The 115,343-nt window shown below is 60.5% G+C and carries 99 protein-coding genes and 1 tRNA gene (2 of these 100 cut by a window edge); 55 read left to right on the plus strand and 45 right to left on the minus strand.

All coding sequences use genetic code 11. The annotated features are described in order from the left end of the window. From EI969_RS14540 to EI969_RS14560, 5 genes are all read left to right on the plus strand, one after another. Positions 1–2,537 carry the 3' portion of a bifunctional diguanylate cyclase/phosphodiesterase gene (locus tag EI969_RS14540; protein ID WP_160388411.1) on the plus strand. 1,210 nt of this gene lie to the left of the window's left edge, so the window shows 2,537 of its 3,747 coding nt (coding positions 1,211–3,747); its start codon lies beyond the left edge, outside the window; it ends in the stop codon at positions 2,535–2,537. A gap of 15 nt (positions 2,538–2,552) precedes the next feature. Further along, a tRNA-Ile gene (locus tag EI969_RS14545) sits at positions 2,553–2,629 on the plus strand. A 397-nt stretch (positions 2,630–3,026) separates the two neighbouring features. Beyond that, entirely contained in the window at positions 3,027–3,341 is a 315-nt protein-coding gene (locus EI969_RS14550) for a DUF3077 domain-containing protein (RefSeq protein ID WP_160388412.1), read from the plus strand. A gap of 68 nt (positions 3,342–3,409) precedes the next feature. After that, entirely contained in the window at positions 3,410–4,012 is a 603-nt protein-coding gene (locus EI969_RS14555; protein WP_160388413.1) for a nucleotidyltransferase domain-containing protein, read from the plus strand. After that, positions 4,002–4,430, plus strand: coding sequence for a hypothetical protein (locus EI969_RS14560; protein ID WP_160388414.1), 429 nt, complete (start codon positions 4,002–4,004; stop codon positions 4,428–4,430). Before EI969_RS14555 ends, EI969_RS14560 begins: the two co-directional genes overlap by 11 nt. Before the next feature lie 15 nt (positions 4,431–4,445). Here the strand turns inward: EI969_RS14560 and EI969_RS14565 are convergent, their stop codons facing one another. Beyond that, positions 4,446–5,126: a peptidase M41 gene (locus EI969_RS14565; protein ID WP_160388415.1), complete on the minus strand. Its 681-nt coding sequence runs from the start codon at positions 5,124–5,126 to the stop codon at positions 4,446–4,448. A 112-nt stretch (positions 5,127–5,238) separates the two neighbouring features. Next, complete coding sequence (locus tag EI969_RS14570; protein ID WP_160388416.1) at positions 5,239–7,593, minus strand: glucose/quinate/shikimate family membrane-bound PQQ-dependent dehydrogenase; 2,355 nt, start codon at positions 7,591–7,593, stop codon at positions 5,239–5,241. Between the two features lie 186 nt (positions 7,594–7,779). On the opposite strand from EI969_RS14570, the gene EI969_RS14575 reads away from it, so the two are divergent. The 10 genes from EI969_RS14575 to EI969_RS14620 all read left to right on the plus strand — a co-directional run bounded on the left by EI969_RS14575 (position 7,780) and on the right by EI969_RS14620 (position 18,746). Further along, positions 7,780–8,241, plus strand: coding sequence for an Lrp/AsnC family transcriptional regulator (locus EI969_RS14575; protein WP_160388417.1), 462 nt, complete (start codon positions 7,780–7,782; stop codon positions 8,239–8,241). Between the two features lie 222 nt (positions 8,242–8,463). Next, the gene (locus tag EI969_RS14580; RefSeq protein ID WP_160388418.1) at positions 8,464–10,146 is read left to right on the plus strand and encodes an NAD(P)/FAD-dependent oxidoreductase; all 1,683 of its coding nucleotides are present in this window, start codon (positions 8,464–8,466) and stop codon (positions 10,144–10,146) included. 12 nt (positions 10,147–10,158) lie between these two features. Then, a complete protein-coding gene (locus EI969_RS14585; protein WP_160388419.1) occupies positions 10,159–10,953 on the plus strand; it encodes a carbon-nitrogen hydrolase family protein in 795 nt (264 codons plus the stop codon). Between the two features lie 48 nt (positions 10,954–11,001). Further along, the gene (gene pqqF, locus EI969_RS14590; RefSeq protein ID WP_160388420.1) at positions 11,002–13,431 is read left to right on the plus strand and encodes a pyrroloquinoline quinone biosynthesis protein PqqF; all 2,430 of its coding nucleotides are present in this window, start codon (positions 11,002–11,004) and stop codon (positions 13,429–13,431) included. A gap of 159 nt (positions 13,432–13,590) precedes the next feature. Continuing rightward, positions 13,591–13,665 carry a pyrroloquinoline quinone precursor peptide PqqA gene (pqqA, locus tag EI969_RS14595; protein ID WP_003444522.1) on the plus strand — a complete coding sequence of 25 codons (75 nt, stop codon included), beginning with the start codon at positions 13,591–13,593 and terminating at the stop codon, positions 13,663–13,665. An 81-nt stretch (positions 13,666–13,746) separates the two neighbouring features. Beyond that, entirely contained in the window at positions 13,747–14,658 is a 912-nt protein-coding gene (gene pqqB / locus EI969_RS14600) for a pyrroloquinoline quinone biosynthesis protein PqqB (protein WP_160388421.1), read from the plus strand. 127 nt (positions 14,659–14,785) lie between these two features. Next, positions 14,786–15,538, plus strand: a complete 753-nt coding sequence (gene pqqC, locus EI969_RS14605) for a pyrroloquinoline-quinone synthase PqqC (protein ID WP_160388422.1) — start codon at positions 14,786–14,788, stop codon at positions 15,536–15,538. Continuing rightward, positions 15,535–15,810 (plus strand): pyrroloquinoline quinone biosynthesis peptide chaperone PqqD, encoded by a 276-nt coding sequence (gene pqqD / locus EI969_RS14610; protein ID WP_020796019.1) that lies wholly within the window; start codon positions 15,535–15,537, stop codon positions 15,808–15,810. The genes pqqC and pqqD overlap by 4 nt, the downstream gene beginning before the upstream one ends. Before the next feature lie 7 nt (positions 15,811–15,817). Then, positions 15,818–16,954 carry a pyrroloquinoline quinone biosynthesis protein PqqE gene (gene pqqE / locus EI969_RS14615; RefSeq protein ID WP_371925963.1) on the plus strand — a complete coding sequence of 379 codons (1,137 nt, stop codon included), beginning with the start codon at positions 15,818–15,820 and terminating at the stop codon, positions 16,952–16,954. After that, positions 16,920–18,746: a S9 family peptidase gene (locus EI969_RS14620; protein WP_160388424.1), complete on the plus strand. Its 1,827-nt coding sequence runs from the start codon at positions 16,920–16,922 to the stop codon at positions 18,744–18,746. Before pqqE ends, EI969_RS14620 begins: the two co-directional genes overlap by 35 nt. Before the next feature lie 130 nt (positions 18,747–18,876). Here EI969_RS14620 and EI969_RS14625 read toward each other — a convergent pair whose 3' ends face one another. Both EI969_RS14625 and EI969_RS14630 read right to left on the minus strand, forming a co-directional pair. After that, positions 18,877–19,035: a YqaE/Pmp3 family membrane protein gene (locus tag EI969_RS14625; protein WP_003228885.1), complete on the minus strand. Its 159-nt coding sequence runs from the start codon at positions 19,033–19,035 to the stop codon at positions 18,877–18,879. A 181-nt stretch (positions 19,036–19,216) separates the two neighbouring features. Further along, positions 19,217–20,488 (minus strand): aspartate aminotransferase family protein, encoded by a 1,272-nt coding sequence (locus EI969_RS14630; RefSeq protein WP_160388425.1) that lies wholly within the window; start codon positions 20,486–20,488, stop codon positions 19,217–19,219. A gap of 169 nt (positions 20,489–20,657) precedes the next feature. Here EI969_RS14630 and EI969_RS14635 point away from each other — a divergent pair, with 169 nt between their 5' ends. Then, complete coding sequence (locus EI969_RS14635; RefSeq protein WP_160388426.1) at positions 20,658–21,587, plus strand: LysR family transcriptional regulator; 930 nt, start codon at positions 20,658–20,660, stop codon at positions 21,585–21,587. Positions 21,588–21,814: 227 nt separating this feature from the next. On the opposite strand, the gene EI969_RS14640 is transcribed toward EI969_RS14635, so the two are convergent. The 4 genes from EI969_RS14640 to EI969_RS14655 all read right to left on the minus strand — a co-directional run bounded on the left by EI969_RS14640 (position 21,815) and on the right by EI969_RS14655 (position 29,303). Then, positions 21,815–23,593, minus strand: a complete 1,779-nt coding sequence (locus tag EI969_RS14640; RefSeq protein WP_160388427.1) for an acyl-CoA dehydrogenase C-terminal domain-containing protein — start codon at positions 23,591–23,593, stop codon at positions 21,815–21,817. Between the two features lie 242 nt (positions 23,594–23,835). Next, on the minus strand, positions 23,836–25,632 hold the full coding sequence (locus EI969_RS14645) for an acyl-CoA dehydrogenase C-terminal domain-containing protein (protein ID WP_160388428.1): 1,797 nt from the start codon (positions 25,630–25,632) through the stop codon (positions 23,836–23,838). An 85-nt stretch (positions 25,633–25,717) separates the two neighbouring features. After that, the gene (locus EI969_RS14650) at positions 25,718–27,010 is read right to left on the minus strand and encodes a GGDEF domain-containing protein (RefSeq protein WP_160388429.1); all 1,293 of its coding nucleotides are present in this window, start codon (positions 27,008–27,010) and stop codon (positions 25,718–25,720) included. A gap of 151 nt (positions 27,011–27,161) precedes the next feature. Then, on the minus strand, positions 27,162–29,303 hold the full coding sequence (locus EI969_RS14655) for a cytochrome-c peroxidase (RefSeq protein WP_178120684.1): 2,142 nt from the start codon (positions 29,301–29,303) through the stop codon (positions 27,162–27,164). A 1,146-nt stretch (positions 29,304–30,449) separates the two neighbouring features. Between EI969_RS14655 and EI969_RS14660 the strand changes: the two genes are divergently transcribed. Continuing rightward, positions 30,450–32,231: a hypothetical protein gene (locus EI969_RS14660; protein ID WP_160388430.1), complete on the plus strand. Its 1,782-nt coding sequence runs from the start codon at positions 30,450–30,452 to the stop codon at positions 32,229–32,231. Positions 32,232–32,311: 80 nt separating this feature from the next. Here the strand turns inward: EI969_RS14660 and EI969_RS14665 are convergent, their stop codons facing one another. The 7 genes from EI969_RS14665 to bioB all read right to left on the minus strand — a co-directional run bounded on the left by EI969_RS14665 (position 32,312) and on the right by bioB (position 39,357). Beyond that, a complete protein-coding gene (locus EI969_RS14665) occupies positions 32,312–34,117 on the minus strand; it encodes a phenylacyl-CoA dehydrogenase (RefSeq protein ID WP_160388431.1) in 1,806 nt (601 codons plus the stop codon). A gap of 275 nt (positions 34,118–34,392) precedes the next feature. Beyond that, positions 34,393–34,689, minus strand: coding sequence for a pyrroloquinoline quinone biosynthesis protein PqqE (locus EI969_RS14670; RefSeq protein ID WP_160388432.1), 297 nt, complete (start codon positions 34,687–34,689; stop codon positions 34,393–34,395). Positions 34,690–34,796: 107 nt separating this feature from the next. Next, a complete protein-coding gene (gene bioD / locus EI969_RS14675; protein ID WP_160388433.1) occupies positions 34,797–35,477 on the minus strand; it encodes a dethiobiotin synthase in 681 nt (226 codons plus the stop codon). After that, on the minus strand, positions 35,474–36,286 hold the full coding sequence (gene bioC, locus EI969_RS14680) for a malonyl-ACP O-methyltransferase BioC (protein ID WP_160388434.1): 813 nt from the start codon (positions 36,284–36,286) through the stop codon (positions 35,474–35,476). Before bioC ends, bioD begins: the two co-directional genes overlap by 4 nt. Beyond that, positions 36,279–37,010: an alpha/beta fold hydrolase gene (locus EI969_RS14685; RefSeq protein ID WP_160388435.1), complete on the minus strand. Its 732-nt coding sequence runs from the start codon at positions 37,008–37,010 to the stop codon at positions 36,279–36,281. The genes bioC and EI969_RS14685 overlap by 8 nt, the downstream gene beginning before the upstream one ends. Beyond that, a complete protein-coding gene (gene bioF, locus EI969_RS14690; RefSeq protein ID WP_160388436.1) occupies positions 37,003–38,181 on the minus strand; it encodes an 8-amino-7-oxononanoate synthase in 1,179 nt (392 codons plus the stop codon). The genes EI969_RS14685 and bioF overlap by 8 nt, the downstream gene beginning before the upstream one ends. Before the next feature lie 120 nt (positions 38,182–38,301). Further along, on the minus strand, positions 38,302–39,357 hold the full coding sequence (gene bioB / locus EI969_RS14695) for a biotin synthase BioB (RefSeq protein ID WP_160388437.1): 1,056 nt from the start codon (positions 39,355–39,357) through the stop codon (positions 38,302–38,304). Between the two features lie 93 nt (positions 39,358–39,450). Here bioB and EI969_RS14700 point away from each other — a divergent pair, with 93 nt between their 5' ends. The 5 genes from EI969_RS14700 (at position 39,451) to rarD (ending at position 45,259) form a co-directional block, all read left to right on the plus strand. Further along, positions 39,451–40,191: a ComF family protein gene (locus EI969_RS14700; protein WP_160388438.1), complete on the plus strand. Its 741-nt coding sequence runs from the start codon at positions 39,451–39,453 to the stop codon at positions 40,189–40,191. 63 nt (positions 40,192–40,254) lie between these two features. Further along, positions 40,255–41,019 (plus strand): TOBE domain-containing protein, encoded by a 765-nt coding sequence (locus EI969_RS14705; protein WP_160388439.1) that lies wholly within the window; start codon positions 40,255–40,257, stop codon positions 41,017–41,019. Positions 41,020–41,084: 65 nt separating this feature from the next. Continuing rightward, positions 41,085–42,986 (plus strand): PhoX family phosphatase, encoded by a 1,902-nt coding sequence (locus EI969_RS14710; protein WP_160388440.1) that lies wholly within the window; start codon positions 41,085–41,087, stop codon positions 42,984–42,986. 196 nt (positions 42,987–43,182) lie between these two features. Next, entirely contained in the window at positions 43,183–44,157 is a 975-nt protein-coding gene (locus EI969_RS14715) for a serine/threonine protein kinase (protein WP_160388441.1), read from the plus strand. A 214-nt stretch (positions 44,158–44,371) separates the two neighbouring features. Further along, positions 44,372–45,259, plus strand: a complete 888-nt coding sequence (gene rarD, locus EI969_RS14720) for an EamA family transporter RarD (protein WP_160388442.1) — start codon at positions 44,372–44,374, stop codon at positions 45,257–45,259. A 215-nt stretch (positions 45,260–45,474) separates the two neighbouring features. Here rarD and EI969_RS14725 read toward each other — a convergent pair whose 3' ends face one another. After that, the gene (locus EI969_RS14725; protein WP_110661080.1) at positions 45,475–45,993 is read right to left on the minus strand and encodes a glycine cleavage system protein R; all 519 of its coding nucleotides are present in this window, start codon (positions 45,991–45,993) and stop codon (positions 45,475–45,477) included. Positions 45,994–46,539: 546 nt separating this feature from the next. On the opposite strand from EI969_RS14725, the gene EI969_RS14730 reads away from it, so the two are divergent. Continuing rightward, positions 46,540–48,717 carry a malate synthase G gene (locus tag EI969_RS14730; RefSeq protein ID WP_160388443.1) on the plus strand — a complete coding sequence of 726 codons (2,178 nt, stop codon included), beginning with the start codon at positions 46,540–46,542 and terminating at the stop codon, positions 48,715–48,717. 74 nt (positions 48,718–48,791) lie between these two features. Here the strand turns inward: EI969_RS14730 and EI969_RS30560 are convergent, their stop codons facing one another. The 3 genes from EI969_RS30560 to EI969_RS14740 all read right to left on the minus strand — a co-directional run bounded on the left by EI969_RS30560 (position 48,792) and on the right by EI969_RS14740 (position 50,527). Then, on the minus strand, positions 48,792–49,133 hold the full coding sequence (locus tag EI969_RS30560) for an EamA family transporter (RefSeq protein WP_256678314.1): 342 nt from the start codon (positions 49,131–49,133) through the stop codon (positions 48,792–48,794). Next, positions 49,133–49,759, minus strand: a complete 627-nt coding sequence (locus EI969_RS30565) for an EamA family transporter (RefSeq protein WP_256678315.1) — start codon at positions 49,757–49,759, stop codon at positions 49,133–49,135. Before EI969_RS30565 ends, EI969_RS30560 begins: the two co-directional genes overlap by 1 nt. A 309-nt stretch (positions 49,760–50,068) precedes the next feature. Then, positions 50,069–50,527: a response regulator gene (locus EI969_RS14740; protein ID WP_160388444.1), complete on the minus strand. Its 459-nt coding sequence runs from the start codon at positions 50,525–50,527 to the stop codon at positions 50,069–50,071. 254 nt (positions 50,528–50,781) lie between these two features. Between EI969_RS14740 and EI969_RS14745 the strand changes: the two genes are divergently transcribed. The 9 genes from EI969_RS14745 to EI969_RS14785 all read left to right on the plus strand — a co-directional run bounded on the left by EI969_RS14745 (position 50,782) and on the right by EI969_RS14785 (position 61,502). Beyond that, a complete protein-coding gene (locus EI969_RS14745; protein ID WP_160388445.1) occupies positions 50,782–52,722 on the plus strand; it encodes a putative nucleotidyltransferase substrate binding domain-containing protein in 1,941 nt (646 codons plus the stop codon). Next, positions 52,719–53,426, plus strand: a complete 708-nt coding sequence (locus EI969_RS14750) for a PolC-type DNA polymerase III (RefSeq protein ID WP_160388446.1) — start codon at positions 52,719–52,721, stop codon at positions 53,424–53,426. The genes EI969_RS14745 and EI969_RS14750 overlap by 4 nt, the downstream gene beginning before the upstream one ends. 228 nt (positions 53,427–53,654) lie before the next feature. After that, positions 53,655–54,173: an RNA polymerase sigma factor gene (locus tag EI969_RS14755; protein WP_160388447.1), complete on the plus strand. Its 519-nt coding sequence runs from the start codon at positions 53,655–53,657 to the stop codon at positions 54,171–54,173. Next, positions 54,170–55,144, plus strand: a complete 975-nt coding sequence (locus tag EI969_RS14760; RefSeq protein ID WP_160388448.1) for a FecR domain-containing protein — start codon at positions 54,170–54,172, stop codon at positions 55,142–55,144. The genes EI969_RS14755 and EI969_RS14760 overlap by 4 nt, the downstream gene beginning before the upstream one ends. A 144-nt stretch (positions 55,145–55,288) precedes the next feature. Next, complete coding sequence (locus EI969_RS14765) at positions 55,289–57,724, plus strand: TonB-dependent siderophore receptor (protein ID WP_160388449.1); 2,436 nt, start codon at positions 55,289–55,291, stop codon at positions 57,722–57,724. A gap of 72 nt (positions 57,725–57,796) precedes the next feature. Next, positions 57,797–58,927 carry a PepSY domain-containing protein gene (locus tag EI969_RS14770; RefSeq protein WP_160388450.1) on the plus strand — a complete coding sequence of 377 codons (1,131 nt, stop codon included), beginning with the start codon at positions 57,797–57,799 and terminating at the stop codon, positions 58,925–58,927. Beyond that, positions 58,924–59,103, plus strand: a complete 180-nt coding sequence (locus tag EI969_RS14775) for a hypothetical protein (protein WP_160388451.1) — start codon at positions 58,924–58,926, stop codon at positions 59,101–59,103. Before EI969_RS14770 ends, EI969_RS14775 begins: the two co-directional genes overlap by 4 nt. Positions 59,104–59,390: 287 nt before the next feature. After that, positions 59,391–60,689 carry an MFS transporter gene (locus tag EI969_RS14780; protein ID WP_160388452.1) on the plus strand — a complete coding sequence of 433 codons (1,299 nt, stop codon included), beginning with the start codon at positions 59,391–59,393 and terminating at the stop codon, positions 60,687–60,689. Positions 60,690–60,872: 183 nt separating this feature from the next. Next, entirely contained in the window at positions 60,873–61,502 is a 630-nt protein-coding gene (locus EI969_RS14785; protein WP_160388453.1) for a glutathione S-transferase, read from the plus strand. Positions 61,503–61,700: 198 nt separating this feature from the next. On the opposite strand, the gene creD is transcribed toward EI969_RS14785, so the two are convergent. From creD to EI969_RS14805, 4 genes are all read right to left on the minus strand, one after another. Beyond that, positions 61,701–63,071, minus strand: coding sequence for a cell envelope integrity protein CreD (creD, locus tag EI969_RS14790; RefSeq protein ID WP_160388454.1), 1,371 nt, complete (start codon positions 63,069–63,071; stop codon positions 61,701–61,703). 204 nt (positions 63,072–63,275) lie between these two features. Next, on the minus strand, positions 63,276–64,694 hold the full coding sequence (gene creC / locus EI969_RS14795) for a two-component system sensor histidine kinase CreC (protein WP_160388455.1): 1,419 nt from the start codon (positions 64,692–64,694) through the stop codon (positions 63,276–63,278). Then, the gene (gene creB, locus EI969_RS14800) at positions 64,694–65,374 is read right to left on the minus strand and encodes a two-component system response regulator CreB (RefSeq protein WP_160388456.1); all 681 of its coding nucleotides are present in this window, start codon (positions 65,372–65,374) and stop codon (positions 64,694–64,696) included. Before creB ends, creC begins: the two co-directional genes overlap by 1 nt. Positions 65,375–65,433: 59 nt before the next feature. Continuing rightward, positions 65,434–65,937, minus strand: a complete 504-nt coding sequence (locus tag EI969_RS14805) for an ATP-dependent zinc protease (RefSeq protein WP_160388457.1) — start codon at positions 65,935–65,937, stop codon at positions 65,434–65,436. Positions 65,938–66,101: 164 nt separating this feature from the next. Here EI969_RS14805 and EI969_RS14810 point away from each other — a divergent pair, with 164 nt between their 5' ends. Further along, positions 66,102–66,989: an acyltransferase gene (locus tag EI969_RS14810; RefSeq protein ID WP_160388458.1), complete on the plus strand. Its 888-nt coding sequence runs from the start codon at positions 66,102–66,104 to the stop codon at positions 66,987–66,989. Between the two features lies 1 nt (position 66,990). Here the strand turns inward: EI969_RS14810 and EI969_RS14815 are convergent, their stop codons facing one another. Beyond that, the gene (locus EI969_RS14815) at positions 66,991–67,545 is read right to left on the minus strand and encodes a DUF2780 domain-containing protein (protein ID WP_160388459.1); all 555 of its coding nucleotides are present in this window, start codon (positions 67,543–67,545) and stop codon (positions 66,991–66,993) included. Between the two features lie 286 nt (positions 67,546–67,831). Here EI969_RS14815 and EI969_RS14820 point away from each other — a divergent pair, with 286 nt between their 5' ends. The 3 genes from EI969_RS14820 to EI969_RS14830 are packed head-to-tail and all read left to right on the plus strand — an operon-like array spanning position 67,832 to position 69,777. After that, the gene (locus EI969_RS14820; protein WP_160388460.1) at positions 67,832–68,425 is read left to right on the plus strand and encodes a fasciclin domain-containing protein; all 594 of its coding nucleotides are present in this window, start codon (positions 67,832–67,834) and stop codon (positions 68,423–68,425) included. 54 nt (positions 68,426–68,479) lie between these two features. Next, on the plus strand, positions 68,480–69,106 hold the full coding sequence (locus EI969_RS14825) for a sigma-70 family RNA polymerase sigma factor (protein ID WP_160388461.1): 627 nt from the start codon (positions 68,480–68,482) through the stop codon (positions 69,104–69,106). Further along, on the plus strand, positions 69,103–69,777 hold the full coding sequence (locus EI969_RS14830; protein WP_160388462.1) for an anti-sigma factor domain-containing protein: 675 nt from the start codon (positions 69,103–69,105) through the stop codon (positions 69,775–69,777). Before EI969_RS14825 ends, EI969_RS14830 begins: the two co-directional genes overlap by 4 nt. A gap of 120 nt (positions 69,778–69,897) precedes the next feature. Here EI969_RS14830 and fdhA read toward each other — a convergent pair whose 3' ends face one another. The 8 genes from fdhA to EI969_RS14870 all read right to left on the minus strand — a co-directional run bounded on the left by fdhA (position 69,898) and on the right by EI969_RS14870 (position 79,987). Then, complete coding sequence (fdhA, locus tag EI969_RS14835) at positions 69,898–71,097, minus strand: formaldehyde dehydrogenase, glutathione-independent (protein ID WP_103396677.1); 1,200 nt, start codon at positions 71,095–71,097, stop codon at positions 69,898–69,900. Between the two features lie 192 nt (positions 71,098–71,289). After that, on the minus strand, positions 71,290–72,147 hold the full coding sequence (gene purU, locus EI969_RS14840; RefSeq protein WP_160388463.1) for a formyltetrahydrofolate deformylase: 858 nt from the start codon (positions 72,145–72,147) through the stop codon (positions 71,290–71,292). Between the two features lie 159 nt (positions 72,148–72,306). Then, complete coding sequence (locus tag EI969_RS14845) at positions 72,307–72,939, minus strand: sarcosine oxidase subunit gamma (RefSeq protein WP_160388464.1); 633 nt, start codon at positions 72,937–72,939, stop codon at positions 72,307–72,309. A 150-nt stretch (positions 72,940–73,089) separates the two neighbouring features. Then, positions 73,090–76,107, minus strand: coding sequence for a sarcosine oxidase subunit alpha (locus EI969_RS14850; RefSeq protein ID WP_160388465.1), 3,018 nt, complete (start codon positions 76,105–76,107; stop codon positions 73,090–73,092). Beyond that, entirely contained in the window at positions 76,104–76,433 is a 330-nt protein-coding gene (locus EI969_RS14855) for a sarcosine oxidase subunit delta (RefSeq protein WP_046039383.1), read from the minus strand. The genes EI969_RS14850 and EI969_RS14855 overlap by 4 nt, the downstream gene beginning before the upstream one ends. A 14-nt stretch (positions 76,434–76,447) precedes the next feature. After that, the gene (locus tag EI969_RS14860) at positions 76,448–77,698 is read right to left on the minus strand and encodes a sarcosine oxidase subunit beta (RefSeq protein WP_038981138.1); all 1,251 of its coding nucleotides are present in this window, start codon (positions 77,696–77,698) and stop codon (positions 76,448–76,450) included. A gap of 23 nt (positions 77,699–77,721) precedes the next feature. Continuing rightward, entirely contained in the window at positions 77,722–78,975 is a 1,254-nt protein-coding gene (gene glyA, locus EI969_RS14865) for a serine hydroxymethyltransferase (RefSeq protein ID WP_150719124.1), read from the minus strand. A 283-nt stretch (positions 78,976–79,258) separates the two neighbouring features. Then, entirely contained in the window at positions 79,259–79,987 is a 729-nt protein-coding gene (locus tag EI969_RS14870) for a TraX family protein (RefSeq protein WP_253563265.1), read from the minus strand. A gap of 131 nt (positions 79,988–80,118) precedes the next feature. Here EI969_RS14870 and EI969_RS14875 point away from each other — a divergent pair, with 131 nt between their 5' ends. Continuing rightward, on the plus strand, positions 80,119–81,159 hold the full coding sequence (locus tag EI969_RS14875) for a low specificity L-threonine aldolase (protein ID WP_160388467.1): 1,041 nt from the start codon (positions 80,119–80,121) through the stop codon (positions 81,157–81,159). Between the two features lie 195 nt (positions 81,160–81,354). After that, positions 81,355–82,179, plus strand: a complete 825-nt coding sequence (locus tag EI969_RS14880) for an NAD(P)-dependent oxidoreductase (RefSeq protein ID WP_160388468.1) — start codon at positions 81,355–81,357, stop codon at positions 82,177–82,179. A 126-nt stretch (positions 82,180–82,305) separates the two neighbouring features. Here the strand turns inward: EI969_RS14880 and gbcB are convergent, their stop codons facing one another. Continuing rightward, positions 82,306–83,406: a glycine-betaine demethylase subunit GbcB gene (gene gbcB, locus EI969_RS14885; protein WP_160388469.1), complete on the minus strand. Its 1,101-nt coding sequence runs from the start codon at positions 83,404–83,406 to the stop codon at positions 82,306–82,308. A gap of 282 nt (positions 83,407–83,688) precedes the next feature. On the opposite strand from gbcB, the gene gbcA reads away from it, so the two are divergent. Both gbcA and EI969_RS14895 read left to right on the plus strand, forming a co-directional pair. Further along, positions 83,689–84,984, plus strand: a complete 1,296-nt coding sequence (gene gbcA / locus EI969_RS14890) for a glycine-betaine demethylase subunit GbcA (RefSeq protein ID WP_110662073.1) — start codon at positions 83,689–83,691, stop codon at positions 84,982–84,984. Between the two features lie 128 nt (positions 84,985–85,112). Continuing rightward, positions 85,113–85,442: a hypothetical protein gene (locus tag EI969_RS14895; protein ID WP_160388470.1), complete on the plus strand. Its 330-nt coding sequence runs from the start codon at positions 85,113–85,115 to the stop codon at positions 85,440–85,442. 300 nt (positions 85,443–85,742) lie between these two features. On the opposite strand, the gene EI969_RS14900 is transcribed toward EI969_RS14895, so the two are convergent. The 8 genes from EI969_RS14900 to EI969_RS14935 form a co-directional block, all read right to left on the minus strand. Then, positions 85,743–86,963 (minus strand): retropepsin-like aspartic protease, encoded by a 1,221-nt coding sequence (locus EI969_RS14900; protein WP_160388471.1) that lies wholly within the window; start codon positions 86,961–86,963, stop codon positions 85,743–85,745. A gap of 169 nt (positions 86,964–87,132) precedes the next feature. Then, positions 87,133–87,369 carry a hypothetical protein gene (locus tag EI969_RS14905; RefSeq protein WP_160388472.1) on the minus strand — a complete coding sequence of 79 codons (237 nt, stop codon included), beginning with the start codon at positions 87,367–87,369 and terminating at the stop codon, positions 87,133–87,135. A 159-nt stretch (positions 87,370–87,528) separates the two neighbouring features. Beyond that, entirely contained in the window at positions 87,529–88,299 is a 771-nt protein-coding gene (locus EI969_RS14910; RefSeq protein ID WP_150719116.1) for an electron transfer flavoprotein subunit beta, read from the minus strand. A gap of 15 nt (positions 88,300–88,314) precedes the next feature. Further along, positions 88,315–89,535 carry an electron transfer flavoprotein subunit alpha/FixB family protein gene (locus EI969_RS14915; RefSeq protein ID WP_160388473.1) on the minus strand — a complete coding sequence of 407 codons (1,221 nt, stop codon included), beginning with the start codon at positions 89,533–89,535 and terminating at the stop codon, positions 88,315–88,317. Then, the gene (gene dgcB / locus EI969_RS14920) at positions 89,535–91,484 is read right to left on the minus strand and encodes a dimethylglycine demethylation protein DgcB (RefSeq protein ID WP_160388474.1); all 1,950 of its coding nucleotides are present in this window, start codon (positions 91,482–91,484) and stop codon (positions 89,535–89,537) included. The genes EI969_RS14915 and dgcB overlap by 1 nt, the downstream gene beginning before the upstream one ends. Before the next feature lie 161 nt (positions 91,485–91,645). Then, positions 91,646–93,706: a dimethylglycine demethylation protein DgcA gene (dgcA, locus tag EI969_RS14925; protein WP_150705234.1), complete on the minus strand. Its 2,061-nt coding sequence runs from the start codon at positions 93,704–93,706 to the stop codon at positions 91,646–91,648. A 15-nt stretch (positions 93,707–93,721) separates the two neighbouring features. Further along, positions 93,722–94,252: a DUF5943 domain-containing protein gene (locus tag EI969_RS14930; RefSeq protein WP_007975505.1), complete on the minus strand. Its 531-nt coding sequence runs from the start codon at positions 94,250–94,252 to the stop codon at positions 93,722–93,724. Positions 94,253–94,465: 213 nt separating this feature from the next. Then, on the minus strand, positions 94,466–95,443 hold the full coding sequence (locus EI969_RS14935) for a dipeptidase (protein ID WP_160388475.1): 978 nt from the start codon (positions 95,441–95,443) through the stop codon (positions 94,466–94,468). Positions 95,444–95,667: 224 nt separating this feature from the next. Here EI969_RS14935 and EI969_RS14940 point away from each other — a divergent pair, with 224 nt between their 5' ends. From EI969_RS14940 to EI969_RS14960, 5 genes are all read left to right on the plus strand, one after another. After that, the gene (locus tag EI969_RS14940) at positions 95,668–96,069 is read left to right on the plus strand and encodes a lysozyme inhibitor LprI family protein (RefSeq protein WP_160388476.1); all 402 of its coding nucleotides are present in this window, start codon (positions 95,668–95,670) and stop codon (positions 96,067–96,069) included. A 212-nt stretch (positions 96,070–96,281) separates the two neighbouring features. Further along, entirely contained in the window at positions 96,282–96,536 is a 255-nt protein-coding gene (locus EI969_RS14945; RefSeq protein WP_150717626.1) for a type II toxin-antitoxin system RelE/ParE family toxin, read from the plus strand. Beyond that, the gene (locus EI969_RS14950) at positions 96,520–96,843 is read left to right on the plus strand and encodes a helix-turn-helix domain-containing protein (protein WP_007975501.1); all 324 of its coding nucleotides are present in this window, start codon (positions 96,520–96,522) and stop codon (positions 96,841–96,843) included. The genes EI969_RS14945 and EI969_RS14950 overlap by 17 nt, the downstream gene beginning before the upstream one ends. Before the next feature lie 32 nt (positions 96,844–96,875). Next, positions 96,876–97,292, plus strand: coding sequence for a DUF3010 family protein (locus EI969_RS14955; protein ID WP_160388477.1), 417 nt, complete (start codon positions 96,876–96,878; stop codon positions 97,290–97,292). A 160-nt stretch (positions 97,293–97,452) separates the two neighbouring features. Further along, positions 97,453–100,197 (plus strand): RHS repeat domain-containing protein, encoded by a 2,745-nt coding sequence (locus EI969_RS14960; protein ID WP_160388478.1) that lies wholly within the window; start codon positions 97,453–97,455, stop codon positions 100,195–100,197. Here the strand turns inward: EI969_RS14960 and EI969_RS14965 are convergent. Further along, positions 100,194–101,189 (minus strand): GlxA family transcriptional regulator, encoded by a 996-nt coding sequence (locus tag EI969_RS14965; RefSeq protein WP_160388479.1) that lies wholly within the window; start codon positions 101,187–101,189, stop codon positions 100,194–100,196. The genes EI969_RS14960 and EI969_RS14965 overlap by 4 nt on opposite strands. A 209-nt stretch (positions 101,190–101,398) precedes the next feature. Here EI969_RS14965 and EI969_RS14970 point away from each other — a divergent pair, with 209 nt between their 5' ends. The 7 genes from EI969_RS14970 (at position 101,399) to aac(6') (ending at position 107,321) form a co-directional block, all read left to right on the plus strand. After that, positions 101,399–102,343 (plus strand): choline ABC transporter substrate-binding protein, encoded by a 945-nt coding sequence (locus EI969_RS14970; RefSeq protein ID WP_160388480.1) that lies wholly within the window; start codon positions 101,399–101,401, stop codon positions 102,341–102,343. 96 nt (positions 102,344–102,439) lie between these two features. Then, the gene (locus EI969_RS14975) at positions 102,440–103,327 is read left to right on the plus strand and encodes a 3-keto-5-aminohexanoate cleavage protein (protein WP_160388481.1); all 888 of its coding nucleotides are present in this window, start codon (positions 102,440–102,442) and stop codon (positions 103,325–103,327) included. Positions 103,328–103,465: 138 nt separating this feature from the next. Then, positions 103,466–104,431, plus strand: a complete 966-nt coding sequence (locus EI969_RS14980) for an L-carnitine dehydrogenase (RefSeq protein ID WP_008019487.1) — start codon at positions 103,466–103,468, stop codon at positions 104,429–104,431. Positions 104,432–104,562: 131 nt separating this feature from the next. Then, entirely contained in the window at positions 104,563–105,039 is a 477-nt protein-coding gene (locus tag EI969_RS14985) for a thioesterase family protein (protein WP_160388482.1), read from the plus strand. A gap of 13 nt (positions 105,040–105,052) precedes the next feature. Next, positions 105,053–106,216 carry a gamma-butyrobetaine dioxygenase gene (locus EI969_RS14990; RefSeq protein ID WP_160388483.1) on the plus strand — a complete coding sequence of 388 codons (1,164 nt, stop codon included), beginning with the start codon at positions 105,053–105,055 and terminating at the stop codon, positions 106,214–106,216. A 339-nt stretch (positions 106,217–106,555) separates the two neighbouring features. Then, on the plus strand, positions 106,556–106,819 hold the full coding sequence (locus EI969_RS14995; protein ID WP_160388484.1) for a hypothetical protein: 264 nt from the start codon (positions 106,556–106,558) through the stop codon (positions 106,817–106,819). A 55-nt stretch (positions 106,820–106,874) separates the two neighbouring features. Continuing rightward, entirely contained in the window at positions 106,875–107,321 is a 447-nt protein-coding gene (aac(6'), locus tag EI969_RS15000) for an aminoglycoside 6'-N-acetyltransferase (protein WP_160388485.1), read from the plus strand. Here the strand turns inward: aac(6') and EI969_RS15005 are convergent, their stop codons facing one another. Continuing rightward, complete coding sequence (locus EI969_RS15005) at positions 107,322–108,425, minus strand: GlxA family transcriptional regulator (RefSeq protein WP_007975492.1); 1,104 nt, start codon at positions 108,423–108,425, stop codon at positions 107,322–107,324. 538 nt (positions 108,426–108,963) lie between these two features. Continuing rightward, positions 108,964–110,340 (minus strand): L-serine ammonia-lyase, encoded by a 1,377-nt coding sequence (locus EI969_RS15010; protein ID WP_160388486.1) that lies wholly within the window; start codon positions 110,338–110,340, stop codon positions 108,964–108,966. A gap of 435 nt (positions 110,341–110,775) precedes the next feature. Between EI969_RS15010 and EI969_RS15015 the strand changes: the two genes are divergently transcribed. The 3 genes from EI969_RS15015 to choV all read left to right on the plus strand — a co-directional run bounded on the left by EI969_RS15015 (position 110,776) and on the right by choV (position 113,807). Further along, positions 110,776–111,720 (plus strand): choline ABC transporter substrate-binding protein, encoded by a 945-nt coding sequence (locus EI969_RS15015; protein WP_160388487.1) that lies wholly within the window; start codon positions 110,776–110,778, stop codon positions 111,718–111,720. 66 nt (positions 111,721–111,786) lie between these two features. Next, complete coding sequence (choW, locus tag EI969_RS15020; RefSeq protein WP_160388488.1) at positions 111,787–112,632, plus strand: choline ABC transporter permease subunit; 846 nt, start codon at positions 111,787–111,789, stop codon at positions 112,630–112,632. Then, positions 112,629–113,807, plus strand: a complete 1,179-nt coding sequence (gene choV, locus EI969_RS15025; RefSeq protein WP_160388489.1) for a choline ABC transporter ATP-binding protein — start codon at positions 112,629–112,631, stop codon at positions 113,805–113,807. Before choW ends, choV begins: the two co-directional genes overlap by 4 nt. Positions 113,808–114,044: 237 nt before the next feature. Here the strand turns inward: choV and EI969_RS15030 are convergent, their stop codons facing one another. Next, positions 114,045–115,343, minus strand: the 3' portion of a protein-coding gene (locus EI969_RS15030; RefSeq protein WP_224791561.1) for a BCCT family transporter. 642 nt of this gene lie beyond the right edge of the window; the window shows 1,299 of its 1,941 coding nt (coding positions 643–1,941); its start codon lies off the right edge, out of view; it ends in the stop codon at positions 114,045–114,047.

Below are 115,343 nucleotides of genomic sequence, written 5' to 3' on the forward strand. Positions count from 1 at the left end.
TCGTCAGCCTGATCGAACACGGCCACGAGCCGGTGATGCGCGGGTTGATGATCGACATCACCGACGCCAAGCGCACCGAAGAAGCACTGCGCCTGTCGGAGCAGAAATTCGCCTCCGTGTTCCAGCAGTGCCCCGACATCCTGGTGATCGCGCGCCTCAGCGACGGTTGCTTGCTGGAGGTCAACGAAGCATTCGAAGAACAGATCGGCCTCAAGGCCGAGGACGTCATTGGCCTGACCGCCACCGACCTGAACATCTGGGGCATTCCCGGCGTCGGGCCGGGCCTGTTGCAACGTTTGCAGGCCGGCAGCATCCGCAACCTGGAGATGCCCTTTCGTCGCAGCAACGGCCAGGTGTTTACCGGCCTGATCTCCGCCGAACCGTTCGACCTCGACATGACACCGGCGCTGGTGGTCGTGGTGCGCGACATCACCCAGCTCAAGGAAACCCAGCAGCAACTGCAAACGTCCGAAGAAAAGTTCGCCAAGGCCTTCCATGCCTCCCCCGACGGCTTGCTACTGTCGCGGCAAAGCGATGGCTTGCTGATGGAAGTCAACGAGGGCTTTAGCCGCATCACCGGATTCAACAGCGCCATGTCGGTGGATCGCTCGGCGCTGGACCTTGGGATCTGGGTCAACCTCAATGAACGCAAGCAAATGCTCGACCTGCTGCACCGCGACGGCTTTGTCCGCGACTTCAGTTGCCATATACGCCGCAGCGACGGGCAGATCCGCCTCTGTGAAGTGTCCAGCCGTCCGCTGCCGATTGGCGATGAAGACTGCATGCTGACCATCGCCAGGGACATCACCGAGCGCCACCTGATGCAGGAAAAACTGCAGCAGGCCGCCACCGTGTTCGAGAGCACCGCCGAAGGCGTGTTGATCACCGATACCCAACAGCACATCAGCGCGGTCAACCGTGCGTTCACTGAAATTACCGGTTACAGCGAAAGCGAAGCACTGGGTCACACGCCGCGACTGCTCGCTTCGGGCCTGCATGACAGCGCGTTCTACGCGGCCATGTGGCATCAATTGACCGCCGAAGGTCATTGGCAGGGCGAGATTTCCAATCGGCGCAAGAACGGCGAGCTCTATCCGAGCTGGCTGACCATCAGCGCCGTGCGCAACCGCGACAAGTTCATCACCCACTTTGTCGCGGTGTTCGCCGACATTTCCAGCCTCAAGCACGCCCAGGCCAAACTCGATTACCAGGCGCACCACGACCCGCTGACCGGCCTGCCGAACCGCACACTGTTCGAAAGCCGCTTACTCACTGCGCTCAACAACCAGCAGGAAAACGGCGGCCAGGGCGCCGTGCTGTTCCTCGACCTGGACCGCTTCAAGCACATCAACGACAGCCTCGGCCATCCGGTCGGCGACCTGCTGCTCAAGGGCATTGCCGTACGCCTCAAGGAGCAGTTGCGTGACATCGACACCGTGGCGCGCCTGGGGGGTGACGAATTCATCATCCTGCTTCCTGGCCTGCAACAGTCCAGCGATGCCGACAACATCGCCACCAAGTTGCTCAATTGCTTCGGCGCGCCATTCCAGGCCGGTGAGCACGAGTTCTTCATCAGCGCCAGCATCGGCACCAGCCTCTATCCCAAGGATGGCTGCGACGTTGCCACACTGATCAAGAACGCCGACGCCGCGATGTACCGCTCCAAGGCCAAGGGCCGCAACCGTGTCGAAAGCTACACCCGCGACCTCACTGCCCAGGCCAGCGAACGCGTGGCCCTGGAACACGAACTGCGCCGCGCCATCGAGCGCAACGAATTGCACCTGTGCTACCAACCGAAAATCAGCCTCGAAGACTACCGCCTGGTCGGCGCCGAGGCCCTGATCCGCTGGCACCATCCGACCTTTGGCGATGTGCCGCGGGAACACTTCATCCCGCTGGCTGAAGAAAACGGCATGATCCTGCAGATCGGCGACTGGGTCCTGGAAACCGCCTGCCGGCAAATGGCCGAATGGCACCGGCTGTACGAAAGCCCCGGCCCGCTGTCGGTTAACCTGGCCGGCGCCCAATTGCGCCAACCCAACCTGCTGAGCCGTATCGAACAGTTGCTCAAGGACAACGGCCTCAACCCCGGTTTCCTGCAACTGGAAATCACCGAAAACTTCATCATGAGCCAGGCCGAAGAAGCGCTGGCGGTGCTGCACCAGCTCAAAAAACTGGGCGTACAACTGGCCATCGACGACTTCGGCACCGGCTACTCGTCACTGAGCTACCTCAAGCGCCTGCCGCTGGACATCCTCAAGATCGACCAGTCCTTCGTTCGCGGCCTGCCGGACGATCCCCACGATGCGGCGATCGTCCGCGCCATCATCGCCCTCGGCCGCAGCATGCAATTCACCGTGATTGCCGAAGGCGTCGAGACCCAGGCACAGCAGCAATTCCTGGCCTATGAGGGATGCGAGCAAATCCAGGGCTACATCGTCAGCCTGCCCCTGCCCGCCGAAGAATTTGCCGCGACGTTTCTTCGTACAACCGTAATGGCTTTTTCGGATAGCACAGCCGCGAAACCGTCGCTATAATCCGCGACCTACTGAGGGCCTATAGCTCAGTTGGTTAGAGCAGAGGACTCATAATCCTTTGGTCCACGGTTCAAGTCCGTGTGGGCCCACCAAACAAGAAAGCCGCGTTTTTACGCGGCTTTTTCGTGTCTGACGTTTAGTTTTGTTTACTTAAGGTCTCGCTTTATCGGATGACGCCTTAGGACCTTGTAGGCAAACTCCGAATCTTGCTTTTGGGCACTTTGCCGCCTTGTTGCACTTTTCTTTGACGGAGTAGTCTCCGGACGTCGCTGACCTTTCAGCGGTCGGGCTTGGAAACCCGTTGAACTCTAGCCGCAACAGCGCCCTCATCATGATTGCTTGTATTTTGTGATCCTGAGTTATGACGGCTGTGCGTGGGACGCCTTCGGGCGTGCCGGTTCCTAGGTTCCCGGTTTTCCAACCTGCGTACGGCCGTCACCCATTCGCTTGGAAACGAATTTGGCGGCTCCTAGAACCCAGGAGCAATGCATGACTAAAGCAAATTCACCCTCAGACCTAAAAACTATCGGCTTCACCCCTTTCCTCTATCTCTCAGATCAACCGCTATTCCACGTCTGCCGCGATATCCCCATCGCCGACGCCCTGGCGCAAGCCTCAGACCTGCTGTACCTCGCCAAGTCCCTGACCGCGGACGCCGCTTTCACCCAAGACTCCGACCGCCACGCCTGGGCGGCGCATTACCTGACGACGATGAGCAAAGCAGTGATCGATGATGTGGTAAAGGTATTGAAGCGGCGACCTGCTCAAACAAGAAAGGAAGCAAGCCCATCGAAAACTACATAATCACGGCAGAGTTGAAAATTCCCAAAAAGGGACCTATCGTTCCCTTTTTGGGACTTATAGAGTCAGCCATGCCTGCCATCCCGCTCAGCGATGCCCTATTTACCGCCACTCAGCAAAAAGTGCTGGGCATGCTGTATGGCAAACCGGATCAGAGCTTCTATGCCAATGAAATATCCCGCTGGGCGCAAGTCGGCAAGGGCAGCCTGATGCGTGAGCTGGAACGTCTGCATGGCGCAGGCATTCTCACCATGAGTCGGCGGGGTAATCAGACGCACTACCAAGCCAACCCTGAGTGCCCCATCTATGCAGAACTGCTTGGGATAGTGCGCAAGACCTTTGGTATTGCAGAGCAGTTGCGTACAGCCTTGTCTCCGCTGTCTGATCAGTTGGTATGGGCATTTATTTACGGCTCCATTGCCAAGGGAAACGAGCATGCAGGCAGTGACATTGACCTGATGTTGATTGGCGAAAATCTCAGTTACAGCAATTTGATGGAACGGGTACTGCCCGTTGAGGAACAGCTTGGCCGCACCATTAACCCAACGCTCTACACCCTGGCCGACTGGCAAGCCAAGAAGGCGGGCGGCAACAGCTTTGTAGTGCGGGTTGAGCAACAAGAAAAAATTGATTTGATTGGCCGCAATCCAGCAGAGGTAGCCGATGGGCAGTAACGAAAATCTGGAAAACCTGGTGCGTAGCGGCGGCCTCAAAGCTGAACCGCCTGATCGCAAGGAATGTGAGGGGCTGCTGAAATCAGCCACGGACCGTTTGAAGGATGCTCACAGTTCGGCCCTGTCCTTCGCCAGTCGCTTCGACCTCGCCTACAACGCCGCCCATGCTCTGGCTCTGACTGCCATGCGTTTACAGGGGTTTCGCTCCGACCGTCGCTATCTGGTATTTCAGTGCCTGGTACATACCCTCGGCCTGAACAAAGTCCATGTACGCCTATTCGCGCTCTGTCACGAGCGCCGCAATCTGGCTGAGTACGAAGGTTACATGGATGTAGACGAAACCCTATTGGCTGAACTGTTAGCGGCGACTGATGCACTGTTGACACTGGTGCAAGACGCTATGCTCGCGAGCAAATAACGCTTCGACCCTTCGTTACTTCCAGTGCTGAACGACATCACTGCAACGGTCAGTCCAAACACTTAACGAGGGGATCGCCTGCACCGCCCGCAACCGTTCCAGAATCTGCCCCGTCAACACAACCTCATACGTATCCGCAGCCCGCCCCCATTGCTCCACAAGAACCATGCCGTCCACCAGCGCCATAGCCAATTCGGCAATCGTCCCGGCCTGATCTTCGATGATTGTTTGAGTCCGACCCCACACCCGATCAGTCATCGCTTTAAGCTCCGCCGCTATGCGCTCAGCCGACGCTGGATCGGTATCCGGGCAGGCAATATTGCGCAGTAGGTGCTGAAGCTCCCTGATCTTTGCGTAATCCTGCTCCGCGCCCTCCCCACCTTTGAGAATGGCGGTGGCTTTGCGCTTGTCGACGCGTTTGGCGGCTGAGGGTTTTGACGGCAGGGTTTGTGCCATTGCGCCAGCCAGGAGCACCATCATTCGGGCTTCCAGGTGTTCCTTCATGGCTTCCATCGACGAAAGGGGTCGCACCAAGGTAATGGAGGCCCCTCCGTGGTGCCGCAAATCCTTGGTCACTGTCAGGGTCACGCCGCCCGTTTCAAACCCCAAGGCGCGGGCCACCACGTAGTGCCCCATTTCGTGATGGGCGATCTGCAATGCACGGTCCCGTACAACAGCAGGTAGCTTTGTTGTCATACCCTTCACCTCGCACCCTCGACTGCCTCAATCCTAGCCGATTTCCACCCCCTCTCTTTCGCCCAACAAAAAGCCGCGCAATGGCGCGGCTTTTTGACCCAGACTTCAGCCCTTATTTGGGCAAAGCGTAAGCAATCACATAATCCCCACGATCCGTCGACTGACGCGCACCGCCCACCGTCAGCAGGATGTACTGCTTGCCGGTTTTCGGCGACACGTAGGTCATCGGCCCGGACTGGCTGCCTACCGGTAAACGCGATTTCCAGATTTCGTTGCCGTTACCGGTGTCGAAGGCGCGCAGGTAGAAGTCCTGGGTGCCGGCGAAGAACAGCAGGCCGGACTGGGTGGCCAGCGATGCGCCGAGGGTCGGCATGCCGATCGGGATCGGCAGGTGCATGCGGATGCCCATCGGGCCGGTGTCTTGTACGGTGCCGACCGGGACTTGCCACATCAGTTTGTGGGTCTTGAGGTCGATGGCCGACATGGTGCCGAACGGTGGTTTCTGGCACGGGATGCCGACCGCCGAGAGGAAGCGTTCGCGCATGGCGCCGAACGGTGTGCCTTCCTGCGGCACCACGCCCATTTCGATACCGCTGGCCCCGGCTTTGATCTTGTCGCGCGGGATCATGTAGTTGGCGAGGCCCAGGCGCATGTCGTTGACGAACATGTAGTTAGTGTTCGGATCAACCGAGACGCTGCCCCAGTTCATGCCGCCCAACGAGCCCGGGAATTGCAGGGCGCGGTCCATGCCCGGCGGGGTGTAGACGCCTTCGTGGCGCATGCCTTTGAACTGGATGCGGCACATCAACTGGTCGAACGGTGTGGCGCCCCACATGTCGGACTCGGTCAGGGTCTTGTTGCCGATTGACGGCATGTCCACCGAGAACGGCTGGGTTGGCGAGTAGTGTTCGCCAGGCACATGACCCTGCGGCACCGGGCGCTCTTCGACGCGAGCAATCGGCACGCCGGTTTCGCGGTTGAGCAGGAAGATCTCGCCCTGTTTGGTCACTTGCGCGAGCGCGGGCTGGGTGCCGCCCTTGTCGTCCGGCACGTCGTACAGCAGCGGTTGCGCCGGCAGGTCGAAGTCCCAGAGGTCGTTGTGGGTGGTCTGGAAATGCCAGCGCACTTGGCCGCTTTTCACGTCGATGGCAACGACGGACGAGTTCCACTTGTTGTCCATCTCGGTGCGCTGACCGCCGAAGAAGTCCGGCGTGGCGTTACCGGTCGGCAGGTAGACCAGACCGAGCTTGGCGTCGTAGGACATGGCCGACCACACGTTCGGCGTACCACGCGTATAAGTCTCACCAGCCGGTGGGCGTTTGGTGGTGTTCGGATTGCCCGGATCCCACGCCCACACCAGCTCACCGCTGCGCACGTCGTAGGCACGCACCACGCCCGGCGGTTCGCCGGTGGAGTAGTTATCGGCCACGCGACCGCCGACGATCACCACGTCCCCTGCGACCAATGGAGTCGAGGTTTGCTGGTAGTAACCGGGCTTCACTTCGCCCATGTCGGTGGTCAGGTCGACGGTGCCCTTGTTGCCGAATTCTTCACACGGCTTACCGGTGTCGGCATTGATGGCGATCAGGCGCGCATCGCCGGTCGGCAGAAACAGACGTTTCGTACAGGCGCCTGGCTGATTGTCCGAAGACGCCGGGGTTTCGGAATAACCCAGGCCACGGCAGCGCTGCCAGTTGGGCGCGGTGCCCTGCGGGTCGAACTTCCAGCGCTGGGCGCCGGTGTCGGCATCCAGGGCGAAGACTTTGCCGTAGGCGGTGCAGGTGTAGACCGTGTCACCGATCTGCAGCGGGGTGTTCTGGTCCTCGGCACCGGCACCGGTGCTTTGCGGGATGTCGCCGGTGCGGAAGGTCCAGGCCACCTGCAACTTGTCGATGTTGCCCTTGTTGATCTGGTCCAGCGCGGCAAAGCGGTTGCCGGCGGTGGTGTTGCCCCAGTGCGCCCAGTCTTTCTGCTCGGTACCCGGCGTGACCGGCGTTACCGCAGGTTCAACGGTGGCCTTGACCACGTGGGTCGGCACGAACATGTAGGCCATCGTCGCTACGACGCCTACACCCAGAATGCCAGCTAGGCCGTAAGCGCCTCGTCCGCCGGTCGCGCCCGAAGCACGGACCAGGGTCGGATAGACCAGCGCGACCACCAGACCGATCACGGCGAAGGTCAGCACCCGCGAGACCAGCGGCCAGTATTCGAGGCCGGCGTCCCATACCGCCCAGATCGCCGTGAGGACCAACGCCACACCATACAGCCAGGCGCCGAGCGGCTTGCGCCGGGCAATCATCAAGCCGGACGCCAGCATCGCCAGGCCCATCAGCAGGAAATACCAACTGCCGCCCAGTGCGATCAAGTAACCACCGCCACCGGCCAGGCCGAGCCCGATCAGTGCAATCAGCACACCCAGCCCCGCCAGCACCCATTTGCTGCCGGCGGCAGCCCCAGAATTGTTCATATCGGAAAATTTCCCCATTTGTGACAAGGGCGGAATAATGTACTAACCAGTTACTTATGGCAATTTGTCGCAGGCAGAAATGTCACGAACGGTACTGAGGCTAGATCAAATATCCGCCACGAGCGCGGCGCCGGATGTGCCTGTAACATGCTTGGCCATTGATCAGTACCGTTGGAGACAGCCCCTTTGCCTGACATTCGCCCACCCGTTCTCGACGAAATCGACCGCCAGTTGATTGCCGCCCTGCAGATCAACGCCCGCGAGAGCGTGGCCATGCTGGCCCGGCAACTGGGCATCGCCCGCACCACCGTCACCTCGCGCCTGGCGCGACTGGAAAAGGCCAGGGTGATCACCGGTTACGGCGTGCGTCTCGGGCAGCGGGTGGTGGATGGCGGGTTGCAGGCGTATGTGGGGATCACCGTGCAACCGCGCTCTGGCAAAGAGGTCTTGCGACGGTTAAGCGCGATGGCGCAGGTGCAGCAGTTGTGTGCGGTGAGTGGTGAATTTGATTATGTAGCGTGGTTGCGCACCGACTCGCCGGAGCAGCTGGATCAGTTGCTGGATCAGATCGGCAGTGTGGATGGGGTGGAGAAGACCACTACCTCGATCATCTTGAGTAGCAAGATTGATCGGGGGCAGCCGGTTTGACATTCCAGTTCAGGTTTCATGGGTGTCTGAGCTGACGCCTTCGCGAGCAGGCTCGCTCCCACAGGGGACAGTGTGCATTACCAGATCGTCATATTGACCAATAAAATGGCAAAACGACGACACTTTGCGTCTTATTAACGTGTTCTGTGCTCTCTAGAATGGCTGGCATCTTTTCCTATACTCAGATGCGCATTCCGCGTCGGGTCGCCAGCAAGGTCAGCCATGAACAAGAACAATCGCCATCCTGCAGACGGTAAGAAACCAGTCACCATTTTCGGCCCGGACTTTCCTTTCGCCTTCGACGACTGGATCGAACACCCGGCCGGCCTGGGCAGCATTCCCGAGCACAATCACGGTGCCGAAGTGGCGATTGTCGGCGGCGGCATTGCTGGCCTGGTGGCAGCGTATGAGCTGATGAAACTGGGCCTGAAACCGGTCGTCTACGAAGCCTCGAAAATGGGTGGCCGCCTGCGTTCCCAGGCGTTCAATGGCGCCGAAGGCATCGTTGCCGAACTGGGCGGAATGCGTTTTCCGGTGTCGTCCACCGCGTTCTATCACTACGTCGACAAGCTCGGCCTGGAAACCAAACCCTTCCCCAACCCGCTGACGCCCGCGTCGGGCAGCACGGTGATCGACCTCGAAGGCCAGACCCATTACGCACAGAAGTTGTCGGATCTTCCTGCACTGTTCCAGGAAGTGGCTGACGCCTGGGCCGATGCCCTGGAAGCCGGTTCGCAGTTCTCCGACATCCAGCAAGCCATTCGCGACCGCGACGTGCCACGTCTGAAAGAGCTGTGGAACACCCTGGTTCCGTTGTGGGACGACCGCACCTTCTACGATTTCGTCGCCACCTCCAAGGCCTTCGCCAAGCTCTCGTTCCATCACCGCGAAGTGTTCGGCCAGGTCGGTTTCGGCACCGGCGGCTGGGACTCGGACTTCCCCAACTCGATGCTGGAAATCTTCCGCGTGGTCATGACCAACTGCGACGATCACCAGCACCTGGTGGTCGGCGGCGTGGAGCAGGTGCCACAAGGCATCTGGCGCCATGTGCCGGAGCGTTGCGCGCATTGGCCGGCGGGCACCAGCCTCAGCTCCTTGCACAACGGCGCACCGCGCACCGGTGTGAAGAAAATTTCCCACGCACCGGACGGCCGTTTCGCCGTTACCGACAACTGGGGCGACACCCGCGAATACGCTGCCGTATTGACCACCTGCCAGAGCTGGCTGCTGACCACCCAGATCGAATGCGACGAAACCCTGTTCTCGCAAAAGATGTGGATGGCCCTGGACCGCACCCGCTACATGCAGTCGTCGAAAACCTTCGTGATGGTCGATCGCCCGTTCTGGAAAGACAAAGACCCGGAAACCGGTCGCGACCTGATGAGCATGACCCTCACCGATCGCCTGACACGTGGCACTTACCTGTTCGACAACGGCGACGACAAACCAGGAGTGATTTGCCTGTCGTACTCGTGGATGAGCGACGCGCTGAAAATGCTCCCGCAACCGGTGGAAAAACGCGTGAAACTGGCATTGGATGCGTTGAAGAAGATCTACCCGAAAGTCGATATCGCCGCGCGCATCATCGGTGACCCGATCACCGTTTCGTGGGAGGCCGACCCGCATTTCCTCGGCGCGTTCAAAGGCGCCCTGCCCGGCCACTACCGCTACAACCAGCGCATGTACGCACACTTCATGCAGGACGACATGCCGGCCGAACAGCGCGGGATCTTCATCGCCGGTGACGACGTTTCGTGGACGCCGGCCTGGGTCGAAGGCGCGGTGCAGACCTCGCTCAACGCGGTGTGGGGCATCATGAAACACTTCGGCGGTGCAACTCACGCCGAGAATCCGGGTCCAGGAGATGTATTCAACGAGATCGGTCCGATCGCCCTGCCCGAGTAAGAGGAATCCGAAATGCGCGTAGCCCTTTACCAATGTCCACCGTTGCCCCTGGATGTCGCTGGCAACCTGCATCGCTTGCAGCAGCTTGCACTGGAGGCAAAAGGCGCCGATCTGCTGGTGCTGCCGGAGATGTTCCTGACCGGCTACAACATCGGCGTCGATGCCGTCAGCGTGTTGGCGGAGGTGTACAACGGTGAGTCGGCGCAGCAGATTGCGCGTATAGCCAAGGCGACCGGGATCGCCATTTTGTATGGCTATCCCGAGCGCACCGAGGACGGGCAGATCTACAACGCCGTGCAGTTGATCGACGCCAATGGCGAGCGCCTTTGCAACTACCGCAAGACTCACTTGTTCGGCGATCTGGATCACTCGATGTTCAGCGCAGGTCCCGACGATTTCCCTATCGTTGAGCTCAACGGCTGGAAGCTCGGTTTCCTGATCTGCTACGACCTGGAATTTCCGGAAAACGCCCGACGCCTGGCCCTGGCCGGCGCAGAGCTGATTCTGGTGCCGACCGCCAACATGATTCCCTACGACTTTATCGCCGACGTCACCGTCCGCGCCCGCGCCTTCGAAAACCAGTGCTATGTGGCCTACGCCAACTATTGCGGGCAAGAAGGCGACATCCACTACTGCGGCCAAAGCAGCATCGCCGCGCCGGATGGCAACCGTATCGCCCAGGCGGGTCTGGATGAAGCCCTGATCGTCGGTGAGCTGGATCGACAGTTGATGCTCGACTCCCGCGCCGCCAATCGCTACTTCCTCGATCGCCGCCCCGAGCTTTACGGCGACCTGAACAAGCGCTGATCCACCGTTATCCGCTAGCATTGGCACTTCACTGTTCTGGAAGTGCCCATGCCCGCGCTGAATCACCCTCGCCCCCACACTGAAACCCTGGCCAATGGCTTGCGGGTGACGTTGCGTCATGCCCCGAATCTGAAGCGCTGCGCAGCCGCGTTGCGGGTCGCTGCGGGCAGCCATGATGTGCCGCTGGCATGGCCTGGGCTGGCGCACTTCCTTGAGCACCTGCTGTTTCTGGGAACCGAGCGTTTTCCCACGGGGCAAGGGTTGATGGCCTACGTGCAGAGTCATGGCGGTCAGGTCAACGCCCGCACTAGCGAACGCACCACGGATTACTTTTTCGAGCTGCCGCCCCAGGCATTTGCCGGTGGGCTGCAGCGTCTGTCAGACATGCTCGCCCATCCGCGTATGAATCCCGACGATCAACAGCGGGAACGGGAAGTGTTGCACGCTGAATTTATCGCGTGGTCGCAGGATCCGGCAGCGCAACAACAGCAGGCATTGTTCGATGGGCTTTGCGAAGCTCATCCGCTGCGAGGTTTCCATGCCGGCAATCGGGACAGCCTGCCGGTGCCGCAAGCCGAATTTCAGCAGGCATTGCAGGATTTTCATCAGCGGTTCTACCAGACGGGGCAGATGACCTTGAGCCTGGCCGGTCCGCAAAGTGTCGATGATTTGAGAGTGATGGCCGAGGCATTTGGCCAAGCCCTTGCCCAGGGTGAAACAGCCCCACAACAATCCCCCGCGCCGCTGATGACGACCTCGGACTCAAGTTTTCAACAGGCTGGCGAACGACGACTGGATCTGCTGTTTGCCCTCGAGGCCCTGCCCGAATCCTGCGCCGAAGCACTGCTGTTCCTGTGTCATTGGCTGAACTCCGAGAAGCCGGGCGGTTTGCTGGCGGATTTGCGTGAGCGTGGATTGGCGGAAACACTCAAGGCCGAGTCGCTGTATCAATTCGTCGGGCAAGCCTTGCTGCACGTCGAGTTCACCTTGCCCGCCCACTCTGCGGCAACCGGGATTCGCGAACGCCTGATGGATTGGCTGGGTTTCTTCGCCCGGCAAGACTGGAGCCGATTGCGCGAAGAATACGCCGCCCTGCTCCAGCGCCAGCAGCAAGTCGGCAGTGCCTTGCAACTGGCCCGACAGGACAGTGAGCAACGCGAAGTCGGGTTATCCGGGCAAGGCGTTACAGCCCTCGAGCAAGTGCTCAAACAAATCGGCGCTGTGGATAACTTCAGCGGCCCATGGCAGTTGCCCACACCCAACCCGTTCCTGCGCGCCGAAGCAGCAGCGCCCAATGCGGGATTGATTCGCGGCCAGACCAGCGCCCACCGCGGCCTGCGCACCTTTGCCCAGGATCGCTCGCGCAGCCGCCGCGAACGCTCGCCGATGCAATTCAGCCAGGCATGGCCGGACAACAGCCCAGAAGGCGCGATTTATCTGCGCTGGCGCCTGGACTCGACTCCCGGGAGCAGCCTCCAGTCAAAACTGGAAAAAACCCTGCAACCGCTGCGCGAAGACGCGCGTCAGGCCGGTGTGGATTTTTCCTTCAGCGCTTCGGGCAACGAATGGCTGCTGAAACTGAACGGGCTACAGGAGCCGATGCCCGGCGTCCTCGAGCAGGCGCTGAAAGAACTGACAAATCCTGATGCCGCTGTCGCACAAGCCGAATCGACCAGCGTTGCGTTGATACCGATTCGACAACTGCTCAAGGCATTGCCCGATCACTGTCTCGGGCACACCACGAACTCCAATAACCTGCAGCAACTCTGGTCGAGTGCACGGTGGGACGGGCTGGCCATCGGGTTGTCGGCACAGACTCAAGCGGCCATGGGACTGGCCTTGAGCCGCATCCCCGGCACGCCGGACAGTCAGTTGTCCCCGCCTCGCGCGATCCCGTCACAACGGCTGTGGAACACTGTCGATAGCGGCTCCAGTGAGCACGCGCTGCTGCTGTTTTGCCCTGCAGCCAGCGCAGATATCGCCGACGAAGCCGCGTCGCGTTTGCTGGCACACCTCTGTCAGACGCCCTTCTACCAGCGCCTGCGGGTGGAGCTGCAACTGGGCTATGCCGTGTTCAGCGCCCTGCGCCAGATTCATGGGCAAACCGGGTTGCTGTTCGGCGTGCAATCGCCGAACGTGGCCCCGGTGGAACTGTTGCAACACATCGAGCAATTCCTCAGCGATCTGCCGGCACTGATCAATGCCATCGACGACAACTCTTTGATCGCCCAGCGCCTGACCTTGGCCGAGCAGTTTTCCCACGCTGCATTGCCCACCGCCCAAGCGGCGGAATTGCTCTGGCAGGGCAAGCTGGCCGGCCGTTCGTCGGATTACCTGACGCAATTACCCGAGGCAATCCTGCTGATCGAACGCGCCGAACTGCTGGCCGCCGCACAGCGATTGAAACAGGCCGAGGGCGGCTGGCGCTGCCTGGCCAACAGCCCTGCACCGGGCGCACCATGGCAAGCGGCAAAATGATCATTACCGGGTTTGTAAGGAGCTTTCTCAAAGTTTCACGGGCAATCTCTTTGAAATTTTGAGTAACATAGCAACCTAACTATCTGGAACATCTCTGACTTTAGGTGGACTATACCTATAGATAGCGCTGTCCCACCCTTACCTGAAGGAGTTCGATTTATGGCCTGGACCAAACCTGCTTACACCGACCTGCGTATCGGCTTTGAAGTCACCATGTACTTCGCCAGCCGCTAATCTCTGCCTTGGCAGATGTGCAGCACAACGCCTCGGTTATCCGAGGCGTTTTATTTTCAGCGTTGAAATGATGGAGCACCCATGTTTGTCCAGATTCTAGGTTCCGCTGCCGGCGGCGGTTTTCCCCAGTGGAACTGCAACTGCGTGAACTGCGCAGGCTTTCGCGACGGCAGCCTGCGGGCCACGGCGCGGACGCAATCGTCCATCGCAATTTCCGATGACGGCGTGAACTGGGTGCTGTGCAACACCTCCCCGGACATCCGCGCCCAACTCCAGAGCTTCGCCCCGATGCAACCGGGCCGTGCCCTGCGCGACACCGGGATCGGCGCAATCATCCTGATGGACAGCCAGATCGACCACACCACCGGCCTGCTCATGCTGCGTGAAGGGTGCCCGCATCAAGTCTGGTGCACCGACATGGTCCACGAAGACCTGAGCAGCGGCTTCCCTCTGTTCAACATGCTGACCCACTGGAACGGCGGGCTGAACTGGAACCGCATCGAGCTCGATCAAAGCTTCACCATCCCCGCCTGCCCGAACCTGCGCTTCACCCCGCTGCCTTTGCGCAGCGCCGCGCCGCCGTACTCGCCGCACCGTTTCGACCCGCACCCGGGCGACAACATCGGCCTGATCGTCGAAGACCTCAATACCGGCGGCAAGCTGTTCTATGCGCCGGGGCTGGGCAAGGTGGATGCAGCGCTCCTGGAAATCATGGCCGGCAGCGATTGCCTGCTGGTCGACGGCACGCTGTGGGACGACGATGAAATGCAACGCCGTGGCGTCGGCACCCGCACCGGTCGGGAGATGGGCCACCTGGCGCAGAACGGCCCCGGCGGCATGCTCGAAGTACTCGAACAGTTGCCCGAGCAGCGCAAGGTGCTTATCCACATCAACAACACCAACCCGATTCTCGATGAGGATTCGCCGCAGCGGGCGGAGCTGGATCGGCGCCAGGTTGAAGTGGCGTATGACGGCATGAGTATTGTGCTGTAGCTGAGGGCCCTATCGCTGGCAAGCCAGCTCCCACAGTTGAACGCATTCCCTTGTGGGAGCGAGCTTGCTCGCGATGGCGTCCGAACAAGCACCAAAGCATCCACCGGATGTACACCGGAGAACCGCAATGACCGACACCCCGATGTCCCCCGCCGAATTCGAAGCGGCCCTGCGCGCCAAGGGCGCCTATTACCACATCCATCACCCCTACCATGTGGCGATGTACGAAGGCCGGGCCAGCCGCGAACAGATCCAGGGCTGGGTCGCCAACCGCTTTTATTATCAAGTGAACATCCCGCTCAAAGACGCGGCGATCCTCGCTAACTGCCCTGACCGCGAGATCCGCCGCGAGTGGATTCAACGCCTGCTCGATCATGACGGCGCACCCGGTGAAGACGGCGGCATCGAAGCCTGGCTGCGTCTGGGCCAGGCCGTGGGCCTCGACCCGGACCAACTGCGTTCCCAGGAATTGGTCCTGCCCGGTGTGCGCTTCGCCGTGGACGCGTACGTCAACTTCGCCCGTCGCGCCAGCTGGCAGGAAGCCGCCAGCAGCTCGCTGACCGAACTGTTCGCCCCGCAAATCCATCAGTCGCGCCTGGACAGCTGGCCCCAGCATTACCCATGGATCGACCCTGCCGGCTACGAGTATTTCCGCACCCGCCTGGGCCAGGCACGGCGCGATGTCGAGCACGGTCTGGCAATCACGTTGCAGCACTACACCACCCGCGACGGCCAGGAGCGCATGCTGGAAATTCTCCAGTTCAAACTGGACATTCTTTGGAGCATGCTCGATGCCATGAGCATGGCCTACGAACTGAAACGCCCGCCGTATCACAGCGTGACCGGGGAACGGGTCTGGCACAAAGGAATCACCTTATGAGTTTCGATCGCAGCAAGACCCCGACCTGGCGTCCTGGCTACCGTTTCCAGTACGAGCCGGCGCAAAAAGGCCATGTGCTGCTGTACCCGGAGGGCATGATCAAGCTCAACGAAAGCGCCGCCCTGATCGGCGGCTTGATTGACGGTGAACGGAATGTCGCGGCGATCATCAATGAGCTCGACCAGCAGTTCCCCGGCGTGCCCGAGCTCGGTGACGACATCGAGCAATTCATGGAGGTTGCCCGTGCGCAGCACTGGATCGAACTTGCCTGATTCATCGGTGCAAGTACCGCCCAAACCCGAGATCGGCCTGCCGCTGTGGCTGCTCGCCGAGCTGACCTATCGCTGCCCGCTGCAATGCCCGTACTGCTCCAATCCGCTGGATTTCGCCGAACAAGGCAAAGAGCTGAGCACCGAACAATGGCTCAAGGTGTTCCGCGAGGCGCGGGAAATGGGCGCCGCGCAACTGGGCTTTTCCGGTGGCGAACCGCTGGTGCGCCAGGACCTCGCCGAGTTGATTGCCGAGGCCCGCAAGCTGGGTTTCTACACCAACCTGATCACCTCCGGCATCGGCCTGACCGAGCAGAAAATCGGCGACTTCAAGAAGGCCGGTCTCGACCACATCCAGATCAGTTTCCAGGCCAGCGACGAGCAGGTGAACAACCTGCTGGCCGGTTCGAAAAAGGCCTTTGCGCAGAAACTCGAAATGGCCAGGGCAGTAAAGGCCCACGGTTATCCGATGGTGCTGAATTTCGTCACCCACCGGCACAACATCGACCAGATCGACCGCATCATCGAGCTGTGTATCGCCCTGGAGGCGGACTTCGTCGAACTCGCCACGTGCCAGTTCTACGGCTGGGCGCAACTCAATCGCGTCGGGCTTTTGCCGACCAAAGAGCAACTGGTGCGCGCCGAACGCATCACCAACGAATACCGCGCCAAACTGGAAGCCGAAGGGCATCCGTGCAAGCTGATTTTCGTCACCCCGGATTATTACGAAGAACGTCCGAAAGCCTGCATGAATGGCTGGGGCAGTATTTTTCTGACGGTCACGCCAGACGGAACCGCCCTGCCCTGTCACGGTGCCCGACAGATGCCGGTGCAGTTTCCCAACGTGCGTGACCACAGCATGCAGCACATCTGGTACGACTCGTTTGGCTTCAACCGCTTTCGCGGTTATGACTGGATGCCCGAGCCGTGCCGCTCCTGTGACGAGAAAGAAAAAGACTTCGGCGGCTGCCGCTGCCAGGCGTTCATGCTCACGGGTGACGCCAGCAACACCGACCCGGTGTGCAGCAAATCGCCACAACACGACGTGATCCTCAAGGCTCGCGAAGAAGCCGAACACGCGACCCAGACCATCGACCAATTGGCCTTTCGCAATGAACGAAACTCACGCCTCATCGCCAAAAGCTGAACCTTTCAGCGCGGCCAAAGCCGTGGCCGCCGGGATCGACTTTGCCGAACTGCAGGTCGGTCGCCATGGCCTGTTCTGGAACGAGTACCGACCCGAAGACGCCGCGTGCCGGATCTGGCGCTGGCATGACGGCGCAGCGAAATGCCTGACGCCACCGGGCTTCAGCGTGCGCAGTCGGGTGTACGAATATGGCGGCGGAGCGTTTTGCCTGACGGACGACGGTATCGTTTTCGTCAGCGAGGCCGATCAGCAGTTGTATCGGCAATCACTGCAAGGCGAAGCGCCGGAAAAGCTGACATCCGGTGCGTGCCGTTATGGCGATTTGCAGTTCGCCAACGGGCAGGTACTGGCGGTCGAGGAACATCACAATCAACACCGGCTGGTGGCCATCGACCTGATCGATGGCGCACGTCACCTGCTGGCCGAAGGGGCTGATTTCTATGCCGCGCCGACGCTGAGCCCTGACGCCCGGCGCCTGGCCTGGATCGAATGGAGTCGTCCGGATCAACCGTGGACGGCGACCCGCTTGATGGTTGCCGAACGCCTGGCCAATGGCGGGTTGGCCGAGGCTCGCTGCGTGGCGGGCGACAGCGTTCAAGAGTCTGTGCAACAACCACGGTTTGATGCCGGCGGTCGCCTGTATTGCCTGACGGACCGCGCCGGTTACTGGCAGCCATGGAAGGAATCCGCAGATGGCCTGAGTCCATTGCCAAGTGCCGCCGCCGACCATGGCCCCGCGCCCTGGCAACTCGGCGGCAGCACCTGGTTACCGCTGGGCGATGACAGCTACCTGGCCAGCTGGACCGAAGGCGGGTTCGGCCGATTGGGCATAGGCGGCGACTCCAGCGCTGACTTCACCGGCGACTACAGCCGCTTCCGCCACCTCGCGGTGGATGAGCGGTTCATCTATTGCATCGCGGCGTCGCCTGTCAGCTCAACCGCCGTCATCGCCATCGAGCGCCAGAGCCGGCACGTGCAAGTGCTGGCCGGCGGCATTGCACCGCTTGCTGCCGAACAGATCAGCCGCCCGCAAACCTTGCGCTACCCCAGTGGCTCAGGCGAAGCACATGGTTTCTTCTACCCGGCGATGACCGGCGCGGCGAAACCGCCACTGGTGGTGTTCATCCATGGCGGACCGACGTCGGCGTGCTACCCGATGCTCGATCCGCGCATCCAGTACTGGGCACAGCGGGGCTTTGCCGTGGCTGACCTCAACTATCGCGGCAGCAGCGGTTATGGCCGGGCCTATCGTCAGGCGCTGCATTTGAGCTGGGGTGATGTGGATGTCGAAGACGCTTGCGCGGTGGTCAGCCATCTCGCCGGGCGTGGCTTGATCGATGGCAGTAAAGCGTTCATCCGCGGCGGCAGCGCCGGTGGCTATACCACTCTTTGCGCCCTGGCCTTCCACAACGTATTCCGCGCCGGCGCCAGCCTGTATGGGGTCAGCGACCCGGTGGCGCTGGGGCGCGCGACCCACAAATTCGAAAGCGACTATCTGGACTGGCTGATCGGCGATCCGCTGCTGGATGCCGAACGCTATGCGGCCCGCACGCCGCTGCTGCATGCCGGCAACATCCGCGTGCCGATGATCTTCTTTCAAGGAGAACTGGATGCCGTGGTTGTCCCGCAACAGACCCGCGACATGGTCAAGGCGCTGCAGGACAACGACATACTCGTCGAAGCGCACTACTACGCGGACGAACGCCATGGCTTTCGCAAGGCCGGCAATCAGGCCCATGCACTGGAGCAGGAGTGGTTGTTTTATCGGCGGGTGATGGATTCAGTGGACTGAAGACAGCGCTCATTGCCGAAATGATGGCGCCCCCATCGCGGGCAAGCCCGCTCCCACAGGGTTGTGCACGCCACAAAACCTGTGGGAGCGGGCTTGCCCGCGAAAGCAATTTATCTAGCGCCACAAAAACTCAGCGCTTGGCGATGATGTACACCGCATGCACGATCCCCGGAATGTAACCGCACAACGTCAGCAGAATATTCAGCCAGAACGCTCCGCCGAATCCGACTTGCAGGAACACGCCCAGTGGCGGCAGCAGGATGGCGATGATGATGCGAATAAAGTCCATGGGGGCAGCTCCTGATTGGGGTGGGCTCGTTCAAGCCCTACAGCTAATCGACCCGCACCGTTTGTCAGGGTTCAGTCCCTCTTCTCCCGAGCCAAAAAAAACGCCCCACGCCAAAAGAATCGGACGTGAGGCGTGCGTATGACCGCGAGACGGTTCTGGAAACTGTGTGAGGCGCGTCGGATCAGACGGCAATCCCTTTGCGGCACTGCAATTGCGCGGTGCGTACTCGGGAGAAGGCGCGTGCCAGGCGCAGGAGCATTTCATCGATGTTGGCGTTGCTGACATTCAACGCCGGGGTAAAGCGCAGGCAGTCGGGTTGCGGGGCATTGAGCAGCAAGCCTTCGTACAACGCCGCCTTGACTACCGCGTCAGCGCAATCGTCCGACAGCGTCAGCCCCCAGAGCAGCCCTTGACCGCGCAACTCGCCGTGACCGTAACGATGGGCCAGGCGCCCCAGGCCTTCGCGCAGGTGCTGACCGGTTTCGGCGACGTGCTTGAGCAACGCCTTGTCCTGCACCGCGCCGAGCACCGCAAGCCCAGCTGCGGTCATCAGCGCATTGCCGTGATGCGTACCTGTGACCTCGCCAATGTCGAAACAGCAAGCCTTGCCCCGCGCCAGCAGTGCGGCCAAGGGCACGCCGCCGCCCAAACCTTTGCCGAGCACGACGATATCCGCCGTTACGCCGAAAGACTGTTCTGCGAGCAAGCTGCCGCAACGGCCGATGCCGGTTTGCACTTCGTCGAAGATCAGCAGAATGCCGAGTTCACGGCACAGGCGTTCAACGCCCTTGAGGTAGTGCGCAGTGGCCGGGATCACGCCCGCTTCGCTCTGGATCGGTTCGAGCATGATCGCGACGGTCTGTTCATCCACGGCCGCATGCAATGCCGGCAGGTCGTTGAACGGGACATGGCTGAAGCCGGGCAGTTGCGGCTCGAACCGGTTGGTCAACGTCGAACTGTCCGACGCCGAAATCGTCGCCAGGCTACGGCCATGGCAACCCTTGTTGGCCACAATGATTCGCGAAGCACCACCGCGATGCTGCTGACCCCATTTGCGCGCCAGTTTGATCGCTGCCTCACAGGCTTCGCTGCCGGTATTGAGCAGGCTGGCCTGATCACTGCCGGTGCTGATGCACAGTTGTTCGGCGAGGCCGAGCATGCCGCGGTTTTGCAGGCCGAAACCCGGATTGATCAGCGATTGAGCCTGGGCCGTGATTGCATTGACCAAAACCGAAGGGCTGTGACCGAGGCTGTTGGCCCCGCCACCCTGGGAAAAATCCAGGTAGGCGCGGTCATCGCTGTCCCATAACCACGAACCCTGGCCACGCACAAACACCTGTTTCGGCCGCTCGACACTGGGCATCAAGTACTCGCTGGACGGGGATGGGAGGAAAGCCTCCAGCACCAGATCATCAAGACTGGGAGGACTGCGACGCAGACTGAACAGATTCATCTGGAAAAACCTCTTTTGAGGTTTTTTGCCTTACCTATGTAAATACCATCGAAGCAAAGGGTATTCATCGCGCTCTGTGGCCCTGTAAGCCCTGTGAATGCGGTTAGACTAAGCTCGGACGGGGCATTCAGCCATTTCGATTTCCCAGCATTTTCGATAAGCAATACTTATGGATTTCAAGCAACTGCGTTATTTCGTCGCGGTCTATGAAGAAGGCCACGTGGGCCGGGCCGCCGAGCGCCTGTCGATCTCCCAGCCGGCGCTGTCCCAGCAGATCCGCCAGCTCGAACAGAATCTCGACGTGAGCCTGTTCGAGCGCAGCAGCAAACGCCTGCTGCCGACCCTCGCGGCCCATACGCTGTACAACCACGCGCTGCCTTTGCTCGATGGCCTGCAACGGGCACGGGAAGCGCTCGGCAACTTCAAGGGGCAAGCGCTGCGGACCCTGGCCATCGGTGTCTTGCAGACCGTGCATACCAGCCTCGTTCCGCAGATGCTCGAGCGGGTGCGCAAGGCGCAGCCGCACCTTGTAGTACAGATCTATGAGCTGACCGGCCTGGAAATCGAGCGACGACTGCTCAACGGCTCTCTGGACATCGGCATCAGCTACCTGCCGCCCCGCCAACCTGGCTTGCATGGCGTGATGCTGTACGAAGATGAACTGACCCTGGTCATCCCGGCGGAGCACCCGCTGCGTGAATTCAAGAAAGTCTCCATGAGTCAGGCCGCCGAGCTGCCGATGTTGCTGCTGGGTGAGGAATTTCAGATACGGCAGATCTGGCAGGCCCAACTGGCAAGCCTCGGGCGCCGCCCACAGGTGCAGGCCGAACTGAACAACATGGCCGGCATCCTCGACAGCCTGCCGCACACGCGCCTGGCGACGGTATTGCCCGGACGTTCGCAAAAGACCCATGGCAACCACGAACTGTTGTGGAAACCCCTGAGCGAACCACGAGTGCCGCTGAAAGTCGGTTTGGTCTGTCGGGATGTGCAACGCCAGCAGGCCTCGCTGGCCTTGCTGCGGACATTGCTGGAAGAGGTGATAAATGGCCCGGGGGAACGCTTGAGCAGCGCGCAGGCTCTGGACGGGTTGAGCTAGAAACTTTTCTTCGGGCAAAAGAAAACCCCGCCGAAGCGGGGCTTTGCAGACTGTTTCCCTGACATCCATTTCACTCCGCCATCCTGGCAGAATCCTACGTGTCCCTGTTGTTGCTTTGCGCTTCCTGCGCTACGTCCATGTGAAGTAGATTAGCTGTGGATCCAATTTGCTTCTATGGGAGAACAGCAGCACGTTATGTAAGAGAATGCTTACAAAGCATTACTTCATCAAAATTGGCCTGCATCCAGCAGGAACAACGACTCGCTACCGGCCTTCACCGATGCGCTCAACGAGTGAATCCGCGGCAGCAGACGGGCGAAATAGAAGCGCGCCGTGCCCAGTTTGCTCGCGTAGAAATCGTCTTGCGCTTCCTTGCCGAAAGCCGCCTTGGCCATCAGGGCCCACATGTAGGCGTAAGCCACATAGCCGAAGACCTGCAGATACTCGACCGACGCCGCGCCGATTTCGTTCGGATTGGTCTTGACCCGATCCAGCAACCACGCGGTCAGCTCATCGAGAGTGGTCACTGCGTCGTTCAGCGGTTTGGTGAATTCGCCGAGGTCCGCGCTGGCGGTTGCCGTGAAGTGGCGAATCTCGTCGGCGAACAGGTTGTAGAACGCCCCGCCGCTGCCGACGATCTTGCGCCCGACCAGGTCCAGCGCCTGAATGCCGTTGGTGCCTTCGTAGATCTGGGTGATGCGCACGTCACGCACCAGTTGCTCCTGGCCCCATTCACGGATGTAACCGTGGCCGCCGAAGATCTGTTGGCCGTGCACAGTGGTTTCCAGGCCGAGGTCGGTCAGGAACGCCTTGGCCACCGGGGTCAGCAATGCCACCAGGTCTTCCGCACGCTTGCGGGTGACGGCGTCTTCGCTGAACTTGGCGGTGTCCAGTTGCATCGCCACGTAGGTGGAGAACGCACGGCCACCTTCGTTCGAGGCTTTCATGGTCAGCAGCATGCGACGCACGTCCGGGTGGACGATGATCGGGTCAGCCACTTTGTCCTTGTTCTGCGCGCCGGTGGGCGAACGGCTTTGCAGACGGTCACGGGCGTATTCCACGGCGTTCTGGTACGAGCGCTCGCCCGTGGCCAGGCCCTGGATACCGACGCCCAGTCGCTCGTAGTTCATCATGGTGAACATCGCCGCCAGGCCTTTGTTCGGCTCGCCGACCAGGTAACCCACGGCTTCGTCGAAGTTCATCACGCAGGTCGCGGACGCCTGGATGCCCATCTTGTGTTCGATCGAACCGCAGTTGGCCGGGTTGCGCGCGCCCAGGCTGCCATCGGCATTGACCATGAACTTCGGCACCAGGAACAGCGAAATGCCTTTCGGACCCGCCGGTGCATCCGGCAGCTTGGCCAGCACCAGGTGGATGATGTTTTCGGTGAGGTCGTGTTCGCCACCGGTGATGAAGATCTTGGTGCCGCTGACCTTGTAGGAACCGTCGGCCTGAGGTTCGGCCTTGGTGCGGATGATGCCCAGGTCCGTACCGGCGTGTGGCTCGGTCAGGCACATGGAACCGGCCCAGATGCCGGCATACATGTTCGGCAGGTACGCGGCTTTCAGCTCTTCGCTGGCGTGGGCATTGATCGACAGGCAGGCGCCGGCGGTCAGCATCGGATACAGACCGAACGACAGGCTGGCAGAGTTGACCATTTCTTCGACCTGGGCCGAAACGGCTTTGGGCATGCCCATGCCGCCGTAGGCCGGATCGCCACCGACACCGACCCAGCCGCCTTCAGCGTAGGTCTGATAGGCCTGTGGGAAACCTGCCGGCGTGGTGACGGCACCGTCCGCCCAATGGCAACCTTCTTCGTCGGCGGCACGGCTCAGCGGTGCGATGCTTTTGCTGGTGACTTTACCGGCTTCTTCCAGGATGGCTTCGACCGTTTCTGCGTCGACGGTTTCAGCCAGTGCAGGCAGTTCGGCCCAGAGTTTGGCGACCTCGAAAACTTCATTGAGGACGAAGCGCATATCGCGCAGGGGCGCTTTGTAGTCAGCCATGGCAAACCTCGCAAGATCTATACAGGTGATTCACAGGAAGAGTGTTTTCGTTGGGTCGGAGTGTACCTCAACAACTTTTGCGACACATAGGGTCAGCTCATGACCGTTTTGTTATTTTTAGTCATTTGAATGTGTAGGAGCGAGCTTGCTCGCGAAAAACCCAAAGACGCCACGGGCATCTGGATTTACGCGTTTTCGTTGACGACCATCGCGAGCAGAGTTCGCTCCTACAGAGGGCGATGTCAGAGCGCAAACATCTGCGCCGGCAACTGCATCAGGCAATCGCTGCCCGCTTCGATGGCTGCCCGATGAGCGGCAGTGCGAGGCAACAGACGCTTGAAGTAAAACTCGCTGGTCGCCAGTTTGGCCCTGCAGAAATCGCCATCGCCGCTGCCCGCATCGAGCTGCGCCTGTGCCACCAGCGCCATGCGCAACCACAGGTACCCGAGAACGATGTAACCGCTGTACATCAGGTAATCCACCGAGGCGGCACCCACCTCGTCCGGGTTTTTCATCGCCGCCATACCAATCTTGGTGGTCAACTCACCCCACTGTTGATTCAGTTGATTGAGCTGCGCCACATACCCGGCCAGTTGCGGATGTTCGGCGTTCGCCGCGCAGAACTTGTGGACGATTTTGGTAAACCCGCGCAGCAGCTTGCCCTGGCTGCCGAGTACCTTGCGCCCCAGCAAGTCCAGCGCCTGAATGCCGTTGGTGCCCTCATAGATCGGCGCGATCCGGCAGTCACGTACCAGCTGCTCCATCCCCCATTCGCGAATGAACCCGTGGCCGCCAAACACCTGCATGCCGTGGTTGGTCACCTCCAGCCCGGTGTCGGTCATGAAGGCTTTGCAAATCGGTGTGAGAAACGCCAGCAAGTCTTCGGCATCCTGACGCGCCGTTTCATCCGGGCTCGAGTGTGCAACGTCGAGTAACTGCGCGGTGAAGTAGGTCAGCGCGCGGTTGCCTTCGTTGAAGGCTTTCATGGTCAGCAACATCCGTCGCACATCAGGGTGCACGATGATCGGGTCGGCGGCTTTTTCCGGCGCTTTCGGGCCGGTCAGCGAACGCATCTGCAAACGGTCGTTGGCGTATTTGATCGCGCCCTGGAAGCTCGCCTCGCCCAGACACAAACCTTGCATGCCGGTGCCCAGCCGCGCGTGGTTCATCATGGTGAACATGCAGTTCAGGCCCTTGTTCGGCTCACCGATCAAAAAGCCCTTGGCCTCGTCGAAGTTCAGCACGCAGGTGGCCGAAGCCTTGATACCCATCTTGTGTTCGATCGAGCCGCAGGACACGCCATTGCGCTCGCCCGCCTCGCCCGCCGCATCGGGCAGGTACTTGGGCACGATGAACAGCGAAATGCCCTTGGTCCCGGTTGGTGCGTCCGGCAATTTGGCCAGCACCAGGTGAATGATGTTGGCGCTCATGTCGTGCTCGCCGGCAGAGATGAAGATCTTGCTGCCGGAAATCGCGTAGCTGCCATCGGCCGCAGGCATGGCGCGGGTCTTGATGATGCCCAGGTCGGTGCCGCAATGGGCTTCGGTCAGGCACATGGTGCCGGTCCATTGGCCAGCGGTGAGCTTCTTCAAATAGGTCTGCTTTTGCTCCTCGGTGCCATGGGCGTGGATCGCCGACATCGCACCGTGGGTCAGGCCGGGGTACATGCCCCATGAGGTGTTGCTGGAACCGACCATCTCGCTGATGACCAGACCAAGAGAGATCGGCAAGCCTTGACCGCCGTAAGCCGGATCCGCCGCCAGGCCATGCCAGCCGCCCTCGACATACTGGGCGAAGGCCTGCTTGAAGCCCACCGGCGTGGTAACCACGCCATTGTCGAAATGGCAGCCTTCTTCATCGCCACTGCGGTTGAGCGGCGACAGCACGTTTTCGCAGAACTTCGCCCCTTCCTCGAGGATCGCGTTGACCATGTCCGGGCTGGCATCGGTGGCCCCCAGCGCGGCGTAGTTGCTGTGAAAGTCGAAGACGTGGTCGATCAGAAAGCGCATGTCGCGCAAGGGAGCTTTGTACTCGGGCATGGTCATTCTCCGTCGGCAGATTTCTCCAACCTACTGCTGCCGACCACGCCTCACAATCACTTTGCGCTCGCTGAATGCGCCATCATCACTCAACCGTAGCGGCGTCCATGCGCACCGCGCCACGGCGGTTCTGCCCGAACGCCATCACGCAGTTGCGCCCCGCGCCCTTGGCGCTGTAGAGCGCCTGGTCAGCGGACTTGAGCACCTCTTCCGGGGTGCGTTGGTCGATCCGTTCGGCCACGCCGATACTGACCGTCACCGACACGCTCGACGCACCGGAGCCGGCACGCCGCTGGCGCCCCTGGCTGTCGTCCTGCGGGCGGTTTTCCTGATTGCGCAGCTGAATGTTGTACGTGGCGATGGACTCGCGGATGACCTCCAGGTGCGGCATGCATTCCTCGAGGGTCTTGCCTGCAAACACCAGGGCGAATTCCTCGCCGCCATAGCGATACGCCTTACCGCCACCGCCGATTTTCGACAGTTTGCTGGCCACCAGCCGCAGCACCTGGTCGCCGACGTCGTGGCCGTGGGTGTCGTTGAATTTCTTGAAGTGGTCGACGTCGCTCATGGCCAACACATAGTTGCGCCCCAACCGTTGCATGCGTTCATTCAGCGCACGACGCCCCGGCAGCCCGGTCAGTTCGTCACGGAAGGCCATTTGATAGGCTTCGTGGGCAACGGCGGCGGCGATCATCAGCATCACCTGGCTGCACATGATGTTCAGCGTGAACGGCAGGATGAAGGTTTTCGGCAACATCCAGAACAACCCGAGCAGCCCCACCAGTTGCGCGGCATGCAGCGGTCGCGGGTTGCGCCAGTACTGCCAGGCCAGCAGCAAGAACGCGGCGATGAACACCGGATAGGACAACTGGATCAGGCTCATCCAGGCGCCATGCAAGGCGGGCCAGCGGATCTCCGACAACCAGATCAGCAGCGCATGTGGATAACTTTGCTCAAGCCCCAGCGCCACGCTGCCGACTGCCAGCAATACGGCGAAACGCGCCACCATGTCCTGGAACAGATGGGTGCGCTCCTGCCAGGCCGCGAACACACCAAACAACAAGGGCAGCAGCAGGCAACACAGGTGAAAGACCACGGCGGCATCGTCACGCACCTTGCCGTTGTCGCGGTAATAGTCGGTCTGGGTGTCGAGCAGGAAGTAGCCGATGTACACCGTGACCATCAGAAACAGTTCGCGCTGGCGTCGGTACACCGCGCAATAGGCGCCACCGAGCAGCAACACCAGGGTCGGCAGCACGTTGAACAGCGAGGTGAAAAAGACGTTCAGATCCTTGATGTATGCAGCCGCAAGCCCCGCCAGCAACAGCAGTAAAGACGGCAGGAAATGACTGAAACGCACAGCGGAAGAACGCAACAAGGGTAAAGCTCCGACCCGTCAGACCAATAGATGGCAATGTGCCCACTACTGTAACGGCAGAAACCTCGATTTGCTGAGTGAAATACTGAGGTATTTGAAAAAGGGCGCCACTGGCGGCCATCAGTCGCCAGTGGCGCAAGGGGAAAACCTCTTACAGATCGTTGTTGAACGGTTGCAGCGGACCCTCCAGACGTGTGCGACCTTCCGCACCGACCGGTCTGAGCTGGATGTCGGCGTCCTGTGCCTGCCGGGTAGTGATCTTCGGACTGGCCGGTTTTTGCCCGACCGAGTTTTCATCACCCTTTTCGCCCTGTGGCAGTACCAGCGAAGGATGATCAAACGGCGCCCGCTCCCACGCCACTCGCGGATCGGTGAGCCCGACCTCCATGAACTTGACCAGCGCATCCACCTCATCCGGGGTCAGGTTCAGCCGGGTCATGTCCGGATCAAGATTGGAGCCGTTGTGCTGATTGACCGCAGGGTGCTCGAAGCCACTGGTATTGCTGGCATCTTCGCCACGCCGGTCGCCGCCGCGGTTGTAGAACTCCATCACCTGCTGCAGCGTTGCGCGACTACCGTTGTGGAAGTACGGCCCGGTCAACGCGATGTTGCGCAAGGTCGGCGTCTTGAAGGCGCCATCGACCGAGTCGCGGAAACCGACTTTGGGCTTGAGCGTCGCATCACAAGGTATGGCCGGACTCAAGGGCGCTTCGAAGGTGCACACATCAACTTCCAGCGGGTCAGGGATCTGGCCGCCCTGGAGCAAGGTGTTGTACTCGCGAGTGAAAGACAGCGGATTGCCCCAGGCATCCGTCCCGCCGAGTGCCAGGTCTTCCGAGGTCGGACGCACCCCTGTGTTGTAGAAGCCGTTGTCATAGAGCGTGGTCAGGTTGTCGGCCATGACCATCCGCTCGATACGCTCACGCGGGTGGAAGAGCAAGCGGCTTCCGGCGTTGGTCAACTCCGCGCCACCGTGGCAACTGACGCATTTGCCTTTGCCCAGGAACAGGTTCATGCCCTGGACCTGCTGCTCATTCATTGCGGTGTGATCACCCTGTAAGTAGGCATCCAGCGGCGCCTGGTCCGAGATCAGCGTGGACTCATACAACTGAATCGCCAACCCGAAGAACAGCGGGAAGTTCGCCTCCATCTGGGTGTATGGCGCGCCGCCCAGCGAGACCTGCTGCGTGGCATTCCACAGGCGCGGCTGGAACGCGTTTTTGATCAGTTCACGGTAAGTCGGCCGACGGGCACCGGAAACCGGCCCGAGTACCGAATCGCTGGACGAGATCCGTTGCTGCTTGAGCATCAAGGTGTCGAGCATGCGTCGGCCGATATCAGCGAAGGTACGCCCGCCGCAGGACATTTCCACCGGGCTGCCGGGAGGCCCTACCGCTTGCGAGGCGGCGGAGGCATCCTTGAGCGCCAGCCTGACCTTGGTCGCCACGCCACCGCGATCGCCGGTCACGAAAATCCCGGCGTCAGGGTCGCGATTGCCGAACGGTGAGAAACCGTTGAAGACGTTATTGGCCCGGCCATCCCAGAAGTTGCGCACGTTGAACGCGGCGTTGATCACCGTGGGTGCGTTGCGCCCGGTGCTGCGGCGAACGTTGATGCCGCCCACCTGGAAGATGCCGTCCGGTTGCTGGACGCACTTGTCGAAACGCGCCTGATGGGGCTTGACGAAGTTGGCGTCGAACACGCCTTGCGAACCGATCACATCGTCAGTCGAGAAGAGAATCGCCGAATTGCGATCCAGCGGATTGGCCAGCACATGGGTCGGGAAGTCGCTTTTCTTCAGCAGATAGTTCGGACCACCCTTGCCACCGGATTTGGTGGTGTAGGTCGGTACATCGCCCGGAATGTCGGAGGCGGTGAACGGTTTGTTGAAGATTGAGGAGACGTTCGCGTTGGTGTTCGCCTGGCCCGGGTTGATCTGGTTGGTGGTGCGGTGATCGACACCCGCGTGGAAGTGGCAGGACGCACAAGCGGTAGAGCCGTCACTGCCGATCTCCATGTCCCAGAACAGTGCCTTGCCCAGCAGCACTGCCGCCGGGCGATTGAGCACGTAGTCGGTCATCAGGTCGACTTTGCGCCCGCCTTCGGTTCCAGAAGGGTCGGGCGGCAGCAGCCCACGCAGCGATTGCAGAGTGGGCACGTCCGGTACGGGCGGATCGACCGCGACCGGGTCAGCAGCCCTGGCACTCACGACCGGTAGACCGATGGCCAATAGAGCGCCCGCCATCGCACAGGCAAAACGGGTAATTCGAAAGAGGCTCAAGTACTTGACCATCATGACACTCTCGATTCAGTAGGGAGTCGCCAGAATCCGTAATTATCCTGTTGGAAGATGAACTCATCGCCGAAACTTTGCTGCTTGCACGAATAGTTACCCCTACTCGAAATCGCTCGGGCAAGGCGAAGCTTGGCTGAAAAAGTACTCTCTTGGCTCAGGCTTGATTAAGACATTGCTCTGTCGCACCGACGGGTGCACTTAACTACACTCTAGCTGTAACAAAACATTTCAACAGAAAAAAACAATAATTTTTTATCCAGGCCTGCACAATAAAAACTGTGTTTGCAAAAACACCTGACAACACAAAAAAACTAAGACTAAAGACTGACCTCACATTTGGTTAACTTTCCCCCAATACTGGGTAACGCCCCCAGAGCCTTGCATAAAACGGCTCACACAAGAATCTTAAGCCAATGTTTTCAAAGCTAAATATATGTTCAGATTAATGCTTGAGAATTTGGCAGAGCAATTGCTTACTCATACTTCGCCGGGGCTAACGGCACTTACAATAATCGCCTGCAAGCCCAGACAATCAATAGGAGCCAACCATCACAAAACACAACTATTCCGCGCGTGCGCAAGTTGCACAGCGCGAGCTATGGGTTTTATTTAATATCAACACAAAACCACACGACCCATACTTCGATAAATTTTCTTGCGATTCCTTTTCGCCCAGAGTAGATATAGACAACATTTCTCATTCAGCACTTAGGACAGAACGCACCGCGCAAGTATCTAAACTTCACTTCGCACACTCCCTAACTTGGGCATGTATCCCCCCCTATGTTGGTGGATATTAATCCCGCAGTGTTGAGCGCAGTTCCATCCTTGGCCGCGCAGTCCGCATTCCAAGTGCATTGGCGGCTACTTGTATCAAATTGCTTCATAGCAGGCACGACAACTGCTTTGTACACCTCAGGCTCAAGGAATGTCTCTCGCGATTGCGCCCGTAACCGGCCGACGCAACGCAGGTTGAAAGCATCCAGAGGGAAAGTGTCGGGCCATACGCAGGCACTTGTCCGGTGGATCGAGCCCCAATTCGACACCCACGGCTTTGCGCTTTTCTTGCGCAGGATTCAGCGCATCAGCAGAGCTGCGAGTCGACTGGCCGGCCACTGGTCCTGCAATATTCTGGAGAGATCCATGAACCTATCCTTGTACGAAAAAACGCCCGCCATACCGCTGCTCCACAAACGATCCAACAGCATCTTCGGTCGTCATGCCCTGCTCGCCACTGCCGTTGCCGTCGCACTGGCCATTGGTGGTGGCGCAGATGCATTTGCCAAAAACGGAGCTGGCGGTGGTGGTGGCGGCGGCGGCGGGACTGCCAAGCCCCCAGCAGGGGCGACCTCGCCGTTCACGACACCCACACTGCCCGATCCGGTTTTTACAGACCCGACTGCGATTCATGGGTTCGACGTTACAGGCTTTATCCAGAACATGACGCTCGATCCCACCAATGTGAATTGCCCTGGCACCACTGACCCTGGCCGATATGGAGGTACCGTCCAACTGAACGGCGTAACGATTACCGTCCCTTGCAATACGGTCCTGCAAATGCCAGCCAATACCCTGACCTGGGCCGAGTTCGTCAGGGGCGGTACGCTGGCGCTCAACAAGGGACCGACTTCCTATCCGTCGTTCGAGATCCACGTGGTAGGTAACTCTGTGTCCAACAAACAAATAGCCGGGCTGATTTTTGTCTCCCAGCAAGCCGCGAATGCTGGTAGTGGGATCATTACCCGCATCGACTACACCAACGGCAACATCGAAGTTGACAGCGGTAATCCTCTGCTGCCCACGATCCTACAGATCAACGACCCGAATGGACGTTTTGGCCGCGCTCAAAGCCCCGACCCACGTTTCTCCGTCGATGATGCAAACCCGACTATCCACGCCGCAACCGGGTACCCGATGTGCGTGCCGCGCACGATTTCCGGGGACGATGCACTCTGCCCACAAAAAAACCGGCCAAAAGCGGTAACTCCGACCACGACCAACAACTGCCGCAACTTCGCCCAGGCGGGCGTAACGCCTCCGGCCAGCGGAGACCTTTCTCCTCCGGTGACGGGACAGACCTATTGCAGCCAATACGTCATGAAGAGACTCAGCGATGCTTCGCGTACGGCGACGGACCCCGACCCGTCTCAACAGGCCCCCTTCGAAGTCGGCGACTTCATCAGTTGGGCCGGCACCTTGTTCAAGTCCGCGACAACGGGGGCCCCGGACTTCATCTCTGCGCACACGATTGAGGCCAACGTGGGGATCTACACTCAGCCCGGTTCCCAACCGAGCTATCTATCTATCGGGGAATTTGGTGTCGGTACTGCCGACCCAGCGGTAACAGCAATCGGCGGTGGCGCCCAGGAAACCCAGGACCGGATTTTCCTTGAAGCTTCAACCACCGACATCAAGACCCCGGTCGACATTTATCTGATCGATGTCAACCCAACGACTGGCGCACAAACCAACCGCTGGGTTACACCCTATGAGATGACGGGTGAGTGCAATCCTGCGCTGGCCCTTGCGACCAGTTGCCTGGGCGCCACGGGTGGCATTACCACACAGAACACGGGCCCTCAGCCACAACGCGCCAGAGTTCGGGCGACCAAGGCACCCGCCGGGCTCTTGAGCCAGCCAACGCGTACCCTGCGGGTCGTTGCACGCTCAATGTGCGTTCCACAGCAAACGCTCTCGCAAGCGGGCGTGGACAGCTGCATCCAGAACGCTAGCAGGCTGACCGTAGCCAACGGGCTGGTCGCTGGGCAGTATGTGGCGCCGGTGTTTGAGTTCATCTTTCCGGAAGGCGTCAAGCCTGGTGATCCTGTTGTCCCGAACGACTTCTGGCATCTACCATTCATACGTAACGGAGAAGGCGCCAATACACCCGGAGGTGTCGGTCCTCTGGCTCCAACGCCATGGTGATCCGGGTCTGGTGACTGAGCAAAAAAAAACCGCCGCTTCCGAAAAGGAGCGGCGGTTTTTTTGAAGGACTGCGTTAAGGCTTAGTAGCCCAGGTCGAAGTTCTCTTCTTTCATGTCCATCAGGTTGTTGGCGCCCGACAGCATGGTTACGACGTGAGTGCGGGTACGCGGCAGGATGCGCTGGAAGTAGAAGCGCGCAGTCTGCAGCTTGGCGGTGTAGAACGCCTCTTCGGAAGTGCCGGCAGCCAGTTTCTCGGCAGCCAGGCGCGCCATGTCAGCCCAGAAGTAGGCCAGGCAGGCGTAACCGGAGTACATCAGGTAGTCCACGGAGGCCGCGCCGACTTCTTCGCGATCTTTCATGGCGGCCATGCCGACCTTCATGGTCAGCTCGCCCCATTCCTTGTTCAGTGCAGCCAGCGGAGCGACGAACTCTTGAACCGCTTCGTTGCCTTCGTTGGTCTGGCAGAACTTGTGGACGATCTTGGTGAAGCCTTTCAGGGCCTCGCCTTGGGTCATCAATACTTTACGGCCCAGCAGGTCGAGTGCCTGGATACCGGTGGTGCCTTCGTACAGCATCGAAATGCGGCTGTCGCGAACGTTCTGCTCCATGCCCCACTCGGCGATGAAGCCGTGGCCGCCATAGATCTGCACGCCGTGGTTGGCCGATTCGAAACCGACTTCGGTCATGAAGGCTTTGGCGATTGGAGTCATGAAAGCCAGCAGTGCGTCGGCTTTTTTCTTCTCTTCTTCGTCGACGCCGTATTTGACGATGTCGACCTGTTTGGCGGTGAAGTAAACCATTGCACGGTTGCCTTCGGCGAATGCCTTCATGGTCAACAGCATGCGGCGTACGTCAGGGTGCACGATGATCGGGTCAGCGGCTTTGTCCGGCGCTTTCGGGCCAGTCAGCGAGCGCATTTGCAGACGGTCGCGAGCGTATTTCAGGCCGCCCTGGAAACCCACTTCAGCGTGGGCCAGGCCTTGCAGCGCGGTACCCAGGCGTGCGGTGTTCATGAAGGTGAACATGCAGTTCAGGCCTTTGTTCGCCGGGCCGATCAGGAAACCGGTAGCGCCGTCGAAGTTCATCACGCAGGTGGCGTTGCCGTGGATGCCCATCTTGTGTTCCAGGGAACCGCAAGACACGGCGTTACGCGCGCCCACCGAACCATCGGCGTTCGGCATGAACTTCGGCACGATGAACAGGGAGATGCCTTTGGTGCCGGCCGGTGCATCCGGCAGGCGGGCCAGGACGATGTGGACGATGTTGTCGGCCATGTCGTGTTCACCGGCCGAGATGAAGATCTTGGTGCCGGAGACTTTGTAGGAACCGTCGGCCTGAGGTTCGGCCTTGGTGCGCAGCATGCCCAGGTCGGTGCCGCAGTGCGGTTCGGTCAGGCACATGGTGCCGGTCCATTCGCCAGTCACCAGCTTGGTCAGGTAAGTGTGCTGCTGATCAGGGGTGCCGTGCTCGGAGATGGTGTTCATCGCACCGTGCGACAGGCCCGGGTACATGCCCCACGACCAGTTGGACTCGCCGACCATTTCGCTGATCGCCAGACCCAGGGACTCCGGCAGGCCTTGGCCGCCGTGCTCTACGTCGTGAGCCAGGCTTGGCCAGCCGCCTTCGACGAATTGCTTGTAGGCCTCTTTGAAGCCAGTCGGGGTCTTAACGCCGGACTCGCTCCAGGTGCAACCTTCGAGGTCGCCCACACGGTTCAGCGGAGCCAATACCTGCTCACAAAACTTGGCGCCTTCCTCGAGAATGGCGTCAACCATGTCCGGGGTTGCGTCGGCGCAAGCCGGAAGGCTCTGATAGTGCGCTTCGTAGCCGAGCAGTTCGTCACGAACGAAGCGAATATCACGCAAGGGGGCCTTGTAGTCAGGCATAGCGATAAACCTCTGCTGATGTAACCGGGAATGAACGACCGCATGGATTTGTTGTTGCGATCAAACAGTTGTTTGAAACATACGTTTACGCCGAAATCTTGTCAAGCGTCGATCTTTTGCCGTTCGTCCCCACCTGTCCAGGTATCAGGCACGTGACCACGCAGTCGTTTTTTCAACGCATCCGGCCATGCAAAAAAGATTAGTTGAGGAAGAAGGGCTTACGCAGAAAAACGCCGCGAACAAGCGCGGCGTTTGAGAGGTGGTCCAGCGAGCAATCAGGCGTAGGTATCGATCAGGGTTCCGAGCACTTCGTCGGCTGCCTTGGCGACTTTCACGCCCAGCTCCGCCTGAATCTTGCCTTGGGACATCTCGACCACGCTACTGGCCAGGTCCGATTGCTGGCTACGGTCGACCGAACGCAAACGATCGACCTGCGCCTCGGAGGACTGGCTGGTGACCGAACGCTCGATGGTGGTGTTGGCGATCTGCCCGGCGGCTTGATCGATACGGTTCTGCCCAGTCTGAAGGGTGCTCAGACCGGCATAAAAAGCGGTGTTTCCTGAGATTTCCATGGGAGAACTCGTCCTTTCAAAGGATCAACAATGCCCATTGAAGCAGAGTGATCGGCAAAACACCCGACAAAAACACTAATGGCACAGTGCCCTGTCATAGGCAAAGCCTAGTCGAGCAGATCCAGCTGGAGATGTTCGGCCACGGCTTCAGCCGTGACTGATTTGAGTTTCGGCACACGCCCCAGGCATGGAGCCGGCAGGCGCTCGGCGAGCGTCGCGAGGTTTTCTTCAAGCCGCGAGGTTTTCGGGTCGATGATGTTTGCCACCCACCCGGCCAATTGCAGGCCGTCCCGCGCAATCGCTTCGGCCGTCAACAACGCATGGCTGATGCAACCCAGGCGCACGCCGACCACCAGTATGACCGGCAGCTTCAAGGCGATTGCCAGGTCGGACAGATTGTCCTGATCCGCCAAGGGTACGCGCCAGCCGCCGGCGCCTTCGATCAGCGTGAAATCCGCCTGCAGCCCCAGAATCTGCCGCATCGGCGCCAGCAACGATTGCACCGTCAGCGCCACGCCCGCCTCTCGCGCAGCCAGGTGCGGGGCGATGGCCGGCTCGAACGCCACCGGGTTGACCTGTGCATAGGTCAGCGGCAGCGAACACTGCGCCAGCAAGGCCAGCGCATCGGCGTTGCGCAGGCCTTTGGGCGTCACATCGCAACCGGAAGCGACCGGTTTGCCCGCCGCTGTGCTCAACCCCGCCGAACGCGCCGCATGCAGCAGCCCGGCGGCGACTGTGGTTTTACCGACATCCGTATCCGTGCCGGTGATGAAATAGGCTGCGCTCATAAGGGTTTCTCCAAAACGGCGTACACCACTTGATAAGTCGCCGGCAGCCCCCGGGCCTGACGAAACTGCTCATAAGCCTCGATCAACCCCATGATCCGCGCGCGGCCGGTCAAGCCGCCCGGTCGACCGGGGTTGAGGTTGTGCGCGCCCAGCGCCTTGAGCTCATGGGTCAGGCTGCGCACGTCCGGGTAATGCTGCACATGCGCAACGTTTTGCAGGCTGACCGTCCTCAAGCCGCTGGCCGCACACAACTGCTGATAAACACCAAACTCCCGGAAGCGATTGACGTGCACCATGCCATCGACTTCGCGCCAGCTGTCGCGCAATTCAAACAAGGTCCCTACACACAGACTAGCAAACGCGAAAACGCCACCCGGTTTCAGCACTCGAAAGGCTTCACTGAGCACCGATTCGAAGTCCGCGCACCACTGCACCGCCAGGCTGGAGAAGATCAGGTCGCAGGTCGAATCCCGCAGCGGCAAACGTTCGGCATCGCCGGCCACGAAGTGCGTGGCACCGCCCAATGGCCGGGCGTGGTTGAGCATGCCTTCGGCGATGTCCAGCGCCACGCCGTGACTGTCCGCAAATTGCTCACCCAGGGCACGACTGAAATACCCGGTGCCACAGCCAAGATCCAGCCAGCGCTGCGGGACGAAGTCCTGCGCCAGGCGCCCGAGCAATTGGCTGCCGACATCGCGCTGCAGCTCGGCCACGCTGTCGTAGCTGGCCGCCGCGCGGGAGAAAGACGCGGCTACCTGACGCTTGTCGGGCAAGCCGCCGGGCAGTTTGGGGAAGGAAAGATCAGTCATCGCCGCACTCATGCAAGAAGGCCTGGATCGCCCCCGCCACACCGTGGGGGTCTTCCAGGAGAAACGCGTGGCTGGCCTGCTCAATCAGACCGATTTCGACATCCGGCAGCAATGCCAGCAACTCGCCCGCCGCTTCCGCCGGCACCAGCCCATCGAGGCCGGCGAACAAATGCAGTTGCGGGCCGCGGAAAGATTGCATTGCCTGGCGGGTATCCAGTTGCGCCAGCACCTGCAGGCCACTGAGCAACACCGGCGCGGCAGTGTTCGGAGCGCCACCGAGCAACAATCTCGACAATCCGCGCGGGTCTTCGGCGCCCTGGGCGCAAAGCAGTGAAAAGCGTTTCAAGGTCGCTCGCGGGTCGGCTGCACATCCGCTCAGAAACGCATCGAAGGTTTCCCCGGACATGGCGGCTGCCCATTGTTCATGAGCGACAAAAGAAGCGTTGCTGGCCAGCGTAAACACGCCACAGCAGCGATCGCCCCGCCGGGCCGCCAGTTCGCAGGCGAGCATGCCGCCCAGTGACCAGCCACCCAACCAGGCGTCCTGCGGCAATGTCGAATCGAGCTCATCGAGCCATTCTTCAAGATCGCTCGACTCCAGGTCGGGCAATGGCTCGATCTCGACGCGCAGGCGCTCATCCAGGCCGCTCAACGCCGCCGCCAGGGGCTCCAGCGGTGAAACGCCAAGGCCCCAGCCGGGCAGCAGAATCAGACGATCACGCATGGCTTGGCTCCGGCTGCAGTTGTTGAAAACAATCGGCCAGTGCGTTTAACAATAGCTGTACCTGAGCTTCGCTGTGTGCAGCCGTCAGCGTGACCCGCAGTCGGGCGCTGCCGGCGGGCACGGTCGGCGGGCGAATCGCGGTCACCATCAACCCGCGTTCACGCAGCATTTGCGAAAGACGCACCGCGCGCCCGGCGTCGCCGATCATGATCGGCTGGATCGGCGTGGAGCTGTCCATGAGCTCCAGGCCAATCTGTTCGGCACCGTCACGGAACTGGCGGATCAGCGTCTGCAAATGCTCGCGCCGCCAGTGTTCGCTGCGCAGCAACTCCAGGCTCTTCAGGGTGGCGCAGGCCAGCGCCGGTGGCTGGCTGGTGGTGTAAATGTAGGGCCGCGCAAACTGGATCAGGCTCTCGATCAACTCTTCGCTACCGGCGACAAAAGCGCCTGCCGTACCGAAGGCCTTGCCGAGGGTGCCGACCAGCACCGGAACGTCATCCTGGCTCAAGCCGAAATGTTCGACGACGCCGCCACCGTTGGCACCCAGCGGGCCGAATCCATGGGCATCGTCGACCATCAGCCAGGCACCTTTGGCCTTGGCCTCGCGGGCCAGCGCTGGCAAGTCGGCGATATCGCCGTCCATGCTGAACACACCGTCGGTGACGACCAGTGTATTGCCGGTGGCTTTTTCCAGGCGTTTGGCCAGGCTCGCAGCGTCGTTGTGCAGATAACGATTGAACCGCGCGCCGGACAACAGCCCCGCGTCGAGCAGCGATGCATGATTGAGCCGGTCTTCGAGCACCGTATCGCCCTGCCCCACCAGCGCCGTGACCGCGCCGAGGTTGGCCATGTAGCCGGTGGTGAACAGCAGCGCACGCGCACGACCGGTCAGCTCGGCCAGGGCTTCTTCCAGTGCGTGGTGCGGGCTGCTGTGGCCGATGACCAAGTGCGATGCCCCACCGCCCACTCCCCACTTCGAAGCACCGGCACGCCAGGCTTCGATCACTTGCGGATGATTGGCCAGGCCCAGGTAGTCGTTGTTACAGAACGCCAGCAGCGGCTGGCCATCGACCACCACTTGCGGCCCCTGCGGGCTTTCGAGCAGCGGACGCTGGCGGTAGAGGTTTTCGGCACGACGGGCAGCAAGGCGTGCGGCGAGATCGAAAGACATGCAGGCCTCGAAAGTCAGATCGTAGGAGCCGGCTTGCTGGCGATGGCTTCGCCTCGGTCTATCTGGATAGCCGTGGTGACGCCATCGCCAGCAAGCCGGCTCCTACAGGTTCAGCGTTGATTAGACGGCAGCGTTATAGAACTGCTCGCTGCTCTTCTGCTCCACCAGCGCCTGTTCGATCGCGGCCTGATGCACCTCGTCGGCGTGCTCTTCGCGGGCTTCCGGCAAGATGCCCAGGCGCGAGAACAGTTGCATGTCCTTGTCGGCCTGCGGGTTGGCGGTGGTCAGCAGTTTGTCGCCGTAGAAAATCGAGTTGGCGCCGGCGAAGAAGGCCAGGGCCTGCATCTGCTCGTTCATCGCTTCGCGGCCGGCGGACAGGCGCACGTGGGATTGCGGCATCAGGATGCGCGCGACGGCGAGCATGCGGATGAAGTCGAAAGGGTCGACGTCGTCGGCATTTTCCAGCGGCGTACCGGCAACTTTCACCAGCATGTTGATCGGCACCGACTCCGGATGCTCCGGCAGGTTGGCCAGCTGGATCAACAGGTTGGCGCGGTCGTCCAGCGACTCGCCCATGCCGAGGATGCCGCCGGAACAGATCTTCATCCCGGAATCACGCACGTAGGCCAGGGTTTGCAGGCGCTCGCCGTAAGTGCGGGTGGTGATGATGCTGCCGTAGAACTCCGGCGAGGTGTCGAGGTTGTGGTTGTAGTAGTCGAGGCCGGCCTTGGCCAGCGCTTCGGTCTGATCCTGATCCAGGCGACCGAGGGTCATGCAGGTTTCCAGACCCAGGGCTTTCACGCCTTCGACCATCTTCAGAACGTAAGGCATGTCCTTGGCCGACGGATGCTTCCACGCCGCGCCCATGCAGAAGCGGGTCGAACCGATGGCCTTGGCGCGAGCGGCCTCTTCGAGGACCTTCTGCACTTCCATCAGTTTTTCTTTTTCCAGCCCGGTGTTGTAGTGACCGGACTGCGGACAATATTTGCAATCTTCCGGGCAGGCGCCGGTTTTGATCGACAGCAAGGTGGAAACCTGGACGCGGTTGGCGTCGAAATGCGCGCGGTGCACCGTCTGCGCCTGGAACAGCAGGTCGTTGAATGGCTGAACGAAGAGTGCTTTGACTTCGGCCAAAGTCCAGTCATGACGCAGGGTTGCAGTGGTGCTGGCGCTCATGGGCGTATCCTTTGAATTATGCTTTGGCTTGCGGCTGGGTAATGGAATGTCACAGTCGCCTCACAGATGTTTCGGCATATTTAAGGAAGAGCGATGCGCTGTCAACCGCGATACGAAGGACCGGTTTACATCTGGTCAAAAAACAAACAATCATGTCTTTTGTGCGATGAACCGGCCGACGGCATCCAGCCTGTCTGCACGGCCTGCGAAACCGAGTTGCCCTGGCTCGGTGATCACTGCCAGACCTGCGCCCTGCCGCTCCCGGCCGCGGGCCTGACTTGCGGCCATTGCCTGAGGCTGCCGCCCGCCTTCGAACAGGTGATTGCACCCTGGACCTACAGCTTTCCGGTAGACAGCCTGATCACCCGCTTCAAACACAACGCGAAGTGGCCGTTTGGCCGCCTGCTCGCCGAACTTCTCGCTCAATTCCTGCAACATCGCTTCGAAGAAGATCTGCGGCGACCCGAGCTGCTGATGCCGGTACCGCTGGCCAACCGGCGCCTGCGCCAGCGCGGGTTCAATCAGGCGGCGATGCTGGCCCACTGGTTGAGTGATGCCCTGGAGATTCCTTGCGACGAACGGTTGCTGCTGCGGACCCAGGACACCGATGCCCAACAGGCCTTGAACGCCGAAGCCCGCCTGAAGAACCTGCGCAACGCTTTCGCCCTGGCACCCGGCGCCGTCGTCAAAGGCCGGCACCTGGCCCTGGTCGACGACGTACTCACCACCGGCGCCACGGCCCAGGCCCTGGCTCGCCTGCTGATGGACGCCGGGGCGGCGAGGGTCGACGTCTATTGCCTGGCCCGCACACCCAAACCCGGCGAAACACCCTGACTTGACTCGCAGGGCCCAAGCGGCCAACGTCCCCACCATCGTCACAGCCCAAAGCGACTTGCCATGTCCTTGCCTACCTTGTTGTCCCAGCACATTGTCCGCCGCCCGCAGCGCATCGCCCTGCTGCAGCACATCGCCGAACAGGGCTCGATCACCCGCGCGGCAAAGAGCGCGGGCCTGAGCTACAAGGCTGCCTGGGATGCGATCGATGAACTGAACAACCTGGCGCAGAAGCCTCTGGTGGAGCGGATAGTCGGTGGCAAGGGCGGTGGGGGCGCGCGCCTGTCCATCGAAGGCGAACGAGTGTTGCGGCTGTACCAGAAGCTGCAAGCCTTGCAGGCTCAAGTGCTGGAAGCCGCCGAAGACGCGAGCGACCTCGACCTGCTGGGGCGCCTGATGCTGCGCACCAGCGCGCGCAATCAGTTGCACGGCAAGGTGATGGCGATCGAGCCTCAGGGGCGCAACGACCTGATTCGCCTCGAAGTCGCCGAGGGCCTGATCGTTGATGCGCAAATCACCCACGACAGCACCGAGCGCCTGGAGCTGCAAATCGGCACCGAAGTCGTGGCACTGATCAAGGCCGGCTGGCTCGATGTGCTGGAAATCGATTCCGCCGAAACGCCGGGAAACAATTGCCTGAAAGGCACCATCGAGAAAATCCTCGACGCCGACGATGGCCCCAGCGAAGTGCGCATCATCCTGCCCAACGGTCTGACACTCTGCGCCCTGGACGAGCCGGAGCATTTACAGGCATTGGGGCTGACGTGCGGCAAACCGGTGCGCGTGGAGTTCTCGCCATCCAGGGTTCTGCTGGGTACGCCGCTTTAAGCAAACTGCAACAAAAGGTTCATTACTCATCATTAAGGTGTCTGCAAAACCGCAGGGAGCCTGAAATGAGCCTATTAGAAGAAAACCAGTCCACAGACCTCGAAACCATGGTCGGCCTCAGCCGTCGCGGCTTCATCAGCGCAGGTGCCCTGTGCGGCGCCGCGATGTTCCTCGGCGGCAACCTGCTGAGCCGCAGCGTGATGGCCGCCAGCGTCAGCGCCGGTAACAGCCAGTTGCTGGGCTTTGACAGCATTGCCGCCGCCACCAGCGACGCCATCACCCTGCCAGCGGGCTACAAGTCCTCGGTGCTGATCAGCTGGGGCCAGCCTCTGCACAAGGACGGCCCGGCGTTCGATCCGAGCGGCAACGGCAGCGCCGAACATCAGGAAGCCCAGTTCGGCGACAACAACGACGGCATGAGCCTGTTCGAATTCCCGGGCGAAAAAGACCGGGCGCTGATGGCGATCAACAACGAATACACCAACTACCGCTACCTCTACGCCCACGGCGGCATGCCGCAATCGGCGCAGGAAGTGCGCAAGGCGCTGGCCTGCGAAGGTGTGTCGGTGATTGAAGTGCAGCGCAAGAACGGCCAATGGCAATTCGTCCAGGGCTCGCGCTACAACCGCCGCATTCACGGCAATGCGCCGATCACCATGAGCGGTCCGGCTTCCGGTCACGCACTGCTGAAAACCAGCGCCGACCCGCACGGCAAGAACGTTCTCGGCACCTTCCAGAACTGCGCCAACGGCAAGACGCCGTGGGGCACCTACCTGACCTGTGAAGAGAACTTCACCGACTGCTTCGGCAGCAGCAACGCCGAGCAGAAATTCGACCCGGCGCAGAAACGCTACGGCGTGGTGGCCACCAGCAAAGAGATCAACTGGCACCCGCACGACGAGCGCTTCGACATGGCGAAGAACCCCAACGAACTCAACCGTCACGGCTGGGTGGTGGAGATCGATCCGTTCGATCCGAAATCGACGCCGGTCAAACGCACGGCCCTGGGACGCTTCAAGCACGAAAACGCCGCCCTGGCCGAAACAGCAGACGGCCATGCCGTGGTGTACATGGGCGACGACGAGCGTGGTGAGTTCATCTACAAATTCGTCAGCCGCGACAAGATCGACCACAAGAACCCCAAGGCCAACCGTGACATTCTCGATCACGGCACCCTGTACGTTGCGCGTTTCGATGCCGGCGACGGCAACGCCGATCACCCCAAAGGCCAGGGCGAATGGATTGAACTGACCCACGGCAAAAACGGCATCGACGCCAGCAGCGGTTTTGCCGATCAGGGCGAAGTGCTGATCCACGCGCGTCTCGCCGCCAGTGTGGTGAAAGCCACGCGCATGGACCGCCCGGAATGGATCGTGGTCAGCCCCAAGGATGGCCAGGTTTACTGCACGCTGACCAACAACGCCAAGCGCGGCGAAGACGGACAACCGGTGGGCGGGCCGAACCCGCGCGAGAAAAACGTCTACGGGCAGATTCTGCGCTGGCGCACCGAACGCGACGATCACGCCTCGCACACCTTTGCCTGGGACCTGTTCGTCGTCGCCGGTAATCCGGGGGTTCACACCGGCACACCAAAAGGCGGATCGTCGAACATCACGCCGCAGAACATGTTCAACAGCCCGGACGGCCTGGGTTTCGACAAGGCCGGACGCTTGTGGATTCTCACCGACGGCGACTCGAGCAACGCCGGAGACTTTGCCGGCATGGGCAACAACCAGATGCTCTGTGCCGACCCGGTAACCGGCGAGATTCGCCGCTTCATGGTTGGCCCGGTAGGTTGTGAAGTGACGGGGATCAGCTTCTCGCCGGACCAGAAAACCCTGTTTGTCGGGATTCAGCATCCGGGTGAAAACGGCGGCTCGACCTTCCCCGAGCACCTGCCCAATGGCAAGCCGCGGTCTTCGGTGATGGCCATTTCGCGGGAAGATGGCGGGATCGTCGGCGCCTGACAGGCCCTCATCGCGAGCAAGCTCGCTCCCACAGGATTGGCGCGATTTCAAATCTGGCGCATGACCTGTGGGAGCGAGCTTGCTCGCGATGGCGTCAGCACAAACAACGCACATCTCAAGCCCACCCCCTAAAGCCCCGCCGTCTGCGCTACCATGCCTGGCCGGACGCAGCAGCCTGCTGCGCGCAGGAGTCAGCATGGCCCACCCGTTTGAAACCCTTACGCCAGACCTCGTGCTCGATGCCGTCGAAAGCATCGGCTTTCTCAGCGACGCGCGCATCCTGGCGCTCAACAGCTACGAGAACCGCGTCTATCAGGTCGGTATCGAAGACGCCGAGCCACTGATCGCCAAGTTCTACCGGCCGCAACGCTGGACCAACGAAGCGATTCTGGAAGAGCACCAGTTCACCGCCGAACTCGCCGACTGCGAGGTGCCGGTTGTGGCGCCGTTGATTCATAACGGTGAAACCCTGCACGAACACAACGGTTTCCGTTTCACCCTGTTCCCCCGCCGCGGCGGCCGCGCACCGGAGCCGGGCAACCTCGATCAACTTTATCGCCTGGGCCAGTTGCTCGGGCGCCTGCACGCGGTCGGCTCGACCCGGCCGTTCGAGCACCGTGAAGCGCTGGCGGTGAAAAATTTCGGCCACGATTCACTCAAGACCCTGCTCGACGGCAACTTCATCCCCCGCAGCCTGCTGCCGGCCTACGAGTCGGTGGCCCGTGATCTGCTCAAGCGTGTGGAAGATGCCTACAGCAACACGCCACACCAGAACATCCGCATGCACGGCGACTGTCACCCCGGCAACATGATGTGCCGCGACGAGATGTTCCATATCGTCGACCTCGACGACTGCCGCATGGGCCCGGCGGTCCAGGACATCTGGATGATGTTGGCGGGTGATCGTCAGGAATGTCTGGGGCAGTTGTCGGAATTGATGGACGGCTACAACGAATTCCACGACTTCGACCCCCGTGAACTGGCGCTGATCGAACCACTGCGCGCCCTGCGCCTGATGCACTACAGCGCCTGGCTCGCCCGCCGCTGGGAGGATCCGGCGTTCCCCCGCAGCTTTCCGTGGTTCGGCACCGAGCGTTATTGGGGGGACCAGGTGTTGGCGTTGCGCGAGCAACTGGCCGCGCTCCAGGAAGAACCACTGAAACTCTTCTAACCCACCCGCCCCCTGTAGGAGCGAGCCTGCTCGCGATGGACGCAAGGGCAACGCGTTTATCCAGACAGCACGCGTTATCGTTGACGTTCATCGCGAGCAGGCTCGCTCCTACAGGTATCGATGTTCACAAATGACTTACCTATTCAGTCAGGACATTCGCAGACAAATCTCCTTACAATCCCCTCTTTGTTAGCTGCCTAAGCAAGGATTCTGCATGCAAGCCGCCAACCCGCGTCGCGGGTACATTCTGGGCCTGAGTGCCTACATCATCTGGGGACTTTTCCCGCTCTATTTCAAAGCCATCGCCAACGTGCCCGCCGTGGAAATCATCATCCACCGGGTGCTGTGGTCTGCCCTGTTCGGCGCTTTGTTGCTGATGGTCTGGAAGCACCCCGGCTGGTGGCGCGAGTTGCGGGAGAATCCGCGACGGCTGGCGATCCTGGCCCTGAGCGGTACGCTGATCGCGGCCAACTGGCTGACTTACGTCTGGTCGGTGAACAATGGCCGCATGCTCGAGGCCAGTCTCGGTTACTACATCAACCCGCTGGTGAACGTGTTGCTGGGCATGCTGATCCTCGGCGAACGGCTGCGGCGCATGCAGTGGATTGCCGTCGGCCTGGCGGCGGTGGGGGTGGCGCAACAGGTCTGGCAAGTCGGCAGCCTGCCGTGGGTGTCGCTGGTGCTGGCGCTGACCTTTGGTTTCTACGGGCTGATTCGCAAGCAGGCACCGGTCAAGGCACTGCCAGGGTTGGTGGTGGAAACCTGGATGCTGGTGCCGATCGCCATTGCCTGGTTGCTGTTCAATCCGACCGCCCATAGCGCTCAGGCCGAATTCTGGACCACGTCAGAAGCCTGGTGGCTGGTGGCGGCCGGGCCGGTCACGCTGGTGCCGCTGGTCTGCTTCAACGCTGCTGCACGGCATTTGCCCTACACGACACTGGGCTTTCTCCAGTACCTGGCGCCGACACTGGTGCTGCTGCAAGCGGTGCTGCTGTTCGGTGAACACTTGTCGTCCAGCACATTGGTGGCCTTCATCTTTATCTGGGCCGGCCTGGCGGTTTACAGCGTCGATGCGTGGATAAGTTTGCGCCGCCGCAGCTGATCAAAAAACATACAAACCTCCGCAGGCCACATATCTCGTGGCCTGCACCATTCCTTCCCAAGGTTATCCACAGCGTGATCCCCGCCAAATGTGTGCAAGTGGCTGAAACTGCTGGTTTTTTGATCAGATCCTGAAGAACCCCGGCCGGCGTGGGCTGGCGGGGAGTCTCTACAGGTTATCCACAGGCGAGTGCACGTTTAACTTGGATAACCTTTTCAGGGGTCGCTGCGCAGCACCAACTCGACCATCAGATCGTCGGCCAGGGTTTCCAGGCGCGATTGCAGCACGTCCAGCGACAGCGTCAACGGGACGGCAAGAATCGCTTCGGCATGGAACAACGGCTCGCTGCTCATCGGTGCCGGGCGCACTTCGGTGACCAGCCGCTCCAGGTTCACCCCTTGCTCGCTCAACAAGCGGGTGATGTCACGCACGATCCCCGGACGATCATTGCCCACCAGTTCCATGGCAATCGGCTTCCAGGTGCAGGATTGTTCGATACCGCTTTCGGCGATCAACACGCGAATGCCATGGGCGGACAAGCTTTGCAGGGCATCGACCAATTCATCGTAAGCCTCGGCCGGCACGCCCACTCGAAGAATCCCGGCGAATTGCCCGGCCATGCGCGACATGCGGCTTTCCAGCCAGTTGCCGCCATGCTCGGCAATGCATTGGGCAATGCGCTCGACTTGCCCGGGCTTGTCCGGTGCGAAAACGGTGAGTACGAGGTGGTCCATGGCGCAGCCCTCTGGTCATGACTTTTGTTATAGAGAACCAAGTATAGGCAAGGGTTGTTTCTGCGCTGAATCGACTGACGCCATCGCTGGCAAGCCAGCTCCTACAAAATAGCCAAATCCCCTGTAGGAGCCGGCTTGCTGGCGATCCGACACACCGCCGAGCTAAAGCCAGCCAACAAATCGTGTACAACTTTTGATATTTAACTGGAACAATCAACCAGTTTTTTGAGAACATCCTGTTCCGCGCCGTGACCGCAATGCGTCACGGGGTCGCAGAACGACGTGATTAGTCTAATTTTCACAACCGCAATTCATCATGTAGTATGCCGCAGCGCGCACTACATAACGTTGGATCGATGTCTGCCGCAGGCACGTTCGCAACCCTGAAAGCCCTGTCAGCAAGGCCCCAAGCCGTTGATTGGTCCCAACCCAGCCGCCCGTCATGGGCATGTACTGGTAGAGGGGTTTGTGGTTTAAATGGCCAAAGGCTTCATTGTTAAATTGAAGAGCTGAAAAGCGAAATAGCTGAGCAGAGTGAGGCAAGCAATGACTGAACACGTTCAAGTCGGTGGCCTGCAGGTCGCCAAAGTCCTGTTCGACTTCGTGAACAACGAAGCCATTCCCGGTACCGGCCTCACCGCCGACAAGTTCTGGGCCGGTGCCGACAAGGTCATCCATGACCTGGCGCCGAAGAACAAAGCCCTACTCGCCAAACGCGATGATTTCCAGGCTCGTATCGATGGCTGGCACCAACAGCGTGCCGGTCAGGCGCACGACGCCGTGGCTTATAAAGCCTTCCTGCAAGACATCGGTTATCTGCTGCCAGAAGCGGCCGATTTCCAGGCAACGACGCAAAACGTCGATGACGAAATCGCCCGCATGGCCGGTCCACAACTCGTGGTGCCGGTGATGAACGCCCGCTTCGCGCTCAACGCCTCGAACGCCCGCTGGGGTTCGCTGTACGACGCGCTCTACGGCACCGACGCCATCAGCGAAGCCGACGGCGCGGAAAAAGGCAAAGGCTACAACAAGGTGCGCGGTGACAAGGTCATCGCTTTCGCCCGTGCCTTCCTCGACGAAGCGGCGCCATTGGCCGCCGGCTCCCACGTCGACTCCACCGGCTACAAGATCGTCGACGGCAAACTGGTGGTCGCCCTTAAAGGCGGCAGCAACACCGGCCTGCGCAACGACGCGCAACTGATCGGTTTCCAGGGCGATGCTTCGGCACCGACCGTGATCCTGCTGAAAAACAACGGCCTGCATTTCGAAATCCAGGTCGACGCCAGCACCCCGGTCGGCCAGACCGACGCGGCCGGCGTCAAAGACATCCTGATGGAAGCCGCGCTGACCACCATCATGGACTGCGAAGACTCGGTTGCCGCCGTCGACGCCGATGACAAAGTGGTGATCTACCGCAACTGGCTCGGCCTGATGAAGGGCGACCTGTCGGAAGAAGTCGCCAAGGGTGGCAAGACGTTTACCCGCACCATGAACGCCGATCGCACCTATACCGGTGTCGACGGTAACGCGGTAAACCTGCACGGCCGTTCGCTATTGTTCGTGCGCAACGTCGGTCACCTGATGACCATCGATGCGATCCTCGACAAAGACGGTAACGAAGTACCGGAAGGTATTCTCGATGGCCTGGTGACTTGCCTCGCATCGATGCACAACCTGAACGGCAACACCACGCGCAAAAACACCCGCACCGGCTCCATCTACATCGTGAAGCCGAAGATGCACGGTCCTGAAGAAGCGGCGTTCACCAACGAACTGTTCGGCCGCATCGAAGACGTGCTGGGCCTGCCACGCAACACGCTCAAAGTCGGGATCATGGACGAGGAGCGTCGCACCACGATCAACCTCAAGGCCTGCATCAAGGCGGCGAGCGAGCGTGTGGTGTTCATCAACACCGGTTTCCTCGACCGCACGGGCGACGAAATCCATACCTCCATGGAAGCCGGCCCGATGGTGCGCAAGGCGGACATGAAGGCGGAAAAATGGATCGGCGCCTACGAGAATTCCAACGTCGATATCGGTCTGAGCACCGGCCTGCAAGGTCGCGCGCAGATCGGTAAAGGCATGTGGGCCATGCCGGACCTGATGGCGGCGATGCTCGAGCAGAAAATCGCTCACCCGATGGCCGGTGCCAACACCGCCTGGGTACCATCACCGACCGCTGCTGCGCTGCACGTGCTGCATTACCACAAGGTTGACGTGTTTGCCCGTCAGGCTGAACTGGCCAAACGTGCCCATGCTTCGGTAGACGACATCCTGACCATCCCGCTGGCGGTGAACCCGCAGTGGACCGCCGAACAGATCAAGAACGAACTGGACAACAACTCCCAGGGCATTCTCGGTTATGTGGTGCGCTGGATCGACCAGGGCGTCGGCTGTTCGAAAGTGCCGGACATCAACGACGTCGGCCTGATGGAAGACCGTGCAACGCTGCGTATTTCCAGCCAGCACATCGCCAACTGGCTGCGCCATGGCATCGTCACCGAAGAGCAGGTCATGGAAAGCCTCAAGCGCATGGCGCCAGTGGTTGACCGCCAGAATGCCGGCGACGCACTGTACCGTCCGCTGGCCCCGAACTTCGACAGCAACATCGCCTTCCAGGCGGCGGTCGAACTGGTGGTCGAAGGCACCAAACAGCCGAACGGTTATACCGAGCCGGTCCTGCACCGTCGTCGTCGCGAGTTCAAGGCGAAGAACGGGTTGTAAACCAGCTCTCTGCACAGCAATCCCCCGGTTGAAAAACCGGGGGATTTTTGTTTCTGCTTACTGCAAATGCAGAGCTATCTCCTGAAACGCAACGAGTTTGCAGCGATGTGGCGGCCTATTCTCGATGCATTCATAAACAAGGCAATCCCAAGGACCGTGATGATGAGAGCAAACAGCTTTTCGCCACCAATGGGTTCGTCGAGTACATACCACGAGGTCAAGATACCCGATATCGGAACAATCACTGACAACGGTGCAACCTGGCTCGCCGGATACTTCTCAATCATCCGGTTCCACACCCAATACCCGAATACCGTCGCCACATAGGCCTGGAACAGGACAGATGTCAGCACTGGAACTGTCATGTCCGTCAGCAACGACTGGAAAGGAGCTGCTCCCTTGACCCAGTAAGTCATTAGATATAGAGGCGGTGTTGCATACAGACTCGACCAAACGACAAAGGAAAATAATCAACCACTTTGCTTCTCTTGACCAGTACATTGCAAAGACTCCAGAACAATGCACCGAGCAGTACCAGAAAGAGCCCAAAGCTTTCGGCATCACCTTGCGTTACATGAGCAATAAACATCAGCCCCACCAACGCCATGAGAATTCCGGCCACTTGTATTGCCGTCATTTTTTCACCAAACAGCAGCACTCCCCAAATGACCGTAAAAAAAGCACTGAATTGCAAGAGCAAGGATGTCACGCCGGCACTCACACCAAGAAACATGCCATAGTTCATCAGCCAGCACATTCCGATACCAAACAGCAACCCGTAGACAATAGTTACAAAAGTGCTGACACCCTTCGGTTTCGGGATAAAGAACACCAATGGAAATGCGCAAAAAGTAAAGCGCAATGCTGTCAACAAGAACGGATCGATACCGTCAAGACTGATATCAATTACCGTATAGTTGCTGCCCCACATGACTGTCACACCGACAATAAGCACAAGATCGCGAAATTCCATTTTTTTTATCATACCGTCCTCATTGCGATACAGATCCACACAACCCAGGAAGAGTAATGGCTTGACCATTAACAGTGTCTTATCTGCAGGAACCAGCCGTAGTTTGAATACACGACAACCGCCGACATACTCAAGCCACTAAAACTGGAGAGCCGAAGTGACAACCTGGATAGTGCTACGACAGATTTTATCGAACCAGTTACGACATAAAATAAATGCCCATACTGGCCTTCAAGAACTGAACGATATCTGAATAATCGAGAGGAAAAACAAGCTATTTGTGAGTAGCTTTTTCGCAGATCAGAGATCTCAAACTTAATTACAAGTTAAACTCGCCAAAACAATTTCAACATGCAACCAACAACTGCAAGAGATCCGTTATTTAATACCCAACTCGTGTTTTACCAGTGCCAGCAATTGACTGGCATCTATCGGCTTGAGCAGAAAATCCACCACGCTCAAATGCATCGCGGCGATCGCATCCTTCACGTCGGCGTCACCCGAGACAATGATGATCGGCAATGCTGCCCGTACCGACTCGCGTACCTGGCGGATCAGTTCCAGTCCGTCTACATGGCCCATCCGCAGGTCGGTGATCAGCAAGCCGATGGTCGGCTTTTTGATCTCTGCCTCTGCCACCAGGATTTTGAGCGCCGCTTCGCCACTGGCTGCCGTCCTGCAGTGGATACCGTGCACTGCCAGAATCTCCGAGAGCAGCTCCCGGGCGTCTTTGTCGTCGTCGACAATCAGCACCCGTTGCAGCGGCAGGTCAGGCTCCAGCATGACGGCACTCAGCGCTTCACGCTCGGCGTCGCTCAAAATATCGTGGTCGGACATGGCTTTCTCTACATGTTCAGTTCAATTCCCTAGCACAGTGGTGAGACATCGCTAAGCAGATCATCAATGTGCACCTCGTCGGAAAATTTTCCAATAGGCCAGCAGAGAGGTTTTTCGCACGCTCGCGTAGGATTCTTCCGACATTTGAGGACGCTGACCGCCTACCTAGACTTACGTCCAATGGGCACCTCGACCGCAGGGGTCGACCATGTCCGGGTCATCCGACTACAACAATTCAAAAAAAGACTGCGGTAATGGTTATGAGTAAAGCGGACGCCTTCACACAGGCAGGGAAAACCGCGGTGTTGCAGAACATCCAGGGAACGTTGCAATTCCTTCAGCGCTTCCCGCCTTTCAACCAGATGGAACACGCTCACCTGGCGTATCTGGTCGAGCAATGTCAGCTGCGTTTTTACGCCCCCGGCGAAAGCATCATCAAACCCGCCGACGGCCCGGTCGAGCACTTCTATATCGTCAAGCAAGGCCGGGTCGTGGGCGAGCGTCCGCATACGGCAAAAGGCGGCAACGAAACGGTCTTCGAGATCACCACCGGCGAATGCTTCCCCCTGGCGGCGTTGCTCGGTGAACGGGCGACCCGTACCGAGCACCTGGCCGGCGAGGACACCTTCTGCCTGCAACTGAACAAGCCGGCGTTCATCCGCCTGTTTTCGCTGTCGGACACCTTCCGCAACTTCGCCCTGCGCTGCGTCAGCAGCCTGCTGGATCAGGTCAACCAGCAAGTGCAGCAAAAAGCCGTGGAAACCCTGGGCACCCAATATTCGCTCAACACACGGCTGGGTGAACTGGCCATGCGTCACCCGGTGTCTTGCGCCCCGCAGACACCGCTGCGCGAAGCCGTGACGTTGATGCACGAACAACAGGTCGGCAGCATCGTGGTGGTCGACGAACACAAGGCGCCACTGGGGATTTTTACCCTGCGTGACCTGCGCCAGACCGTGGCCGACGGCAGCAGCGACTTCAACGAAGCCATCGAAAGGCACATGACCCGCGCGCCGTTCTTCCTGTCGCCGGATCACAGTGCATTCGACGCGGCGATTGCCATGACCGAGCGGCACATCGCCCATGTCTGCCTGGTCAAGGACCAACGCTTGTGCGGTGTGGTTTCCGAGCGCGATCTGTTTTCCCTGCAACGGGTCGACCTGGTGCACCTGGCACGCACTATCCGTAACGCGCAGAAGGTGGAAAACCTGGTGGCGCTGCGCGGTGAAATCGGTCAACTGGTCGAGCGCATGCTGGCCCACGGCGCGTCTTCGACGCAGATCACCCACATCATCACCCTGCTCAACGACCACACCGTGTGCCGGGTGATCGAACTGACCCTCGCCGAAAAAGGTGATCCCGGCGTGCCGTTCAGTTGGCTGTGCTTCGGCAGCGAAGGCCGTCGCGAACAGACCCTGCACACCGATCAGGACAACGGCATTCTGTTCGAAGCCAGGGACGCGGCCCATGCCGCCGAGATTCGCGGCAAGCTGCTGCCCATCGCCCAGCAGATCAACCAGAGCCTGGCACTGTGCGGCTTCACCCTGTGCAAGGGCAATATCATGGCCGGCAACCCCGAGCTGTGCCTGTCCCGGGCCGAGTGGGCGCGACGCTTTGCGGCGTTTATCCGCGAGGCAACCCCGGAAAACCTGCTGGGTTCGAGCATCTATTTCGATCTGCGCGTCGTCTGGGGCAGCGAGCAAGGCTGTGAGCAATTGCGTCGAGGCATTCTCGATCAAGTCGGCGACAACCGTTTGTTCCAGCGCATGATGGCCGAGAATGCGCTGCGCAATCGCCCGCCCGTAGGGCGTTTCCGCGAGTTCGTGCTGGCGCGCAAAAATGGCGAGAAGGCCACCCTGGACTTGAAGATCCAGGGCCTGGCACCCTTTGTAGACGGTGCCCGGTTGCTGGCCCTGGCTCACGGTATCGAAGCGAACAACACGCTGGAGCGTTTTCGCCAGCTGGTCGCCAGGGAGGTCATCGACCCACTGGACGGCGCCGCGTACGAAGAGGCCTATCATTTCATCCAGCAAACCCGCATGCAGCAACATCAATTACAGACCCGAGAGAATTTCCCCTACTCCAACCGGGTCGACCCTGACAGCCTCAATCATCTGGACCGGCGCATCCTGCGTGAATCCCTGCGCCAGGCCCAACGCCTGCAAAGCAGCCTGACGTTGCGGTATCAGCTATGAGCCTGTTTTCATGGCTGCGTCCGCCAGGCCCCAGCCTGTCCGCCGACCTGCAACAACGCCTGGAACGCTTGCCGACTGCCGGGGCCCCGGGCGAGTGCAGCCTGCGCGAGCAGCGCTGGGTGGTGCTCGATCTGGAAACCACCGGGCTGAACATGAACAAGGACCGCGTGCTGTCCATCGGCGCCGTGGTGATCGAGGACGGGGCCATCGACTTTCGCCAGCAGTTCGAACGCACCTTGCAATATCCGCAGGTAAAACTCGGCCCCAGTGTGCTGATCCACGGCCTTGGTCCCAGCGCCATTGCGGCGGGCTGCGACCCGGCCCAAGCGCTGCTCGACCTGATGGAGTTCATCGGCAACAGTCCGGTGCTGGCCTTTCACGCGCCGTTTGACCAGCACATGCTCGGACGTGCATTGAAGGACCATCTGGGACTCAAGCTGCAGCATCCGTTCCTGGACGTGGCGGATATTGCACCGCTGCTGTGCCCCCAAGCGCATATTCGCGAGGCCGGGCTGGACGATTGGATCGACTGGTTCAAGCTCGAAGTGTTCGAACGCCACCACGCCAGCGCCGACGCCCTGGCCACCGCCGAACTGGCGCTGATCCTGTTCAGCCGCGCGCGGCAACAGCAGATTCATAGTCCGTTGAACCTGCAACAGCGCTTGAGCCAGTGGAAACGCCGACAGCAGGCACCCTCCTTCTGACCTATACGCACCCCCTCTGTAGGAGCGAGCCTGCTCGCGATGAACTCCAGGACACCGCTGGGTGTCAGGCAGCCAACGTTATCGTTGACGTCCATCGCGAGCAGGCTCGCTCCTACAGGGGCCGTCACCAAAATCCCGCCCGACCAACGCCAATTGCTTACCTCCCTCGCCTCTGACAGAATCGCGAACAATTCTCGTTAGTTAACATTTCCCAATCGGTGATGCGGCGTGTCGTCAGTCCCAAGCCCTCAAAGTGAGCTCGTCGGTGCGCTATATCGCGACCACCGCAGTTGGCTATTGGCCTGGCTTCGCCGCAACGTCGCCTGCCCACAGCGGGCCGAAGACCTGAGCCAGGACACTTTCGTGCGCTTGCTCGGCCGAGAGGAACTGAAGGAACCGCGCGAGCCGCGGGCATTCCTGGTGGCGATCGCCAAGGGCCTGCTGTTCGATTATTTCCGGCGCGCCGCGCTGGAACAGGCCTATCTCACCGAGCTGATGCTGATTCCCGAAGCCGAGCAACCGTCGGTGGAAGAACAGCAAATGATCCTCGAAGACCTGAAGAACATTGACCGTTTGCTCGGCAAGCTTTCCAGCAAGGCCCGGGCGGCGTTCCTCTACAACCGTCTCGACGGCCTCGGCCACGCAGAAATCGCCGAGCGCCTGGGGGTGTCGGTGCCGCGGGTGCGCCAGTACCTGGCCCAAGGCATTCGCCAGTGCTACATCGCGCTGTACGGTGAGCCGACATGAGCCCGGTCAGTTCCAAACCGGTATCGGCCAACGTGCTGGACGCGGCGATTGCCTGGCAGTTGTCCATGGATGGCGCCAACCCGGTAGAACGCGAAGAATTCGCCAAGTGGCACGCCGCCCACGAAGAGCACGCCCGCGCCTGGCGCCAGTTGGGCATGCTCGACCAGCGTTTCAGCGCGGCCAGCGGCCCGGCCCGCACCGCCCTGCTGCAATCGCGCGAAGGCATCCGTCGCCGGGTGCGCAAGCTCGGCACTGGCGTGGCGAGCTTCGTGGCGGTGATCGGCCTGGCGCTGTTTGCCGGGCCACGTTATCTGCCGATCGATTATTGGCTGGCCGACCAGCGTACCGCCGTTGGCGAACAGCGCACTCTGCGCCTGGCTGATGGCACGCTGATCAATCTCAACACCCACAGTGCGCTCGATGTGCGCTTCGATGAGAAGCAGCGGCGCATCGTGCTGCAAGAAGGCGAGATCCTGGTTGAAACCGGTCATGGCGATCCCCGGCCGTTCATTGTCGAAACCCGTGAAGGCAGCATGCGTGCGCTGGGTACGCGGTTTCTGGTCAAGCGTGAAGAACAAGGTACGCGCCTGAGCGTATTGCAGTCGGCGGTGGCGGCTCACCCTGAGTCCAGCCCTGACGAACAGATCCTGCACGAAGGCCAGCAGGTGCTGATCCGCAACAAAGGCATGGGTCCGGTTCTGGCCGTCAACCTCGGCGCGGACGCCTGGACCCGCGGCATGCTGGTGGTGGACAACACGCGGCTGGAAGATCTGGTGAATGAGATCGGCCGCTATCGCACCGGTCATGTAGGCGTCGCGCCGGAAGTGGCCGACCTGCGCATCACCGGCAGCTTCCCGCTGCGCGACACCGACCTGGCGCTCAATGCCCTGCTGCCGACCCTGCCGGTGCAGATCGAACAGCACACGCAATGGTGGGTGACGGTGGTGGCCAAGGCCGACACCAAGCCCTGAATCCCCACACAGCCCCCTCGCCACAAAAGCCCATGGTCTCAAATGGATAACTGAATCGAAATTATTTTCATCCAGCCCTATCACTTTCTGATTTTCGTTCGGCACACAGGCAATTGAGAAATATTTCCATTCAGGAGCCGCTGTATGTCCCGTTCGCTAGACACCTTGTTGCGCCCCAGTTTGCTGGCGGTCGCCATTGCCCTTTGCACCCCTTTGGCCAGCAGCCAACTGATCGCCGCTGAACAAGCGTCCAGCGTTCGCGCCTACAACCTGCCAGCCGCACCGCTGGCCAGCACCCTGAACCAGATCGCCAGCCAGGCCGGCCTGGCCCTGTCGCTGAATCCGTCACTGGCGGCGGGCAAGACGTCGGCACCGGTCCAAGGCCAGTTCGACGCGGCCGGCGCCCTGCGCGAAGCCCTGCGTGGCACCGGGTTGCAACTGGAACAGAGCAGTGCGGGCACCTACAGCCTGGTGGCTGTGCCCGAGGGTGTGTTGGCCCTGCCGGCGACCAGCGTGATCGGCGTGGAAGACACTGAAAGCGCTTGGGGCCCGGTGCAGGGCTACCTGGCCAAGCGCACCGCCGCCGGCACCAAGACCGATACCGCGCTGGTCGAGGCGCCGCGCTCGATTTCGGTCGTCACTCGCGAGCAGATGGACGACCGCAACGCACATACTCTCGATGATGCCGTGCGCTACCTGCCGGGTATCACCGCCAGCAGCTACGGCAGCGACACCCGCGCCGACTGGTTGCGCGTGCGCGGTTTCGAGCCGACTCAATTCCTCGACGGCCTGCCGCTGCCAAAAGGCGTGTACGCCAACCCGAAACAGGAAACCTGGAACCTCGACCGCCTGGCACTGCTGCGCGGCCCGGCCTCGTCCGTGTACGGCCAGACCCCGCCGGGCGGCCTGCTGGACATGGTCAGCCGGCGCCCGAGCGCCGAAGCCAGCAGCGAGGTCCAACTGCAATACGGCAGCGACAACCATCGCCAGATCAACTTCGCCAGCACCGGCAAGATCGACGACGAAGGCCGCTTTCTCTACGGTGTGAGCGGCGTGGTGCGTGACGGTGGCACCCAGATCGATCATATCGATGACAAGCGCTACAACATTGCACCAAGCCTGACGTGGAACATCGACGAAGACACAAAATTCACCCTGCTGACGCAGTTCACCCGTGACGATACCGGCGTGACCAGCCAGTTCTACCCGATTCAGGGCACCAAGATCGACATGCCGTTCGGCAAGATCTCGCACCACAAGAACCTGGGTGATCCGGACTACGACTTCTACGACCGCACCTATTACGCACTGGGCTATGCCTTCGAACATCGCCTGAACGATGTATGGCAGTTCCGCCAGAACCTGCGCTACACCAAGTCGGATCTGTCGTTCCAGACGGTTACCGTCAACAGCTACTTTCCGTCCATCGGGTTTGTCGTAGACGACGAAGGCAACACCGGGCGCGGCACCACCAATGTCGACGAGGACATCAGCCAGTTCGCCGTGGACAACAACTTCCAGGGCGACTTCGCCACCGGTGACATCCAACACACGCTGTTGATCGGCCTGGACCACCAGCGCAGCAACACCAACTACACCTCGATCTTCGGTGGCGCACCGGCCATCAACGTCAACAACCCAGTCTATGGCTTGCCGATCACTCGTCCACCACGCTCCTCGGCGTTTTACGACTATGACCAGAAGACCCACCAGACCGGTCTGTACGTCCAGGATCAAATGGCCCTCGACCAATGGCGCCTGACCCTCGGCGGTCGTGAAGACTGGGTGCATACCGGGACCAAGTTCTTCAACAAGGGTGATGCCACCAACACCGAGCGCGACAAGAACTTCAGCGGCAACGCAGCGATCAGCTACGTGTTCGATTCGGGTTTCGTGCCTTATCTGTCCTACGCCGAATCGTTCCAGCCGGCCAGCAATGCCGTCGCCTCGCCGACCGATTCGTTCAAGCCGACCGAAGGCAAGCAATGGGAACTGGGTATCAAGTACCAGCCACCGGGCAGCAACACGCTGTTGACCGCAGCCGTGTATGACCTGACCCAGAAAAACGTTTCCGTCACCAACAACGTGGGTAACGTGACGATCACCAGCCAGACCGGCGAAGTGAGAGTCAAAGGCCTGGAACTGGAAGCTGTTTCCGACGTGACCGAGAACCTCAAGGTCACCGCCGCCTATACCCTGGCCAAGTCCGAAGTGCAGGACGGCGCGTTCAAGGGCAATCGCCTGCAGCTGATGCCTAACCAGCAAGCATCGGTATGGGGTGACTACACCTGGCACAACGGCGTGCTCGACGGCTTCGGCATCGGCGCCGGCGCGCGCTACACCGGCAATACGTATGGCGACGAGGCCAACACCTGGCTGGGCAAGGCCGACGCCTACACGGTGTTCGACGCCGCGGTACACTATGACCTCGGCCGCCTGGACAACAGCCTCAAGGGCGCTTCGCTGGCCGTTAACGCAACCAACCTGTTCGACAAGGACTACATCTCGACTTGCGACAGCTTCTACTGCTACTACGGCGACCAGCGCAGTGTCGTCGCCAGTGCAACCTACAAGTGGTAACGCGTTGAGCTGACACGCCCAATGATCAGGCCGTCCTTCGTGGACGGCTTTGGTTTTTCTGAAGGCCATGAAATGAAAAGTAAAACAATTCGCCGCTGGTCCACTGTCCATACCTGGACCAGCCTGATTTGTACGGTATTCCTGCTGATGCTGGCACTGACCGGCCTGCCGTTGATCTTTCACCACGAGATCGACCACTTGCTGGGCGATGCGCCGCAAGTGAAGGAAATGCCGGCGGACACCCCACGCCTGAATCTGCAGCAGCTGGTAGAGGCGGCCCAAAAACATCGTCCCGGTGAAGCCATGCAGTACTTTGGCTTCGAGGACGATGAACCCAACGCGGTGCTGACGATCATGGCCGCGACCGCCGGCACCGAACCGAACTCGTCCCACACGTTCATGCTCGACGCCCGCACCGGCGAAGCGCTGGAAACGCCATCGGCCAATGGCGGTTTCATGCTGACCATGCTGCGCCTGCATGTGGACATGTTCGCCGGCTTGCCGGGCAAATTGCTGCTGGCGTTCATGGGCATTCTGTTCGTCGTGGCGATCGTTTCCGGCACGGTGCTGTACCTGCCGTTCATGCGCCGCTTGAAATTCGCCACCGTGCGCCAGGACAAATCCACGCGCCTGCGCTGGCTCGACCTGCATAACCTGATCGGTGTGGTGACCTTGACCTGGGCTATGGTGGTCGGCGTGACCGGCGTAATCAGTGCCTGCGCCGACCTGATCATCGCTGCGTGGCGCAACGACAGCCTGAGCGCCATGGTCGCACCGTACCGTGATGCGCCGCCGCTGACGCACCTGGCGCCGGCCACCCGCTTGCTCGACATCGCCCGGGACGTCGCGCCGGGCATGCAGGCGGACTTCATCGCCTTCCCCGGCACGCGCTTTTCCAGTGAGCACCATTACGCGGTGTTCATGAAAGGCAGCACGCACCTGACCTCGCACCTGCTGACGCCGGTGCTGATCGACGCCAGCACCCTGCAAGTCACTGCCGTGGCCGAACGCCCCTGGTACATGGACGCCATGGGCATGTCGCAGCCGCTGCACTTCGGTGACTACGGCGGCATGCCGATGCAAATACTCTGGGCGACCCTCGATGTGCTGACCATCATCGTGCTCGGCAGCGGCGTTTATCTGTGGGTGGTGCGGCGCAAGGCGGTAAAACCCGTGGCGGAAAAAGCGGAGAGCGTGGCATGAAGCCCCGGCAGTCGAACTTCTGGAAAGTGTTTGCCATTCCGACCGTCATCGCGCTGCTCAGTGCGGCCGGCTTGTTTGCCGCGTTGCTCGGGGATGGTGTGTGGGACTCGCTGAGTTGGCTGGGGCTGGGCATCCCCGCCGCGTTTGCCCTGCGCGGCCTCTTTCAACGCCGTTAACCCCCTGTGGGAGCGAGCCTGCTCGCGAATGCGGTGTCTCAGTCGCCATTGATGTTGGTTGACACACCGCTTTCGCGAGCAGGCTCGCTCCCACAGGTACAGCGGCAAGTCTCAACTATTCGCCAGTCATACGATAACCACACTCCCCGCCCGTCGCCTCCCCCTGCAAATTCCCTGACATATTTGTTGACAGTTTTACCCTTGCGCTCCTATAAAGGCTCATGTTGTACGACAACATACAACAAATGCGGCACCAAAAATAAATCCAAGAAAATGATGGTGAAGTGATGAAAGTCAAAGGCATCCGCTGGTGGATGGTCGGCCTGGTGACGGCCGGCCTGATGGTCAACTACCTGGCTCGCAATACCCTGTCAGTGGCCGCTCCGACCCTGATGAGCGAAATGAACATCTCCACCGAGCAGTACTCGCACATCGTCGTCGCCTGGCAGGTGTGCTATGCACTGATGCAACCGGTGGCCGGCTACATCATCGATGCCATCGGCACCAAAATGGGCTTCGCCATTTTCGCCTTTGCCTGGTCGATTGCCTGCGCGCTGGCGGCCCTGGCGACCGGTTGGCAGGGCCTGGCCTTTGTCCGCGGCCTGCTTGGCCTGACCGAAGCGGCGGGATTGCCGGCGGCGGTCAAGACCTCCACTGAATGGTTCCCGGCCAAAGAGCGCTCGGTGGCCATCGGCTGGTTCAACATCGGCTCTTCGATTGGTGCGGTACTGGCGCCGCCGCTGGTGGTCTGGGCGATCCTGCACAGCGGCTGGGAACTGGCGTTCCTGATCGTGGGCGGCCTGGGCGTGGCCTGGACCTTTCTGTGGATGGTGCTCTACAAACATCCGCGGGATCAAAAGCGCCTGAGCGATGAAGAACGCGACTACATCCTCAGCGGCCAGGAAGATCATTTCAAAGACCCGACCACGAAAAAAGGCAGCTGGAAAAAGATCATCGGCAGCCGCAACTTCTACGCCATCGCCAGTGCGCGCATGCTCTCCGAGCCAGCCTGGCAGACCTTCAACGCATGGATCCCGCTGTACCTGATGACCGAACGGCACATGAACATCAAAGAGATCGCGATGTTCGCCTGGCTGCCGTTCCTCGCCGCCGACCTCGGCTGCGTACTCGGCGGCTACCTGAGCCCGTTCTTCCACAAGTACTGCAACGTATCGTTGTTCACCTCGCGCAAAATGGTCCTGCTGTTCGGCGCCTCGTGCATGATCGGCCCGGCCTGCATCGGCCTGGTGGCCAGCCCGTACACCGCGATTGCGCTGCTGTGCATCGGCGGCTTCGCTCACCAGACCTTGTCCGGCGCGTTGTATGCGATCACCTCTGACTCGTTCGGCAAAAACGAAGTGGCCACCGCCACCGGCATGGGCGGCATGTTCGGCTACCTGGGCGCCGCCGCGTTCACGCTGGTGTTTGGCGTGATGGTGACCAAGATCGGCTACAGCCCGCTGTTCGTGGTGCTGGCGATTTTCGACATCATTGCCGCGTTCATCGTCTGGACGGTTGCCCGTGAGATCAAGCCCCGGGCCGCTACAGGCCCTGAAGCCGGGCAGACGCTGCAACCCGCCAGCTAAAACGCAACCCCTGTAGGAGCGAGCCTGCTCGCGAAGGTCGTTAACGATGACGCTGGGCACCTGACACCACGCGGCGCCCTCAGTTTTTTCGCGAGCAGGCTCGCTCCTACAGGTGACGGTGATCTTGAGCTATCGCATCAACGCGCTATGCTGCCCGACACTGCCACCGATCGAGACGCTGCCATGTCCGCCCCGAGCATGACCCTGTACCACAACCCGCTCTCTCCCTTCGTTCGCAAAGTCATGGTGCTGCTGCACGAAACCGGTCAGCAGGGCCGGGTGGCGTTGCAGACCAGCGTGCTCACCCCGGTCAACCCGGACCTCACGCTGATCGAAGACAACCCCCTGGGCAAGATCCCGGCGCTGCGCCTGGCCGATGGCAACATCATCCATGACAGCCGGGTCATCCTCGACTACCTCGACCAGCAGCACGTCGGCAACCCGCTGATCCCCCGCGAAGGCTCGGCCCGCTGGCGGCGCCTGACCCTCGCTTCGCTGGCCGACGGGATCATGGATGCGGCCGTGCTAGTGCGCTACGAAGTCGCCCTGCGCGCCCCGGAAAAGCACTGGGACGAATGGCTCGACGGCCAGCGCGACAAGATCCGCCGTGCCCTGGCATTGCTGGAAAAGGACGCGATTGCCGAGCTGACCTGCCACTTCGACGTCGCCGCGATCAGCGTGGCGTGTGCGTTGGGTTACCTGGATCTGCGCCATCCGGATCTGGATTGGCGTGCAACCAATCCGCAACTGGCGGCGTGGTATTTCGAGGTGAGTCAGCGGCCTTCGATGATTGCGACGATGCCCAAGGTTTAAATCTTCGCTGACGGTACCGGCCTCATCGCGAGCAGGCTCGCTCCCACATTGGATCGTGTTTTGTATTCACTGCAGAACCCTTGTGGGAGCGAGCCTGCTCACGACAATTCCAACGCGGTTCATCCGGCAACCACTGCAAAATCCGCGTCACCAACACCTCGCTCCAACGCTGATCCTCGCGCAACCCCAACGACCGGCTCATTGCACTTCCCCCACATCGAACGCCAACGGTTTGGCCGTTTTCTGCCCGATCCCGTACCAGTCCAGCTTGCGGGTCAGCACCATGAACACACCCAACAAAGCGAACAGCAGCAACGAGCCCATCAGCAGTGCGTAATCCTCGGCGCTCAACACGCCATAAAGCAGGCCGTACAACGCCGCCAGCCCTGCGGAGAAACTCAACCCGTTCACGACGCTGCGCAGGACATGGCACACGTAAAAACCGATCAACACCACGCAACCAGCCGCCGACAGCAGATACGCCAGGCCAAAACCGATGTGTTCGGACAACGACAGCAACAGCAGATAGAAGAACGCCAGGGCCACCCCCACCAAAGCGTATTGCACCGGGTGCACGGCCAGGCTTTTCAGCACTTCGAAGAGGAAGAAACCGGCGAACGTCAGGACGATGAACAGCAGGGCGTATTTGATCGCCCGGTCGCTTTTCAGATACTGGTCCACCGGGTCGATGAAACTCACGCCAAAGCTGCGGCCACTGAAGGCTGTGCAGTCACCACCGGTGACGCAAGTGCTCAAGGCCTCCTGCAGATTGGTGGAGAAAAACGATGCCTGCCAGTTGGCGGTAAATCCCTGATCGGTCACTTCACGCTGGGCCGGCAGGTAGTTGCCGATGAAGCTTGGGTGAGGCCAGTCGGCACTCAGCGAAACCGTGCTGGTCTTACCCACCGGCAATACCTGCAACACGCCTGTGCCTTGCAGGCGCAAATCAAAACCGAAGTCCAGCTCCGCAGCCTGTTCTGCCTTCAGCGCCGGCAGCGTCACGTGCACACCCTCACCCAGCCAGCCGACCTGGCTTCCGGGAATGAAGTCCAGGCGCTGGCCGTCAAGTTCGAGTTTCAAGGCATTTTCGATGCCACGGATGTCGCTGATGCCGACGGCAAGAAACGGTTGGTCGAACTGGTAATCGGCAAAGTCTTCCTTGATACCGAGCCGCGCCGGCAACGAAAAATGCCCACTGATGCGATTGTCGGCATGAAACAGCCGCGCCTGGTAAATCCCCCGGGAGCGCAACTCGGTCTGCACCTGGCCGTCGAGTTCGAAACGTTCCGGCAGGAAATACAGACGACCACGCTCTTCGCCGATGTCTTGATAGCGCTCGTTGGTTTTTTCACGGGTCTTCCAGGTGCGCACCACCTTGCGATACGGCACCACCATCAACGGACCGCTCACCTGCTGGCTGAAGCTGGAACTGCGGGCGATGTCGTCGAGCACGCCGTCACGCAGTTGCTGACGGTCGCGTATCACGCCGTTGATCATCAGGAGTGGAATCAGCAACAACACAATCAACAGGGCAATTGCCCCGAGTTTTAGGGTCAGGCTACGGTTCATGGGACTCTCCCTGTTTTGGATGGGGAAAGTCTGGATTCAGTGTGTGATGGGGTTATGGGGGGAATATGGAGATTGTGTGGAGATTCGGCCGCCCCCATCGCGAGCAAGCTCGCTCCCACACTGGATCTTCTGTGAACACAAGTTCTGCGCACAATATAAATCAACTGTGGGAGCGAGCTTGCTCGCGATGGCCGCGACTCGGTGTCAAGGCAAGCGCAACCTGACTTCCACCCCGCCGTCGACATTGCCGATGCTCAGGGTACCGCCATGCAGCTTGACCACTTCCTCGACGAAGTTCAGGCCAAGCCCGGTGCTTTTGCGTCCGCTGTCCGGTCTCGGCAGCGAGTAGAAACGCTCGCTCAACCGTGGCAACGCATAGTCGGGAATGGCCTCGGCCTGATTGAACAGCTTGAACTCGACCTGCTCGCCCACCCTCTGCGCACTGAATCCCATCATGCCTTGGACCGGGGTGAAATCCAGGGCGTTTTCCAACAGGTTGCCCAACGCCTGCCGCAACAAAAACGGCTCGCCACAGAGCGTCAGGTCCGCGGCAATTGTCTGCTCCACCTGCAACCGACGGGTTTCGATTCGCGCCGCCTGAGCACTCAGCAATTGATCCAACAATGCACCCAGCGGCACCTCGACGCGTTCTTCCAGACCCTGGCGCTGCTCGACTTGCGCCAGATTCAGCAACCGCTCGATCAGCTGCTGCATGCGTGCACTTTCGCTGTCGATGTTGCCGACGAAGCGTTGTCGCTGCGCCAGAGGCATATCGCCTTGCAACAGCTCCGCTGCGCCACGAATGGCTGCCAGCGGACTCTTCAGTTCATGGGTCAATGTGTGCACGTAACGCTCGACATAGGCCTTGCCTTCAAGCTGTGTGCGCATCTGCTCAACCGCAGTGGCCAACTGTTCCAGTTCTCCGCCGCGATAGTGTGGCACTTCGACCCGCCGGCCTTCACTGACGCCCTGGGCGTACGCCGTCAATCTGCGCAACGCGCGGCTCAGCCACCAGGACAACAACGCGCCGAACAACAGACCGAGACCGATCAAGCCGGCGCCATAAGCCAGCAGCCGGCGCTCCGTGCGGTCCACATAAGGCTGCAGCGAACTGTTGGGCTTGGCCACGCTGACCACGCCGATGATCTGGCCATTGTCGCGAATCGGCGCACCGACGTGCATCACCGAAGACCCCGGATCGTCGGGATCATTGCGCGTGGAGCGGGCACCGTATTCGCCGCGCAGCGTCAGGTAGACATCGTTCCAGCGCGAGTAATCCTGCCCCACCGCCGTCCCGCTGGAGTCCAGCACGACGATGCCCCTGGCGTCGGTGACGTAGATACGGTGGTTGACCTGATTCTTCGGCGAACCCCAGATTTTCGCCGCCGGCTGCCGCTCACCATAGGCCTTGAGCAGTTCCGGCCAGCGGTTCTGGTTGAGGCTGCCGGCCTTGAAGTCGTCACGCAGGATCTCGGCCATCAGGTTGGCGGTATCGACCAGGGTTTCTTCGGTGGACTGGCGAACGCCGGGGCGGATTTCCTGCATGACCGTGTTGAGCACAAAGTAGCCCGTCAGGCCGATGAACAGTGCGTAGACCAGGAAAATCCGGATTCCCAGCGGCATCAGCTTTGTCCCGGGCTGTAGCTGTAGCCGAGGCCGCGGTGGGTCTGGATCGGTTCGGCGTCAGCCTTCACCAGGCGCAGTTTGGCGCGCACGCTCTTGATGTGGCTGTCGATGCTGCGCTCGTAACCGGCGTCGGCGGCCACGCCCACCGCATCGAGCAACTGTTCGCGACTGAAGACCCGCTCGGGTTGCTCCAGCAGGCATTGCAGCAGGCGGAATTCATGGCGGGTCAGGGTCAGCAATTGACCGCGATAGCTGATTTGCACACGTTCGCTGTCGATGCGAAACAGCGCCGCTGAAGGTTCGCTCGCCGTACGCGGTGCCATACGCTTGAGAATCGCCCGGACGCGCGCCGCCACCTCCCGGGGACTGAACGGCTTGACCACATAATCGTCGGCGCCGATTTCCAGGCCCACGACGCGATCGATCTCGCCATCGCGGGCACTGAGGAACATCACCGGCACTTCGCTGAAGCGCCGCAGTTGCTTGCAGGTTTCGAAGCCGCTGATGTCCGGCAGGCCGATATCGAGAATGATCAGATCCGCCGGAGTCTGGCGCTGATGCTCCAGCGCGGCCGCGCCGAGGCTCAGCCATGTGGTGGTGAACCCCTCGCTTTGCAGGGCGAAAACCAGGGTATCGGCAATGGCCGCTTCGTCTTCGACAATCAGGATATGAGGCATGGCGTCCGAGCCCGGCAGGGATGTGGGCGAACGGTGCCCCAAGCCTCACACCTCGTCAATCAGCAATCGGGCTTGTTCGCGGTAAACCGCCGCGCCGGGTTCACCGCCGCGCCGAACTCGCGCAACGCCTTGGCGCCAATCAGCAACGGGTAGTTGAAGCTGCTGCGGTCGGTGAGGTTGACCTCCACGGTGCGCTTGACGTTGCCCAGGCACAGCTCCAGATCGACCACCGGACGCTTGGTCGGCGCGGCGGTGTCTTCATCTTCGTCCTCTTCGGAACGGGTCTTGATCTTGCTGATGCGCGCGACCTTGTGTTCATAGACCTTATTGCTCGCGTCCTTGGTGGCGAGACGGAAACGCACCCAGTCTTCGCCGTCGCGGGTGAAGGTTTCGATGTCCTTGGCCGACAGCGACGCCGTTAGTGCGCCAGTATCCATCTTGGCCTTGAGCACTTCACCGCCGATTTCCGGCAGCGCGATGTATTCGTAACGCCCATAGAGGGTGGGCTCGGCGGCCATGACCGGCAGGGCGACAAGGGTAAGCACTGCAAGGAGGGATTTCACGTAATGGGCTTCCATGAGAGTGAACAGCCGGATTTTAGACCGTTGTCAGCTTGATCGTTCCCACAAGGTTAGCGACCCGCAAGTGAAACATTCGTCACCACCGATTTGGCCTGTTGCCCGAAGCTGCTTATCATGGCGCGCCCAACCGCTTCCACGAGTGACTTATGCGCCGCCTGCTCACCGGCTGTTTCTTGACCCTGCTGCTTCTGCTCAACACCCTGGTCCTGATCGGACCGCTGATGGTGTTTGCCCTGCTCAAACTGGTCCTGCCCGGCCGTTTACGCGACTACGCGTCCTGGGCGGTGATGTGGATCGCCGAAACCTGGTCGGAAATCGACAAACTGATTTTCCGCGTCTGCATCCCCACCCAATGGGATATCCGTGGCGGTGATGACCTGCGTCGCGACACCTCTTACCTGGTGATCAGCAACCACCAATCCTGGGTCGACATCCCGGCGCTGATCCAGACGCTGAACCGGCGCACGCCGTTCTTCAAATTCTTCCTCAAGAAAGAGCTGATCTGGGTGCCTTTCCTGGGCCTGGCATGGTGGGCGCTGGACTACCCGTTCATGAAGCGCTACAGCAAGGCGTTCCTGGCGAAGCACCCGGAACTGGCGGGCGAGGATCTGCAGATCACCAAACAAGCCTGCGAGCTGTTCAAGCGCCAGCCGGTGACGGTGGTCAACTATCTGGAAGGTACGCGTTTCACCGCAGCGAAAAGCGCTCAACAGCAGTCGCCATTCACTCACCTGCTCAAACCCAAGGCTGGCGGTGTGGCGTTCGTGCTGGCGGCGATGGGTGAACAGCTGGACGCCATTCTCGATGTGACAGTGGTCTACCCGCAGCAAAAGATCCCGGGGTTCTGGGATCTGATCAGCGGCAATCTGCCCAGGGTCATCATCGACATCAAGACCCGCGAACTCGACCCGGCGCTATGGCAGGGCAATTACGAAAATGATCCGCTGTTTCGCGAGAAGGTCCAGAACTGGGTCAACCAGCTCTGGATCGAGAAGGACCGGCGCATCGACGCCTTGCGCGCCGGGCGCCACTGAATCAGCTACCGGCGCCAGCGCCCCAGATGCTGCCCAGGCTGCTCAGCAACGAACCGCCGACACCCTGCTGACCGAAGTATTGCAGGAGCACCGGGGCAAACTGGCCGATCATGCCGCTGTCCATGCCCAGGGCGCTGAAGGCGTTGTTCAGGTCATTGGTGTCCTTGACGTTGCCCAGGGCGTTATCCAGCCCTGCAGCTTTGCCGCTGGAACCGAGCAGGCCGGCCAGCGCGCCCAACTCACCGCCGCCCGAGAGTATGTCGATGCCCGGCACGCTTTTGGCCAGTTCCGAGTAATCGGTCGAACTCAACTGATTCTTCGCCAACCCCAGCATCGCCCCGGCGCCGCCGACGGCTTGCTGTGGGGTGATGTTCAGTTCACTGAGGGTGCTCAGCAGATCGGCTGTCTGCGGCGTCGGTGCGGCAGTCGCAGCCGCGTCACCGCCCTTCATGCCCGCAATCGCGCTGGCCGCATCGCTCAGGTTGAACTGTGCAAAGGCCGGGCTGACCGCCAGGGTCAAGAGCGATGCCAGGGCAAAACCGCGTAAAACCTTCATTCAGACATCCTCTATGAACACCGCCCGGCAATGGGCGGCGAAAAACTGTGTATTGGACCGGATTCCCCGGACATTGTTCCCGCCCCCTCTGTGGGAGCCAGCCCGCTCGCGATGAACTCCAGGGCAACGCGTTGATTCAAGAAGTATGCGTTAGTGTTGACGTCCATCGCGAGCAGGCTCGCTCCTACAGGGAAAATCCCCTGCCCTGCATCCAGTCTGGCTTCTCCCGCGTATATCAAGCACGGACAGACACTCCTGGCCGATTCTCATCACAAGGATCATCACCATGAAACGCACTTCGATCAAAACGCCATTGATTGCCAGCCTGCTGACCCTGGCCCTTGGTGGCGGACTCGTCCTCAACACCGTGCAAGCAGCGGACATGGGCCACGACACCGTCACGGTCGGCGGCCAGGCCATGTTGCCGAGCAAGGACATCGTCGATAACGCGGTGAACTCCGCCGATCACACCACCCTGGTCGCCGCGGTAAAAGCTGCTGGCCTGGTCGACACCCTCAAGGGCAAAGGCCCGTTCACCGTGTTCGCCCCGGTCAATTCGGCCTTCACCGCCCTGCCCGCAGGCACCGTCGACACCCTGCTCAAACCGGCCAACAAGGCCACGCTGACGCACATTCTCACCTACCACGTGGTCGCCGGAAAACTCGATATGAAGACCCTGGTCGAGAAAATCAGGGCCGGTGGCGGCAAGGCCGAACTGACCACTGTGGCCGGCGGCAAACTGTGGGCAATGATGAACGGCCCGCACAACATCACCATCAAGGATGAAAAGGGCGACATCGCCGACATCACCACTTATGACGTGTATCAGTCCAACGGGGTGATTCAGGTCATCGACAAAGTGCTGATGCCCAAAGGCTGAGCCGTATCGCCGTCCCTGTGCATCGGGGGCGGCGATCCTTTCGAGCGGTTCGCCGTGAATGGAACAACCGGGCACTGTGAACTAACCTCTGCCTGCCACCGCCCCCTTGCCCAGCCCTGCGGGAGAACTGCTATTCCCACCGTCGACGCCGATCAGCTCAGGCAACTGCTGGCCCAGTGTTCATTGGGCGACCGCCGCGCGTTCGAGACGCTGTACCGCAGTGTCGGCCCCCGCCTGCACGGGGTAGCGCTGCGCTTCATGGGCCGTCCGGACCTGGCCGAAGAGGTGCTGCAGGAGAGCTTCGTGCGCATCTGGAACAATGCATCGCGCTACGAAGCGCATCTATCAGCGCCTCTGACCTGGATGATCAACATCACCCGTCACCAGGCCATCGACCAGTTGCGCAAACACCGTGACCGGCCATTGAGCGATGTCGAAGAACAGATGCTCATGGATGAAAGCCCGTCGGCCCATGAGCAACTGGACAGTGCCCGTGAAGCCCGCGCCCTGAACCGCTGCCTGGACACCCTCGAAGGCATGCAGCGCCAGTCGATTACCGTCGCCTACTTCCAGGGGCTGTCGTGTGCGGAACTCGCCGAACACCTGGCCGCGCCGTTGGGCTCGGTGAAGTCCTGGATCCGTCGCGGCATGGAACGCCTGCGCAGGTGCCTTGAATCATGAACTATCAAACCCCGACCCTGCGTCGCGCCCTCGCCGCCGACTACGCCATTGGCTTGATGCCCGCCACCGCGCGTCGGCGTTTCGAACAGCTGTTGCTGGAAGACGCCACCTTGCGCGCGGAATTGGCCCAGTGGCAGGAAAGCCTGGCCAGCCTGACCGAAACCCTGCCGGAGCAACCGGTGCCGGATCGCGTCTGGCAAGGCATCACCGCGCGGATCGAACCACAAGAATTGCACGTGCCGCACAAGCGGCCGTTCTGGAATTGGCTGCGAGTGACGGCTGCGGTGTGCTCGCTGCTGATCGCCGTAACCCTTGGTGTGATCTACACCCGCGACGATGCCCACTACAGTGCGACCCTGGCCGGCGCCGACGCCCAGCCGGCATTGCGTGTTCTGGCCCATGCCGATTACCTGCAATTCGAACCGCTGACACTGGCAGCGATAGAACCGGGGCAAAGCCTGGAGTTGTGGGCGATTCCGGCGGACGGCAAACCAATTTCCCTCGGCGTGATCCCGGCGGGCGGCAAAGGCAAAGTTGAGCTGAGCGACGCGCAAAAAACGCTGATCGGCAAGCCGATTGCGCTGGCGGTCAGCCTTGAACCGAAGGGTGGTTCGCCGACCGGACAGCCAACAGGACCGGTGCTATACCAAGGGGCGTTGGCGACGTTGTGATTGTCCTTGTGGCGAGGGGGCTTGCCCCCTCGCCACAGGGTGTGGTGTACCCCCCCAACGTAAAACAACCCAAACAAAAACGGCGACCCGAAGGTCGCCGTTTTTATATTGCCTGAAGGCTTACGCCGCACTGAACATCTTGTGCGGATCGATCACAAACTTCTTCGGCACGCCGGCATCGAACTCGCCATAACCCTGCGGTGCCTGATCCAGGCTGATCACCTGGACACCCACCACTTCGGCGATGTTGATGCGGTCCCACATGATCGCTTGCATCAGCGCACGGTTGTACTTCATCACCGGGGTCTGGCCGGTGTGGAAGCTGTGGGACTTGGCCCAGCCCAGACCGAAGCGGATGCTCAGGCTGCCCATTTTCGCGGCAGCGTCGACAGCGCCCGGGTCTTCGGTCACGTAGAGGCCGGGGATACCGATCTTGCCTGCCACCCGCACCACGCCCATCAACGAGTTGAGCACGGTGGCCGGGGCTTCGTGTTTCACGCCGTCATGGCCGTGGCCACGGGCTTCGAAGCCGACGGCGTCGATGGCGCAATCCACTTCCGGCTCGCCCAGCAGCGCGGCGATCTGTTCGTGCAGCGGCGTGTCCAGGGACAGGTCGGCGATCTCGAAGCCCTGGGCCTTGGCGTGAGCCAGGCGCACGGTGTTGACGTCACCGACGATCACCACTGCCGCGCCGAGCAGGCGAGCGGATGCGGCCGCCGCCAGACCGACCGGACCGGCACCGGCGATGTACACCGTGCTGCCTGGGCCAACGCCGGCGGTCACGGCACCGTGATAGCCGGTTGGCAGGATGTCGGAGAGGCAAGTCAGGTCACGGATTTTTTCCATGGCCCGATCGCGATCCGGCAGTTTCAGCAGGTTGAAGTCGGCATACGGCACCATGGCGTATTCGGCCTGGCCGCCGGTCCAGTCGCCCATGTCGACATAACCGTAGGCACCTCCCGGACGCGCCGGGTTGACGCTCAGGCACACGCCGGTGTGCATCTCTTTGCACGAACGGCAGCGCCCGCAAGCGACGTTGAACGGTACGGACACCAGGTCGCCGATTTGCAGGTTCTCGACGTCGCTGCCCTTCTCGATCACTTCCCCGGTGATTTCGTGGCCCAGTACCAGGCCGGTTTGAGCGGTGGTACGACCGCGCACCATGTGCTGGTCGGAACCACAGATGTTGGTGGAAACCACACGCAGGATGACGGCGTGGTTAATCTTCCTGCCACGCGGGTCCTGCATTTTCGGATAGTCGATTTTCTGTACTTCGACCTTGCCAGCGCCGAGATACACCACACCACGATTGCCAGACATGCTTTCACCTCGCTGTTGTTGTTATGGAACCGCGTTGCCCAGGCAGGCAGCGCGTTAAGTGCTCGGGTTATTGCCTGTGTTGTCTGTTAGGGCCTCATCGCTGGCAAGCCAGCTCCCACAGTGGCCGGGTTGTACACAAACTCTGCGAACGACATAAAACCCTGTGGGAGCTGGCTTGCCAGCGATAGCGATCTAGAGAACGACCGTACGATTCGCGTTCAAGAACACTCTTCTCTCGATGTGATACCCAACCGCCCGCGCCAGGGTCAACCCTTCGATATCCCGCCCCTTGGCGATCAGGTCTTCCGGGTAATGGCTGTGATCCACCGCCTCGACGCCCTGGGCAATGATCGGCCCTTCATCGAGGTCGTTGTTGATGTAGTGCGCCGTGGCGCCCACCAGTTTCACGCCCTTGTTGTAGGCCTGGTGATAGGGCTTGGCGCCCTTGAACCCGGGCAGCAGGGAGTGGTGGATATTGATCGCCTTGCCATCGAGCTTGCGGCACAGTTCCGGCGACAGCACTTGCATGTAGCGCGCAAGGATCACCAGCTCCGCACCGGACTCTTCAATGACCTGCCAGACCTGACGCTCTTGCGACGGCTTGTCGTTCGGGTCCAGCGGGAAGTGGTAGTACGGAATCTGGTGCCAGTCAGCCAGTGGCTTGAGGTCCGGGTGGTTGGAGACCACGGCGGCCACGTCCATCGACAACTGGCCGATGCGCTGGCGATAAAGCAAGTCGTTGAGGCAGTGATCGGCCTTGGAGACCATGATCACCACTTTCGGCCGATAGTTCGGCGCGGTCAGTTCGAAATTCATGCCAAAGGCGTCGCCACGTTCAGCCAGCCCCGCACGAAACGACTGCTCGTCGAAATCATCGGGTTGGCGGAATTCCACTCGAATGAAGAAACGGCCCGAAAGCCGGTCATCGAAGGAATGGTGCTCGGTGACGTAGCAGCCCTGCTCGAACAGAAAGCGGGTCACCGCATCCACCGTGCCGAGTACGCTGGGGCAGTCGGCGGTCAGAATCCATGTGTCTGGGGCGCGGCTCATAGTGCGGTGACTCCTGTGAAATCGGTGGATGCCTACTGTAGGAGCGAGCCCTGCTCGCGATGGACGTCAACGATGACGCGTGCTTCCTGATTTAGCGCGTCGCTCTCAAGTCCATCGTCGGAGCGCCGCCCGGAGCAGGCTCGCTCCTACAGGTTTTCATCAAGCCTGAACGCTGAGGCCGTACTCGGCAGAAGCATCCTGCAGCCACAGCCACCAGTAATCCGAGAAGCTGCGACGAATCAGCAGTTCCCAGGTGTCTTCGGCGGTGTGACGGATCATCAGTTGCGACTTGGCGAACACCGTGCCGACGGCTTTACCCACCGGGAAGTTGTTCGGGTGCACGTCGTAGCTGGTGGACTTCATCAGCACCTGGCGCACGTTCGGGCCGCTCAGTTCGAGGAGTTGCTGGCCGCCGCTGACGTTGACGATTGCAATGTGCAGATCGCCCAGCGCTTCGCGCAGTTTCTGCTCGGCGGCAAGCTCTTCACCGGTCGGCACGATCAGCAGCCACTCATCCGGCCCCATCCATTGCAGGCTGGTTTCGCCTTTGACGATGACGGTCAGCGCACCCGGCAATTCGATGCCGAGGGCTTTGTGCACACCGGCGGCAAACGCGGCATCGTGGCCATCGCCACGAATCGTCAAGTGGCCGAGGAGTTTTTTCTCACGCACGGTCACACCGGCGTTCTTGCGGCCCTTGCCCACCAGGCTGGCGAGGTCGGCATGATGCAGCGACGACTCGGCCTTGGCCCCGGAGGTTGGGCGTTGTTGGTAAACATTGGCTGCGGTCATAAAGCACCTTTCCTGAATTCTGTTGATGGTGCGGTTGCCTCCTGTAGGAGCCGGCTTGCTGGCGATCCAAACGACGCGGTGTATCAGATGCACCGCGTTATCGTTCATCGCCAGCAAGCTGGCTCCCACAGTCAAAACCACATCCGGCAATCACACGTTCTGGCGTTCGCCCTTCGGATCGAAGAACACCGAGGAAACGATTTCCGCCTCGATCACGCTGCCGTCGGCCAGCGGTGCGAACACGCGCTCGCCCATGCGCTGCAACCCGCCCTTGACCACGCCCATGGCAAACGAATAGCCCAGGGAGTTGTGCAGGTAGCTGGAGGTCACGTGACCGACCATGGTCATCGGGATCGCCTGCTTGGTGTTGAACACCAGTTGCGCACCTTCCGGCAGCCACTTGTTCGGATCGATCGGCTTCAGGCCAACCAGTTGCTTGCGCTGATCACGCACGCAGTCTTCACGGTTCATGCCACGCCAGCCGATCCACGAGAACGGTTTGGTGCGACCGACACACCAGCCCATGTTCAGGTCGTCCGGGGTCATCGAGCTGTCAGTGTCCTGACCGACGATGATGAAGCCCTTCTCGGCCCGCAGCACGTGCATGGTTTCGGTGCCGTACGGGGTGAGGTTGTACTTCTTGCCAGCGTCGACGATTTTTTCCAGGACGCCCATCGCATAGTCGGCTTGCACGTTGACTTCGTACGACAGCTCACCGGTAAACGAAATCCGGAATACCCGCGCTGGCACACCACCCACCAAACCTTCTTTCCAGGTCATGAACGGGAAGGCTTCGTTGGCGAGGTCGATGTCGGTGACTTCAGCGAGCAGCTTGCGGCTGTTCGGCCCGGACAGGGTCATGGTCGCCCAGTGGTCGGTCACGGAGGTGAAGTACACCTTCATGTCCGGCCATTCGGTCTGGTGGTACAGCTCCAGCCACTGCAGTACGCGAGCCGCGCCGCCGGTGGTGGTGGTCATGACGAAATGGTTGTCGGCCAGGCAAGCCGTCACGCCGTCGTCGAAGACCATGCCGTCTTCTTTGCACATCAGGCCGTAACGCGCCTTGCCCACATCGAGCTTGGTCCAGGCGTTGGTGTAGACGCGGTTGAGGAACTCGCGCGCATCCGGGCCCTGGATGTCGATCTTGCCCAGGGTCGAAGCATCGAGCAGGCCGACGCTGTCGCGCACGGCTTTGCATTCGCGCTTCACTGCCGCATGCAGGTCTTCACCGGATTTCGGGAAGTACCAAGGACGCTTCCACTGGCCGACGTCTTCGAACTCGGCGCCGCTTTTCAGGTGCCATTGATGCAGTGCGGTGTAGCGCACCGGCTCGAAGATGTGCCCACAGTGACGACCGGCCACGGCGCCGAAAGTCACCGGCGTGTAGTTCGGGCGGAACATGGTGGTGCCCATCTGCGGGATGGTCACGTTCAGCGAGCGGGCAGCGATGGCCAGGCCGTTGACGTTGCCGAGCTTGCCCTGATCGGTGCCGAAACCCAGCGCGGTGTAGCGTTTGACGTGCTCGACCGACTCGAAGCCCTCGCGGGTCGCCAGTTCGATGGCGGCGGCGGTGACGTCGTTTTGCAGGTCGACGAATTGCTTCGGCGCCCGTGCGGTGTTCTTTTCATGGGGCACCTGGAACAGCGCCAGGGTCGCCTCTTCGAGACGGCTCAGGGCTTTGGGCAGCACGCCTTCGACCGACTGGAAGCCAGCTTCGGCAGCAGCGCGAACGCCACCTTCAAAACCGTCGGCCAGGGAATCGCCGAGGCCGTAGACTCCGTTGATGCCACCGACGCACACGCGTTTTTGCGGTGCTTCGCCCGGTACGAAACCGAGGATGTCTTCACGCCAGATCGGCTTGCCACCCAGGTGCGAAGCCAGGTGAACCACCGGGCTGTAGCCACCGGAGCTGCCGATCACGTCGCAGTCGAGCCATTCGCCCGGGCTGGTCACGGTGTGGGCTTTGACATCGATTGCGGCCACGCGGGCAGCGGTCACGTGCTTGCTGCCACGGGCCTCGATCACGGCGCTGCCGGTAAGGATGCGGATGCCTTTGGCGCGGGCTTCTTCCACCAGCGCACCACGCGGATTGCTGCGGGCGTCGGCGATGGCCACCACTTGCAGGCTGGCATCGAGCCAATCCAGGGCAACGCGGTAGGCGTGGTCGTTGTTGGTCGACAGCACCAGCTTCTTGCCCGGTGCCACGCCGTAACGACGCACATAAGTCGAGATGGCGCCGGCGAGCATGTTGCCCGGCACGTCGTTGTTGCCGTAGACCAGTGGACGCTCGTGAGCGCCGGTCGCCAGTACCACGCGAGTGGCGCGGACCCGGTGGATACGCTGACGCACCTGGCCAATCGGTGCGCGGTCGCCGAGGTGATCGGTCAGGCGCTCGTGAATGGTCAGGAAGTTGTGGTCGTGGTAGCCGTTGACGGTGGCGCGCGGCAACAGCAGCACGTCCGGGGTGTTCTTCAGTTCGTCGATGACGCTGGCCACCCACTCCATCGCAGGCTTGCCGTCGAGGCTTTCGCGGGAGTCGAGCAGGCTGCCGCCGAACTCTTCCTGTTCGTCAGCCAGGATCACCCGGGCACCGCTGCGCGCAGCCGCCAGTGCAGCGGCCAGGCCTGCAGGGCCGGCGCCGACGATCAGCACGTCGCAGTGCTGGTTCATGTAGTCGTAGGTGTCCGGATCGTTCTCGGTCGGCGAGCGACCCAGGCCGGCAGCCTTGCGGATGTACTTCTCGTAGGTCATCCAGAACGATTGCGGGTACATGAAGGTTTTGTAGTAGAAGCCCGGCGGCATCAGCTTGCCGCCGACCTTGCCGAGAATCCCCATCATGTCGTTGTTGACGCTCGGCCAGCCGTTGGTGCTGGTGGCGACCAGGCCTTGGTACAGCGCCTGTTGCGTGGCGCGCACGTTCGGGATCTGCGTGGCTTCGGTGGCGCCGATCTGCAGCACCGCGTTCGGCTCTTCTGCGCCAGCGGCGAAGATGCCGCGTGGACGGGAATACTTGAAGCTGCGACCGATGATGTCGACGCCGTTGGCCAGCAGTGCAGCGGCCAGGGAATCGCCTTCGAAGCCTTTGTAGTTCTGGCCGTTGAAGGTGAAGGTCAAGACTTTGTTGCGGTCGATCCGTCCGCCGTTGGACAGGCGATTGATCTGGCTCATACCTTCTCTCCCAGAGCCGTGCTGGCCGCTTTCGGGCTATCGGTCTTGTCGGTGAATTGTGGCTTGGTGCCGATCTTGTAGGTTTCGAGAATCTCGTAGGTCACGGTGTCACGGGTGACGTTGAAGTACTGGCGGCAACCGGCGACGTGATCCCACAGCTCGTGGTGCAGACCGCGCGGGTTGTCGCGGAAGAACATGTAGTCGCCCCACTCCTCGTCGGTGCAGGTGTTCGGATCCAGTGGACGCGGGATGTGCGCCTGGCCGGATGCGTGGAATTCCTCTTCGGAGCGCAACTCGCCGCAGTGAGGACAGAAGATATGCAACATGGGGATTTCTCCTGTTAGTGGGCAACCGCAGCAGCGCCGTGTTCATCGATCAACGCACCGTTGTGGAAACGGTCGATGGAGAAAGGTGCGGCCAACGGGTGCATTTCACCCTTGGCCAGGCTCGCGGCAAACACGTTGCCCGAACCAGGTGTGGCCTTGAAGCCGCCGGTGCCCCAACCGCAGTTGAAGAACATGTTCGGTACCGGGGTTTTCGAAATGATCGGGCAGGCATCCGGCGTGGTGTCGACGATGCCGCCCCACTGACGGTTCATGCGTACGCGCGAGAGCACCGGGAACATCTCGACGATGGCCTGGACGGTGTGCTCGATCACCGGGTACGAACCACGCTGACCGTAGCCGTTGTAGCCGTCGATACCGGCGCCGATCACCAGGTCGCCCTTGTCGGACTGGCTGATGTAGCCGTGTACGGCGTTGGACATGATCACGCTGTCGATAATCGGCTTGATCGGTTCGGACACCAGCGCTTGCAGCGGGTGGGATTCGATCGGCAGGCGGAAACCGGCGAGCTTGGCCATGTGCCCGGAGTTACCGGCGGTCACTACGCCGACGCGCTTGGCGCCGATGAAGCCCTTGTTGGTTTCAACGCCGATGCACACGCCGTTTTCCTTGCGGAAACCGATCACTTCGGTCTGCTGGATCAGGTCCACGCCGAGGGCGTCGGCGGCACGGGCAAAGCCCCAGGCCACGGCATCGTGACGGGCCACGCCGCCGCGACGCTGGACGGTGGCGCCCATCACCGGGTAGCGAGTGTTCTTGGAGCAGTCGAGGTACGGAATCTCGTCGGCAACCTGTTTTGCATCGAGCAGTTCACCATCCACGCCGTTGAGGCGGTTGGCGCTGACCCGACGCTCGGAATCACGGATGTCCTGCAGGGTGTGGCACAGGTTGTAGACGCCACGCTGGGAGAACATCACGTTGTAGTTCAGGTCCTGGGACAGGCCTTCCCACAGTTTCATCGCGTGTTCGTACAGGTGCGCCGACTCGTCCCACAGGTAGTTGGAGCGAACGATGGTGGTGTTGCGCGCGGTGTTACCGCCGCCCAGCCAGCCTTTCTCGACCACGGCCACGTTGGTGATGCCGTGTTCCTTGGCCAGGTAGTAGGCCGTTGCCAGACCATGCCCGCCACCGCCGACGATGACCACGTCGTAGACCTTTTTAGGGGTCGGCGTGCGCCACATTTTCTGCCAGTTTTCATGATGGCTGAGAGAGTGTTTGAAGAGGCCGAAGCCCGAGTAGCGTTGCATAGTCATTTACTCCAAAACCGCACTCAGCGATAAACCGGGAAGTCCGCGCACAGGGCTGCCACTTGCTCGGCGACATTGGCCTCGACATCGGCGTCGCCGAGGTTGTCGAGGATGTCGCAGATCCAGCCGGCCAGCGTGACGCACTGGGCCACCTTGAAGCCGCGAGTGGTCACCGCCGGAGTGCCGATGCGCAGGCCGGAGGTCACGAACGGCGACTGTGGATCGTTCGGGACAGCGTTCTTGTTCACAGTGATGTGGGCGCGACCGAGTGCTGCATCCGCCTCTTTGCCGGTCAGGCCCTGACGGATCAGGCTGACCAGGAACAGGTGGTTGTCGGTACCGCCGGACACTACATCGTAGCCGCGTTTGATAAACACGCCGGCCATGGCCTGGGCGTTGTCGATCACTTGTTGCTGGTAAGCCTTGAAGCCTGGCTCCAGCGCTTCCTTGAAGCACACCGCCTTGCCAGCGATCACGTGCATCAGCGGGCCGCCCTGGGCACCCGGGAACACTGCCGCGTTGAGCTTCTTCTCGATTTCTTCGTTGGACTTGCACAGGATCAGGCCGCCACGAGGACCGCGCAGGGTCTTGTGGGTGGTGGTGGTGACCACGTCGGCGTAAGGCAGCGGGTTCGGGTACAGGCCGGCAGCGACCAGACCGGCCACGTGGGCCATGTCGACGAACAGCAGTGCACCAACCTTATCGGCGATCTGGCGGAAGCGCGGGAAGTCGAGGGTCTTGGAGTAGGCCGAGAAACCGGCAACGATCATCTTCGGCTTGCACTCGACGGCCAGGCGCTCGACTTCGTCGTAATCGATCAGACCGGTCTTGGTGTCGATACCGTACTGCACGGCGTTGTACAGCTTGCCCGAGGACGACACCTTGGCGCCGTGGGTCAGGTGACCGCCGTGGGCCAGGCTCATGCCCAGGATGGTGTCGCCGGCTTGCAGCAGGGCCAGGTACACGGCGCTGTTGGCCGAGGAGCCGGAGTGCGGCTGGACGTTGGCGTAATCGGCGCCGAACAGTTGCTTGGCGCGCTCGATGGCCAGCGCCTCAACCTTGTCGACGTGCTCGCAACCGCCGTAGTAGCGCTTGCCCGGATAACCTTCGGCGTACTTGTTGGTCAGGCCGCTGCCTTGCGCTTCCATGACGCGTTTGCTGGTGTAGTTCTCCGACGCGATCAGCTCGATGTGATCTTCCTGACGTTGCTCTTCGGCATTCATCGCCGCCAGCAGTGCATCGTCGTAACCCTGGATCTGGTCTTGCTTGCTGAACATCGCGTCTCTCCCAGCGGCGGCGGTGCGCCATTCGTCTCGGTGAGGCACTGGTTTTTCGGCAGTGCCCTTTGATAGCGATGGTATGACTGGCTTCGAAGGGTCAAATGCCTACGGGCGCCACGCAAAGGTGCGTTTACGACATGGCGGGAAATGGCGAGTCAAACACGATCCTCAATTCATCGAGAAACCCTGTGGGAGCTGGCTTGCCAGCGATGGCGTCAGCACATCCAGCATTTATGGCGGCTGATCCACCGCTATCGCTGGCAAGCCAGCTCCCACAGGATCATGCAACGATCTGGCGGAGAAGTAACAACATGAGGAAATGCACGGGATACAGCGCATATGCCCATCGCCGCATCGGGGGTGGTTTTACGTCACGGGCGTGTCGCAATAAGAACAGCCCCAGCCATGGCGCAATCAGACAAGTGGCGATGGCCGCCATGGCCACGTGATTGCCCAATCGAACGGAGTAATACAGCACCTGCCATTGATTGGCGGCCAGACAAACCAACCCTGGCAAGAGGGCGAAATACCACGGGCGATGGATCACCCAAAGCAGCACCAGCGGCAACAACACGCCAAAAAAACCGAACATCAATCGCTGTGAAAAGAACACCGCCAAAACCAGCGCGCCGACTGCCAGCAGCCGCGATTGCAGGGTCTGTTGCTGCCAACCCCGCGCCACCAGCAAGCCAAGCGCAAGCGTGGGCAGCACGTTCAGCGTGTCAGGGTTGGGTATGAACAGGCGGTAGGGAATTTCGCTGGCGGCACTAAACAGCAGCAACCATCCCAGATAACGCCACTGCCCACCGCTCGCCTGCGCCGGCTTGCGTGCCAGGTTCGCCGCCATCGCCAGACAAAACCACGGAAACGCCAGGCGTCCCGGCACATACAGCCAATCGGCGGAATAACCGACATATCGCAGGTGATCGAGCACCATGCTCAGAAGCGCCAGCCACTTGAGCAGATCCAGTGCACCGTCGCGCTGCCTTAAGTGCATAGTCGCGTGCATAATCGTCCTTCGATTGTGTATTTTCCCGACAGCGACATCCCGTGTGCGCCCCTGATGATCTTGGGTAAAGTGCGCACCCTCATTGACCACGGAACGCTTCACCATAGGCGTCCCGACCACGGAAGCAGGCCATGACCGACAAGAGCCAACAATTCGCCAGCGACAACTATTCCGGCATCTGCCCAGAAGCCTGGGCCGCCATGGAACAGGCCAACCACGGCCACCAGCGCGCATACGGTGACGACGAGTGGACCGCCCGCGCCTCCGACGATTTCCGCAAGCTGTTCGAAACCGACTGCGAAGTGTTTTTCGCCTTCAACGGCACCGCCGCCAACTCGCTGGCGCTGTCGTCGTTGTGCCAGAGTTACCACAGCGTGATCTGCTCGGAAACCGCTCACGTCGAAACCGACGAATGCGGCGCCCCGGAATTTTTCTCCAACGGTTCCAAACTGCTGATCGCCCGCACTGAAAACGGCAAGCTGACCCCGGACTCGATCCGCGAGGTCGCGCTCAAGCGCCAGGACATCCACTACCCGAAACCTCGCGTGGTGACCCTGACCCAGGCCACCGAAGTCGGCAGCGTCTACACCCCGGACGAAATCCGCGCCATCAGCGCCACCTGCAAGGAACTGGGCCTGAACCTGCACATGGACGGCGCGCGTTTCTCCAACGCCTGCGCCTTCCTCGGCTGCACCCCGGCCGACCTGACCTGGAAGGCCGGCGTGGATGTGCTGTGCTTTGGCGGCACGAAAAACGGCATGGCGGTGGGCGAGGCGATTCTGTTCTTCAACCACAAACTGGCTGAAGACTTCGATTACCGCTGCAAGCAGGCCGGGCAGCTGGCGTCGAAGATGCGCTTCCTGTCGGCGCCGTGGGTCGGGATCCTGGAAAACGACGCCTGGCTCAAATACGCCAACCACGCCAACCGTTGCGCGCAATTGCTCGCAGAGCTGGTCAGCGACATTCCCGGCGTGGAGCTGATGTTCCCGGTACAGGCCAACGGCGTGTTCCTGCAACTCTCGGAACCGGCCATCGTCGCGCTGACCGCCAAGGGCTGGCGTTTCTACACCTTCATCGGCAACGGCGGCGCACGTTTCATGTGCTCGTGGGATACCGAGGAAGAGCGTGTGCGTGAGTTGGCCCGCGACATCCGCGAAGTGATGTCTCACTAACGCCACAAACCCTGTGGGAGCGGGCTTGCCCGCGATGAGGCCCGATCATTCACCAGATCTGTTGGATGAAGCTATCGCGAGAACGCTCACTCCTACAAAAGCCATCCGCATTCCCTGACAGTCCGCACCTGAAGACTTCGTCTACATTGTCTGTCGAGCCGATCCGCTCGCATAACAACAATCAGGAGCGTCAGCATGTCATTGCAAGGAAAAACCCTGTTCATCACCGGCGCCAGCCGCGGGATCGGTCGTGAGATCGCGCTGCGCGCCGCACGTGATGGCGCCAACATCGTGATCGCCGCCAAAAGCGCCGAGCCCCACGCCAAGCTGCCGGGCACGATTTTCAGCGTGGCGCAGGAAGTGGAAGCGGCGGGTGGCAAGGCACTGGCCTTGCAGGTGGACGTGCGTGAGGAAGATGCCGTGCGTGAGGCCCTGACCCGGGCCAACGAACATTTCGGCAGCATTGATGCTCTGGTCAACAACGCCGGGGCGATCAAGTTGACCGGTGTTCAGCACATCGAACTCAAGCGCTTCGACCTGATGCACCAGATCAACACCCGCGCCGTATTGCTGTGCAGCCAGGCGGCATTGCCATACCTGAAGAAGTCCGGCGGCCACATCCTCAACCTGTCCCCGCCGCTGAACCTGGCCACCCAGTGGTTCGCCCAATACAGCCCCTACACCGTCACCAAGTACGGCATGAGCATGCTGACCCTGGGCATGAGCGAGGAATTCAGGAATTACGGGATCAGCGTCAACTCGCTGTGGCCACAGACGATGATCGCCACCGCCGCGATCGAGTTTCAGCTGGGGTCGAGGGAATCGTTCAAGCATGCGCGCACACCGGCGATCATGGCCGATGCGGCGCATGTGATCCTGAGCAGCGCAAATCGCAGTTTGACCGGGCGCTTGCTGATTGATGAGGAAATACTGCGGGAGAGCGGCATTACCGAGTTCGAACATTACCGCTTCGCGCCCGACAGCAGCGACAAGCTGATGAAGGACCTGTTTGTCGACTGAACACCCTCCCCTGTAGGAGCGAGCCTGCTCGCGATGGACGTCAACGATGACGCTGGCAACCTGGCACCCCGCGGCGTTCTCAGGTCCATCGCGAGCAGGCTCGCTCCTACAGTAGATCGGTGTTGATCAGAACTCGATCCGCACATCCCCCTTCGGCACGCTGCAGCACGACAGGATGAACCCTTCGGCTTCGTCTTCCTCGGTGATCCCGCCGTTGTGTTCCATCTCCACTTCGCCACCCAGCTTCAGCACCTTGCAGGTGCCGCAGATGCCCATGCCGCACGCTTTCGGAATCATCAGGCCGACCTTGGCCGCCGCTGCATGCACGGTCTCGCCCGGGGCCACGCGGATGCTCTTGCCGGAGGTAATGAACTCCACCTGATGCAAGTCTGCGGCGTCGACTTCCGGTGCCTCGGCCGCCTGTTCGGCGTGCTCCACTGCGTCCGCGCGCGCCTCTGGCGGGGTCGCACCGAAGGATTCTTCGTGATAACGCGACATGTCGAAGCCAGCGGCTTCCAGCAAGCGCTTGACCGCATTCATATAGGGTGTCGGCCCGCAGCAGAACACTTCGCGCTCAAGGAAGTCCGGCGCCATCAACTCAAGCATCCTGTGGTTCAGATAACCGCGATAACCGGCCCAGGGCTCACCCATGCCGTGCTTCTCGCAGATCAGGTGCAGGCTGAAGTTGTCGATCCGCGACGCCATGTGTTCCAGCTCGCGGTGGTAAATGATGTCCTTGGGCGAACGGGCGCTGTGGATAAACACCATGTCGACATTGCCGTTGGTGTCGTAGAACCAGCGCGCCATGGACATGACCGGTGTGATACCCACGCCGCCGCTCAGGTAGAGTACCTTCGGCGCGGTGAAGTCCATGGCATTGAACAGCCCGACCGGGCCGTGCACCGCCAGTTCCTGGCCTTCATGCAGGGTGTCGTGCAGCCAGTTGGACACCTTGCCGCCCGGCACGCGCTTGATGGTCACCGAAAAGCTGTACGGCACCGATGGCGAGCTGGAAATGGTGTACGACCGCATGATCGGCTGGCCTTCGATTTCCAGCTCCAGGGTGACGAATTGCCCCGGCTTGAAGAAGAACAGGATCGGCTGGTCGGCCATGAAGCAAAAGGTGCGCACATCCCAGGTTTCCTGGATGACTTTGACGCAACGGACGATGTGACGACCATTGGCCCAGGTCTGGGTGGTTACCGGGTTCAGGAAGCTGTTGGACATGCTGATCTCCACGGCCGACTGTCGGCCTTCATGTTGGCGATTCTGCGTATAGCGCGAACCACCCGTTTACCTATCTGCGACATTGACATGCTTATCGCGACCAGCCCGCAACGACCGGGGCTTGCGCGTCGGGAACAGATTGCACCATGTCGCCCATGGATAAGGTTCTGGCCAGCGCCGGCCCCACACTCGCTTCAACAGATAACCGCTGTTTTTTGTCTTGCGTCGCACAACCGTAGCCACATTTCGCCGGCCACACAGAATGGCCTTGAGGATTAAACGATGGACGTCACTACTACCCTGAGCCTGGGCGATCCGCTGGAACCCGCACGCAAGGCCACTGCGCAGATGCTGCAAGAGCGCGAGCGCACCTACTCGCTGCCGCAGCCGTTTTACTCTGACGAGCGCCTGTTTGATATCGACATGCAGGAAATCTTCCAGAAAGAGTGGCTGATCGCCGGCATGACCTGCGAAATCCCCACCAAGGGCAACTACCTGACCCTGCAGGTCGGCAAGAACCCGATCATCGTGATCCGTGGCGCCGAAGGCGTGGTGCACGCGTTCCATAACGTCTGCCGCCACCGTGGCTCGCGCCTGTGCACCAGCGAAAAAGGCAAGGTCGCCAAACTGGTTTGCCACTACCACCAGTGGACTTACGAGCTCGACGGTCGCCTGCTGTTCGCCGGCACCGAGATGGGCGCCGACTTCGACATGAAGCAGTACGGCCTCAAGCCGGTGAACGTGAAGACCGCCGGCGGCTACATCTTCATCAGCCTGTCGGAAAATCCACCAGCCATCGATGACTTCCTGTCGACGCTGAACCATTACATGGAACCGTACGACATGGAGAACACCAAGGTGGCGATCACCACCACCTTGATGGAAAAAGCCAACTGGAAGCTGGTGCTGGAAAACAACCGCGAGTGCTACCACTGCAACGCGTCGCACCCGGAACTGCTGAAAACCCTGCTGGAGTGGGACGACGTCACCGACCCGCGCGCCGACCAGGCGTTCAAGGACCACGTGGCTGCCTCCGCCGCTGCCTGGGAAGCCGAGAAGATCCCTTACGCCCACGCCAGCTTCGGCCTGCGCAACCGCATCGTGCGCATGCCGCTGCTCAAGGGCACCGTGTCGATGACCCTGGACGGCAAACAAGGCTGCGCCAAGCTCATGGGTCGCATCAAGAACCCGGACCTGGGCTCGATGCGCATCCTCCACCTGCCGCACTCCTGGAACCACTGCATGGGCGACCACATCATCGTGTTCACCGTGTGGCCGATCAGCGCCCAGGAAACCATGGTCACCACCAAGTGGATCGTGCACAAGGACGCGGTCGAAGGCGTGGACTACGACGTGGAGCGCATGCGCCAGGTCTGGGACGCCACCAACGACCAGGACCGTCGCCTGGCCGAAGAGAACCAGCGCGGCATCAACTCCACCGCCTACCAGCCTGGTCCGTACTCCAAGACCTATGAGTTCGGCGTGGTGAACTTCGTGGACTGGTACAGCGAGCGTCTGCTGAGCAACCTGGGGGCCGAGCCTGCGCCGTACCTCAAGGGTGTTCCGGTCCAAGGCTAAATCCCTGTAGGAGCGAGCCCGCTCGCGATGAACCTGAGAACACCGCTGGGTGTCAGGCTGCCAACGTTATCGTTGACGTCCATCGCGAGCAGGCTCGCTCCTACAACCAGCATAGAACTGTACGAAATATGATCTATCTCGTTCAGAGCTATGCCCGCCGCACCTCCCAGCCTTCCGCAAACAAGTTATCCACACCTCCACCCACAGCTATTGGGGACAACTGTGGAAAAGCTGCAAAATTTCTTCATTTAAATCAAAGAAAAATCGTGACTTATCCAGAAGCATGCTTCCATGGACGAGCTGATCATTTTTTAACCAACAACCTGAAAGCCAATGTCTACGTGGCTCGCAGAGGATGGCAAACACCTTATCCACAGAAGCGCCAACAGACTTTGGGGTTAACTTCGAAGGCCCTGTGGAAAACCTCCGAAACCCGTACAAAACCGGCGCTGGCGTGAAGGCTGACGGTGCAAAGCCGTCTTTTGATCACTTTATGATCAGAAGTCTACAGGCCACGGTTTACAAGGCCTACAGCCGACAGCAAACATCTTATCCACAGAAGCGCCAACAGAGATTGGGGGCAACTCTGCACCCCCAACAGCACTTATCCCCTTGAAAAAGCTTGGAAAAACCACGAACAAGGCTGGTTGTTTTTTGAGCGACGGCTTGCAGGGCTTGATTTGTATGGGGTACAGCGAGGGGCGAACATGTTATCCACAGAACCACCAACAGGGATTGTGGGTAAACACCGGCGTTGTTCAGATTTTATTGAGGCATGAGCGACCTGAATCCAGGTCCAGGCTCAATTCAAAGTCTTTGAAGGCGCGCCATCCGAGCAATATCGACGGGACGTATTGCCCGTCGATCAGCGACGGCGGGATGGTAAAGCCCGGGTAGTATTTGTAGGTGACCGCCATGGTATTGCCTTGCAGGGCCAAAACGCCGTCGAAGCGTTGAAAGCGCTTGTGGCCGTTGGTGGCAACGCTCGAGCTTCCCGGTGTCAGCGCCTGCACATCGCTGAGTTGCCTGCCAGGTGACGAGGCCGTCAGGTAGTCGACATTTCCGGTATCGATGATGGCCTGCGTTTCCCGGCGATCCAATTGTGCGGCCACCACCAGCCGTTGATTGAGATCCAGACGGCTAACGACAACCGACGCATCACAGCGTGTGGCCGGCGGCGGATTCAGCTCCAGTGTTCTGCCGGTGATCTTCAGGCGCCCCAGCTTGCTGATCAGGTCCAACCCCAACAGATTGTCCCGGTCGCTGACAAAGACCAGGACGTTCCTGAACTCGCGGGTGCCGACTTTCAGCGACCTGATAACTCCCAGCCTCGCGGCCAGGTCCTTTTCGCCATAAAACGTGCTGTAGCGATAAAAAGCATCGGGCAACCACTTGATGCCCATCTGTTTCGCCGTGTCGATGTTGACCCGGGTTTGCGGCGCGCCCGTGTCCAGCACAAAACGCGCCGTGACACCCTTGGCCGAGCCGACATCGATGAATGGCAGCACTTGTTCAGCTGTGGAAAAGTCGTTGGCATACGGATGCAGTTGCAGCACCTCATGCTGCGTCGAACCGTTGACCGTGAAATCGCCGGTCGTCGCCAGCAGAGCCAGTGATTTGCTGCCAAACGTGGAGAACAGAGGCTGCAGATCGGCGCTGGCGGCAATCGCCCGGGCATGCTTGGCCTTGATCGCAAGATAGTATTCGGGGAGTTGGTTGGCGGCCTTGGCTTCGAGCATTCTGGCCAGGACCGTCACCGAACAGCTGAGGTGTCTGTCGGCATCCAGGACCTTGTCGCACTGTTGCCGCAGCTGCGCGAGGGACGCGTTGCGCCCCTGCTCGGAGTCCATCCAGCGATAGAAATCCTGGTCAGCCACGGGGGGCTTTGCCTGGGCAGCAGCCATCAAGCCTGTGGATACCCACAGGGCCGATGCAAAGAGCGCCAGAAGAGCGAAAGTCTTCATATTCAGGCCAGTCATAAAAACCGGTTTCATGAGTCAGCGCTGAATGTCTGAAAGCTCCCGAAAGCGTGCCGCACCCTTGATCAGCGCATAGGAAACTTTAGCTCACCGCCCTCGTCGGCGTGGGATGAGAGCAAGGGTTCCTGGCGTTGTGGATAACCGTCACCGGGCGATCGCTCGAACAAGCTCAAGGCCTGTGCATAAGATAGGCTTTACCGGTGACGCGGATCATGGGATGAGGGGTGACCTGGCAGGTCTTGATGATCCCGAAACCGTGCCGCTCGTAAAAACGCCGGGCGCCAGTGTTGGCGGCGTAGTCGATCAGGCTCCAGATTTGGTCTGAAGCGCCCTCGGATGAAATCTGGAACAACCGCGCAATCTCACGCGCATCCGCGCGCACTGCCGAACGAAATTCAACTGCCATTGTTTCCCCGTGAATTTTGGTAACCGACGATCAAAACTGTAGGAGCGAGCCTGCTCGCGAAAAACCTGAGGCCCCCAAAGTCATTCAGGCATCCCGCGTCTTCGTTGACGACTATTGCGAGCAGGCTCGCTCCTACAGGGGATTTGTGCTGAAGCTGAGTTAGCGGACGACGCCTTCTTCAATCAGCAACTTGAGAATGGCTTCAGCCCCAGCTTGCGCCGTGACGCCTTTGAGCACCTGCCCGCCTCCACCACTGGCCTTGGCCGTCGCGGCTTTCATACGGTCGGCGCCGCTCTTGGCCTTGATCACCTTCAGGCGCTTGGGCCGTGGCTTGGCCGGTTGCAGGCTGGCGACCGCGAGTAATTCGTCGTCGATGATTTCAATGTCCTGCGCCTGCAGCACACCGCGCCGGGCCGGGCCATACGCACTCTGGCGCGGCTTGGGCGCTGCGTTATCCACAGTCGCCAGAAACGGCAGGCGCACTTTCAGCCGGCGACGTTGACCGCGCGGCAAGGCTTGCAGCACCAGCGCCGAACCGCCATCGATCGACTCGACCTGTGCCAGCCCCACCACCAGCGGCCAGCCCAGGCTTTCGGCCAGCAGGAAGGGCAACATGCCCGAACCTTCACCGGTTTCCGCCTGGCTGCCGGTCAACACCACCTGAGCCCCGGCATCGCGCAGATACTCGGTCAGCGCCGGGAGCGCATCGGCACCTTGCGGTTGCTCCAGCACATGCAGTTGTTCAAGCCCCATGCCCAGGTAGGCGCGCAGTGCAGGCTCGGCGATGTCGCCGGCGTGCAGCACTTGCAGGTTATCCCCAGCCAGTTGCAGGCCCAGTTCCACCGCCCGCGCATCCTGTTCCGCACGACGCGGCCGCCCGGAGGTCGGGTGGGCGCCGATGGACACCAGGCTGATGATTTTCGTGCTCATAACCCTTTCCTTCCCTTAAGCCGCATCGCGCTTGGCGTCGTTGCGGTAAGCCTCTACCGCCTCGATCAAGGCTTGAAGAATCTCCGCGCTCTCGCCGATCACCGAGAGGTCCGCACGCTTGATCATGTCGCAGCCAGGGTCGAGGTTGATCGCCACCACCTTGTCGCAGGCACCGATGCCTTGCAGGTGCTGGATCGCCCCGGAAATCCCCACCGCCACATAGACCCGCGCAGTGACCCAGGTGCCGGACGCGCCGACCTGACGGTCGCGGGCCATGAAGCCGTCGTCCACCGCCACCCGTGATGCACCTTCGGTCGCGCCGAGGGCTTCGGCGGTCCTGTGGAAAAGTCCCCAGTCCTTGACCCCGTTGCCGCCGGAGAAAATGAACTCGGCTTCGGCCATGGGGATTGCCGCCGGATCGACCGCCACCGCCCCCAGGTCCTCGATGCGCGACAGGCTGCGCGCCACAGTTGTGGATAACTCCACCGGCAACGCTTCATGACGGGTTTCACTGACCGGTTCGGCGCACTCGGCCGCCGCCAGAATCAAGCGCGCAACCGGACGCGCGAGGTCTTGCAGACCGGCACCGGCGCGGCCGATGCACTCCTGATCCTTGACCTGCCAGACCCGCGTCGCCGGGCGTTCGCCCAGCGCTGCGGCAAAGCGTCGGCCAAGCTCGCCACCGCCGCTGCGGCTGTCCGGCAGCAACCAGTGACGCGGGCTGAACTGGTTATCCACAGCCCGCAGGCCCTGGACCCGTTGTTCCGGTGCATACCCGCTGAACTCTTCACCTTCGAGCACCAACAGACGATCAACGCCCGCCGTGGCAAACGCGCTTTCCTTGTGTTCGCCGAACACCACCGCCAGTACCGCGCCGTCGCTGCCGGCCAGTTGACGGGCCAGGCCAAGCAGGTCGCGGTCATGGCTGCTCAGACGGCCACCGACCATGTCGGGTACCACGCAGATGTAGTGCGCCGGGGCAGGCACTTGATGCAGCGGCAATTGCACTTCAACAGCGGCGGTACGCTTGGTCGCCCCGCCCTGCTGCGCGCCACTGCGGTCGATTCGCTTGATCCCGTTGGGGCCGATAAAGCCAATGCCATGGGGATTCTTGCGGATGACACCGTTGGGCCCCATCCAGCTGTGTTGCGCCGGCTGCATGGCCGCATGCAGCGGGTGCAGACGGTTGCGGGCGATCCATTCGGCCCGCGGGTCGCGGCGGATAATGTCGCTCATCAGTGCACCTCCGCAGGTTCACGTTGGGCCGGAGCCGCCGGTTTGCTTGGCGCTGCGTCTTCGAGCAATGCGTCGGCCACCAGTTCAGCGATGTCCTTGATCAGCGGCCGAGGTTCGACCACACCTTCGAGCATCGCAGTGCATTGCGGGCAACCCACGGCCACCAGTTCGGCGCCCGTCTCGCGGATGTCTTCCATGCGCATGTCGGGAATCCGTTGCTTGCCGGGAATGTCAGTGATCGGCGCGCCGCCACCGCCGCCGCAGCAGCGCGAGCGGAAACCGGAACGTTGCATCTCTTTGACTTCGATCCCGAGGGCGCGCAGCACCTGGCGCGGCGCCTCATACTCGCCGTTGTAGCGACCGAGGTAGCACGGGTCGTGATAGGTCACGCTGTCGCCTTTGTGCTGACCGAGATTGAGCGCCCCAGCGTCGATGATTTCCGCCATGTAGGTGCTGTGGTGCTGCACCAGGTAGTTGCCATCGAAGGCGCCGTATTCGTTTTTCAGCACGTGGAAGCTGTGTGGGTCGCAGGTGACGATGCGGTTGAAGCTGTACTTGGCCAGGGTCTGGATGTTGCGTTTGGCCAACAGCTGGAAGGTCGCTTCGTCGCCCAGGCGCCGGGCCACGTCACCGCTGTCACGCTCTTCGAGGCCGAGCACGGCGAAGTCGATTTTCGCCGCCTTGAGCACTTTGACGAAGGCGCGCAGGGTGCGCTGGTTGCGCATGTCGAAGGCACCGTCGCCCACCCAGAACAGTACGTCGGTGGATTTCTTTTCGCTGAGCAGGTTGAGGTTCAGGTCTGCCGCCCAGTTCATCCGCCCGCCCGGCGCAAAGCCGCCCGGATTGTCGGTGGCGATCAGGTTTTCCAGGACTTCGGCACCCTTGTTCGGGGTGGCGCCTTTTTCCAGGGTCAGGTGGCGACGCATGTCGACGATGGCGTCGACGTGCTCGATCATCATCGGGCATTCCTCGACGCAGGCGCGACAAGTCGTGCACGACCACAGGGTCTCGGCGTCCACCAGGCCGTTGACGATCGGCTGATGCGGATTGCCGCCGTGCTCGCCAACCGGTTTACCCGGATACGGGCTGCCGGCGAATTTCGCATCGGTGCCACCGGCCAGGCCGACGACCATGTCCTGAATCAGTTTTTTCGGGTTCAGCGGCTGGCCGGCGGCGAACGCCGGGCACGCTGCTTCGCATTTGCCGCACTGCACGCAGGCGTCGAAACCGAGCAACTGGTTCCAGGTGAAATCCTTGGGTTTTTCCACGCCCAGTGGTGCGCTCGGGTCGTTCAGGTCCAGAGGTTTGAGGCCCGTGGAACGACCACCGCCGAAGCGTTCGGCGCGACGGTGCCAGGCCAGGTGCAAGGCACCGGCGAAGGCGTGCTTCATCGGCCCGCCCCAGGTCATGCCGAAGAACAGTTCCGACACGCCCCACAACACGCCAACCCCGAGAATCGCCGCCAACAGCCAGCCACCGAAGTTTTCCGGGAGGATCCCGGCCACCGGCAGGGTCAACAGGAAGAACGAGGCCGAGAACGCCAGCAAGCTTTTCGGCAGGCGCATCCACGGGCCTTTCGACAGGCGTGAAGGCGGGTTGTGTCGACGCAGATAAACGAAGACCGCGCCAACGAACATCACTGCCGACATCAGCAGCAACGCATAGCCGAGGAAGCGGTTATGCAGGCCGAAACCATGCACCAGAATCGCCAGCACGATGGACGCTACCGCACCGCCAGCCGTGGCGACGTGGGTATTGGCAATGTATTTGTCCCGCGCCACTACGTGGTGCAAATCGACCATGTAACGCTTGGGCATGGCGAACAGGCCGCCGATCAGGTCGACTTTCGAAGCCCGGCCCCGGCGCCACATGGCCACCCGCCGCAACGCGCCCAGGACACCAAGGCCCAGGGCGGCGAACAACAGGATTGGAAGAAGGGTGTTCAACATAGGTGTTGCTCCCAAGACCTCGGGTCTTGCAGGTCGAGATGCCTTACTCGGTTCCTGTGGGAGCGGGCTTGCCCGCGATTGCATTCTGTCAGTCACATTTGAATTGACTGACCCACCGCTATCGCGGGCAAGCCCGCTCCCACAGGGTCATGTGCAAGCCTTTAGAAATCCTTGCACAACCGCAGTGCGTCATAGATCGCCGCATGCACGTTCCGCTGGGCCACGCAGTCGCCGATGCGGAACAGCAGGTAGCCGTCGCCGCTCTGCTCCAGGCAAGGCTGCGGCTTGATCGCGAACAAGGCTTCGACGTCGATCTGGCCCTTGTTGCGCGAGCCTTCCTTCATCGCGTAGTAGATCTCCTCGTCCGGACGCACGCCGTTCTCGATCACCACCTGGTCCACCACCCGCTCCTCTTTGGCGCCGGTGTATTCGTTCTCCAGCACCGCCACCAGCTTGTCGCCTTCGCGGTAGACCTTCTCCAGCATCATGTCGCCGGTCATGATCACTTCTTTCGGGTACATGCTGCGGTAGTAAGTCGGGAACGACGTACCACCGATGGCCACGCCCGGCTTGATGTCGTCGGTGACGATCTCGACCTGGCTGCCCTTGTCCGCAATGAAGTCGGCGGTCGACATGCCGGTGAATTCGCAAATGGTGTCGTAGACCAGCACGTTCTTGCCCGGCGCCACCTTGCCGTCGAGCACATCCCAGCTGCTGACCACCAGGCCTTCAGCCGCGCCCCAGTGTTCGTTCTGTTCGATGAACGGATGACCGCCGACGGCCAGCACTACCACGTCCGGACGCAGGTCCATGATGGTCGGCGCATCCGCCGCCGTGCCCAGGCGCAGGTCGACTTTCAACCGAGCCAGTTCCAGCTGATACCAGCGGGTGATACCGGCGATCTGGTCCCGTTGCGGTGCTTTCGAGGCCGTGGTGATTTGCCCGCCGATGAATTCCTTCTTCTCGAACAGGGTCACGTCGTGGCCACGTTCGGCGGCGACGCGAGCGGCTTCCATCCCGGCAGGACCGGCGCCGACCACCACAACCTTGCGTTTCACGCCGGTGGTCTTTTCGATGATGTGCGGCACACCCATGTACTCACGGGACGTCGCGGCGTTCTGGATGCACAGCACATCCAGGCCCTGATACTGACGGTCGATGCAGTAGTTGGCACCGACGCACTGCTTGATCTGGTCGATCTGGCCCATCTTGATCTTGGCGATCAGGTGCGGGTCGGCGATGTGCGCGCGGGTCATGCCGACCATGTCGACGTAACCGCCTTCCAGAATGCGCGTGGCCTGGTTCGGATCCTTGATGTTCTGCGCGTGCAGCACCGGAACCTTGACCACTTCCTTGATGCCGGCAGCCAGATGCAGGAACGGCTCCGGTGGATAACTCATGTTCGGAATCACGTTGGCCAGGGTGTTGTGGGTGTCGCAACCCGAGCCGACGACGCCGAGGAAATCGAGCATGCCGGTGTCGTCGTAGTACTTGGCGATCTGCTTCATGTCTTCATGGGACAGACCGTCCGGGTGGAACTCGTCACCGCAGATGCGCATGCCCACGCAAAAGTCGTCACCGACCTCGGCGCGCACGGCTTTCAACACTTCCAGGCCGAATTTCATGCGGCCTTCGAAGGTGCCGCCCCATTCGTCGGTACGCTTGTTGACCCGCGGGCTCCAGAACTGGTCGATCATGTGCTGGTGCACCGCCGACAATTCGACACCGTCCAGGCCACCGGCCTTGGCGCGGCGTGCCGCTTGCGCGTAGTTGCCGATCACCCGCCAGATCTCTTCCGGCTCGATGGTCTTGCAGGTGGCACGGTGCACCGGCTCACGCACGCCCGATGGCGACATCAGGGTCGGCCAGTTGAAACCGTCCCAACGCGAGCGACGGCCCATGTGGGTAATCTGGATCATGATCTTGGCGCCGTGCTTGTGCATGGCGTCGGCCAGATTCTGGAAGTGCGGAATGATGCGGTCGGTCGACAGGTTGACCGAACTCCACCACTCCTGCGGGCTGTCGATGGCGACCACCGACGAACCGCCGCAAATCGCCAGGCCGATCCCGCCCTTGGCTTTCTCTTCGTAATACTTGACGTACCGGTCGGTGGTCATGCCGCCGTCGGTGGCATAGACCTCGGCGTGCGCGGTGCTGAGCACGCGGTTGCGGATGGTCAGTTTGCCGATCTGGATCGGCTGGAACATTGCTTCGAAAGCCATGGCGGGTTCCTCGACTTACAACGGCTTGACGATGAACAAGCCGTCTTCGTGGCCCTCTTCGGAGCCACCGTAGACTTGCTCGGCCACGGTGCGGATCTTGCTGCCGCGAGCGGCGAGGATCTGGTCCATCGCCCCGGCAAACCAACCGGTGAACATGTAGTCGACCTTGCGCCCGACCTTGCCGTACACGTAGACGAACGCCGAGTGTTCGAGCTTGACGCTGGCGGTGCCTTTGTCGAGGTCGATGTCCTGGATCTTGAACAGGCCCCAGCCGCGCTGCGACAGGCGCTTCATGTAGTGCTCGAACACCGCGACGCCTTCCAGGCCGTGGCATTCGGCTTCTTTTTCACACCAGTGCCAGGCGGACTTGTAGCCAGCCTTGTAGAGGATCTCGGCATAGGCTTCGGCGCCCAGCACTTCCTCGATGCCCATGTGATTGTTGACGAAGAAATGGCGCGGTACATACAGCATCGGCAGGGCGTCGGAGGTCCAGACACCGGTTTCGCTGTCGACTTCGATAGGCAATTGCGGGGCGATCTTGGCCATGGAAACTTAACTCCAGAAAATTCGTGGTCAGTGCTTAGCAAAGCTTTTGCTTTGCTCTTATAAACAAGCGGTGTGAATGACTTTGGAGCCGTAGCGAGCACGTCGAGAGCAAGGAAGGACCGGAGCGACAAGCGAGACAGTACGGGACGTACGGCGAGCTTGGCGCGAGGACCTGACGCAGCTATCGGCGAGCGGAGTAGGCTCCAGAGTTATTCACTCGCCCCAGACGTCTTTCAGGACGGCCACCCAGTTCTCGCCCATGATCTTGCGCACCACGCGCTCGGAATGGCCGCGCTTGAGCAGGGTTTCGGTCAGGTTCGGGAACTCGCCGACGGTGCGGATGCCCAGCGGGTTGATGATCTTGCCGAAGCTGGTCAGGCGGCGGGCGTAGCCCTTGTCGTGGGTCAGGTACTCGAAGAAGTCCTGGCCATGGCCCTGGGTGAAGTCGGTGCCGATGCCGATGGCGTCTTCGCCCACCAGGTTCATGGTGTATTCGATCGCTTCGGCGTAGTCGTCGATGGTCGAATCGATGCCCTTGGCCAGGAACGGCGCGAACATGGTCACACCGACGAAACCGCCGTGGTCGGCGATGAACTTCAGTTCTTCATCGGACTTGTTGCGCGGGTGTTCCTTGAGCCCCGACGGCAGGCAGTGGGAGTAGCAGACCGGTTTCTTCGATTCGAGGATGACTTCTTCGGAAGTCTTGGAACCGACGTGGGACAGGTCGCACATGACGCCGACGCGGTTCATCTCGGCGACGATTTCGCGACCGAAGCCCGACAGGCCGCCGTCGCGCTCGTAGCAACCGGTGCCCACCAGGTTCTGGGTGTTGTAGCACATCTGCACGATGCCGACGCCGAGCTGCTTGAAGACTTCGACGTAGCCGATCTGGTCTTCAAAGGCGTGGGCATTCTGGAAGCCGAAAAGGATGCCGGTCTTGCCCTGCTCCTTGGCCTTGCGGATGTCGGCGGTGGTACGCACCGGAATCACCAGGTCGCTGTTCTCGCGGATCAGCTTCTGGCTCGCGGCGATGTTGTTGACGGTGGCCTGGAAGCCCTCCCACACAGACACGGTGCAGTTGGCCGCGGTCAGACCGCCCTTGCGCATGTCTTCGAACAGTTCACGGTTCCACTTGGCAATAATCAGCCCGTCGATAACGATGCTGTCGGCGTGCAATTCGGCTGGGCTCATCAGGCTGTCCCCTTATTAGCGATTCATGCGCCGAATCGTCTGCCGGCGCTTTGGGGCCAGCATATGCCTGAGGGCCGGGATGACCGGGTGCAAAAACGACAGGGGGTTTGCCGAAAGCGTCAATCCGCGACAAAGGGTCGTCGCCAGGCACAATCGCCGACCTGTTCAAGGCCCTCGGCTTGGGCCAGAATTCCCCGCATCACTGGAATAGAGCGGCGACCCGAATGAAATCCATCCTTCTGGCTTTGGCACTGATTGCGACCGGCGTACACGCTGCAGAGGAGGCCGACGACAACCCGTGCGACAAAGTCGAAAACGACGTCCAGACCCTCGAATGCTCGGTCTTCAGCAAAACCAGCGCCGAAGACCTGCTCAAGGAAAACCTCCAGGGCCTGAACGACCGCATGCAGTCGCAATACGGCAAGAACCCGTCGCAACTGGCCGACATCACCGCCAAGCTCAAGGCCGCCCAACAGCAGTGGCTCAAGACCCGCGACGCCGACTGCGCCGTCGAAGCCTTCCCGGCCACCAGTGGCAGCAAGGCGTTCACCATTGCGCAGAATGATTGCGTGGCGCGGATGAGTGATGAACGGTCGGAGTTTTTGGAGTCGATTGGGCAGGAGTAATCCTGAATATTCCGATGAAAGCTGGAACTGCATCCAGCTTTCAACAGCACTTTCCCTTCTTCCTACAACACGTTCTGACCTCACCTACACGTATTGCCTGGAAGCCCCAATCTGTGGGCTTTTCACGCAACATGCTGACAACTGTTGTTGATTGTTCACCTGAAAAATATAAGCAAAGATTCGCAAATCTTATAAAAGACTTATATTCTTCCATGAATAGCATCCACTGGACTCGAAAGGCCGTTAAGCAACTCCTGAAATTGCATTGCGTTCATCAGGGCCAGGTGCGTGATGCCATCACGGCGCTTTCGGGCATGCCCGATGTGGGCAATGTCAAAGCCCTGGTCGGTCATGGCTATGCTTATCGGCTGCGTGTCGGTAATTACCGGGTCATGTTTGATTGGGATGGCGCGATCAAAGTGGTCAGTATTCAAGAGGTCAAAAAACGCGATGAACGCACCTACTGACATTCAAATCATCAACGACGCCGAAGGCAATCCAGCCTTCGTGGTCATTCCCTATGCACAATATGTGGCACAGAAAATCGAGCCCGACTTGATCCCCCATGAGGTGGTAAGCCGTATCGTCGATGGCGCTACCCCTATCCGTGCCTGGCGCGAACACCTGAACCTTACTCAGGATGAAGTGGCCAAACGCATGGGTATATCCCAGCCGGCATTTGCCCAACAGGAAACAGTCGCCAAGCCTCGCAAGGCCACCCGCGAAAAGATCGCCGCGGCGTTTGGCATCACCGCCACTCAACTCGAGCTGTAAGCTGCATGCCTTCAGCCATTAAAGGATCCAACATGAAAGTCTGCGGCATCGAAATCAAAGGCAGCGAAGCGATCATCGCCGTGGCCACGCTGGACGGTCAGGCGTTGAGCCATTTCACGCTCGCCACCAAGAAAATCGCCCTGGACGATGACGACGAAGCCGCCAACGTCAAAGTGTTTGCCGCTCAGGTCGCTTCGTTCGTCCGTGAGAACTCCATCGACCGCATCGCGATCAAGAAACGCAGCAAGAAGGGCGAGTTCGCGGGCGGGCCGACCACGTTCAAGATCGAAGGGGTTTTCCAGTTGCTGGAGAATTGCGAGGTGACGCTGTTGTCGCCGCAGACCATCAACGCCCAGGCCAAGAAACATAATTTCGAGCTGCCGGGGACGCTGAACAAGTATCAGCATGAGGCATTCAAGGCAGCGTGCTCGGCCTTGATGAAGAAGTAAGCAAATTCAAAAAGATTCAACCGGCGCCAGATCCACACTGGCGCCCTCTTGCACTGTAGCCAGCCCCCCTTAAACAGACATAAACCTGTCATTTGTGAGAGTTAACAGGCTAAAAGCCGAGCGCATACATTGGACCTTTCCATTAGCGCTCAATGATCACATGGCCGACTTCCAGCAGACCAACATTCACGATGCCACCCCAACCCTGATGGCACAGGACCCGCGCGGCCAGTCGATTCGTAGCGTGGCCTATTACCGTGCCCACTTGGAACAAACGCCTGAACCGCGAATCAATCGCCAGATTTACAACCCGAACGGGCACTTGAGCGCTGGGTGGGACCCACGTCTATGGGCAATGCAAGGCCAGCCTAATCTGACCATGGTGTACGCCCTCTCCGGCGAGCCATTACTGAGCAGCAGTGTTGATGCCGGCTGGAAAGCAAGACTGCCGGGAGCCAGGGGCGAGCTTCGATTGGAGTGGGATGGTCGACAACATCAACGTCAGATCGAATACGACAACCTGTTACGCCCGATTGCCATCTCAGAGCAAGCTGTCAATGCGGCCTCTGTCGCGACCGAGCGAATGGTTTATGCCGATGGCCGCGCCGAGTACAGTTCACATAATCAGTGTGGACGCCTGATTCGCCACGATGACACGGCAGGCTGCCTGCATCTTGATGAATACAACCTTTCGGGCACCCGGTTAAGCGAATCCCGGCAGTTCATGAACGAGCTGTCAGTTGCCAATTGGCCAGAGCGCCTGACCGACCGCGACAGCAAACTCGAAGCCGAAAGTGAAACCTCCCACTGGCGCTTCAACGCCCTGGGTAGCCTGGTGACCCAGACCGACGCACGGGGAAACCAAAGACTATCGGGCTACGACGTCGCGGGCCAGCTCACACAACTAACTCTTAAACGTGAGCATCTGCCGGACAAAACGCTACTGCGTAACAGGTGCTACAGCGTCAGTGGTCAGATAGAGCACGAAACGGCCGGTAATGGGGTTACGACAACTCGCCGTTATGACACCCAAAGCGATCACCTGGTGCAACTCACCTCGAGTCGCTGCGACCATATTCTCCAGAACCTTGCCTACACCTACGATCCTGTTGGCAATATCACCCGGATCCGGGACTCGGCCACCGCTATACGTTACTTCAGGAACCAGCGTACTGACCCCGCCAACCACTATCGATATGACTCACTTTCTCAATTGATCGAGGCAAGCGGTCGAGAGTCCGTAACCGCTGGCCTGGGCCCGGTGTTGCGTGCGTCGCAATCGACCGTGACAAGTACCTACAAACAGACATTTTCATATGATCGCGCTGGGAATCTGCACACCCTCGTCCATGAAGGGCTTCGAGGCTACACCCGCAAGATGGTGACTGAGCTTTCAAGTAACCGAAGCCTGCCTGAACCGCAGACAGGCGAGCCGGACTTCATCAACAGCTTCGACAGCAACGGCAACTTGCTGATCCTGTCCCCTGGCGCACAGGCCATGCACTGGGACAGTCGCAACCAACTCAGCGAAGTCATTCACGTCATCAGGCACGATGAACACAATGATGATGAACTTTATCGCTACGACGGCCACGGTCAGCGACTACGCAAGGTACTCCGTCACAAGACTAAATCTGCAAGATTGACCAGCGAAGTGCGTTATCTGCCAGGGCTTGAGGTCCATTACACCGGTAACGACGAAGTGCGCCACGTCATTACGGTTGATTCAGGCAACTGCAATGCGCGGGCATTGCATTGGCAAAAAACACCTCCCGATAACATTGCCAATGACCAGATCCGTTACAGCCTCGGCGATCACCTCGGTTCCTGCGCGCTGGAACTGGACGAGGATGCCGCGCTGATAAGCCAGGAGGGTTACTACGCCTTTGGCGGCACCGCCTGGTGGCTCGCTCGAAGTGACGCCGAGGCCAGTTACAAGTCCATCAGGTACTCCGGCAAGGAACGGGATGCCACCGGGCTTTATTATTACGGGCTTCGTTACTACGCTCCCTGGCTACAGCGCTGGATCAACCCGGATCCGGCGGGAGACATTGACGGGTTTAACCGCTACCGGATGGTTCAGAACAATCCACTGCGCTTCAAGGACAGCCAGGGCCTTGCGCCTGTTGAGCCCGCCAATGAGTTCGAAAGGAAAATGCTCGCCGCCGGGCAGGCGATACTTTATCGGCGTGCCAACGAGTTGCCCGAGGACCAGCGACGCGAATTCCAGAACGACTTCTCAGCCATGATCGACTTTACAAAAAATGCGATTTCAGCGCTCACCGGCCCAGATCTGACACCTTCGACGCAAGAAAAACTAAAAAATGTATTCGGCCCTAGCATGGACGAGGAACACCTGAACATCGCTGCAAACACAGCCAGAAAAAAACTCAAGAAAGTCCTGCGTGGTGCATTAAAGGACCAAGTCAAGGGTGACCGTTTTGTCTTTACCGACAATAATCCACTAAAACCTGAACAGCGGGCGCATTGGGAAAAATCAACATCTCAAGGGATTAACGCTATCTATTTGAACCTCAAAGGCCGAGAACAATCAGCACCCATTAACGCTGCGACAATTTTTCACGAACTTAGCCATGTTCATGCCAGGACAAAAGACTTCTGGTACTTGTTTTCCGACTCGTCACCTGGCGATTCAGAAGAGATGATTGATGCAAATATCAATGCGGCACTTCAGCGATCTTTAACGATTGCCACAAACGGTCCCGACTTATCAAAAATCAAACCAAAGAGCCAGAAAGTAGCAGTGAAGCTCATCGAACGGGAACAAAAGGACCCCCGGTCGCCAGTCAGTCAGGCGTGGAATGCGCAAATAGCAATCACCACGCACAATGCTGACAGTCTGACCGCTTTGGCCCTCCAGTTCCGGCCCCGACAGTTGCACTAAATAATCGGCGCTTCTGTGGGAGGAGGTTGCGGCACACCGGCAGCTTGCCGAACGCCAACACTACGCCGATCCTCCCGCGGACAGCGCTCATACTTCGCCCGGTAACTGCGGGTGAAATACGACGGCGATTCAAACCCGCAGGCAATGCTCACTTCCAGCACGCTCATGTCTGTTTGCCGCAGTAACTGCCGGGCCTTTTCCAGCCTTAGGCGCAGGTAGAAATTGCTCGGCGTGTCATTCAAATGCAGGCGAAACAGGCGCTCAAGTTGCCGTCGCGTCACTTTGATCGATTCCGCCAGTTCCAGCGTGCTCAGAGGCGGTTCGCTGTGCTGCTCCATCTCGCCAATCACATGCACCAGCTTCTTGTTGCTGATGCCATAACGCGTAGCGACCTCCATGCGTTGGTGGTCTTTGCGCGGACGGATGCGGCCGAGTACGAACTGTTCGCTGACCTGGATCGCCAGTTCCGGGCCGTGGGCCTGGGCGATCAGATCCAGCATTAAATCGATGGAGGCAGTACCGCCGGCGGAGGTGATGCGCCGACGGTCGATCTCGAACAGCTCCTGGGTGACGCTGAGCTGTGGATAGGACTCCTTGAAGGCGTCGATGGCTTCCCAGTGCAGGGTCAGGCGATGGCCGTCGAGCAGGCCCGCCTCGGCGAGGATGAAGCTGCCGGTGTCGATGGCACCGAGGGTGACGCCTTCGTTGTCCAGTCGGCGCAACCAGTGCTCCAGCGCCGGGGTGGCGAACTTCAGCGGCTCGAAGCCGGCGACCACCAGCAGCGTCGCGCCTTTTTTCAGTGGCTCAAGCGCCGCATCGGCGTTGACCGACATGCCGTTGCTGGCCAGTACCGCCCCGCCATCGGCGCTCAGCACATGCCAGCGATAGAGCTCGCCGCGAAAGCGATTGGCGACCCGCAATGGCTCGATGGCCGAGATAAATCCGATGGCCGAGAAACCCGGCATCAACAAGAAGTAGAAATCCTGGGACATGGAGCGCACTCGATGGCTGGTAGCGAGAGAGCGGGTAGCGTGAGCACGTTGATACGCCACTTGCGAGCGGCATTCAAGAGCACAGGTCGCTGCAGTGCAAGAGCTGGTCGCCGCAGTGCGCTTTCATCGGTACGTTGCTGCGTAACTTGGCATCACCGGCGCATCAGACACCGGAACTCACAATAAACGAACTGCCGAGGAAACCTGAGATGAAACGACTGATTAGCAGCTGTGTTCTTGCACTCAGCGGTACCGCTTTCCTGAGCGCCAGTGTCATGGCTGCCGAACCTGCGTCGTGCCAGAACGTGCGCATGGGTGTAGTGAACTGGACCGACGTGATCGCCACCAGCGCCATGACCCAGGTATTGCTCGACGGCCTCGGCTACAGCACCAAACAAACCAGCGCCTCCCAGCAAATCATCTTCGCCGGGATCCGCGACCAGCGTCTGGACCTGTTCCTCGGTTACTGGAACCCGCTGATGACCCAGACCATCACCCCCTTCGTCGATGCCAAACAGGTCAAGGTGCTTGACGCGCCAAGCCTGCAGGACGCCCGCGCGACTCTCGCCGTGCCGACCTACCTCGCCGACAAGGGCCTGAAAACCTTCGCCGACATCGCCAAATTCGAAAAAGAACTGGGCGGCAAGATCTACGGCATCGAGCCTGGCTCGGGCGCCAACACCCAGATCAAGGCGATGATCTCCAAGAACCAGTTCGGCCTTGGCAAGTTCCAGCTGGTCGAGTCCAGCGAAGCCGGCATGCTCGCCGCGGTGGATCGCGCCGTGCGTCGCAACGAAGCCGTGGTGTTCTTCGGCTGGGCGCCGCACCCGATGAACGTCAACGTGAAGATGACCTACCTCACCGGCAGTGAAAACGCCCTGGGGCCAGACGAAGGCAAGGCCACGGTATGGACCGTCACCTCGCCGACATACGCCCAGCAATGCCCGAACATCGGTCGCCTGCTGACCAACCTGACGTTCACCGCCGAAGACGAGAGCCGGATGATGCAGCCGCTGCTGGATCACAAGGACGCTTTCGAGTCGGCCAGACAATGGATCAAGGATCACCCGCAGGACAAAAAGCGCTGGCTTGAAGGCGTCACCACCTTCGATGGCAAACCGGCCGCTGAAAACCTGCAACTGACCAGTAAATAAACCCGATTGCATCACCGATTCGCAGCCCGCACGGGCTGCGAACGGGACCACCACGCCTGGCCAAAACCAAAAACTCGCCTGTAAGGAACCGCCCAAATGAACCACGACGTCATCATCACCTGCGCACTCACCGGTGCTGGCGACACGACCGCCAGAAGCCCACACGTGCCGGTCACCCCGAAACAGATCGCGGCTGCCGCCGTTGAAGCTGCCAAGGCCGGCGCCACCGTGGTTCACTGCCATGTGCGCGACCCGCAAACCGGTAAGTTCAGCCGTGACGTGGCGCTGTACCGCGAAGTGATGGAGCGCATCCGCGAGGCGGACGTGGACATCATCGTCAACCTCACCGCCGGCATGGGCGGCGACCTGGAAATCGGCGCCGGCGAGAACCCGATGGAATTCGGCCCGAACACCGACCTGGTCGGTCCGCTGACCCGCCTGGCCCACGTCGAAGAATTGCTGCCGGAAATCTGCACCCTCGACTGCGGCACCCTGAACTTCGGTGACGGCGACACCATTTACGTCTCCACCCCGGCGCAGCTGCGCGCTGGCGCCAAACGCATCCAAGAGCTGGGCGTGAAAGCCGAGCTGGAAATCTTCGACACCGGTCACCTGTGGTTCGCCAAGCAGATGATCAAGGAAGGCCTGCTCGACAACCCGCTGTTCCAGCTGTGCCTGGGCATCCCGTGGGGCGCGCCGGCGGACACCACCACCATGAAAGCCATGGTCGACAACCTGCCGGCCGACGCGGTCTGGGCCGGGTTCGGTATCGGTCGCATGCAGATGCCGATGGCAGCGCAAGCGGTGTTGCTCGGCGGCAACGTGCGGGTCGGGCTGGAAGACAACCTGTGGCTGGACAAGGGCGTGCTGGCGACCAACGGCCAACTGGTCGAACGCGCTGGCGAAATCCTCAGCCGCCTCGGCGCCCGCGTCCTGACCCCGGCTGAAGGCCGGGCAAAAATGGGCCTGACCAAGCGCGGTTAATCCTCCCAAAACAACCCTGTAGGAGCCGGCTTGCTGGCGATGAGGCCGGTACATCCGCCACATTTTCTGTGACAGGAATATCGCCTTCGCCAGCAAGCCGGCTCCTACAACGATCACCGAACTCTTCAGGAAGTGACCATGAGCTTTATCACCGAAATCAAAACCTTCGCAGCGTTGGGCAGCGGTGTCATCGGCAGTGGCTGGGTGTCCCGCGCCCTCGCCCATGGCCTGGATGTAGTGGCCTGGGACCCGGCGCCCGGCGCCGAAGCAGCCCTGCGCAAGCGCGTCGCCAATGCCTGGGGCGCGCTGGAGAAACAAGGCCTGGCGCCCGGCGCATCGCAGGATCGCCTGCGTTTTGTCGCGACCATCGAGGAGTGCGTGCGCGACGCCGATTTCATCCAGGAAAGCGCCCCGGAGCGCCTGGAGCTGAAGCTGGACCTGCACAGCAAAATCAGCGCAGCGGCCAAACCCAATGCCTTGATTGGCTCCAGTACCTCCGGCCTGTTGCCGAGCGAGTTCTACGAGAGTGCCACGCACCCGGAACGTTGCGTGGTCGGTCACCCGTTCAACCCGGTTTACCTGCTGCCGTTGGTGGAAGTGGTCGGTGGCAAGAACACCGCCCCTGAAGCCGTGCAAGCGGCGATGAAAGTCTACGAATCCCTCGGCATGCGCCCGCTGCACGTACGCAAGGAAGTACCGGGTTTCATCGCCGACCGTCTGCTCGAAGCGCTGTGGCGCGAAGCCCTGCACCTGGTCAACGACGGCGTGGCGACCACCGGTGAAATCGACGATGCGATCCGCTTTGGCGCGGGCTTGCGCTGGTCGTTCATGGGGACGTTCCTGACCTACACCCTGGCGGGTGGTGATGCCGGTATGCGTCACTTCATGGCACAGTTTGGTCCGGCGCTGCAATTGCCGTGGACCTACCTGCCGGCGCCGGAGTTGACCGACAAGCTGATCGACGACGTGGTCGACGGCACCAGCGATCAACTGGGCAAACACAGCATTTCGGCGCTGGAGCGCTATCGTGATGACTGCCTGCTGGCGGTGCTGGAGGCGGTGAAGACCACCAAAGAGAAGCATGGGATGGCTTTCGCCGAATAACTCACACCCCTTGTAGGAGCTGGCTTGCCAGCGATGAGGCCGATACATCCACCGCCTCTGCGGCGCTGCAAAAATCGCAATCGCCAGCAAGCCGGCTCCTACAGGTATTCATGACTTCAGGATTTGATGACATGCCCACCCTCACCACCTACCAAACCACCATCATCCCCGACTGGGTCGACTACAACGGCCACCTGCGCGACGCCTTCTACCTGCTCATTTTCAGCTACGCCACCGACGCGCTGATGGATCGCCTGGGCCTGGACAGCAACAGCCGCGAAGCCAGCGGCAACTCGCTGTTCACCCTCGAACTGCACCTGAACTACCTGCACGAAGTGAAGCTCGACGCCCAGGTCGAGGTGCACACCCAGATCATTGCCCACGACAGCAAGCGCGTGCACCTCTATCACAGCCTGCATCTGGTCGGTGATGACAAGGAGCTCGCCGGCAATGAGCAGATGCTGCTACACGTGGACCTCGCCGGGCCGCGTTCGGCGCCGTTCAGCGAACTGTCCCTGACCCGGCTGCAAACCATCGTCGCCGACCAGGCAGACCTGCCAAGCCCCGAGTACATTGGCCGAGTGATCGCACTACCGACAAAAAAATAACAAGGAGATCGCCATGAACACCGCCGCTGCTTTTGCCGACTTTCGTACCTATCCGTTAATCAGCGCGCTGACTGGCGTGCAGACTCTGGCGGACCGTGTTCTGGTGAAGTGGGCCGACGATCGCGTCAGCCCTTTCCACCATCAATGGCTGCGGGACAATTGCCCGTGCCCGCAGTGCGTCTACACCGTGACCCGCGAACAAGTGCTGGAAATCGTCGATGTGGCTCAGGATCTGATGCCTCACGCCGTACACATCGACACTGAAGGCTGCCTGTCGGTGGATTGGCTGGATGGCCACGCCAGCCGCTTCGATCCCGGTTGGCTGCGCGCCCATGCCTATGACGACGAATCCCGCGCCGAACGTCAGGCACGCAAGCCAAAAGCCAGGCTTTGGCACAGTGACTTGCCGTTGCCGGTGTTCGAGTATCAGGCGCTGATGTCGGATAACGACGCGCTGTTGCAATGGCTGCTGGCGGTACGCGATGTCGGGCTGACCCAGGTCCGCGGCGTGCCCACCGAGCCTGGCTCGCTGAAGCTGATCGCGCAGCGTATTTCCTTCATCCGCGAGAGCAATTTCGGCGTGCTGTTCAACGTGCAATCCAAGGCAGACGCCGACAGCAACGCCTACACCGCGTTCAACCTGCCGCTGCACAGCGATTTGCCGACCCGGGAATTGCAACCGGGGCTGCAATTCTTGCATTGCCTGGTCAATGACGCCGAAGGAGGCGAGAGCATTTTTGTCGACGGTTTTGCCATTGCCGACGCCTTGCGCCGGGAAGACCCCGAGTCCTTCAAAAGCCTCTGCGAAATTCCCGTGGAATTTCGCAACAAGGACCGTCACAGCGACTACCGCTGTCTCGCGCCCATCATTGCCCTGGATGCGTTGGGGCAGGTATCGGAAATTCGCATGGCGAACTTTTTGCGCGGGCCGTTCGATGCCTCGGTGGAGCAGATGCCCAGGCTGTACCAGGCCTACCGGCGCCTTATCGCGATGACCCGCGAACCCCGCTTCAGGTTGATGCAGCGGCTCAATCCCGGTGAGCTGTGGTGCTTCGACAACCGCCGCACCCTGCACGCCCGCAACGCGTTCGATCCTGCCACCGGCGCCCGTCATTTCCAGGGCTGCTATGTCGACCGGGATGAGTTGCTGTCGCGCATTCTGGTGTTGCAACGCTAAACCGCGTCATCGTTCATCGCAGGCAAGCCAGCTCCCACAGGATTACGCGAACCTTGTAGGAGCTGGCTTGCCAGCGATTGCTTTTTGCAGACAAAAAAAGCCCCGATCAAGCCGTGACAGGATCGAGGCAGAGGGTACTGTTGAGGAGCTGCCATGCGAGGGTGACCAAACCTTCGTGAAGCGAGCTGAGTCCAGTGTGCGCCCTCCTCTGGCCGGCAAGATGCCCGAAAACGACCTGTTCATAGCCAATGCTGCCATTGCGACAAATCGCCCTTGCCGACACCCGGCACCCCCACCAGAATCGAACCACGACTCCGTTCCCTGAAGAAGGATTGCGTCATGATGCACGCCGATTTGATAGACCAGGAAGACCTGTTGGGCCATCTAAAGTCGTTGGGGTTTCAAGTGCCGAGCGGCGCCACGGCCGAGCAGGCTTGCGAGTGCGCGGTCCGAGGCTTGAACAATGAACGGGCGATAGTGCTGCGCACCATGGTCAAGCAGATGTACACCAGCAGCGCGACCATCCTGCCAGCAGTGCGCCAGGCGATCGACAAGCAGTTGTTGCCGGCACTGGCGGAGTATCAGCAAAGCCACCGCACCTGAGGACTTGAGGGTTTGCTAGAGTGCCAGTCTTCCTGACCACCATGAGCAAACCCTGATGTTGCGAATCCAACGCTGCCAGTCCAGCGAACAAGCGGGCTGGCTGCCTTTGCGCCAGGCACTCTGGCCGCATGCTTCTGAACAGGAGCATCGGGACGAAATCGGCCAACAGCTGAGCGAACCACAACGCTATATTAACTTCGTTGCTTACGACAGTCGGCAGCAACCCGTTGGATTGGCCGAAGCCTCATTGCGCCGTGACTATGTAAATGGCACCGACAACTCTCCTGTAGTGTTTCTGGAGGGTATCTACGTGGTGCCAGAGCAGCGCCGCCAAGGCGTGGCCGCACAATTGATAGAGTTTGTAGCGCAATGGGGGCGAGAACAGGGCTGTGTGCAAATGGCCTCCGACACCGCCCTCGACAATCTGGTGAGCCAGGAGACACACACAGCGCTCGGCTTCGAAGAAACCGAGCGCGTCGTGTTTTTCAAGCGCCAGCTCTGACTAGAGCCTTACACTGGCAAACGTCGACTCATTACGCGCCTGGCTCAGTGCCGACAACGGCCCGGACAACGGCGACAGCACCAGCGCTTGCGGCAGCGGCATCATCGCTACCTGCTGGGTGGTGTTGGAGCCTACGCGCTCGTCACGCGGCGGAATGCCGAAGTATTCGCGGTAGCACTTGGAGAAGTGCGGCGTGGACACGAAACCGCACACCGACGCCACTTCGATGATCGACATCGGCGTTTGCTTGAGCAGCTGACGCGCGCGGATCAGGCGCAGCTTGAGGTAGTAACGCGACGGCGAACAGTGCAGGTACTTCTGGAACAGGCGCTCGAGCTGACGACGGGACACCGCGACATACACCGCCAGTTCGTCCAGGTCGATCGGCTCTTCGAGGTTGGCTTCCATCAACGCGACGATTTCCTGCAACTTCGGCTGGTTGGTGCCGAGCATGTGCTTGAGCGGCACACGCTGGTGATCCTGCTCGTTGCGGATGCGCTCGTAGACGAACATTTCCGAAATGGCTGCCGACAGCTCACGGCCGTGATCGCGGCTGATCAGGTGCAGCATCATGTCCAGTGGCGCAGTGCCGCCGGAGCTGGTGAAACGGTTACGGTCGAGGGTGAACAGGCGGGTGCTCATCGCTACACGCGGGAAAGCTTCCTGCATCGCCGCCAGGCATTCCCAGTGCACGCTGCAATCAAATCCGTCGAGCAGGCCGGCGCAGGCCAGGGCCCAGCTGCCGGTGCACACCGCGCCGAGGCGACGGGACTGGCGGGCCTGGCTTTGCAGCCAGGACACGTGTTCGCGGGTAACCGTGCGCTGGATGCCGATGCCGCCGCAGACGATGACAGTGTCCATTGGCGGGGCTTTGTGCATGGAGGCGTCGGGGGTGATCTGCAGGCCGTCACTGGCCCAGACCTGGCCGCCGTCGACGGTGAGGGTGGTCCAGCGATACAGCTCGCGACCGGACAACTGGTTGGCCATGCGCAGGGGTTCCACTGCGGAGGCCAGAGAAATCAGCGTGAAATTGTCCAGCAGCAGAAAGCCGATGGATTGAGGCGCACGGTTCTGGGGTTGGGCCCCGGAGTTGAACGTCGTCATCGCGGTATCTCCTCACACAAAGCGGGTGATGGCCTCAGGCGGAGGCTCTTTTTATTGCCATCGTTCTCGCGTGGGAGACGGGCTTTGTAATGACAGAGCAATTGCCATGCCTATTTTTGAATGTGCGTTCAATAACTCCTGAAAACGACGTCGGAATGTGTCTATATATGACACGCAGCGAGTGGGGATTTAAATGGCCATCAGGGCTGGCAAGCGCCTCGTCCCACATGCTGTGAGCAATTCGGTAGCACTTGTGGGAACAGGGCTGCGAGCCGCTGTGAAAGAGTGTCACCGCAGGCACGGGGGACGGGCGGTCGAGGGCCGGTTGGCCCTCGATCAGTGGCAAGACGATTTATCTGTGAGCGACGCGCTAAAAGGTGGCGCGTTTTCGAGCGGGTGTTCACTTAGCGCGCAGTTTTGACTGGTCTGGCGCTATCGCGAGCAAGCTCGCTCCCACAGGGATTGAGGTGAACACAATTTTTGTGACCGACGCAAAACCTGTGGGAGCGAGCTTGCTCGCGATGGAGTCGACGCGGTCTCAGCACTCAACCGCGCTGACCGCCAACCCACCCCGCGATGTCTCCTTATATTTGTCATGCATATCGGCACCGGTATCGCGCATGGTGCGGATCACCCGATCCAGCGAAATGAAGTGCTGACCATCACCGCGCAAAGCCATCTGCGCCGCATTGATCGCCTTCACCGCAGCAATCGCGTTGCGCTCGATGCACGGCACCTGGACCAGTCCACCTACCGGGTCGCAAGTCAGGCCGAGGTTATGCTCCAGGCCGATTTCCGCCGCGTTGCACAACTGCTCTGGTGTGGCGCCAAGGATTTCCGCCAGCCCGGCTGCCGCCATGGCGCAGGCCGAACCGACTTCGCCCTGGCAACCGACTTCGGCACCGGAGATCGAGGCGTTCTTCTTGCACAGGATGCCCACCGCCGCCGCACTGAGGAAGTAGTCGACGACATTGGCGTCTGTCACCGCTTCGCTGAATTTCATGAAGTAATGCAACACCGCCGGAATGATCCCTGCCGCACCGTTGGTCGGTGCCGTGACCATGCGCCCGCCGGCCGCGTTTTCCTCGTTGACCGCCAGGGCGAACAGATTTACCCATTCCATGGCGCTCAAGGTCGAGCCGATCACGTTGGGTTTGTTCAGTTCCTGCAAGCTGCGGTGCAGCTTGGCCGCACGCCGGCGCACGTTCAGGCCGCCGGGCAGGATGCCTTCGTGCTTGAGGCCTTGTTCAACGCAATCCTGCATGGCGCGCCAGAGCTTCATCAGGCCGCTGCGAATTTCATCCTCGCTGCGCCAGACTTTCTCGTTGGCCATCATTAATTCAGCAACGCGCAGGTTGTGCTTTTTACACAGTTCCAGCAGCTCGGCCGCACTGGAAAAGTCATAAGGCAAAACAGTGCGGTCGAGGTCGACGACACCGCTGGAAGCCTGAGCCTCATCGACGACAAAACCGCCGCCGACCGAATAGTAGGTGTCGCGATACAACTCGCCATCATCACCTTCGACAATCAGGGTCATGGCGTTCGGATGGAATGGCAGGTTCTCGTCAATCAGGCGCATGTCCCGGGCCCAGATGAAGGGCACCGGCAAGCGGCCGTCGAGCAGCAGCGTATCGGTCTCGCGCAGGGTGGCGATACGGATGCCGATTTGCGACGGATCGATCGCATCCGGCCACTCGCCCATCAGCCCCATGATCACCGCGTTGTCGCTGCCGTGACCGATGCCGGTGGCCGACAACGAGCCGAACAGCTGGACTTCGACACGCCGAACCTGCTCAAGCAACCCGCGCTCGCGCAGGCCCTGCACAAACAGCGCTGCCGCCCGCATGGGCCCCACGGTGTGCGAACTGGAAGGGCCGATGCCGATTTTGAACAGGTCGAAAACACTGATAGCCATTACTGCCGAACTCCTCGATGGGCCCACTGCGCACGCAAAAGCGCACGGTGACGGAGCTGCTACGCTCAAGCTGCAATCCGCCGGGATGACCGCATCATCAAGCTTTTATCCAGTTGTTCGACGTCTCTAACCGACGCACTCATGCCCACCAACGCCGCGTGTCTTTTACGCAGTGTTTTCGCCGTTTTTTTGCGGCTCAGAGAAGGAAAAGGGGCTGAAAAAATCTGTAAACGACGTCACCGACACTGGATGCGACCATCCCTGTACTGGATACGACGCACCCTGTAGGCGTCAGATTTTCACTGGTACATGATCATATCGACTCGATTGCAAGGCGCCGTGGTAGAGCTGTCTCCAGAACGCCATCCAACCGCAACCTATAAGTGCGGTGGTCCAGTCGGAACACTGCCAAAAAAAACACCAAGGAGTCCATCCATGAAAGGTTCCCCGTCGTTGTTGTTGGCCGCCATGCTTAGTCTGCCGGTTCTGGCGCAAGCCGCAGAACCGGCGCAGTGCAGTACCGTAAACTTCTCCGATGTTGGCTGGACCGACATCACCGCTACCACCGCGACAACCAGCGTCGTGCTCAACGCCCTCGGCTACAAGACCAAGACCACCATGATTTCCGTGCCCGTGACCTACAAGTCGCTGGCCGACGGCAAGAACATGGACGTGTTCCTGGGGAACTGGATGCCGACCATGGAAAACGACATCAAGGCTTACCGCGATGCCGGCACCGTGGAAACCGTCCGTACCAACCTCAAGGGCGCCAAGTACACCCTCGCCGTCCCTCAGGCGCTGTACGACAAGGGCCTGCATGACTTCGCCGACATCGCCAAATTCAAGAAAGAGCTCGATGGCAAGATCTACGGCATCGAGCCCGGCAACGACGGCAATCGCCTGATCCAGAGCATGATCGACAAGGATGCCTTCGGCCTGAAGACCGCCGGTTTCAAAGTCGTCGAATCCTCCGAAGCCGGCATGCTGTCGCAGGTCGACCGCGCGCAGAAACGCGACACCGCCGTGGTGTTCCTCGGCTGGGCGCCGCATCCGATGAACAAGCGCTTCAAGATTCAATACCTGACCGGTGGTGATGACTTCTTCGGCCCGGACTTCGGTGCCGCCACCGTGGCGACCAACACCCGCAAGGGTTACGCCCAGGAGTGCAGCAACGTTGGTCAGTTGCTGAAGAACCTGGAGTTCACCGTCGACATGGAAAGCGAACTGATGGGCAACATCCTGGACGACAAGATGAAGCCTGACGCGGCCGCCAAGGCCTGGCTGAAAAACAATCCACAGGTGCTCGATACCTGGCTCGCTGGCGTGACCACCATTGACGGTAAACCTGGCCTGGAGGCCGTGAAAGCCAAACTGCAGTAATCGCTTATGCCGGGCAGGTTCGCCTGCCCGGGCTGTTTATTTCCTTGCATGCGGACGTTCACTACCATGCTGATTGATCAGAAAATACCCCTAGGCCAGTACATCGCAGGCTTCGTTGAATGGTTGACGCAACACGGCGCCAACACCTTCGACGCCATCGCCGTGACACTGGAAACGATGATCCACGGCGTGACGTTTGCGCTGACCTGGTTCAACCCGCTGGCATTGATCGGCCTGATCGCACTACTGGCACACTTCATCCAACGCAAATGGGGCCTGACCGCCTTTGTCATTGCTTCCTTTCTGCTGATCCTCAATCTGGGGTACTGGCAGGAAACCATGGAAACCCTCGCCCAGGTGCTGTTCGCCACCCTGGTCTGCGTGGTCATCGGCGTGCCACTGGGCATCGTCGCGGCGCACAAGCCGATGTTCTACACTTTAATGCGTCCGGTACTCGATCTGATGCAGACCGTACCGACCTTCGTTTACCTCATTCCTACCCTGACCCTCTTCGGGCTGGGTGTGGTCCCGGGCCTGATCTCCACGGTGGTGTTCGCGATTGCCGCGCCCATCCGCCTGACCTACCTGGGTATCCGCGATGTTCCGGAAGAATTGATGGACGCCGGCAAGGCCTTTGGCTGCTCGCGCCGTCAGCTGCTCTCGCGAATCGAACTGCCCCACGCCATGCCAAGCATCGCGGCCGGCATCACCCAGTGCATCATGCTGTCTCTTTCGATGGTGGTGATCGCTGCACTGGTAGGCGCCGATGGCCTGGGCAAACCGGTGGTCAACGCACTGAACACTGCTGATATCGCCCTGGGCTTCGAAGCAGGCCTGGCGATCGTACTGCTGGCGATCATGCTCGACCGTATCTGCAAACAACCCGACGCCAAAGTAGGGGGTGATGCATGAGCATTATTCGCTTCGAAAACGTTGACGTTATTTTCTCCAAGGATCCACGCGAGGCGCTCAAGCTGCTGGATCAGGGAATGACGCGCAACGAAATCCTGAAAAAGACCGGGCAGATTGTCGGCGTTGAAAAAGCCAGCCTGGATGTTGAAAAAGGTGAGATCTGCGTACTGATGGGCCTGTCCGGCTCCGGCAAGTCCAGCCTGTTGCGTTGCATCAACGGCCTCAACACCGTCAGTCGCGGCAAGTTGTACGTCGAGCACGAAGGCAAGCAGATCGACATCGCGTCCTGCACACCGGCAGAACTGAAAATGATGCGCACCAAGCGCATTGCGATGGTGTTCCAGAAGTTCGCCCTGATGCCCTGGCTGACCGTTCGCGAGAACATCAGCTTCGGCCTGGAGATGCAGGGTCGTCCCGAAAAGGAACGCCGCAAGCTGGTGGACGACAAGCTTGAGCTGGTGGGCCTGACCCAGTGGCGCAACAAGAAACCCAACGAGCTGTCCGGTGGCATGCAGCAACGTGTGGGCCTGGCCCGTGCGCTGGCGATGGACGCCGACATCCTGCTGATGGACGAACCGTTCTCGGCACTCGACCCGCTGATCCGCCAGGGTCTGCAAGACGAGCTGCTGGAACTGCAACGCAAGCTGAGCAAGACCATCGTGTTCGTCAGCCACGACCTCGACGAGGCCCTGAAACTGGGCAGCCGTATCGCGATCATGAAAGACGGCCGGATCATCCAGTACAGCAAGCCGGAAGAAATCGTCCTCAACCCTGCGGACGACTACGTGCGGACCTTCGTGGCCCACACCAACCCGCTGAACGTACTGTGCGGCCGCAGCCTGATGCGCACCCTGGACAACTGCAAACGCATCAACGGTTCGGTGTGCCTCGATCCGGGCGGCGATTCGTGGCTGGACCTGGCTGAAGGCAACACCATCAAGGGCGCCCGTCAGAACGGTTCGACCCTGGACTTGCAGAACTGGGCCCCGGGTGAGGCCGTTGAAGGGCTGGGTCGTCGACCAACACTGGTGGACTCGAACATCGGCATGCGCGACGCGTTGCAGATTCGTTATCAGACCGGCAACAAGCTGGTGCTGCACGACAACAACAAGGTGGTGGGGATTCTGGGCGACAGCGAGCTGTATCACGCACTGCTCGGCAAGAACCTGGGGTAAGGCAACAGACACAAAAACGCCGCGAGAGGATCGCGGCGTTTTTGTTTGAGCGCGTTATTTGTATCAACGCTATCTCTGTAGGAGCCGGCTTGCCGGCGATGGCGGTGTATCAGATACACCGCGGTGAAGTGCTCGCTAGCCCTGTAGGAGCCGGCTTGCTGGCGATGGCGGTGCATCAGATGCACCGCGGTGTCGCATTCGCTGGCAAGCCAGCTCCTACAAAGGCTGTGCGGTCACTCAGCTGTAAACCCGGCCAAGGAGCTGCCGATGGCTTTCAAACTGATCGAGCACGTCACGGGTGATCTGATCCTGGGTGAAGCCCATCAAGTCGTAGTCCTGGCTGCCGTTGTGCAGATACACCTCGGCACGGTAGTAGCGCTGACGCGCCTCATCGGACTGCGCCGACTCGGTTGGCGTGGCCAGATAGCCGTCCAGACTGACTTCGTAGACAAACGGGTTGCCCTCCTCCATCTCGACCCGCACGCCCATGCAACGCTTGGACTTGCCCAGCAGCGTCTGCACTTCCAGGCCTTGAGCACGCATTTGCGTCGTCGCGTCCTGCAATGCCGGGCTCACATGCTTGTCCATGAAACGCTGAACCACCGACTGGCTCGGTTGCAGGTCCAGTTGGGTCAAGCGCTCGCTGAAACCACGACGACCGCGTGCCGCCAACTCCGCTTGCTCCTGTTCGATCTGCACGTCCTGGCGCATGGCCTTGTGCAAGCCGAACATGAAGAACACCAGCACCACCGAGAACGGCAGGCCGGCCAGCACCACCATGGTTTGCATGGCTTCGAAGTTACCGGCGAACAACAAACCGATGGTCACCAGGGTGATCACCGCCGACCAGAAAATCCGCAGCCAGTGCGGGGCGTCTTCGTCGACGTTACCGCCCTTGCACGACAAGTTGGCCATCATCACCGCGCCGGAGTCCGCCGGGGTCAGGAACAGCACGAAACCAACGAAAATCGATACGCCGATCACCACTTTCGACGCCGGGTAATGCTCCAGCAACTGGTAGATCGCCATGGACGGCTGTTCCAGCGCCGTCTTCCCGAGCTCCACCGCCCCGTGGTTCATCACCAGGTCCAGGGCCGAGTTACCGAAGATCGACAGCCACGCCAGGGTGAAACCCAGTGGAATCAGGAGCACGCCGGCGACCAGTTCACGCACGGTACGACCACGGGAAATACGCGCGATGAACATGCCCACGAATGGCGCCCAGGAAATCCACCAGGCCCAGTAGAACAGGGTCCACAGGCCCAACCAGCGGTCGGACTTCTCACTGTCGCCTTCGTACACATAGAGGTCGAAGGTCTTCAGCACCACGCCGTTCAGGTAGTCACCGACGTTCTGTACGAAGCCGTTGAGCAGGTGCAGGGTCGGACCAAACAGCAGCACGAAAATCAGCAGGCCGCTGAACAGCACGATGTTCAGGTTGGACAGGCGGCGGATACCGTTTTCCACACCCGACACGGCAGCGATGGTCGCCACGGTGCTCATCACGATAATCACGATCAGCAGATTGGTGTTGCT

The organism is Pseudomonas sp. PB101 (assembly GCF_009764265.1).
In the GTDB taxonomy this organism is placed as follows: Bacteria; Pseudomonadota; Gammaproteobacteria; order Pseudomonadales; family Pseudomonadaceae; genus Aquipseudomonas.

Bases quoted from the DNA above. Each gene is read 5' to 3' on its own strand.
- EI969_RS14550 (WP_160388412.1), top strand. From the start codon at position 3,027: ATGACTAAAGCAAATTCACCCTCAGACCTAAAAACTATCGGCTTCACC.
- EI969_RS14555 (WP_160388413.1), top strand. From the start codon at position 3,410: ATGCCTGCCATCCCGCTCAGCGATGCCCTATTTACCGCCACTCAGCAA.
- EI969_RS14560 (WP_160388414.1), top strand. From the start codon at position 4,002: ATGGGCAGTAACGAAAATCTGGAAAACCTGGTGCGTAGCGGCGGCCTC.
- EI969_RS14565 (WP_160388415.1), bottom strand. From the start codon at position 5,126: ATGACAACAAAGCTACCTGCTGTTGTACGGGACCGTGCATTGCAGATC.
- EI969_RS14570 (WP_160388416.1), bottom strand. From the start codon at position 7,593: ATGAACAATTCTGGGGCTGCCGCCGGCAGCAAATGGGTGCTGGCGGGG.
- EI969_RS14580 (WP_160388418.1), top strand. From the start codon at position 8,464: ATGAACAAGAACAATCGCCATCCTGCAGACGGTAAGAAACCAGTCACC.
- EI969_RS14585 (WP_160388419.1), top strand. From the start codon at position 10,159: ATGCGCGTAGCCCTTTACCAATGTCCACCGTTGCCCCTGGATGTCGCT.
- pqqF (WP_160388420.1), top strand. From the start codon at position 11,002: ATGCCCGCGCTGAATCACCCTCGCCCCCACACTGAAACCCTGGCCAAT.
- pqqB (WP_160388421.1), top strand. From the start codon at position 13,747: ATGTTTGTCCAGATTCTAGGTTCCGCTGCCGGCGGCGGTTTTCCCCAG.
- pqqC (WP_160388422.1), top strand. From the start codon at position 14,786: ATGACCGACACCCCGATGTCCCCCGCCGAATTCGAAGCGGCCCTGCGC.
- pqqD (WP_020796019.1), top strand. From the start codon at position 15,535: ATGAGTTTCGATCGCAGCAAGACCCCGACCTGGCGTCCTGGCTACCGT.
- EI969_RS14620 (WP_160388424.1), top strand. From the start codon at position 16,920: ATGAACGAAACTCACGCCTCATCGCCAAAAGCTGAACCTTTCAGCGCG.
- EI969_RS14625 (WP_003228885.1), bottom strand. From the start codon at position 19,035: ATGGACTTTATTCGCATCATCATCGCCATCCTGCTGCCGCCACTGGGC.
- EI969_RS14630 (WP_160388425.1), bottom strand. From the start codon at position 20,488: ATGAATCTGTTCAGTCTGCGTCGCAGTCCTCCCAGTCTTGATGATCTG.
- EI969_RS14635 (WP_160388426.1), top strand. From the start codon at position 20,658: ATGGATTTCAAGCAACTGCGTTATTTCGTCGCGGTCTATGAAGAAGGC.
- EI969_RS14640 (WP_160388427.1), bottom strand. From the start codon at position 23,593: ATGGCTGACTACAAAGCGCCCCTGCGCGATATGCGCTTCGTCCTCAAT.
- EI969_RS14645 (WP_160388428.1), bottom strand. From the start codon at position 25,632: ATGCCCGAGTACAAAGCTCCCTTGCGCGACATGCGCTTTCTGATCGAC.
- EI969_RS14655 (WP_178120684.1), bottom strand. From the start codon at position 29,303: ATGGTCAAGTACTTGAGCCTCTTTCGAATTACCCGTTTTGCCTGTGCG.
- EI969_RS14660 (WP_160388430.1), top strand. From the start codon at position 30,450: ATGAACCTATCCTTGTACGAAAAAACGCCCGCCATACCGCTGCTCCAC.
- EI969_RS14665 (WP_160388431.1), bottom strand. From the start codon at position 34,117: ATGCCTGACTACAAGGCCCCCTTGCGTGATATTCGCTTCGTTCGTGAC.
- EI969_RS14670 (WP_160388432.1), bottom strand. From the start codon at position 34,689: ATGGAAATCTCAGGAAACACCGCTTTTTATGCCGGTCTGAGCACCCTT.
- bioD (WP_160388433.1), bottom strand. From the start codon at position 35,477: ATGAGCGCAGCCTATTTCATCACCGGCACGGATACGGATGTCGGTAAA.
- bioC (WP_160388434.1), bottom strand. From the start codon at position 36,286: ATGACTGATCTTTCCTTCCCCAAACTGCCCGGCGGCTTGCCCGACAAG.
- EI969_RS14685 (WP_160388435.1), bottom strand. From the start codon at position 37,010: ATGCGTGATCGTCTGATTCTGCTGCCCGGCTGGGGCCTTGGCGTTTCA.
- bioF (WP_160388436.1), bottom strand. From the start codon at position 38,181: ATGTCTTTCGATCTCGCCGCACGCCTTGCTGCCCGTCGTGCCGAAAAC.
- bioB (WP_160388437.1), bottom strand. From the start codon at position 39,357: ATGAGCGCCAGCACCACTGCAACCCTGCGTCATGACTGGACTTTGGCC.
- EI969_RS14700 (WP_160388438.1), top strand. From the start codon at position 39,451: ATGCGCTGTCAACCGCGATACGAAGGACCGGTTTACATCTGGTCAAAA.
- EI969_RS14705 (WP_160388439.1), top strand. From the start codon at position 40,255: ATGTCCTTGCCTACCTTGTTGTCCCAGCACATTGTCCGCCGCCCGCAG.
- EI969_RS14710 (WP_160388440.1), top strand. From the start codon at position 41,085: ATGAGCCTATTAGAAGAAAACCAGTCCACAGACCTCGAAACCATGGTC.
- EI969_RS14715 (WP_160388441.1), top strand. From the start codon at position 43,183: ATGGCCCACCCGTTTGAAACCCTTACGCCAGACCTCGTGCTCGATGCC.
- rarD (WP_160388442.1), top strand. From the start codon at position 44,372: ATGCAAGCCGCCAACCCGCGTCGCGGGTACATTCTGGGCCTGAGTGCC.
- EI969_RS14725 (WP_110661080.1), bottom strand. From the start codon at position 45,993: ATGGACCACCTCGTACTCACCGTTTTCGCACCGGACAAGCCCGGGCAA.
- EI969_RS14730 (WP_160388443.1), top strand. From the start codon at position 46,540: ATGACTGAACACGTTCAAGTCGGTGGCCTGCAGGTCGCCAAAGTCCTG.
- EI969_RS30560 (WP_256678314.1), bottom strand. From the start codon at position 49,133: ATGACTTACTGGGTCAAGGGAGCAGCTCCTTTCCAGTCGTTGCTGACG.
- EI969_RS30565 (WP_256678315.1), bottom strand. From the start codon at position 49,759: ATGGTCAAGCCATTACTCTTCCTGGGTTGTGTGGATCTGTATCGCAAT.
- EI969_RS14740 (WP_160388444.1), bottom strand. From the start codon at position 50,527: ATGTCCGACCACGATATTTTGAGCGACGCCGAGCGTGAAGCGCTGAGT.
- EI969_RS14745 (WP_160388445.1), top strand. From the start codon at position 50,782: ATGGTTATGAGTAAAGCGGACGCCTTCACACAGGCAGGGAAAACCGCG.
- EI969_RS14750 (WP_160388446.1), top strand. From the start codon at position 52,719: ATGAGCCTGTTTTCATGGCTGCGTCCGCCAGGCCCCAGCCTGTCCGCC.
- EI969_RS14760 (WP_160388448.1), top strand. From the start codon at position 54,170: ATGAGCCCGGTCAGTTCCAAACCGGTATCGGCCAACGTGCTGGACGCG.
- EI969_RS14765 (WP_160388449.1), top strand. From the start codon at position 55,289: ATGTCCCGTTCGCTAGACACCTTGTTGCGCCCCAGTTTGCTGGCGGTC.
- EI969_RS14770 (WP_160388450.1), top strand. From the start codon at position 57,797: ATGAAAAGTAAAACAATTCGCCGCTGGTCCACTGTCCATACCTGGACC.
- EI969_RS14775 (WP_160388451.1), top strand. From the start codon at position 58,924: ATGAAGCCCCGGCAGTCGAACTTCTGGAAAGTGTTTGCCATTCCGACC.
- EI969_RS14780 (WP_160388452.1), top strand. From the start codon at position 59,391: ATGAAAGTCAAAGGCATCCGCTGGTGGATGGTCGGCCTGGTGACGGCC.
- EI969_RS14785 (WP_160388453.1), top strand. From the start codon at position 60,873: ATGTCCGCCCCGAGCATGACCCTGTACCACAACCCGCTCTCTCCCTTC.
- creD (WP_160388454.1), bottom strand. From the start codon at position 63,071: ATGAACCGTAGCCTGACCCTAAAACTCGGGGCAATTGCCCTGTTGATT.
- creC (WP_160388455.1), bottom strand. From the start codon at position 64,694: ATGCCGCTGGGAATCCGGATTTTCCTGGTCTACGCACTGTTCATCGGC.
- creB (WP_160388456.1), bottom strand. From the start codon at position 65,374: ATGCCTCATATCCTGATTGTCGAAGACGAAGCGGCCATTGCCGATACC.
- EI969_RS14810 (WP_160388458.1), top strand. From the start codon at position 66,102: ATGCGCCGCCTGCTCACCGGCTGTTTCTTGACCCTGCTGCTTCTGCTC.
- EI969_RS14815 (WP_160388459.1), bottom strand. From the start codon at position 67,545: ATGAAGGTTTTACGCGGTTTTGCCCTGGCATCGCTCTTGACCCTGGCG.
- EI969_RS14820 (WP_160388460.1), top strand. From the start codon at position 67,832: ATGAAACGCACTTCGATCAAAACGCCATTGATTGCCAGCCTGCTGACC.
- EI969_RS14830 (WP_160388462.1), top strand. From the start codon at position 69,103: ATGAACTATCAAACCCCGACCCTGCGTCGCGCCCTCGCCGCCGACTAC.
- fdhA (WP_103396677.1), bottom strand. From the start codon at position 71,097: ATGTCTGGCAATCGTGGTGTGGTGTATCTCGGCGCTGGCAAGGTCGAA.
- purU (WP_160388463.1), bottom strand. From the start codon at position 72,147: ATGAGCCGCGCCCCAGACACATGGATTCTGACCGCCGACTGCCCCAGC.
- EI969_RS14845 (WP_160388464.1), bottom strand. From the start codon at position 72,939: ATGACCGCAGCCAATGTTTACCAACAACGCCCAACCTCCGGGGCCAAG.
- EI969_RS14850 (WP_160388465.1), bottom strand. From the start codon at position 76,107: ATGAGCCAGATCAATCGCCTGTCCAACGGCGGACGGATCGACCGCAAC.
- EI969_RS14855 (WP_046039383.1), bottom strand. From the start codon at position 76,433: ATGTTGCATATCTTCTGTCCTCACTGCGGCGAGTTGCGCTCCGAAGAG.
- EI969_RS14860 (WP_038981138.1), bottom strand. From the start codon at position 77,698: ATGCAACGCTACTCGGGCTTCGGCCTCTTCAAACACTCTCTCAGCCAT.
- glyA (WP_150719124.1), bottom strand. From the start codon at position 78,975: ATGTTCAGCAAGCAAGACCAGATCCAGGGTTACGACGATGCACTGCTG.
- EI969_RS14870 (WP_253563265.1), bottom strand. From the start codon at position 79,987: ATGCACGCGACTATGCACTTAAGGCAGCGCGACGGTGCACTGGATCTG.
- EI969_RS14875 (WP_160388467.1), top strand. From the start codon at position 80,119: ATGACCGACAAGAGCCAACAATTCGCCAGCGACAACTATTCCGGCATC.
- EI969_RS14880 (WP_160388468.1), top strand. From the start codon at position 81,355: ATGTCATTGCAAGGAAAAACCCTGTTCATCACCGGCGCCAGCCGCGGG.
- gbcB (WP_160388469.1), bottom strand. From the start codon at position 83,406: ATGTCCAACAGCTTCCTGAACCCGGTAACCACCCAGACCTGGGCCAAT.
- gbcA (WP_110662073.1), top strand. From the start codon at position 83,689: ATGGACGTCACTACTACCCTGAGCCTGGGCGATCCGCTGGAACCCGCA.
- EI969_RS14895 (WP_160388470.1), top strand. From the start codon at position 85,113: ATGATCTATCTCGTTCAGAGCTATGCCCGCCGCACCTCCCAGCCTTCC.
- EI969_RS14900 (WP_160388471.1), bottom strand. From the start codon at position 86,963: ATGACTGGCCTGAATATGAAGACTTTCGCTCTTCTGGCGCTCTTTGCA.
- EI969_RS14905 (WP_160388472.1), bottom strand. From the start codon at position 87,369: ATGGCAGTTGAATTTCGTTCGGCAGTGCGCGCGGATGCGCGTGAGATT.
- EI969_RS14910 (WP_150719116.1), bottom strand. From the start codon at position 88,299: ATGAGCACGAAAATCATCAGCCTGGTGTCCATCGGCGCCCACCCGACC.
- EI969_RS14915 (WP_160388473.1), bottom strand. From the start codon at position 89,535: ATGAGCGACATTATCCGCCGCGACCCGCGGGCCGAATGGATCGCCCGC.
- dgcB (WP_160388474.1), bottom strand. From the start codon at position 91,484: ATGTTGAACACCCTTCTTCCAATCCTGTTGTTCGCCGCCCTGGGCCTT.
- dgcA (WP_150705234.1), bottom strand. From the start codon at position 93,706: ATGGCTTTCGAAGCAATGTTCCAGCCGATCCAGATCGGCAAACTGACC.
- EI969_RS14930 (WP_007975505.1), bottom strand. From the start codon at position 94,252: ATGGCCAAGATCGCCCCGCAATTGCCTATCGAAGTCGACAGCGAAACC.
- EI969_RS14935 (WP_160388475.1), bottom strand. From the start codon at position 95,443: ATGAGCCCAGCCGAATTGCACGCCGACAGCATCGTTATCGACGGGCTG.
- EI969_RS14940 (WP_160388476.1), top strand. From the start codon at position 95,668: ATGAAATCCATCCTTCTGGCTTTGGCACTGATTGCGACCGGCGTACAC.
- EI969_RS14945 (WP_150717626.1), top strand. From the start codon at position 96,282: ATGAATAGCATCCACTGGACTCGAAAGGCCGTTAAGCAACTCCTGAAA.
- EI969_RS14950 (WP_007975501.1), top strand. From the start codon at position 96,520: ATGAACGCACCTACTGACATTCAAATCATCAACGACGCCGAAGGCAAT.
- EI969_RS14955 (WP_160388477.1), top strand. From the start codon at position 96,876: ATGAAAGTCTGCGGCATCGAAATCAAAGGCAGCGAAGCGATCATCGCC.
- EI969_RS14960 (WP_160388478.1), top strand. From the start codon at position 97,453: ATGGCCGACTTCCAGCAGACCAACATTCACGATGCCACCCCAACCCTG.
- EI969_RS14965 (WP_160388479.1), bottom strand. From the start codon at position 101,189: ATGTCCCAGGATTTCTACTTCTTGTTGATGCCGGGTTTCTCGGCCATC.
- EI969_RS14970 (WP_160388480.1), top strand. From the start codon at position 101,399: ATGAAACGACTGATTAGCAGCTGTGTTCTTGCACTCAGCGGTACCGCT.
- EI969_RS14975 (WP_160388481.1), top strand. From the start codon at position 102,440: ATGAACCACGACGTCATCATCACCTGCGCACTCACCGGTGCTGGCGAC.
- EI969_RS14980 (WP_008019487.1), top strand. From the start codon at position 103,466: ATGAGCTTTATCACCGAAATCAAAACCTTCGCAGCGTTGGGCAGCGGT.
- EI969_RS14985 (WP_160388482.1), top strand. From the start codon at position 104,563: ATGCCCACCCTCACCACCTACCAAACCACCATCATCCCCGACTGGGTC.
- EI969_RS14990 (WP_160388483.1), top strand. From the start codon at position 105,053: ATGAACACCGCCGCTGCTTTTGCCGACTTTCGTACCTATCCGTTAATC.
- EI969_RS14995 (WP_160388484.1), top strand. From the start codon at position 106,556: ATGATGCACGCCGATTTGATAGACCAGGAAGACCTGTTGGGCCATCTA.
- EI969_RS15005 (WP_007975492.1), bottom strand. From the start codon at position 108,425: ATGACGACGTTCAACTCCGGGGCCCAACCCCAGAACCGTGCGCCTCAA.
- EI969_RS15010 (WP_160388486.1), bottom strand. From the start codon at position 110,340: ATGGCTATCAGTGTTTTCGACCTGTTCAAAATCGGCATCGGCCCTTCC.
- EI969_RS15015 (WP_160388487.1), top strand. From the start codon at position 110,776: ATGAAAGGTTCCCCGTCGTTGTTGTTGGCCGCCATGCTTAGTCTGCCG.
- choW (WP_160388488.1), top strand. From the start codon at position 111,787: ATGCTGATTGATCAGAAAATACCCCTAGGCCAGTACATCGCAGGCTTC.
- choV (WP_160388489.1), top strand. From the start codon at position 112,629: ATGAGCATTATTCGCTTCGAAAACGTTGACGTTATTTTCTCCAAGGAT.